The sequence below is a fragment of the Parageobacillus galactosidasius genome, from assembly GCF_002217735.1.
GTDB classification, from domain to species: Bacteria; Bacillota; Bacilli; order Bacillales; family Anoxybacillaceae; genus Parageobacillus_B; species Parageobacillus_B toebii.
This window is the reverse complement of record NZ_NDYL01000001.1, coordinates 461,372-576,714: the sequence shown is the minus strand read 5'-3', so window position 1 is coordinate 576,714 and position 115,343 is coordinate 461,372. Positions and strand designations below refer to the sequence as shown.

General features: G+C 42.3%; 104 protein-coding genes, 31 tRNA genes, 2 rRNA genes, 6 pseudogenes, 1 riboswitch and 3 other annotated features (2 of these 147 running past the window's edge). Of the genes and pseudogenes, 55 read left to right on the top strand and 88 right to left on the bottom strand.

The annotated features are described in order from the left end of the window. Together B9L23_RS03130 and B9L23_RS03125 are read left to right on the top strand one after the other, a co-directional pair. Positions 1-23 carry the final stretch of a disulfide formation protein C gene (locus tag B9L23_RS03130; protein WP_081189042.1) on the top strand. The gene continues 418 nt to the left of window position 1, outside the view, so only the last 23 of its 441 coding nucleotides appear in the window; the start codon falls outside the window, past its left edge; its stop codon occupies positions 21-23. Continuing rightward, positions 20-496 (top strand): thioredoxin family protein, encoded by a 477-nt coding sequence (locus tag B9L23_RS03125; protein WP_013877426.1) that lies wholly within the window; start codon positions 20-22, stop codon positions 494-496. Before B9L23_RS03130 ends, B9L23_RS03125 begins: the two co-directional genes overlap by 4 nt. A 31-nt stretch (positions 497-527) precedes the next feature. Here B9L23_RS03125 and B9L23_RS03120 read toward each other — a convergent pair whose 3' ends face one another. Beyond that, entirely contained in the window at positions 528-926 is a 399-nt protein-coding gene (locus B9L23_RS03120; RefSeq protein ID WP_081189044.1) for a YhcU family protein, read from the bottom strand. 125 nt (positions 927-1,051) lie between these two features. On the opposite strand from B9L23_RS03120, the gene B9L23_RS03115 reads away from it, so the two are divergent. Continuing rightward, positions 1,052-1,966 carry an RluA family pseudouridine synthase gene (locus B9L23_RS03115; RefSeq protein ID WP_089096861.1) on the top strand — a complete coding sequence of 305 codons (915 nt, stop codon included), beginning with the start codon at positions 1,052-1,054 and terminating at the stop codon, positions 1,964-1,966. 27 nt (positions 1,967-1,993) lie between these two features. Here B9L23_RS03115 and B9L23_RS03110 read toward each other — a convergent pair whose 3' ends face one another. The 6 genes from B9L23_RS03110 to B9L23_RS03085 all read right to left on the bottom strand — a co-directional run bounded on the left by B9L23_RS03110 (position 1,994) and on the right by B9L23_RS03085 (position 8,587). Next, complete coding sequence (locus tag B9L23_RS03110; protein ID WP_062756333.1) at positions 1,994-3,340, bottom strand: hemolysin family protein; 1,347 nt, start codon at positions 3,338-3,340, stop codon at positions 1,994-1,996. Positions 3,341-3,400: 60 nt separating this feature from the next. Beyond that, positions 3,401-4,087 (bottom strand): zinc metallopeptidase, encoded by a 687-nt coding sequence (locus tag B9L23_RS03105; RefSeq protein ID WP_062756331.1) that lies wholly within the window; start codon positions 4,085-4,087, stop codon positions 3,401-3,403. Between the two features lie 194 nt (positions 4,088-4,281). Then, on the bottom strand, positions 4,282-5,109 hold the full coding sequence (locus B9L23_RS03100; protein WP_089096860.1) for an aldo/keto reductase: 828 nt from the start codon (positions 5,107-5,109) through the stop codon (positions 4,282-4,284). 107 nt (positions 5,110-5,216) lie between these two features. Beyond that, positions 5,217-5,831: an NAD(P)H:quinone oxidoreductase gene (gene wrbA, locus B9L23_RS03095; protein WP_062756327.1), complete on the bottom strand. Its 615-nt coding sequence runs from the start codon at positions 5,829-5,831 to the stop codon at positions 5,217-5,219. A 300-nt stretch (positions 5,832-6,131) separates the two neighbouring features. Beyond that, positions 6,132-7,397: a dicarboxylate/amino acid:cation symporter gene (locus B9L23_RS03090; RefSeq protein ID WP_012749236.1), complete on the bottom strand. Its 1,266-nt coding sequence runs from the start codon at positions 7,395-7,397 to the stop codon at positions 6,132-6,134. A gap of 158 nt (positions 7,398-7,555) precedes the next feature. Further along, positions 7,556-8,587 carry a TRAP transporter substrate-binding protein gene (locus tag B9L23_RS03085; protein WP_081189048.1) on the bottom strand — a complete coding sequence of 344 codons (1,032 nt, stop codon included), beginning with the start codon at positions 8,585-8,587 and terminating at the stop codon, positions 7,556-7,558. Between the two features lie 113 nt (positions 8,588-8,700). Between B9L23_RS03085 and B9L23_RS03080 the strand changes: the two genes are divergently transcribed. Next, on the top strand, positions 8,701-10,278 hold the full coding sequence (locus B9L23_RS03080; protein WP_089096859.1) for an ATP-binding protein: 1,578 nt from the start codon (positions 8,701-8,703) through the stop codon (positions 10,276-10,278). An 11-nt stretch (positions 10,279-10,289) separates the two neighbouring features. Beyond that, positions 10,290-10,973: a response regulator gene (locus B9L23_RS03075; RefSeq protein ID WP_081189049.1), complete on the top strand. Its 684-nt coding sequence runs from the start codon at positions 10,290-10,292 to the stop codon at positions 10,971-10,973. A gap of 10 nt (positions 10,974-10,983) precedes the next feature. On the opposite strand, the gene B9L23_RS03070 is transcribed toward B9L23_RS03075, so the two are convergent. Further along, the gene (locus B9L23_RS03070) at positions 10,984-11,961 is read right to left on the bottom strand and encodes a LacI family DNA-binding transcriptional regulator (protein ID WP_062756319.1); all 978 of its coding nucleotides are present in this window, start codon (positions 11,959-11,961) and stop codon (positions 10,984-10,986) included. A gap of 88 nt (positions 11,962-12,049) precedes the next feature. Here B9L23_RS03070 and B9L23_RS20270 point away from each other — a divergent pair, with 88 nt between their 5' ends. Together B9L23_RS20270 and B9L23_RS03065 are read left to right on the top strand one after the other, a co-directional pair. Further along, positions 12,050-12,187 carry a hypothetical protein gene (locus tag B9L23_RS20270; RefSeq protein WP_169712513.1) on the top strand — a complete coding sequence of 46 codons (138 nt, stop codon included), beginning with the start codon at positions 12,050-12,052 and terminating at the stop codon, positions 12,185-12,187. 226 nt (positions 12,188-12,413) lie between these two features. Beyond that, the gene (locus tag B9L23_RS03065) at positions 12,414-13,229 is read left to right on the top strand and encodes a hypothetical protein (RefSeq protein ID WP_081189050.1); all 816 of its coding nucleotides are present in this window, start codon (positions 12,414-12,416) and stop codon (positions 13,227-13,229) included. Positions 13,230-13,565: 336 nt separating this feature from the next. Here B9L23_RS03065 and B9L23_RS03060 read toward each other — a convergent pair whose 3' ends face one another. From B9L23_RS03060 to queG, 7 genes are all read right to left on the bottom strand, one after another. Then, entirely contained in the window at positions 13,566-13,916 is a 351-nt protein-coding gene (locus B9L23_RS03060) for a TOBE domain-containing protein (protein ID WP_081189051.1), read from the bottom strand. Then, complete coding sequence (locus B9L23_RS20265; RefSeq protein ID WP_156482456.1) at positions 13,901-14,068, bottom strand: hypothetical protein; 168 nt, start codon at positions 14,066-14,068, stop codon at positions 13,901-13,903. Before B9L23_RS20265 ends, B9L23_RS03060 begins: the two co-directional genes overlap by 16 nt. Before the next feature lie 168 nt (positions 14,069-14,236). Next, on the bottom strand, positions 14,237-15,394 hold the full coding sequence (yhbH, locus tag B9L23_RS03055; protein WP_012749229.1) for a sporulation protein YhbH: 1,158 nt from the start codon (positions 15,392-15,394) through the stop codon (positions 14,237-14,239). Between the two features lie 275 nt (positions 15,395-15,669). Next, the gene (locus tag B9L23_RS03050) at positions 15,670-17,565 is read right to left on the bottom strand and encodes a PrkA family serine protein kinase (protein WP_062756314.1); all 1,896 of its coding nucleotides are present in this window, start codon (positions 17,563-17,565) and stop codon (positions 15,670-15,672) included. A 321-nt stretch (positions 17,566-17,886) separates the two neighbouring features. Beyond that, entirely contained in the window at positions 17,887-18,360 is a 474-nt protein-coding gene (gene trmL, locus B9L23_RS03045) for a tRNA (uridine(34)/cytosine(34)/5-carboxymethylaminomethyluridine(34)-2'-O)-methyltransferase TrmL (RefSeq protein WP_012749226.1), read from the bottom strand. Positions 18,361-18,383: 23 nt separating this feature from the next. Then, entirely contained in the window at positions 18,384-19,247 is an 864-nt protein-coding gene (locus B9L23_RS03040; RefSeq protein ID WP_081189109.1) for an amidase domain-containing protein, read from the bottom strand. A 31-nt stretch (positions 19,248-19,278) separates the two neighbouring features. Continuing rightward, positions 19,279-20,448, bottom strand: a complete 1,170-nt coding sequence (gene queG / locus B9L23_RS03035; protein ID WP_062756312.1) for a tRNA epoxyqueuosine(34) reductase QueG — start codon at positions 20,446-20,448, stop codon at positions 19,279-19,281. A 70-nt stretch (positions 20,449-20,518) separates the two neighbouring features. Here queG and B9L23_RS03030 point away from each other — a divergent pair, with 70 nt between their 5' ends. Next, complete coding sequence (locus tag B9L23_RS03030; protein ID WP_089096858.1) at positions 20,519-21,181, top strand: B3/B4 domain-containing protein; 663 nt, start codon at positions 20,519-20,521, stop codon at positions 21,179-21,181. An 85-nt stretch (positions 21,182-21,266) separates the two neighbouring features. Here the strand turns inward: B9L23_RS03030 and B9L23_RS03025 are convergent. The 15 genes from B9L23_RS03025 to B9L23_RS02955 all read right to left on the bottom strand — a co-directional run bounded on the left by B9L23_RS03025 (position 21,267) and on the right by B9L23_RS02955 (position 23,367). Further along, positions 21,267-21,340: transfer RNA gene (locus tag B9L23_RS03025), tRNA-Gly, on the bottom strand. Between the two features lie 394 nt (positions 21,341-21,734). Further along, positions 21,735-21,806 (bottom strand) — tRNA-Glu (locus B9L23_RS03020). 8 nt (positions 21,807-21,814) lie between these two features. Then, positions 21,815-21,907: transfer RNA gene (locus tag B9L23_RS03015), tRNA-Ser, on the bottom strand. Positions 21,908-21,910: 3 nt separating this feature from the next. Then, positions 21,911-21,985 (bottom strand) — tRNA-Asn (locus B9L23_RS03010). 272 nt (positions 21,986-22,257) lie between these two features. Next, positions 22,258-22,334, bottom strand: a tRNA-Ile gene (locus B9L23_RS03005). 4 nt (positions 22,335-22,338) lie between these two features. Next, positions 22,339-22,409: transfer RNA gene (locus B9L23_RS03000), tRNA-Gly, on the bottom strand. A 6-nt stretch (positions 22,410-22,415) separates the two neighbouring features. Then, positions 22,416-22,491, bottom strand: a tRNA-His gene (locus B9L23_RS02995). Positions 22,492-22,501: 10 nt separating this feature from the next. Beyond that, positions 22,502-22,574 (bottom strand) — tRNA-Thr (locus B9L23_RS02990). Positions 22,575-22,602: 28 nt separating this feature from the next. Beyond that, positions 22,603-22,678, bottom strand: a tRNA-Phe gene (locus B9L23_RS02985). Positions 22,679-22,818: 140 nt separating this feature from the next. Further along, positions 22,819-22,894: transfer RNA gene (locus tag B9L23_RS02980), tRNA-Asp, on the bottom strand. Between the two features lie 5 nt (positions 22,895-22,899). Next, positions 22,900-22,976, bottom strand: a tRNA-Met gene (locus B9L23_RS02975). 31 nt (positions 22,977-23,007) lie between these two features. Next, positions 23,008-23,100, bottom strand: a tRNA-Ser gene (locus B9L23_RS02970). Between the two features lie 16 nt (positions 23,101-23,116). Next, positions 23,117-23,193: transfer RNA gene (locus tag B9L23_RS02965), tRNA-Ile, on the bottom strand. Between the two features lie 7 nt (positions 23,194-23,200). Further along, positions 23,201-23,274: transfer RNA gene (locus tag B9L23_RS02960), tRNA-Met, on the bottom strand. A 17-nt stretch (positions 23,275-23,291) separates the two neighbouring features. Continuing rightward, a tRNA-Ala gene (locus B9L23_RS02955) sits at positions 23,292-23,367 on the bottom strand. 493 nt (positions 23,368-23,860) lie between these two features. On the opposite strand from B9L23_RS02955, the pseudogene B9L23_RS19825 reads away from it, so the two are divergent. Then, positions 23,861-24,013: pseudogene (locus B9L23_RS19825) on the top strand (RNA-guided endonuclease TnpB family protein); the annotation flags it as partial. A gap of 129 nt (positions 24,014-24,142) precedes the next feature. Then, positions 24,143-24,481 (bottom strand) — a sequence feature (23S ribosomal RNA rRNA prediction is too short). A gap of 1,941 nt (positions 24,482-26,422) precedes the next feature. After that, positions 26,423-28,321, top strand: a complete 1,899-nt coding sequence (gene asnB, locus B9L23_RS02950; RefSeq protein WP_089096857.1) for an asparagine synthase (glutamine-hydrolyzing) — start codon at positions 26,423-26,425, stop codon at positions 28,319-28,321. Between the two features lie 526 nt (positions 28,322-28,847). Here asnB and B9L23_RS21625 read toward each other — a convergent pair. Next, positions 28,848-28,943: pseudogene (locus tag B9L23_RS21625) on the bottom strand (transposase); the annotation flags it as partial. On the opposite strand from B9L23_RS21625, the pseudogene B9L23_RS02940 reads away from it, so the two are divergent. From B9L23_RS02940 to B9L23_RS02920, 5 genes and pseudogenes are all read left to right on the top strand, one after another. Continuing rightward, a pseudogene (locus B9L23_RS02940) lies at positions 28,934-29,359 on the top strand (transposase); the annotation flags it as partial. The pseudogenes B9L23_RS21625 and B9L23_RS02940 sit on opposite strands and share 10 nt — an antisense overlap. A gap of 65 nt (positions 29,360-29,424) precedes the next feature. Beyond that, positions 29,425-29,646: pseudogene (locus B9L23_RS20865) on the top strand (GNAT family N-acetyltransferase); the annotation flags it as partial. A 161-nt stretch (positions 29,647-29,807) separates the two neighbouring features. After that, complete coding sequence (locus B9L23_RS02930) at positions 29,808-30,362, top strand: TetR/AcrR family transcriptional regulator (protein ID WP_089096856.1); 555 nt, start codon at positions 29,808-29,810, stop codon at positions 30,360-30,362. Positions 30,363-30,415: 53 nt separating this feature from the next. After that, positions 30,416-30,682: a DMT family transporter gene (locus B9L23_RS02925; RefSeq protein ID WP_425439780.1), complete on the top strand. Its 267-nt coding sequence runs from the start codon at positions 30,416-30,418 to the stop codon at positions 30,680-30,682. A 25-nt stretch (positions 30,683-30,707) separates the two neighbouring features. Next, entirely contained in the window at positions 30,708-31,052 is a 345-nt protein-coding gene (locus B9L23_RS02920) for a DMT family transporter (protein WP_089096854.1), read from the top strand. 348 nt (positions 31,053-31,400) lie between these two features. Here B9L23_RS02920 and B9L23_RS02915 read toward each other — a convergent pair. From B9L23_RS02915 to B9L23_RS02825, 19 genes are all read right to left on the bottom strand, one after another. Next, positions 31,401-31,474 (bottom strand) — tRNA-Pro (locus tag B9L23_RS02915). Positions 31,475-31,501: 27 nt separating this feature from the next. Further along, positions 31,502-31,575, bottom strand: a tRNA-Arg gene (locus B9L23_RS02910). 3 nt (positions 31,576-31,578) lie between these two features. Beyond that, a tRNA-Leu gene (locus B9L23_RS02905) sits at positions 31,579-31,664 on the bottom strand. Between the two features lie 8 nt (positions 31,665-31,672). Beyond that, positions 31,673-31,747, bottom strand: a tRNA-Gly gene (locus B9L23_RS02900). 12 nt (positions 31,748-31,759) lie between these two features. Continuing rightward, positions 31,760-31,841 (bottom strand) — tRNA-Leu (locus B9L23_RS02895). A 5-nt stretch (positions 31,842-31,846) separates the two neighbouring features. After that, positions 31,847-31,919: transfer RNA gene (locus B9L23_RS02890), tRNA-Lys, on the bottom strand. Positions 31,920-32,071: 152 nt separating this feature from the next. Further along, positions 32,072-32,144: transfer RNA gene (locus tag B9L23_RS02885), tRNA-Thr, on the bottom strand. A gap of 182 nt (positions 32,145-32,326) precedes the next feature. After that, positions 32,327-32,402, bottom strand: a tRNA-Val gene (locus B9L23_RS02880). Positions 32,403-32,411: 9 nt separating this feature from the next. Then, a 5S ribosomal RNA gene (gene rrf, locus B9L23_RS02875) occupies positions 32,412-32,528 on the bottom strand. Between the two features lie 212 nt (positions 32,529-32,740). Then, positions 32,741-32,840 (bottom strand) — a sequence feature (23S ribosomal RNA rRNA prediction is too short). Positions 32,841-33,072: 232 nt separating this feature from the next. Further along, a tRNA-Ala gene (locus tag B9L23_RS02870) sits at positions 33,073-33,145 on the bottom strand. Positions 33,146-33,157: 12 nt separating this feature from the next. Further along, positions 33,158-33,231: transfer RNA gene (locus B9L23_RS02865), tRNA-Pro, on the bottom strand. A gap of 3 nt (positions 33,232-33,234) precedes the next feature. Next, positions 33,235-33,311, bottom strand: a tRNA-Arg gene (locus tag B9L23_RS02860). 3 nt (positions 33,312-33,314) lie between these two features. After that, positions 33,315-33,400 (bottom strand) — tRNA-Leu (locus B9L23_RS02855). 6 nt (positions 33,401-33,406) lie between these two features. Next, positions 33,407-33,481, bottom strand: a tRNA-Gly gene (locus tag B9L23_RS02850). 23 nt (positions 33,482-33,504) lie between these two features. Further along, positions 33,505-33,589: transfer RNA gene (locus tag B9L23_RS02845), tRNA-Leu, on the bottom strand. A gap of 10 nt (positions 33,590-33,599) precedes the next feature. Then, positions 33,600-33,672 (bottom strand) — tRNA-Lys (locus B9L23_RS02840). A 41-nt stretch (positions 33,673-33,713) separates the two neighbouring features. After that, a tRNA-Val gene (locus B9L23_RS02835) sits at positions 33,714-33,789 on the bottom strand. 10 nt (positions 33,790-33,799) lie between these two features. Then, positions 33,800-33,916 (bottom strand): 5S ribosomal RNA (gene rrf, locus B9L23_RS02830). Between the two features lie 258 nt (positions 33,917-34,174). Next, positions 34,175-34,274: a sequence feature (23S ribosomal RNA rRNA prediction is too short), on the bottom strand. Positions 34,275-34,988: 714 nt separating this feature from the next. After that, a complete protein-coding gene (locus B9L23_RS02825) occupies positions 34,989-35,867 on the bottom strand; it encodes a nucleotidyltransferase-like protein (protein ID WP_089096853.1) in 879 nt (292 codons plus the stop codon). 145 nt (positions 35,868-36,012) lie between these two features. On the opposite strand from B9L23_RS02825, the gene B9L23_RS02820 reads away from it, so the two are divergent. Beyond that, positions 36,013-36,369: a YgzB family protein gene (locus B9L23_RS02820; RefSeq protein ID WP_012749220.1), complete on the top strand. Its 357-nt coding sequence runs from the start codon at positions 36,013-36,015 to the stop codon at positions 36,367-36,369. Positions 36,370-36,395: 26 nt separating this feature from the next. Here B9L23_RS02820 and perR read toward each other — a convergent pair whose 3' ends face one another. The 3 genes from perR to B9L23_RS02805 all read right to left on the bottom strand — a co-directional run bounded on the left by perR (position 36,396) and on the right by B9L23_RS02805 (position 38,040). Then, a complete protein-coding gene (perR, locus tag B9L23_RS02815) occupies positions 36,396-36,848 on the bottom strand; it encodes a peroxide-responsive transcriptional repressor PerR (protein ID WP_012749219.1) in 453 nt (150 codons plus the stop codon). Positions 36,849-37,098: 250 nt separating this feature from the next. Beyond that, a complete protein-coding gene (bcp, locus tag B9L23_RS02810) occupies positions 37,099-37,569 on the bottom strand; it encodes a thioredoxin-dependent thiol peroxidase (RefSeq protein WP_012749218.1) in 471 nt (156 codons plus the stop codon). A gap of 66 nt (positions 37,570-37,635) precedes the next feature. Next, a complete protein-coding gene (locus B9L23_RS02805; RefSeq protein WP_121910034.1) occupies positions 37,636-38,040 on the bottom strand; it encodes a potassium channel family protein in 405 nt (134 codons plus the stop codon). 125 nt (positions 38,041-38,165) lie between these two features. Here B9L23_RS02805 and B9L23_RS02800 point away from each other — a divergent pair, with 125 nt between their 5' ends. The 4 genes from B9L23_RS02800 to B9L23_RS02785 all read left to right on the top strand — a co-directional run bounded on the left by B9L23_RS02800 (position 38,166) and on the right by B9L23_RS02785 (position 42,650). Beyond that, entirely contained in the window at positions 38,166-38,864 is a 699-nt protein-coding gene (locus B9L23_RS02800) for a response regulator transcription factor (RefSeq protein WP_062754791.1), read from the top strand. Then, on the top strand, positions 38,864-39,886 hold the full coding sequence (locus tag B9L23_RS02795) for a sensor histidine kinase (protein WP_089096852.1): 1,023 nt from the start codon (positions 38,864-38,866) through the stop codon (positions 39,884-39,886). Before B9L23_RS02800 ends, B9L23_RS02795 begins: the two co-directional genes overlap by 1 nt. A gap of 93 nt (positions 39,887-39,979) precedes the next feature. Beyond that, entirely contained in the window at positions 39,980-40,759 is a 780-nt protein-coding gene (locus tag B9L23_RS02790; protein WP_012749214.1) for an ABC transporter ATP-binding protein, read from the top strand. Next, on the top strand, positions 40,731-42,650 hold the full coding sequence (locus B9L23_RS02785) for an FtsX-like permease family protein (protein ID WP_089096851.1): 1,920 nt from the start codon (positions 40,731-40,733) through the stop codon (positions 42,648-42,650). Before B9L23_RS02790 ends, B9L23_RS02785 begins: the two co-directional genes overlap by 29 nt. A 103-nt stretch (positions 42,651-42,753) precedes the next feature. On the opposite strand, the gene B9L23_RS02780 is transcribed toward B9L23_RS02785, so the two are convergent. The 5 genes from B9L23_RS02780 to B9L23_RS02760 all read right to left on the bottom strand — a co-directional run bounded on the left by B9L23_RS02780 (position 42,754) and on the right by B9L23_RS02760 (position 48,254). Further along, positions 42,754-44,379, bottom strand: a complete 1,626-nt coding sequence (locus B9L23_RS02780) for an L-lactate permease (protein ID WP_089096850.1) — start codon at positions 44,377-44,379, stop codon at positions 42,754-42,756. Between the two features lie 37 nt (positions 44,380-44,416). Beyond that, a complete protein-coding gene (locus B9L23_RS02775) occupies positions 44,417-45,376 on the bottom strand; it encodes an L-lactate dehydrogenase (protein WP_089096849.1) in 960 nt (319 codons plus the stop codon). A gap of 300 nt (positions 45,377-45,676) precedes the next feature. Beyond that, positions 45,677-46,462, bottom strand: coding sequence for an ABC transporter permease (locus B9L23_RS02770; protein ID WP_012749211.1), 786 nt, complete (start codon positions 46,460-46,462; stop codon positions 45,677-45,679). Positions 46,463-46,465: 3 nt separating this feature from the next. Beyond that, positions 46,466-47,257 carry an ABC transporter permease gene (locus B9L23_RS02765; RefSeq protein WP_089096848.1) on the bottom strand — a complete coding sequence of 264 codons (792 nt, stop codon included), beginning with the start codon at positions 47,255-47,257 and terminating at the stop codon, positions 46,466-46,468. Next, the gene (locus tag B9L23_RS02760; RefSeq protein WP_062754803.1) at positions 47,250-48,254 is read right to left on the bottom strand and encodes an ABC transporter ATP-binding protein; all 1,005 of its coding nucleotides are present in this window, start codon (positions 48,252-48,254) and stop codon (positions 47,250-47,252) included. The genes B9L23_RS02765 and B9L23_RS02760 overlap by 8 nt, the downstream gene beginning before the upstream one ends. Positions 48,255-48,366: 112 nt before the next feature. Here B9L23_RS02760 and B9L23_RS02755 point away from each other — a divergent pair, with 112 nt between their 5' ends. The 3 genes from B9L23_RS02755 to B9L23_RS02745 all read left to right on the top strand — a co-directional run bounded on the left by B9L23_RS02755 (position 48,367) and on the right by B9L23_RS02745 (position 55,813). Beyond that, positions 48,367-49,662: a glutamate-1-semialdehyde 2,1-aminomutase gene (locus B9L23_RS02755; RefSeq protein WP_012749208.1), complete on the top strand. Its 1,296-nt coding sequence runs from the start codon at positions 48,367-48,369 to the stop codon at positions 49,660-49,662. A 251-nt stretch (positions 49,663-49,913) separates the two neighbouring features. Next, a complete protein-coding gene (locus tag B9L23_RS02750) occupies positions 49,914-54,383 on the top strand; it encodes a glutamate synthase-related protein (RefSeq protein ID WP_089097465.1) in 4,470 nt (1,489 codons plus the stop codon). Positions 54,384-54,751: 368 nt separating this feature from the next. Further along, a complete protein-coding gene (locus tag B9L23_RS02745) occupies positions 54,752-55,813 on the top strand; it encodes an FUSC family protein (protein ID WP_081188283.1) in 1,062 nt (353 codons plus the stop codon). Positions 55,814-55,851: 38 nt separating this feature from the next. On the opposite strand, the pseudogene B9L23_RS02740 reads toward B9L23_RS02745, so the two are convergent. Then, positions 55,852-56,367, bottom strand: a pseudogene (locus tag B9L23_RS02740) (ABC transporter permease); the annotation flags it as partial. A gap of 104 nt (positions 56,368-56,471) precedes the next feature. Here B9L23_RS02740 and B9L23_RS02735 point away from each other — a divergent pair. After that, on the top strand, positions 56,472-57,242 hold the full coding sequence (locus tag B9L23_RS02735) for a transposase (RefSeq protein ID WP_089096847.1): 771 nt from the start codon (positions 56,472-56,474) through the stop codon (positions 57,240-57,242). A gap of 368 nt (positions 57,243-57,610) precedes the next feature. On the opposite strand, the gene B9L23_RS02730 is transcribed toward B9L23_RS02735, so the two are convergent. From B9L23_RS02730 to fabL, 5 genes are all read right to left on the bottom strand, one after another. Then, positions 57,611-59,365, bottom strand: coding sequence for an ABC transporter ATP-binding protein (locus tag B9L23_RS02730; protein ID WP_089096846.1), 1,755 nt, complete (start codon positions 59,363-59,365; stop codon positions 57,611-57,613). A 73-nt stretch (positions 59,366-59,438) separates the two neighbouring features. Continuing rightward, positions 59,439-59,972: a nucleoside tri-diphosphate phosphatase gene (ntdP, locus tag B9L23_RS02725; protein ID WP_062678470.1), complete on the bottom strand. Its 534-nt coding sequence runs from the start codon at positions 59,970-59,972 to the stop codon at positions 59,439-59,441. An 81-nt stretch (positions 59,973-60,053) separates the two neighbouring features. Beyond that, on the bottom strand, positions 60,054-60,326 hold the full coding sequence (locus tag B9L23_RS02720) for a YgaB family protein (RefSeq protein WP_062678460.1): 273 nt from the start codon (positions 60,324-60,326) through the stop codon (positions 60,054-60,056). Positions 60,327-60,710: 384 nt separating this feature from the next. Beyond that, positions 60,711-60,896 (bottom strand): gamma-type small acid-soluble spore protein, encoded by a 186-nt coding sequence (locus B9L23_RS02715; protein WP_012749194.1) that lies wholly within the window; start codon positions 60,894-60,896, stop codon positions 60,711-60,713. 58 nt (positions 60,897-60,954) lie between these two features. After that, complete coding sequence (gene fabL / locus B9L23_RS02710; RefSeq protein ID WP_062678461.1) at positions 60,955-61,704, bottom strand: enoyl-[acyl-carrier-protein] reductase FabL; 750 nt, start codon at positions 61,702-61,704, stop codon at positions 60,955-60,957. Positions 61,705-61,772: 68 nt separating this feature from the next. Between fabL and B9L23_RS02705 the strand changes: the two genes are divergently transcribed. Next, positions 61,773-61,997 (top strand): hypothetical protein, encoded by a 225-nt coding sequence (locus tag B9L23_RS02705; protein ID WP_012749192.1) that lies wholly within the window; start codon positions 61,773-61,775, stop codon positions 61,995-61,997. Positions 61,998-62,007: 10 nt separating this feature from the next. Here B9L23_RS02705 and mutY read toward each other — a convergent pair whose 3' ends face one another. The 4 genes from mutY to B9L23_RS02685 form a co-directional block, all read right to left on the bottom strand. Beyond that, complete coding sequence (gene mutY, locus B9L23_RS02700; protein WP_081188291.1) at positions 62,008-63,108, bottom strand: A/G-specific adenine glycosylase; 1,101 nt, start codon at positions 63,106-63,108, stop codon at positions 62,008-62,010. A 144-nt stretch (positions 63,109-63,252) separates the two neighbouring features. Then, a complete protein-coding gene (locus B9L23_RS02695) occupies positions 63,253-64,527 on the bottom strand; it encodes an L-lactate MFS transporter (protein ID WP_081188293.1) in 1,275 nt (424 codons plus the stop codon). Positions 64,528-64,543: 16 nt separating this feature from the next. After that, positions 64,544-65,332 carry a formate dehydrogenase accessory sulfurtransferase FdhD gene (gene fdhD, locus B9L23_RS02690; RefSeq protein WP_081188295.1) on the bottom strand — a complete coding sequence of 263 codons (789 nt, stop codon included), beginning with the start codon at positions 65,330-65,332 and terminating at the stop codon, positions 64,544-64,546. A 279-nt stretch (positions 65,333-65,611) separates the two neighbouring features. Next, a complete protein-coding gene (locus B9L23_RS02685) occupies positions 65,612-65,959 on the bottom strand; it encodes a Na-translocating system protein MpsC family protein (RefSeq protein ID WP_012749188.1) in 348 nt (115 codons plus the stop codon). A gap of 275 nt (positions 65,960-66,234) precedes the next feature. Between B9L23_RS02685 and fdhF the strand changes: the two genes are divergently transcribed. From fdhF to B9L23_RS02670, 3 genes are all read left to right on the top strand, one after another. Continuing rightward, complete coding sequence (fdhF, locus tag B9L23_RS02680; RefSeq protein ID WP_089096845.1) at positions 66,235-69,198, top strand: formate dehydrogenase subunit alpha; 2,964 nt, start codon at positions 66,235-66,237, stop codon at positions 69,196-69,198. Further along, entirely contained in the window at positions 69,191-69,682 is a 492-nt protein-coding gene (locus tag B9L23_RS02675; RefSeq protein ID WP_089096844.1) for a helical membrane plugin domain-containing protein, read from the top strand. The genes fdhF and B9L23_RS02675 overlap by 8 nt, the downstream gene beginning before the upstream one ends. 187 nt (positions 69,683-69,869) lie before the next feature. After that, the gene (locus B9L23_RS02670) at positions 69,870-70,850 is read left to right on the top strand and encodes a metal-dependent hydrolase (protein WP_089096843.1); all 981 of its coding nucleotides are present in this window, start codon (positions 69,870-69,872) and stop codon (positions 70,848-70,850) included. 37 nt (positions 70,851-70,887) lie between these two features. On the opposite strand, the gene B9L23_RS02665 is transcribed toward B9L23_RS02670, so the two are convergent. Further along, complete coding sequence (locus B9L23_RS02665; protein WP_041269804.1) at positions 70,888-71,157, bottom strand: YfhJ family protein; 270 nt, start codon at positions 71,155-71,157, stop codon at positions 70,888-70,890. A 117-nt stretch (positions 71,158-71,274) separates the two neighbouring features. Here B9L23_RS02665 and B9L23_RS02660 point away from each other — a divergent pair, with 117 nt between their 5' ends. Then, positions 71,275-71,436 carry a small, acid-soluble spore protein K gene (locus B9L23_RS02660; RefSeq protein ID WP_012749183.1) on the top strand — a complete coding sequence of 54 codons (162 nt, stop codon included), beginning with the start codon at positions 71,275-71,277 and terminating at the stop codon, positions 71,434-71,436. A gap of 32 nt (positions 71,437-71,468) precedes the next feature. Then, complete coding sequence (locus B9L23_RS02655; protein ID WP_012749182.1) at positions 71,469-71,630, top strand: YpzG family protein; 162 nt, start codon at positions 71,469-71,471, stop codon at positions 71,628-71,630. Positions 71,631-71,675: 45 nt separating this feature from the next. On the opposite strand, the gene B9L23_RS02650 is transcribed toward B9L23_RS02655, so the two are convergent. Next, positions 71,676-72,005, bottom strand: a complete 330-nt coding sequence (locus B9L23_RS02650) for a YfhH family protein (RefSeq protein ID WP_255265199.1) — start codon at positions 72,003-72,005, stop codon at positions 71,676-71,678. A 67-nt stretch (positions 72,006-72,072) separates the two neighbouring features. Between B9L23_RS02650 and B9L23_RS02645 the strand changes: the two genes are divergently transcribed. Beyond that, on the top strand, positions 72,073-72,741 hold the full coding sequence (locus B9L23_RS02645) for an SDR family NAD(P)-dependent oxidoreductase (RefSeq protein ID WP_062754825.1): 669 nt from the start codon (positions 72,073-72,075) through the stop codon (positions 72,739-72,741). On the opposite strand, the gene recX is transcribed toward B9L23_RS02645, so the two are convergent. Continuing rightward, a complete protein-coding gene (gene recX / locus B9L23_RS02640) occupies positions 72,738-73,553 on the bottom strand; it encodes a recombination regulator RecX (protein WP_062754827.1) in 816 nt (271 codons plus the stop codon). The genes B9L23_RS02645 and recX overlap by 4 nt on opposite strands. A 91-nt stretch (positions 73,554-73,644) precedes the next feature. On the opposite strand from recX, the gene B9L23_RS02635 reads away from it, so the two are divergent. From B9L23_RS02635 to B9L23_RS02620, 4 genes are all read left to right on the top strand, one after another. Beyond that, entirely contained in the window at positions 73,645-74,547 is a 903-nt protein-coding gene (locus tag B9L23_RS02635; protein ID WP_062754829.1) for a TIGR01777 family oxidoreductase, read from the top strand. 282 nt (positions 74,548-74,829) lie between these two features. Next, complete coding sequence (locus tag B9L23_RS02630; protein ID WP_012749178.1) at positions 74,830-75,381, top strand: GNAT family N-acetyltransferase; 552 nt, start codon at positions 74,830-74,832, stop codon at positions 75,379-75,381. Positions 75,382-75,481: 100 nt separating this feature from the next. Further along, positions 75,482-75,610 carry a YfhE family protein gene (locus B9L23_RS02625; RefSeq protein WP_081188309.1) on the top strand — a complete coding sequence of 43 codons (129 nt, stop codon included), beginning with the start codon at positions 75,482-75,484 and terminating at the stop codon, positions 75,608-75,610. Between the two features lie 88 nt (positions 75,611-75,698). Beyond that, positions 75,699-75,887, top strand: coding sequence for a YfhD family protein (locus B9L23_RS02620; protein ID WP_041269575.1), 189 nt, complete (start codon positions 75,699-75,701; stop codon positions 75,885-75,887). Between the two features lie 29 nt (positions 75,888-75,916). Here the strand turns inward: B9L23_RS02620 and B9L23_RS02615 are convergent, their stop codons facing one another. Beyond that, positions 75,917-76,744, bottom strand: a complete 828-nt coding sequence (locus tag B9L23_RS02615; RefSeq protein ID WP_012749175.1) for a glycosyltransferase family 8 protein — start codon at positions 76,742-76,744, stop codon at positions 75,917-75,919. A 264-nt stretch (positions 76,745-77,008) separates the two neighbouring features. Here B9L23_RS02615 and B9L23_RS02610 point away from each other — a divergent pair, with 264 nt between their 5' ends. Both B9L23_RS02610 and B9L23_RS02605 read left to right on the top strand, forming a co-directional pair. Continuing rightward, the gene (locus B9L23_RS02610) at positions 77,009-77,218 is read left to right on the top strand and encodes a UPF0236 family transposase-like protein (RefSeq protein WP_062754831.1); all 210 of its coding nucleotides are present in this window, start codon (positions 77,009-77,011) and stop codon (positions 77,216-77,218) included. Positions 77,219-77,236: 18 nt separating this feature from the next. Further along, positions 77,237-77,428: a hypothetical protein gene (locus B9L23_RS02605; protein WP_062754833.1), complete on the top strand. Its 192-nt coding sequence runs from the start codon at positions 77,237-77,239 to the stop codon at positions 77,426-77,428. Positions 77,429-77,729: 301 nt separating this feature from the next. On the opposite strand, the gene ahpF is transcribed toward B9L23_RS02605, so the two are convergent. From ahpF to B9L23_RS02585, 4 genes are all read right to left on the bottom strand, one after another. Beyond that, the gene (gene ahpF, locus B9L23_RS02600) at positions 77,730-79,259 is read right to left on the bottom strand and encodes an alkyl hydroperoxide reductase subunit F (RefSeq protein ID WP_089096842.1); all 1,530 of its coding nucleotides are present in this window, start codon (positions 79,257-79,259) and stop codon (positions 77,730-77,732) included. Between the two features lie 12 nt (positions 79,260-79,271). Next, a complete protein-coding gene (gene ahpC / locus B9L23_RS02595) occupies positions 79,272-79,835 on the bottom strand; it encodes an alkyl hydroperoxide reductase subunit C (RefSeq protein WP_012749173.1) in 564 nt (187 codons plus the stop codon). A gap of 195 nt (positions 79,836-80,030) precedes the next feature. Continuing rightward, positions 80,031-80,531, bottom strand: a complete 501-nt coding sequence (locus B9L23_RS02590) for a glycosyltransferase family 8 protein (RefSeq protein ID WP_211278791.1) — start codon at positions 80,529-80,531, stop codon at positions 80,031-80,033. Positions 80,532-80,740: 209 nt separating this feature from the next. Beyond that, complete coding sequence (locus B9L23_RS02585; RefSeq protein WP_012749171.1) at positions 80,741-82,177, bottom strand: NADP-dependent isocitrate dehydrogenase; 1,437 nt, start codon at positions 82,175-82,177, stop codon at positions 80,741-80,743. Positions 82,178-82,702: 525 nt separating this feature from the next. Here B9L23_RS02585 and B9L23_RS02580 point away from each other — a divergent pair. The 3 genes from B9L23_RS02580 to B9L23_RS02570 all read left to right on the top strand — a co-directional run bounded on the left by B9L23_RS02580 (position 82,703) and on the right by B9L23_RS02570 (position 87,398). Further along, the gene (locus B9L23_RS02580) at positions 82,703-84,730 is read left to right on the top strand and encodes a penicillin-binding transpeptidase domain-containing protein (protein WP_089096841.1); all 2,028 of its coding nucleotides are present in this window, start codon (positions 82,703-82,705) and stop codon (positions 84,728-84,730) included. 299 nt (positions 84,731-85,029) lie between these two features. Then, complete coding sequence (locus tag B9L23_RS02575; RefSeq protein WP_062754839.1) at positions 85,030-86,193, top strand: CaiB/BaiF CoA transferase family protein; 1,164 nt, start codon at positions 85,030-85,032, stop codon at positions 86,191-86,193. Continuing rightward, a complete protein-coding gene (locus tag B9L23_RS02570; RefSeq protein WP_211278790.1) occupies positions 86,193-87,398 on the top strand; it encodes an acyl-CoA dehydrogenase family protein in 1,206 nt (401 codons plus the stop codon). Before B9L23_RS02575 ends, B9L23_RS02570 begins: the two co-directional genes overlap by 1 nt. Positions 87,399-87,430: 32 nt before the next feature. Here the strand turns inward: B9L23_RS02570 and B9L23_RS02565 are convergent, their stop codons facing one another. Then, entirely contained in the window at positions 87,431-87,748 is a 318-nt protein-coding gene (locus B9L23_RS02565; protein ID WP_012749167.1) for a DUF3870 domain-containing protein, read from the bottom strand. 314 nt (positions 87,749-88,062) lie between these two features. Between B9L23_RS02565 and B9L23_RS02560 the strand changes: the two genes are divergently transcribed. Then, the gene (locus tag B9L23_RS02560; protein ID WP_089096839.1) at positions 88,063-88,710 is read left to right on the top strand and encodes a LytTR family DNA-binding domain-containing protein; all 648 of its coding nucleotides are present in this window, start codon (positions 88,063-88,065) and stop codon (positions 88,708-88,710) included. A gap of 300 nt (positions 88,711-89,010) precedes the next feature. Next, on the top strand, positions 89,011-90,537 hold the full coding sequence (scpC, locus tag B9L23_RS02555; RefSeq protein ID WP_089096838.1) for a succinyl-CoA:acetate CoA-transferase ScpC: 1,527 nt from the start codon (positions 89,011-89,013) through the stop codon (positions 90,535-90,537). A 357-nt stretch (positions 90,538-90,894) separates the two neighbouring features. Here the strand turns inward: scpC and B9L23_RS02550 are convergent, their stop codons facing one another. Then, on the bottom strand, positions 90,895-91,083 hold the full coding sequence (locus tag B9L23_RS02550) for a hypothetical protein (RefSeq protein WP_089096837.1): 189 nt from the start codon (positions 91,081-91,083) through the stop codon (positions 90,895-90,897). A 188-nt stretch (positions 91,084-91,271) separates the two neighbouring features. Beyond that, positions 91,272-91,724 (bottom strand): annotated as a pseudogene (locus tag B9L23_RS20860) (RNA polymerase sigma factor); the annotation flags it as partial. A gap of 299 nt (positions 91,725-92,023) precedes the next feature. On the opposite strand from B9L23_RS20860, the gene B9L23_RS02535 reads away from it, so the two are divergent. The 4 genes from B9L23_RS02535 (at position 92,024) to B9L23_RS02520 (ending at position 96,685) form a co-directional block, all read left to right on the top strand. Further along, complete coding sequence (locus B9L23_RS02535; RefSeq protein ID WP_089096836.1) at positions 92,024-93,409, top strand: L-cystine transporter; 1,386 nt, start codon at positions 92,024-92,026, stop codon at positions 93,407-93,409. Between the two features lie 512 nt (positions 93,410-93,921). After that, positions 93,922-94,455: a rhomboid family intramembrane serine protease gene (locus B9L23_RS02530; protein ID WP_141103833.1), complete on the top strand. Its 534-nt coding sequence runs from the start codon at positions 93,922-93,924 to the stop codon at positions 94,453-94,455. Positions 94,456-94,659: 204 nt separating this feature from the next. Then, entirely contained in the window at positions 94,660-96,000 is a 1,341-nt protein-coding gene (locus B9L23_RS02525) for a TrkH family potassium uptake protein (RefSeq protein ID WP_062677533.1), read from the top strand. 31 nt (positions 96,001-96,031) lie between these two features. Continuing rightward, positions 96,032-96,685 carry a potassium channel family protein gene (locus tag B9L23_RS02520; protein WP_089096834.1) on the top strand — a complete coding sequence of 218 codons (654 nt, stop codon included), beginning with the start codon at positions 96,032-96,034 and terminating at the stop codon, positions 96,683-96,685. 221 nt (positions 96,686-96,906) lie between these two features. Here B9L23_RS02520 and rlmD read toward each other — a convergent pair whose 3' ends face one another. From rlmD to B9L23_RS02500, 4 genes are all read right to left on the bottom strand, one after another. Next, entirely contained in the window at positions 96,907-98,289 is a 1,383-nt protein-coding gene (rlmD, locus tag B9L23_RS02515; protein WP_081188320.1) for a 23S rRNA (uracil(1939)-C(5))-methyltransferase RlmD, read from the bottom strand. A 13-nt stretch (positions 98,290-98,302) separates the two neighbouring features. Beyond that, positions 98,303-99,169 (bottom strand): DNA-3-methyladenine glycosylase family protein, encoded by an 867-nt coding sequence (locus B9L23_RS02510; protein ID WP_089096833.1) that lies wholly within the window; start codon positions 99,167-99,169, stop codon positions 98,303-98,305. Between the two features lie 67 nt (positions 99,170-99,236). After that, positions 99,237-100,040: a delta-lactam-biosynthetic de-N-acetylase gene (gene pdaA, locus B9L23_RS02505; protein ID WP_012749159.1), complete on the bottom strand. Its 804-nt coding sequence runs from the start codon at positions 100,038-100,040 to the stop codon at positions 99,237-99,239. A 117-nt stretch (positions 100,041-100,157) separates the two neighbouring features. Next, on the bottom strand, positions 100,158-101,705 hold the full coding sequence (locus B9L23_RS02500) for a fumarate hydratase (protein WP_081188404.1): 1,548 nt from the start codon (positions 101,703-101,705) through the stop codon (positions 100,158-100,160). Between the two features lie 344 nt (positions 101,706-102,049). Here B9L23_RS02500 and yfkAB point away from each other — a divergent pair, with 344 nt between their 5' ends. Further along, positions 102,050-103,174, top strand: a complete 1,125-nt coding sequence (gene yfkAB, locus B9L23_RS02495; RefSeq protein WP_062754851.1) for a radical SAM/CxCxxxxC motif protein YfkAB — start codon at positions 102,050-102,052, stop codon at positions 103,172-103,174. Positions 103,175-103,200: 26 nt separating this feature from the next. On the opposite strand, the gene B9L23_RS02490 is transcribed toward yfkAB, so the two are convergent. Continuing rightward, on the bottom strand, positions 103,201-103,989 hold the full coding sequence (locus B9L23_RS02490; protein WP_062677529.1) for a YfkD famly protein: 789 nt from the start codon (positions 103,987-103,989) through the stop codon (positions 103,201-103,203). A 143-nt stretch (positions 103,990-104,132) separates the two neighbouring features. Beyond that, a complete protein-coding gene (cax, locus tag B9L23_RS02485) occupies positions 104,133-105,185 on the bottom strand; it encodes a calcium/proton exchanger (RefSeq protein WP_089096832.1) in 1,053 nt (350 codons plus the stop codon). A 265-nt stretch (positions 105,186-105,450) separates the two neighbouring features. Here cax and B9L23_RS02480 point away from each other — a divergent pair, with 265 nt between their 5' ends. Both B9L23_RS02480 and B9L23_RS02475 read left to right on the top strand, forming a co-directional pair. Further along, positions 105,451-106,596, top strand: coding sequence for an MFS transporter (locus B9L23_RS02480; protein ID WP_012749154.1), 1,146 nt, complete (start codon positions 105,451-105,453; stop codon positions 106,594-106,596). A gap of 122 nt (positions 106,597-106,718) precedes the next feature. Then, complete coding sequence (locus B9L23_RS02475; protein WP_062754855.1) at positions 106,719-106,865, top strand: BH0509 family protein; 147 nt, start codon at positions 106,719-106,721, stop codon at positions 106,863-106,865. Between the two features lie 694 nt (positions 106,866-107,559). Here B9L23_RS02475 and B9L23_RS02470 read toward each other — a convergent pair. The 3 genes from B9L23_RS02470 to B9L23_RS02460 are packed head-to-tail and all read right to left on the bottom strand — an operon-like array spanning position 107,560 to position 109,167. Next, positions 107,560-108,393, bottom strand: coding sequence for a YihY/virulence factor BrkB family protein (locus B9L23_RS02470; protein ID WP_081188328.1), 834 nt, complete (start codon positions 108,391-108,393; stop codon positions 107,560-107,562). 17 nt (positions 108,394-108,410) lie between these two features. Then, a complete protein-coding gene (locus B9L23_RS02465; protein WP_171699017.1) occupies positions 108,411-108,680 on the bottom strand; it encodes a hypothetical protein in 270 nt (89 codons plus the stop codon). Between the two features lie 16 nt (positions 108,681-108,696). Beyond that, complete coding sequence (locus B9L23_RS02460) at positions 108,697-109,167, bottom strand: low molecular weight protein-tyrosine-phosphatase (RefSeq protein WP_062754859.1); 471 nt, start codon at positions 109,165-109,167, stop codon at positions 108,697-108,699. A gap of 104 nt (positions 109,168-109,271) precedes the next feature. On the opposite strand from B9L23_RS02460, the gene B9L23_RS02455 reads away from it, so the two are divergent. The 6 genes from B9L23_RS02455 to B9L23_RS02430 form a co-directional block, all read left to right on the top strand. Continuing rightward, complete coding sequence (locus B9L23_RS02455) at positions 109,272-109,496, top strand: DUF1128 domain-containing protein (RefSeq protein WP_012749148.1); 225 nt, start codon at positions 109,272-109,274, stop codon at positions 109,494-109,496. Positions 109,497-109,694: 198 nt separating this feature from the next. Then, complete coding sequence (locus B9L23_RS02450) at positions 109,695-111,440, top strand: PAS domain-containing sensor histidine kinase (RefSeq protein ID WP_081188330.1); 1,746 nt, start codon at positions 109,695-109,697, stop codon at positions 111,438-111,440. Positions 111,441-111,592: 152 nt separating this feature from the next. Next, positions 111,593-111,703, top strand: a riboswitch (SAM riboswitch). Between the two features lie 126 nt (positions 111,704-111,829). Further along, positions 111,830-112,537 carry a phosphoadenylyl-sulfate reductase gene (locus tag B9L23_RS02445; protein WP_089096831.1) on the top strand — a complete coding sequence of 236 codons (708 nt, stop codon included), beginning with the start codon at positions 111,830-111,832 and terminating at the stop codon, positions 112,535-112,537. A 143-nt stretch (positions 112,538-112,680) separates the two neighbouring features. Then, the gene (gene sat / locus B9L23_RS02440; protein WP_081188332.1) at positions 112,681-113,841 is read left to right on the top strand and encodes a sulfate adenylyltransferase; all 1,161 of its coding nucleotides are present in this window, start codon (positions 112,681-112,683) and stop codon (positions 113,839-113,841) included. 13 nt (positions 113,842-113,854) lie between these two features. After that, on the top strand, positions 113,855-114,460 hold the full coding sequence (gene cysC / locus B9L23_RS02435; RefSeq protein WP_081188334.1) for an adenylyl-sulfate kinase: 606 nt from the start codon (positions 113,855-113,857) through the stop codon (positions 114,458-114,460). Next, a protein-coding gene (locus tag B9L23_RS02430) for a nitrite/sulfite reductase (RefSeq protein ID WP_081188336.1) crosses the window boundary here: on the top strand, positions 114,461-115,343 show its 5' portion. 743 nt of this gene lie beyond the right edge of the window; 883 of the gene's 1,626 nt are visible here — the first part of the coding sequence; its start codon is at positions 114,461-114,463; its stop codon lies beyond the right edge, outside the window.

The window sequence follows — 115,343 nt, the reverse complement described above, 5'->3', positions numbered from 1 at the left end:
AGAAAGAAGGGAAAATAAGTTGAAAAAGCTCCTTATCTTCGGATCGATTATTGTAGCGCTGTTTGCGGCGATCTCCTTTATCACATCGTATCAGCAAAAACAAGCTGCCAAAAATAATCCTTATCATAAAGAAGAACTTGACCCTGCAACTGTTGCGCAGCTTGATGATCCAAATTATCAAAACATCATTTTGCCGAACGAATTAGAACAGAAGTTAAAAAACAAAGAAACGGTCACCGTCTATTTTTACAGCCCGACTTGTCCGCACTGTAAAAAAACAACTCCGATCGTCGTCCCTTTGGCAAAACAAATGGGCATTGACTTAAAAATGTTTAATTTGCTTGAATTTGAAGATGGATGGGATAAGTACCATATTGATGGAACACCAACCCTTGTTCATTATGAAAAAGGGAAAGAAGTAAAACGAATCGATGGCTATCATGAAAAAGCAGTTTTCCGTGACTGGTTTTCTTCGATTCAACATAGCAATAAATAAGGAGCTCGCCCTGTGATGGACGAGCTCCATCTTACATTAACCAATCGCTTTGTGAAGGCAAATACATACTGCATGGGTAATGACGCTTGCTCATAAACTGCTCGATCATAAACGGAAACGTAATACCGTACCGCCTAAGTAATTTGACGTTCCGCTCAAATAGATCACGATACCGTTCGCAATCTCCGCTTTCTCCTACATATTCGATCACAGTAATTAACGATTGAAGTGATGAAATAATTTGAAACGCTTCTTTCATCGTTCCATTGTATGTAACGTATTCCCTTGGTAATGAAAGGATTTTCGAATTTTCAAACTTATTAATTTGTTCATCATCAAAATAATACGGAAAAATGTTTGTGTAAAAATAATTGACTAAATAATTCATATATTCCTCTTGTTCTTTCGTAGCTGCATAAACCATTTTCATGTTCTTACCACCTTTTCGCACTTGCATAACATACTATAAAACGCTACTATGAGTGTATCATATCTGATACATATATTGAGGTAGAAAGTGTTTCCACTGTTTTGAAATTTTGGAGTGAAATAATGATGTGGTCCAAAAAAGGAGACTGGCTTGAATGCGTCATTCCTTCTTTTTGGGAAGGACGTACGATTGAATCGTTGCTAAAAGAAGTATGGTGCGCCTCTAAAAAGTTAGCTCATCAGCTGCGAATGGAAAAAGGAATCAAGCTCAACGGAAAAGAAGCATCATGGCAAACGCCATTAAAAGAAAAAGACCGCCTGCAGTTGCACCTTTATAAACCTGAACCTTCCATCATTATTCCTGAATATCGAGAGCTTTCCGTTTTATGGGAGGACGAGCATCTCCTTATTATTAATAAAGGCGCTGGAATCGATATCCATCCTTCTGAACCTTCTCAAACAGGGACTTTAGCGAACGCGGTCGCTTTTTATTTACAATCACAAGGGATTTTGACGAAAGTACGGCATATTCACCGGCTTGATCGTGACACATCGGGGACGATTTTGTTTGCCAAACATACGCTTGCAGGAGCCACGCTTGATCGGATGTTGGAAAAACGGCTCATCAAACGGACGTATGTAGCGCTCGTCCATGGCATCCTAAAAAATAAATCAGGAACGATTTCTGCACCGATTGGACGCGATCGCCATCATCCAACGAGGCGAAGAGTTTCGAAAACGGGTGCAAAAGCGGTAACGCACTACCGCGTCTTACATACGTTTCCTGATGAACAAACATCGCTCGTAGAGCTTTCCCTCGATACCGGGCGCACTCATCAAATCCGCGTCCATATGAGTTACATCGGTCATCCGTTAGTCGGAGATGTTCTTTATGGCGGAAAAGACACATTCCATCGACAAGCACTTCACGCCGTCAAACTATCATTTTTGCATCCTTTTACGAACGAAATGATTTCATGCATCGCTCGCGTTGACGATTTTCCTGTTGATATCGCTCGGTTTTACATGGATCCACCATAAAAGGCAGACGTCCTATAAACGTCTGCCTCATAAATGCAATTCCTCTTTTTCACCGAGTTCATTATCTGCTTCTCTCTCTTCTTTTTCCTGCTTCACGACTTCTAGCGTCTTCACGTGGTGACCATCCATCTCCTTCACCGTAAACAAGTAATTATCGATTTCGACGCTATCGCCTACTTTAATATCATAATGCTTCGTTAAAATCCATCCTCCAATCGTATCGACATCCTCATCATCAATGGAGAGGCCAAACAAATCATTTACTTCGCTAATCAGCACTTTCCCATCGATAATCGTACGTGTTTCATCAATTTTTTGGATCAACGGAATTTCATCTACATCAAATTCATCTTGAATTTCTCCAACAATTTCTTCTAAAATATCCTCGACAGTAACAAGTCCCGACGTACCGCCATATTCATCGACTAAAATGGCCATGTGGATGCGTTCTTTCTGCATTTTCACAAGCAAATCATGGATCGCGATTGATTCAATCACTTGAATGATTGGGCGGATATAATCTTTCATTTGTTTTTCTTCGGATGGATTTGTCACAAGATCGGTAAACACTTCTTTCACATTAATAAGTCCAAGAACGTGATCTTTATCGCCATCAATAACTGGATAACGAGTATATTTTTCCTCTTTAATAATTTCCAAATTCTCTTTCACGCTTCGATTAATATCGAGCGCAACAATTTCTTTGCGCGGTACCATAATTTCTTTTGCAACCCGATCGTCAAATCGAAAAATATTGTTCACATATCGATATTCTGATTGGTTAATCTCTCCGCTTTTGTAGCTTTCTGATAAAATGAGACGTAGCTCTTCTTCGGAATGGGCAATTTCATGTTCTGCCGCTGGCTTTAACCCAAACATTCTGGCGACGAGGCGCGCGGAATTGTTGAGCATCCAAATAAACGGATACATCACTTTATAAAATAAAATAAGCGGTTGAGCTGTAAACAGTGTAATCGCCTCCGCTTTATGGATCGCAAACGTCTTGGGAGCCAGCTCTCCGACAACGACGTGAAGAAACGTAATCGTCGAAAAGGCAATAACGAAGGATAAAACGTGCGAAATCGACTCCGATAAATGGATGCGTTCAAAAAGCGGTGTTAATATCCGCTCCACCGTCGGTTCACCGAGCCAACCAAGCCCTAGCGATGTAATCGTAATGCCTAATTGGTTCGCCGACAAATAGCCATCAAGGTTGGAGATCACCTTTTTGGCAGCAATCGCCCGTTTATTTCCTTCGCTAACTAATTGGTCAATGCGCGAGCTGCGAACTTTGACAATCGCAAATTCCGAAGCTACGAAAAAAGCGGTACATGCAATAAGCAATGCTACCACTAACAAGTTGACTATGTCCAATTGGTTTCCGGACGCGGATAACGCGCCCGGATCACACCTCCTACAGACGGGTTTATATCCTTATTCTTCATTGTTATTTTGCGTAAAAATTAACACGTATTTTAACAATTCTAAAACCGAAATGAGCGTTGCTGCCACATATGTCAATGCGGCCGCTCCCAATACTTTGTTGACGCCGCGCTTTTCATCCGGATAAATAATACCTTCCGCTAACATAAATTTTTTCGCCCGCGAGCTTGCGTTAAACTCTACCGGCAACGTAATGAGTTGGAAAGCGACGGCAAATGAAAAGAAAATAATGCCTAATCCAATTAGCGAAAGCTGTTTGAACAAAAATCCCGCCAACAATAAAAATGGCGCCGCTCCTGATGTAAAGTTTACAATTGGAAACATGCGATGCCGAAGTACTAACGCACCATATGATTGTTGATGTTGTACAGCATGCCCGACTTCGTGCGCGGCAACCGATATGGAAGCGATAGAGCGACCATAATATACCGGTTCCGATAAACGAACAGTGCGCGAAATCGGATCATAATGGTCCGTTAATCTTCCTGGCACCACTTCGACAGGCACATCATAAAGACCGTTGCGGTCCAAAATCATGCGTGCAACTTCCGCGCCTGTTAATCCGGAAGAAGCAGGAACTTGAGACCAAGTGTTGAAATTGCTTGATACTTTAAATTGCGCCCATAGCGAAATGCCAAAGGCAATGAGAATGAGAAAATCCATCGGATGGAATAGCATTGCAGCCCCCTCCGTTATTTTTGTATCACATGTAAATGTGTATACTAATATTTATTGTACTTTAACGATCTTTCATACGTCAAATCATACAATTTATGAATGGCTAACAAGAAAAATTGAATACGCCACAAAATTCGTTTTTGCAAAAAAGAGGCTTCTCCACAACGGAAAAACCCCTTTTTCTCGCATCATAATTAAAAATCGAAGTTATCCGGATCTGGTCCGATTCGCTTGTTCAAATTAAGCGCATCAATCTTTGCCATTTCCTCTGCCGTTAGCTCAAAATCAAAAACATTCGCGTTTTCCTTAATGCGTTGTGGCGTTACGGATTTTGGAATCGTGACAACTTCGTTTTGCAAATCCCAACGAAGGACGACTTGTGCTGGAGTTTTCCCATATTTTTCACCAATTTCCACAAGCGTCGGTTCTTGCAAAATTTCTCCTCTCATCAGCGGCGACCATGCTTCAAGCTGAATGCCGTGTTGTTTGCAGAAAGCATGGAGTTCTTTTTGCGTCAAGCGAGGATGATATTCCACCTGATTTACCATCGGTTTAATTTCGCAATCAGCCATTAAATCTTCTAAATGATGAATTTGGAAGTTGCTTACGCCAATTGCCCGGACACGCCCATCTTTATATAGCTTCTCCAACGCTTTATACGTTTCTTTATATTTTCCTTTTACCGGCCAATGCACTAAATATAAATCAACATATTCCAGACCTAACTTTTGCAGGCTCGTTTCAAATGCTTTCAATGTTGTTTCGTATCCTTGATCAGAGTTCCACACTTTTGTCGTAATAAATATTTCTTCGCGCGGAATGCCTGATTCACGTATCGCTTTTCCGACACCTTCTTCGTTTTCATAATATGCCGCAGTGTCTATATGGCGGTAGCCAATTTCTAGAGCGGTGCGCACCGCGTTAATGACTTCTTCTCCATTCTTCACTTTATAAACCCCAAGTCCGATCCACGGCATTTGTACACCATTATGTAACGTAACTCGATCTTGTAAGTGTTTCATATTTTCTCTCCCTTTTCGAAAATTTGCTTACTTTTATTTTATTATCTTTTCGTACATAAAAAAAGCAAAATATAATGCATAAAAAAATGAGGGTAAAAACCCTCATCTTATTGTCGCATTCCATTTTTTATCCATTGCGCAACTTGAACGGTACGGCGCGCTTGATGTTTCACAGCAGCTTCCGCATTTTCTACTATTTTTCCGTTTTGATCGACTGTCACACTCGTTCCGTATGGATTTCCTCCTGCAACAAAAGCAGATTGATCCGTATATCCAGGCGCTACTACGATCGCACCCCAGTGGTACATTGTTGTATATAGTTGTAAAATGGTTTGTTCTTGGCCGCCATGAGCATTTCCTGCAGATGCCATGGCGCTGACAACTTTATTGGCAAGCTTTCCTTGTGCCCATAATCCGCCGGTTGTATCTAAAAATTGCTTTAATTGCGAAGGAATATTGCCAAAGCGAGTCGGCACGCTGAAAATAATCGCATCCGCCCATTCTAAGTCCGCTAACGTAGCTGTTGGGACATCTTTCGTTGCTTCCGCATGAGCTTTCCACGCTGGATTCGATTCAATTGCTTCTTTTGGAGCGAGTTCAGGAACTTTTACTACTTTTACTTCTGCCCCTGCTTCCTTCGCCGCTTCTTCCGCCCATTTTGCCAATTGATAGTTCGTACCTGTTGAGCTGTAATAAATAATGGCTAATTTTACATTTTCCATCGTCTATTCTCCCCTTTACACGAATTTTTTCGTGGAAAAAATGAGTGTTTCACGGCCTTGCCGGACTTCCCAACTGTAATTTCTCCATTTTTTTGCATGCCATTCATTATTCTTGCAAGATCGTTATAAACACTGAATTCATAAATCTTGAATTCAAGATTTATGATATAAAAAATTAGATTTATTGTCAAATTTTTAAAATAAAAAATGCTTTTCTGCCATAAGCGGCAAAAATTTGCCTGCCTTCATATGTTGCATCGAACTGGCAGAAAAGCATAGGTGATGTCGAATTGCTAAAGTTTACTTTGCAACAACCATCTTCGTTCTCTCTGCATGTTGTTCTTCAGAAGGATGAAATTCATTTTCCATCTTAGAAACAACAACAGTCGCTACAGCATTGCCAATTAAGTTTGTAATGGCACGCGCTTCCGACATAAAGCGGTCTACGCCAAGCAATAACGCGATTCCTTCTACTGGAATCATCGGGAACGCTGCCAAAGTCGCCGCAAGTGTAATAAATCCGGAACCTGTGACCCCTGCTGCACCTTTTGACGTTAACATTAAAATTCCGAGCAACGTAAGCTCTTGCCAAATGCTTAAATCGATACCGTAAGCTTGGGCGATAAAAATCGCCGCCATCGAAAGATAAATAGATGTTCCATCGAGGTTAAAGGAATATCCTGTCGGCACAACAAGCCCAACAACTGGCTTCGAACACCCGTATTTTTCAAGGCGCTCCATCAGTTTTGGCAATGCCGATTCAGAAGAAGATGTGCCAAGCACAAGTAAAATTTCCTCTTTGATATAAGCAATAAATTTAAAAATATTAAACCCGTAAAACTTCGCGATAAGTCCGAGTACGACAATAATAAATAGCGCCATCGTAATATACACAGAAGCCATTAATTTTCCAAGCGAAAGCAATGAACCGATTCCAAATGTGCCAATCGTATACGCCATCGCACCGAACGCTGCAATTGGCGATACTTTCATGATCATATTAACAACACCGAAGAAAATGTCCGCCAAACGCTCAAATAAGGTAATAACCGGTTTGGCTTTTTCTCCTAACCCCGCCGCGGCAAGGCCGAATAATACGGCAAAGAATAAAATCGGCAATAATTCGCCTTTTGCTAGCGCCCCAACAACGTTATCCGGGATGATGCCAAGCAAAAACTCAATGACGCCATGATTCACTTCTTCTGCTTGCTTCGTATACTGTGATACATCGCCGCCTTTTACGGCATCAGTATTAAACCCTACCCCAGGTTTGATCAAATTAACCACAATAATTCCGATTGCTAAAGCGAACGTAGTAATAATTTCAAAGTAAATAAGCGCTTTTCCACCGATGCGGCCAACCTTTTTCAAATCCCCCATGCTGCCGATTCCAATTGCGACCGTGAAGAAAATAATCGGCGCAATGACCATTTTAATTAGCTTAATAAATGCATCTGCAAGCACTTTTAATTTTGATCCAAATTCAGGGAATAAAAAACCAACGATAATCCCCAGTATAATTCCAATAATTACTTGTACGGTTAAGTTTTTAAACTTACCCCGCATTTCTCCCCTCTCCTTTCGTAACCTTGACAACGCTTTCATTTTGCAATTCTAATGTTAAAGTAAAGTTCAGAAAATAAAAATATTATGGTGATAATGATCTTTTTGGTCTTTTTGGTCGTAAAAAAGAGCGGCCTTTCTTAATAAGGCCGCCTTCCTCTTTATCTCTGTTTAATTTCGCGAAGCAGCTTGTCGCCAAACTCTTTTGTAAATTGATCATACAAAGGCGCAAACTTCCGTTCCCATCTCTTTTTTTCTTCTTCAGACAGTTCATAAATATGAATACTTTTGTTTTGTTTTATTTTTTCTAATTCCTGTTCGTTTTGTTTTTTCGATTGTTGTAAATTCCATTTCGTTGTTTCCTGAATCGCTTCTGTTATTTTTTGCTGAATATCTTTCGGCAAACTTTCCCAAAAAGATTTATTCATCATCACGGCATAGCCGAGATACCCATGATTGCTAATCGTTATATATGGCTGAAATTTGTAAAAACCTTTCGAATAAATGTTAGAAATCGTATTTTCCTGTCCATCAAATTCATGCCTTTCTAAAGAGCGGTATACATGATCAAATGAAACAACAATCGGTTCGCCTTCGAGCAAACGAATTTGCTTTTCAATCGCTTCGCTTGGCATAATACGAAAGCGCAATCCGCGAAAATCATCAGGACGGACCAGCGGCCTAGCCGTGCTCATCATTTGTTTAAAACCGTTGCCCCATAAAGCCAATCCCTTAATCCCTTTTTGATCCAACATCGCCAAAAGATGTTCACCCACATCCCCTGTAAATGCCCGCTCCACATCGTGATAATCTTGAAATAAAAACGGCAAATCCAATACTTGCCATTCCGGAATCAACTCCGTCACTTTGGAAAACGATGGAGCAATCATTTGCACGTCGCCGCGCAATAGAGCATCCATTTCCTCACCATCGGAATATAAAGATCCATTCGGAAATACTTCTACTTTTACACGGCCATTTGTTTTTTTCTCTACAAGATCCGCAAATTTTTGCGCCGCTAATCCTTTTGGCGTATTTTCCGCTACTACATGGCTAAAATAAATGACAATTTGCTTTTTTAACCCTTGTTGTTCATCATCATACACCATATTTTCATTGCGAAAATGCTGTTTTAATAAGTATCCTAAACAGACAAGCAAAACAAGAGACGCCACCCACCATTGCTTTTTCATATTCCACACCGTTTTATGATTAAGCTTTTTAATCAAATTTTATCATATTGCTGAAAAATGTTAAAATAATTACAAATTATATTATTTTCCATAAAGACGAGGTATTCATTGTGATGAATCGGCTATCCATCCGCTGGAAAATCACGATCCTAATTTCCTTTATTGTTAGCTTTTCCTTATTGTTAAGCGGAATGTTTGTCATCGGTGACTTTTTTCATACAAAAGAAGAGGAATTACGACAGCGGGCATTGTTGACAGCACGGACGGTATCAGAGCTTCCTGAAATCAAATCACATATTGTCGGAACAAAAGAAGAACGATCTTCCATCAATATCATTGTGGAGCGTGTTCGCATTATTCATAATGCCGACTACGTTGTTGTTCTTGACATGAATAAAGTTCGCCTTTCCCATCCCGTCCCATCCATGATCGGACGTGTTTCCCGCGGCGCTGATGAAGGGCCTGCCTTTGCCGAACATACTTACACATCAAAAGCACGCGGTGAAATCGGCACGGTCATTCGTGCGTTCGTCCCAATTATGAATAAAGATCATCAACAAATCGGCGTCGTCATTGCGGCATATCGATTACCGACTTTTTTCGAAGTGATTGATGCTTTAAAAGAAGAAATTTCGATTACTATCATTCTTTCTTTGCTCATTGGCGGGATCGGTGCTTGGCTGCTTGCTTCTCATATTAAGCGACAAATGTTTCATTTGGAGCCGCATGAAATTGCCAAGCTGCTTGTTGAACGGACAGAAGCCTTTAACGCCATGCATGAAGGGGTCATTGCAATCGATAGTAATGAAAACATTACGATTTTTAATGATCGGGCTAAACGAATGTTTGGCGTCAAAGGAGACGTTATCGGTAAACCAATTCGTGCTATTATTCCGGACACACGTCTACCTGAAATATTAGAAATTGATCAGCCTATTTATAACAAAGAATTACAAATAGGAAACTTAACGATTTGGAGCAATCGCATTCCAATTAGAGTGAACGGCAAAACCGTTGGTGCCATCGCTATTTTCCAAGATCGTACCGAGGTGAAGAAGCTTGCCGAAGAGTTGACAGGTGTTAAAGCGTTTGTCAATGCTCTGCGCGTGCAAAATCATGAGTATATGAATAAACTTCATACGATCGCCGGACTCATTCAATTAGGACATTTGGAGAAGGCGCTCGAATACGTATTTCAAGTGACAGAAGAGCAGGAGGAACTGACTAGGTTTTTAAGCAAGCATATTAAAGATGAAAGCATTTCCGGGCTTTTACTTAGCAAAATCCGCCGCGGCAAGGAATTAGGCATTCGCGTCATCATCGACCGCCATAGCCGTCTGCATGCTTTTCCACCTGCACTAGACCATCATGATTTTGTCATTATTCTTGGAAACTTGATTGAAAACGCGTTTGATTCCTTTCAAGGCATTACGGACCGGGAAAAAGAAATATATGTAAGCATTGAACAAAATGAGGAAATTTGTTCTCTCTCGGTGGAAGATAACGGCCAAGGTATTGATGAAAAACATCTCGACCGTATTTTCGAGGAAGGATTTTCAACCAAAAGCGAAAACGGGCGCGGCATCGGTTTATATTTAGTGAAACATATTGTCGAAAAAGGGAAAGGGCATATTGATGTGCAGTCAGAAAAAGGAAAAGGAACGATATTTACAATTACCTTTGACATGTAAGGAGGAGAAAGATGTACCGCGTATTGCTTATTGAAGATGATCCGATGGTGCAGGAAGTAAATCGCCAATTTATCGAACAAGTGAAAGGATTTACCGTTATTGGCGTCGCTGCAAATGGCGTGGAAGGGATACAGCTAATCCGCAAACTTCATCCTGATTTAGTGATTATCGACATTTACATGCCTCACAAGGATGGTCTTGAAACATTGAAAGAAATTCGTTCCGAAGGATATGAAGTAGATGTCATCACCATCACCGCAGCAAGTGATATCGATACTGTACGCCGCGTGTTGCAAAACGGTGCTTTCGATTATATTATGAAACCATTTAAATTCGAGCGTCTCAAACAAGCGTTAGAAAATTACCATTCATTTCGTCAAGCACTGAATGAAAAAGAATCGTTAACACAGAAAGAGCTAGACGCTCTTTTACAGACAACCGAACCCCAGACGTTCGAGCCTCGCAGTGGGCTGCCAAAAGGATTAAACGAAGTCACATTGCAAAAAATCGCTCATTATCTCCGAAAACAAACAGAACCAGTTTCCGCCGAGGAAGTCGCCGAAGGAGTCGGCATCGCCCGGGTAACTGCCCGCCGCTATTTAGAATACTTAGAAAAGAAAGGGGTAGTCACTCTCGATGTTCAATATGGCGGAATTGGACGCCCAGTAAACCGATATATGATGAAACACATATAATGCCATGTTTTTATACCGATGAGCGTTCCATAAAACGAATAGGCAGTTTTTCCTTTTTCTTCACGATATTCCCCGTTTCGATGTAATGATAAATGAGACGAAAGGCCTTCGTTCCCATCAGCGCAAGCGGCAGCTCCATCGTCGTAATTTGCAGCGGTTCTGAAATCGGATGATTATCAAAACTAACAATCGCAAGGTCATCGGGGACGTTTACCCCTTCTTTTTTTCCCCACAACACGATGCCCGCCGCCACTTGATCGCTTGATACAAGCAAAGCGCTCGGCTTTTCGGACAGCTCCATCCATTGACGGATCACCCGCTTTCCGTCTTCCATATATAAACAACGATCAAAAATCCACTCTTTTCGCGGCTCAACGCCAATTTGCCGCAACGTATCATAATATGCCGCTTCCCGCGCCTTGCTATTTGCTCCTGTCGTTCTTCCGATACAATAGCCGATATGCCGATGCCCCTTTTGAATCAAATAGCTCAAAGCCTTCGTAAACGCCTCGTAATGGTCAATATAGACGGATAAAAAATCTTGATCTTGGACGTCTTCGCATAATACGATCGGTCCATCTTTCTTATATTCCTCAATGACGCTCCAGTCTGCCACATGTGAACAAATAATAAGCCCATCGACTTGTTTCATCCGCATCATCTCAAGCGCCTCTAATTCCTTTTCCACATCGTAATTCGTTTGAAATAACAAAAGGTGATACCGATGACGAAGCGCTTCTTTTGATATTCCTTCCAATACTGTAGCGAAATACGGATGATTCACATATGGAAGAATGACTCCGACAATCGACGTTTTCCCTTTCGCTAGATGAACCGCATTAATATTTTTTGTATAATTCAATTTCTCTACCGCTTCCCATACTGCATTTCGCTTTTCTTCCTTCACGTATGGGTATCCGTTTAATACTCGTGAAACCGTCGCAACCGAAACTCCTGCTTCTTTTGCAATTTCCCGGATATTTGCCATCCTCTTCACCTTTTTTCAAAAAACTATTGCATTGAAACGCGTTTCATACATTATTGTACTCTTAAACAACATAAAGGAGGAAGAATCGATGATAAGCGGAATATTGTTGATTTTGTTTCTATGTGCGGTTGAATGGCTTGGAGCCCATATAGCTTTAAAAGCCAATCCCCAAGCAAAGCGAGAATATTATAATAATAACGATCCATTCAAAACATTATTCATGTGACGGTGGAACTTCGCGAAAAACGATGGCGGACCGATGAAATAAAAACAGGAATGATGGAGGCTTTTGCAATATGCTTATGCAGCGGTTGCAAAAAATGACTGCATGCCAAAAACGTACGTACGCTACTAATTATAACTATTGTAACAAAAATACTTCCATCGTAACATTCCTCCTTCATGTTTCGACTGATATAATAAGTGATAGATAAATTAAGGAGGAATGATGGATGCAATTCACTTGGAAACCGTTTATAACTGCCATCATGGCGATCGCGCTTGTTTCAGGTTGTGGAACGAAAGAAACAAATGAAGTAAAACAACCGAATCCTTCTAATAAGGACACAACCCAAACGGAAACGACGCAATCGGACAACACAGGGAAATCAGAGACATCACAATCTTCTTCTAAAAACGAAAACAGCGCCTCTGAAAATGGCGGTGCCACTAATGAAGAAAACAAACAACAAAGTAATACAGAAGAAAATAAACAGCAAACTAATGCAGAAGAAAACAAACAACAAGAAGAAGCGCGCCCTTCCGAAATGCAATTATCTTATATGGTCGATGGAAAAGAAGTGAAAGAAACTGCTTCTTTAAAAACAAGCGACAACCAAGGTTTTTCCTTATATGTACTAAAAGGATGGGAGCTTGAAGCTGAAGAGCCGCATTCTGACTTGTTGCTGCGAGATAACAGCTTTGTCAGAATCCGCCTTCTTCATGAAGAAGGGAATAAAATAGATTATGTGAAACTAGCGGAAGAACACGCACAAGCAGTGTCTTCCGATGCCGCTCGCCAGGACAGCGCAAATCTGCCAGAATCATTGAAAGGAGCCGCTTGGTATACCGCACAATCGGAAAATATGACGGTTCATGTCATCGCTACAAGCAGCCCTGTTCCTATGCTTGTAATGATTCAAACGCCAAAAGATAAGGAAGAACTTGCGCCTGCTTTAGCAATGATAGAAACAATACGAAAAACAGATTCAGCCAAGCAAGACAAAGAAGCGGCGAACCCAAATGAATCTGTCAGCTCGTCCAATTAGATCATCTATTTCAAAAAGAAAATTTGGTCTCGTTTGCATGCCAAACGAGACCTTTTCTTATGCCAGCCCAACAAATCGAAAAATTGTAGATAGGTTGATTAGGATCGATGCAGTGACAAAAACTACTCGCCCAAGGCTCGGTCTTAGACGAAGGAAATACGCTCATCGTTTTTCCTTCCCGCTCATCGTATGAGAAGAAATAGAATATGGAAGCCTGAAGCCATGAACATCAAAAAATGCGCTATTTGCTTCATCAATAACCAACGGAATCCGCTCGCCGACCTGAATATTCCACTGTCCGTTTCATCTGGCAATCCAATGTGTATGTTTTGTTAGTTAAAACGTCACAAGTGTTTCAGCACCTAATACTTCTACATTCGCAACAGTAGCAATAAAATATTCATCTTGAGATGGAACGAGATGAATATGTTCGGGGCGAACGCCGACAATCACTTGTTTCGGCAGCAACAAACTGCTATTTGAAAATCGTATTGCCCGTTCATAGTTGAGAAACAATGTGTTTTCTGATACTTTTGCCTCTACTAAATTCATCGGAGGAGAACCGATAAACGAAGCAACAAAAGTATTATTCGGATGATTGTACACATCCAGCGGCACACCGATTTGTTGCGATATTCCCTCGTGCAAAACCATCATTCGATCTGCCATCGTCATCGCTTCAAACATCTCGAAGGCCCAACTAGCACAAAAAATTCTCCTGATTCAATGGAAGCATTTAAGTCGTGAATGACATATTTTTTTCCGTCATAGGACTTGCAAACACGAACAAACTCCACGTTTGTCACACGATGCACCTCCTTGCTTTTGCTTCTTTCCATAAAAAATGCTTCCCGTTGAAACCGCTATCCCCCCTGCTTTGCAAGACAGCTTGATTACTTTCATCATGGAGGATGTTTGTAAATAAGCTGTAAAATAGGGTTTTTGCTTCTGTAAAATTTATACTTTTTGTAAAATAAATAAAAATCTCCTGCGCTATTGCAGGAGATTCATACGAATGCCTTATTTTCTTCTTTCCGGAAAAATGTTTTCATCGCATGGAATACATCTGATTTTTGTTTGAGGATATAATAACGGAATTTTTCATCTTTGATGTTTTTGTAAGCAGACATTAGCGTCGAGTGGCGGTTATACTGATTTACTTCTCCATATCCAAACATGTTGGACACTTTCATTAGTTCTTGAACAAGTTTGACACAACGGGCGTTATCTGATGTCAAGTTATCTCCATCCGAAAAGTGGAACGGATAAATATTATAACGCGATGGCGAGTATTTCGTTTCAATGAGCTCCAACGCTTTTCGATAGGCGGAAGAACAGATCGTGCCTCCGCTTTCTCCTTTTGTGAAAAATTCATCTTCGGTAACCACTTTTGCTTCTGTATGATGGGCGATAAATGCGATTTCCACCGTTTCATATTTTGTACGTAAAAAGCGGGTCATCCAAAAGAAGAAACTGCGTGCCATATATTTTTCCCACAATCCCATTGAGCCGCTTGTATCCATCATCGCAAGAACAACTGCTTTCGAATCTGGCTTTACCACTTCATTCCATGTTCTATATCTTAAATCTTCACGATAAATCGGATAAAAACTTGGATTGCCATTCATCGCATTTCTCTTAAATGCCGCGAGCATCGTTCTTTTTTTATCGATATTCCCCGTTAAACCAGTACGGCGAATATCATTAAATTCAATATGTTCTACAACGTTTTGGTCCGCTTCTTTTCTTTGTAAATTCGGCAGCTCCAATTGGCTGAATAACGCTTCTTCCAATTCCATTAGCGAAACTTCCGCTTCATAATAATCTTGCCCGGGCAAGTCGCCGGCTCCTTGCCCTGTTCCAGGCCCTTGTCCCTCCCCTGATCCATCTCTTGCAACAACATCGCCAACTTGACTGTCTCCGTTCCCTTGACCAACATGTTTGTTTTTCTCATAATTATAACGAATTTTATATTCATCCAAAGAACGGATCGGAATTTTAATGACGTCACGTCCGTTTGACATAATGATGCTTTCTTCTGTAATTAAATCTGGCAAATTGTTTTTAATTGCTTCTTTTACTTTTTCTTCATGTCGTTTTTGATCGTCATGTCCTTTCCGATGGAGGGACCAGTCTTCTTTCGATATAACAAAGTTTCCTTTCATTTTTTCCCCTCCTCATTTAAAATGTTTTCACACTTTTTTATCTTGAAGCATATATTTATGTTGGCGTCATAACAAACATAATGAATAAATGACGGTTTGTTTACTCTATCCTATGCAAAAAAACGAAATAATTGACAAATTATTACGAAAATGAACATGTAAATTTTTGTTGGACAAGCCTAAAAAAGTACAAAACAAAGAATATAAGCTTTTTCTTTTTTGATACATCACCAGACTGCTATTTGAGTAAAAAAGCATGCCTAACATTAGGCATGCTAACGATTTAATAAGCTGCCGACATAGCGAAGCAATTCGTTTGCTGACGTAGAATTATAGCCATATTCATCGATCAAGCGTGCCACTACTTCATTAATTTTCTTTAATTGCTGCTCATCCGGCGTTTTCGATGAAGTGGTGATTTTTACAATGTCTTTCAAGTCAGCGAATAGTTTCTTCTGAATCGCCTCCCGCAACCGCTCATGTGAGTTGTAATCAAACCTCTGTCCTTTTCGGGCATAGGCGGAAATACGAATTAAAATTTCTTCACGAAATGCCTTTTTCGCGTTTTCCGAAATGCCGATTTGCTCTTCGATCGAGCGCATGAGTTTTTCGTCTGGATTCATTTCCTCTCCTGTCAACGGATCGCGCAGCTTCGTTTTATTGCAGTACGCTTCTACATTGTCTAAATAATTGTCCATCAACGTTTTCGCCGACTCCTCATAGGAGTAGACAAACGCCTTTTGTACTTCTTGCTTGGCGATTTCATCGTATTCTTTCCGGACAAGCGAAATAAAGTTTAAATACCGCTCTTTATCTTCTTTGGAAATAGACGGATGCTGATCAAGCCCCTCTTTTAAGGATCGCAATACATCTAGCGCGTTAATCGATGGAACTTCTTTGCGAATAATGCACGAAGAAATTCGGTTAATGACGTAACGAGGATCGATGCCGCTCATTCCTTCATCCGGATGTTCTTTTTTCAATTCCTCTACATCTACTTCATTAAATCCTTCGACCATTTCGCCATCGTAGAGTCGCATTTTTTTAATTAAATCGACATCCGGCCGTTTCGATTCTTTCAATCTCGTTAAAATCGTAAACATTGCGGCAATTCGAAGCGTATGCGGAGCAATATGAACATCAGCTACATCACTTTCCCGAATCATTTTTTCATAAATACGCTCCTCTTCCGACACACGCAAATTGTATGGAATTGGCATGACGATAATCCGCGAGTGGAGCGCTTCATTCTTTTTGTTCGCGATAAATGAACGATATTCCGTTTCGTTCGTATGGGCGATAATTAGCTCATCAGCGCTAATGAGCGCGAATCGCCCCGCTTTGAAATTTCCTTCTTGCGTTAAAGAAAGCAAATGCCATAGAAACTTTTCATCACATTTTAACATTTCCTGGAATTCCATAATTCCTCGGTTCGCCTTGTTTAACTCACCATCAAATCGATAGGCGCGTGGATCTGATTCTGAACCATATTCAGCGATGGTTGAAAAGTCGATACTTCCCGTGAGATCAGCAATATCCTGAGATTTTGGATCAGACGGACTGAACGTTCCAATGCCGACCCGTTTATTTTCCGAGAAGAAAATTCTCTCTACCATTACATCTTCAATACGCCCGCCATATTCTTTTTCCAATCTCATCATGTTCAGCGGCGAAAGTTCTCCTTCAATGCGGATGCCATACTCTTTATAAAAATCATCGCGCAAATGAGGTGGGATTAAATGAAGCGGATCTTCATGCATCGGGCATCCTTTAATCGCATACACTGCGCCGCGTTCTGTCTTCGAATACTCCTCTAACCCCCGTTTTAGCAATGTAACAAGTGTTGATTTTCCGCCACCAACAGGACCCATCAACAACAAAATACGTTTGCGCACATCAAGCCGCTTTGCCGCTGGATGAAAATATTCTTCTACTAGACGTTCCAGCGCCTCCTCTAATCCAAATAGCTGATGGCTGAAAAACTTATATCGTTTTCTTCCATTTACTACTTCGACTCCAGCATCTTTAATCATATTATAAACGCGTGAATGAGCGGACTGAGCAACCCATGGCTTTTCTTTTAAAATCTCTAAATACTCTGCAAACGTACCTTCCCATTTTAACCGTTCCTCTTCTTCCCGATATTGTTCGATTTTCTTTAAAATATCCATAAAGGACCTCCTTATCCTTGATGTCTTAACAACAAGATTATTACAATGTATGCAAGGATGTCCCGAATCATTCATCGCAAAAAAAATTTTGTCTGACTGCCACGGCCCATACTTGCCATTCACAACGCTTGTCATATTCGCTATAATGAAGGAGATGAAGCAACCATTTCGTGAAGGAGGAATCGCGATGCGTACATTGCTTGTATTAGGCGTGATCATCGCTTTTTTAACCGCGATCTTTACAGCTGGCTACGAAGATAAACCAGGTGTAAAAAATTAATGCATAAAAAACGACCTCCTTTTCAGAAGGTCGTTTTTTATTTAAAATAAACCGTTAAATTTTTGCTGACGCAACGCTTCATAGACTAAAATAGCTGCAGTATTGGATAAATTTAAGGAACGGACTTTATCGTTCATCGGAATGCGCAGACAGCGATCCATATTTGCTTCAAGCAAATCTTTTGGCAATCCCGTCGTTTCACGTCCAAACACAAAAAAATGATCTTTTTCCATATCACTAAAGTCGAAAGAATCATAGTATTTTTTTCCAAATTTAGTGATAAAGTAAAATTCTCCGTTTGGATACCTCTCAAATAACTCTTCCAATGAATCATAATAAGAAATATTTACATATGGCCAATAGTCAAGACCGGCGCGTTTTAACATTTTATCATCGGTCGAAAAACCGAGCGGACGAATCAAATGAAGCGCTGTATCTGTTGCTGCACACGTACGTGCAATATTCCCCGTATTTGCTGGAATTTCCGGTTGATATAGTACTACATGTAGTGGCATATCGATCACCTCAAACTATATTGTTATTTTCGATCAATGATATGAAAAAACTTATAGCGAATATTAGGTGTATACGCCGTGGAATCTTCATATGACCAATAGCGCATGCGGCTATTTGTTGTATGAGCGTTCACTAACGGCATTCCGTTCGCATCCTTCGCTACAACAATCGTTGAGTGATTAAAACGACCGTCCCCTTCAAAGTCGTAACAAATCACATCTCCAGCCATCAATTGTTCTGGCGATGATACTTCAACCGCTTGTAATCCAACACGCGCTCCGCTCAAGTACCAACGGAAAGAATGTGCCACCGCCCAACTATAGCTCCAATTGTTGTTTTTGCACCACCATCCCTTTGCGCGATTCGGATACCCTGTCATCGGGGCTCCACCTGCGTATAAACATTGGGAAATAAAATTCGTGCAATCTACCTTAAACCGTGGAAACGCGGGATTGTAGCTGTTCCACCACGTTTCAGCATAACGCACCGCCTTTGCTCGATCATATTTATATGAAATTCTTTCATCCACTAACATCTCACGTTCTAAACGAGGCGGGACCATTTCCTCGCTCACGATTATTTTTTCATCTTTCACTAACTCTCCACGTTCAAAATACGCTCTTCTTTCCTCCACTTGTTCCTCAACGTACATCTTGCTGCCATGCTTTATTAAAAATTGATAATGAGCTAAATAAGCAAGCCTCCCCCCAGTTTCCATTACATGCTTGCTTACAATTTGGCTATTAATGGAACAGCGGACAATTTCTGCGCCGCGTTTCTCGAATAGCCGCTGCTTCCTTTCCACTGCTTCTTCTACATTGCGTTCGTCTTTAGACACAAAAAATTGAGCTCTTTTTTCTAATAAATATTGCAGCTGTTTTTTCACATCGCTCACCGCTTTCTTTTTTGCTATTAACTTATGTGACAGGTGAGCGATTTTTTCCCTTTTCCTCATTTGACCGCAATAATTGTAGTCCCTTTTCGATTTCCGCAAGAACTTCCGGGTCTTTTTCCGTTTTGCTTGCTTCCTCTAAATCGGAAATAACGCGTGTATCACCAATTTTTCCAAGCGCCCACGCCGCTGTTCCGCGAATAACCGGACGGCTATCTTCTTTTAATAGTTTTAGTAAATCCGGAATGGCTGTTTGATCTTTATAATGCGCTAAAGCCAAAATGGCATTTCGCTGAATCGGCTTTTTCCCACGCCAAGCCCCAGCAATCGAACCGAATTTTTCCTTAAATTCTCGATTGCTTATATGCAAAAGCGGAATTAATTTTGGTTTTACCACTTCAGGGTCCGGCTCCATCTCTGGATGGAGATGAAAGTCTTTTCCTTTATTTTCAGGGCAAACCATTTGGCACGTATCACATCCATATAATCGATTTCCAATTTTATCACGAAATTCATCAGCTAAAAAACCTTTCGTTTGTGTCAGAAATGAAAGGCATCTCTGTGCATTCAATTGTCCTCCCTGCACGAGCGCTCCCGTCGGGCAAGCATCGATACACTTCGTACACGTTCCACAGCGGCTTTCAATCGGTTCATCAGGTGGAAACGGAATATTGGTAATCATCTCTCCTAAATAAACATAAGAACCAAACTCTGGAGTAATAATAGAACAATTTTTTCCGCTCCAACCAATTCCAGCCCGTTCCGCAACAGCACGGTCAGCCAGTTCTCCCGTGTCTACCATCGATTTTACTCTAGCCTGAGGAACTCTCTCTAAAATAAATGCTTCTAATTTTTCAAGACGTTCCCGCAAAATGTAATGATAATCCTTTCCCCATGATGCCCTGCAAAAAATTCCTCGTCTTTCTGTTTTTGTACCACGCGGAGCATTTTTCATTTTGGACGGATATGCTAAGGCAATCGCAATAATAGACTTTGCTTCTGGCAAAAGCAGGGAAGGATTGGTTCTCTTTTCAATATCCGGCTCTTCGAATCCTGATTGATATCCTAACTCTTGTTGGCGACGAAGCCGCTCTTTTAACTCGACAAACGGATCAGCACTAGCAAATCCAATTTTATCAATACCAATCGTTTTGCTATATTCAATAATCTCTTGTTTTAGAGCCGCCACATCCATCGTTATCCCTCCTTTCGCTAAAATTCGGAATCTATGTTACAATAAAGAAAAAATTTCGAGGTGAAAGCAGATGGACGTAGTTGTCGCGGAAACAATAAAACAAATGATACCTCAATTTAAAGTAGGGATTATACTTTATAATCATATCGTTGTTGATGATTCTCCGCAAATGTTAAAAGGAAGACTCCAATTATTTCAAGAATCCATTTACTTTGATTTGCAGGAAACAGCGATTGCAGATATTCCTGAACTGGCGGAATGGCGCAGGGCATTTAAAACGATCGGAACAGACCCGAGCAGATATCGTCCTTCGTCGGAAAGCTTATATCGACGTATTCAAAAGAAAAACTTTATCCCAACTATCCACTCCGCAGCCGACGTGAACAATTTCTTTTCACTTTATTATAAAATTCCAATTGGCATTTATGATTTAGATAAATTGGAAGGACCGATTACCATTGATATTGGAACAGACCAAGACGAGTATATCGCTATCAACGGGCGCACTGTCAACTTTTCTCATAAGCTCGTATCAAAGGATGTTCACGGGCCATTTGGCAGTCCGATTGTTGATTCCCAACGAACAGCTGTTACAAAAGAAACGAAAAACGCCGTTCAAATTGTTTATTTACTGCCATCTATGAAACAAGAACAATGTGAAAAACTGTTGCAGTCCATGCAAAAGATGTTCTTGCAAATTCATGGAGGTGATGCTGTCTTTCAACTTGTGTAAAAAATTACATAAAAAATAAAAAACGCAATGCCTCGTTCTTTGAAGAAACGAAACACTGCGTTGTCCCCATAACCATTATTTGCGATGGAGCGGGTGATGGGAATCGAACCCACGACATCAGCTTGGAAGGCTGAGGTTTTACCACTAAACTACACCCGCATATTATTTTTTATTCTTTAAATCTGTATACAACGCGCAGTTGTCATGCCTCTTCCTCTGCTAGCAAACTCAAAGATGATGGATGCATCGAGGCAACCCGCAATCAACTCTTCTTTTCGTTGTCCCTTCCTCTTCTAGCCGATTCAAGGTGTTTAATGCGTCGGGACAACTCGAAGCAAATTCGATGATGTATTGCTCGTGGCTGAGGTTTTACCACTAAACTACACCCGCGTATACATTCTCCGAATACAAAACCGCATTTATCATGAACAACATTAAGTTAACGGTATTGATTATAACAGAGGATGTATTAGATTGCAACTATAAAACGAAAAAATTCGACAAATTTCGTTTTATGGAAAGAACAAAAGCACCAGCGTAACTGGTGCTTTTATGACCCGTACGGGATTCGAACCCGTGTTACCGCCGTGAAAGGGCGGTGTCTTAACCACTTGACCAACGGGCCACATTGAATGGCGGAGAAGGCGGGATTTGAACCCGCGCGCCGCAAAATTGCGACCTAACGGTTTAGCAAACCGTCCCCTTCAGCCACTTGGGTACTTCTCCGTATGGCTCCGCAAGTAGGATTCGAACCTACGACCTACCGGTTAACAGCCGGTTGCTCTACCGCTGAGCTATTGCGGAATAAAGAGAATGGCATTAATCATATACGAAATTATCTTTATCCCTTCCTCTTCTAGCTAATTCACAGAAGCAAGATGCGTCGGGACAAAAGATACAAACCTTCTAGTTTTCATTTGGTTTTCGTTGCCTCTTCCTCTGCTAGCAAACTCAAAGATGATGGATGCATCGAGGCAACTCGCAGTGAACTCATCGATGTAGTGCTTGTCGCTGAGCTATTGCGGAATAAAGCAAGTCTAATATTAGTTTAACTCACTATCAGATAATATGCAATATGGTGGGCCTAAGTGGACTTGAACCACCGACCTCACGCTTATCAGGCGTGCGCTCTAACCAGCTGAGCTATAGGCCCAAGAAGCGGGTGATGGGAATCGAACCCACGACATCAGCTTGGAAGGCTGAGGTTTTACCACTAAACTACACCCGCATAACATGGGGCGACTAGTGGGAATCGAACCCACGCATGCCAGAGCCACAATCTGGTGCGTTAACCACTTCGCCATAGTCGCCACAATCTGATGCCGGCTGCAGGACTTGAACCCGCAACCTACTGATTACAAGTCAGTTGCTCTACCAATTGAGCTAAGCCGGCACATCAGACAGAAAAACTTAAGAGTGAGTGGTGGCTCGGGACGGAATCGAACCGCCGACACAAGGATTTTCAGTCCTTTGCTCTACCGACTGAGCTACCGAGCCATTTTATTATCTTAATATTCTGTGTTGTCTTGTCCTTTCCTCTTCTAGCTTATTCAGCAATGTTAGATGCGTCAGGACAACTCGCAGCATATTCATGGAAGTATCATTCATCGTTACCGATCCATATACTTAGTTCATTGTGGCGGTCCCGACGGGACTCGAACCCGCGATCTCCTGCGTGACAGGCAGGCATGTTAACCACTACACTACGGGACCAATATTGGTTGCGGGGGCAGGATTTGAACCTGCGACCTTCGGGTTATGAGCCCGACGAGCTACCGGACTGCTCCACCCCGCGGCGATATACTATAGTAACGAGTAACGATGTATGGCGGAGGAGGAGGGATTCGAACCCCCGCGCGCCTTGCGGCGCCTCTCGGTTTTCAAGACCGACCCCTTCAGCCAGACTTGGGTACTCCTCCATCATATTAAAGAACATGGTGGACCTTGTAGGATTCGAACCTACGACCGGACGGTTATGAGCCGTCTGCTCTAACCAGCTGAGCTAAAGGTCCATTTCAATGGCGGCGGAGGGGATCGAACCCCCGACCTCACGGGTATGAACCGTACGCTCTAGCCAGCTGAGCTACGCCGCCAAATTCTTTATTATTACTGGTGGAGCCTATCGGGATCGAACCGATGACCTCCTGCGTGCAAAGCAGGCGCTCTCCCAGCTGAGCTAAGGCCCCATATTTTCTAAATCGGGAAGACAGGATTCGAACCTGCGACCCCATGGTCCCAAGTTACGAAAACATGCCAAGAAAGGTCGAAGGAAAGGGGAAGAAACGGCATCAGATATCTTAACGAAATTAGAGATATGGTAGAATTAGATATGGATATAAATACCAAATACCCCTCTTCTGGAGGGGTATTTGGTATGCCCAATAATGGATGTGATCCCCATCACTCACTGCGGGGATGAACACGAGTATCGTCTTAAAAATTTTATACCGCTAAACTTGACGGGTATGGAAACTATTCCCCTTTTTTCCTTTTTCGTATTTATTTTAAGTTAATGAGGACGAGCTTTTTCGTTTGTGTTTTCCTGTTCATTCACGAGAACATCCGCCGGAAGCCCACTGCTTTAGCTGTGGGAGGAAGGCGGGGTTTATATTTTCAGTATATATTGAATTTTTCGTTCAATATAAGTACACTGGATTTAGAAAGGTAGGTGAATCAAGAATGCTCTGCACTCTCAAGATTAAATTAATGCCAACTCTTGAACAGTTTCATGCGCTGCTGGAAACAATGAAACGGTTTAACCAAGCATGCAACTATATTAGCGAGATTGCTTTTCGCTCCAGAACCTTTTCCAAAACGAAAATCCAGCGGCTTTGACGCCCTATTCAGACTCGCTTTCGCTGCGGCTCCGTCTCTTCGACTTAACCTCGCACGTCATCGTAACTCGCCGGTTCATTCTACAAAAGGCACGCCATCACCCATGAACGGGCTCTGACTACTTGTAGGCACACGGTTTCAGGTTCTCTTTCACTCCCCTTCCGGGGTGCTTTTCACCTTTCCCTCACGGTACTGGTTCACTATCGGTCACTAGGGAGTATTTAGCCTTGGGAACGTACTTAACGCCCTATTCAGACTCGCTTTCGCTGCGGCTCCGTCTCTTCGACTTAACCTCGCACGTCATCGTAACTCGCCGGTTCATTCTACAAAAGGCACGCCATCACCCATGAACGGGCTCTGACTACTTGTTCTCCGGATCAACGCTTGCTTACAGCTCCCCGAAGCGTTTCGGCGTTTGCCCCGTCCTTCATCGGCTCCTAGTGCCAAGGCATCCACCGTGCGCCCTTTCTAACTTAACCATGCGAAAACAGCTTCATGCTTGCCGCCTTCGCTTCTCGGCTTCTTCCTTTGTCTAGCTTCGGCGCCTAGCCCCTCACGGTCGCTTCGGTCCTGCCATGGCGGCAATAGCCTCCTCGCAGGCCCTCCAGCGCCTATCGGGGCTAACCGCGGCGCCTCCGCTTTTCTTCTCGGTTATCTAGTTTTCAAGGAACCAACTTATTTCCTGCATCCGCTCATAGGCGCAGGCGCAAGGCGACTACTTGAGTATGCTTCCTTGCAACCTTGTGTCGAGGAATCCTGCTTCCTCGAATTCACTAGCAGACGCAGACACAAAACACTTGAAGGAGTAAAATGCTCCCTCAAAACTGAACAAGGCTACTGCCTTGAATCAACTTCTCTGCTGCCTTGCGCCGAGGAATCCAGCTTCCTTGAATCCGCTGGTAGACGCAGGCGCAAAACGGATTGATTGAAGAAAACATAAACATGTTCCCTCAAAACTGAACAAACCCGAAGCGTCCTTCGCCTTTCTGCTGTCTAGCTCCAGCGCCTAGCTCTCTTGTGCCAAATAACCTTCCCCCTCGAAGTGCAAGCACTTCTGCGGGTGAAGAACATTTGGCTTCGAGAGCTGATCGCGGCGCTTCCGCTTTTCGTACTGTCTAGCTTCGGCTCCTAGCCCCTCGGGCCGCTTCGGTCTCGCTGCGGCGGCAACAGCCTCCTCGCGAGCTCTCCGGATCAACGCTTGCTTACAGCTCCCCGAAGCGTTTCGGCGTTTGCCCCGTCCTTCATCGGCTCCTAGTGCCAAGGCATCCACCGTGCGCCCTTTCTAACTTAACCATGCGAAAACAGCTTCATGCTTGCCGCCTTCGCTTCTCGGCTTCTTCCTATGTCTAGCTTCGGCGCCTAGCCCCTCACGGTCGCTTCGGTCCTGCCGTGGCGGCAATAGCCTCCTCGCAGGCCCTCCAGCGCCTATCGGGGCTAATCGCGGCGCCTCCGCTTTTCTTCTCGGTTATCTAGTTTTCAAGGAACCAACTCATTTCCTGCATCTGCTCATAGACGCAGGCGCAAGGCGACTACTTGAGTATGCTTCCTTGCAGCCTTGTGTCGAGGAATCCTGCTTCCTCGAATTTACTAGCAGACGCAGACACAAAGCACTTGAAGGAGTAGAATGCTCCCTCAAAACTGAACAAGGCTACTGCCTTGAATCAACTTCTCTGCTGCCTTGCGCCGAGGAATCCAGCTTCCTTGAATCCGCTGGTAGACGCAGGCGCAAAACGGATTGATTGAAGAGAACATAAACATGTTCCCTCAAAACTGAACAAACCCGAAGCGCCCACTTCCGACTAGCCCATAAGGGCAGCCGCTTCCGCTTTTCGTACTGTCTAGCTCCAGCGCCTAGCTCTCTTGTGCCAAATAACCTTCCCCCTCGAAGTGCAAGCACTTCAGCGGGTGAAGAACATTTGGCTTCGAGAGCTGATCGCGGCGCTTCCGCTTTTCGTACTGTCTAGCTTCGGCTCCTAGCCCCTCGGGCCGCTTCGGTCTCGCTGCGGCGGCAACAGCCTCCTCGCGAGCCCTCCAGCGCCTGTCGGGGCTAACCAGTCGCCTTCGCTTTTCGTATCATCCTTAGAAAGGAGGTGATCCAGCCGCACCTTCCGGTACGGCTACCTTGTTACGACTTCACCCCAATCACTTGCCCCACCTTCGGCGGCTGGCTCCCTTACGGGTTACCTCACCGACTTCGGGTGTTTTTATGACGCTGCAAAGCAAGATATTCCCATTGATGTGATCAAAAAACAGCTCCGTATCGCGTAAGGGGTACCCTGTTTGTCTCTCTAACCATGGAAATTATTGTAATGAAAAATGCTCATCTACAGTATTATATTTTGCTAACCCAAGTCTTGATACAATCTATAAAATTTAAATTTGATAAAGTGGGGGAATAGCAATATCATGTGCGGTTTTATTGGTTGTATTCATGATCATCCAAGAATCGTCGATGAAAAATGGAAAGAAACGTTTCAAGAAATGAATGATATCATTACTCATCGCGGTCCTGACGATGGTGGTTATTTTTTTGATGAATACGTGAATTTTGGATTTCGACGCTTGAGTATTATTGATCTTGAGACAGGGCACCAGCCATTGTCCTATGAAAATGAACGATATTGGATCATATTTAATGGGGAAATCTACAACTATGTGGAATTGAGAGAAGAATTGCTTGCAAAGGGATATAAATTTACTACTCATTCCGATACAGAAGTCATTATTGCTCTTTATAGTGCTGAAAAAGAAAAAGCTGTAGAAAAGCTTCGAGGTATGTTTGCTTTCGTCATCTGGGACAAACAAGAGAGAACGATTTTTGCGGCACGTGACCCGTTTGGCATAAAACCATTTTTCTACATGGAACAGGGCGACCGTACGTTTTTTGCTTCCGAGAAGAAAAGTATTTTGCTCGCTCTTAAAAATGATTTATTAGACTATGATTCACTGCAGCATTATTTAACATTCCAATATGTACCTGAACCGATGACGATGTCTGTTGGCATTCGAAAGTTGGAGCCGGGTCACTATATGAAGAAAAAAATCGGTGAAAAATTAACCATTCATCGCTATTGGAAAGCCAAATTCCAACCTATCATCCAATCAGAAGATGAACTTGTCAAAGAAATTCGCGACGCGCTGTTCGATTCCGTGCAAGTGCATATGCGCAGCGATGTGCCGGTAGGTTCGTTTTTATCAGGAGGAATTGATTCATCCTTCATTGCAGCAATTGCTAAACAATTCAATCCTAATATCAAGACATTTTCTGTCGGCTTTGAGCGGGAAGGCTTCAGTGAAATTGATGTGGCAAAAGAAACAGCGGAAAAGCTGGGCGTTGAGAATATTAGCTATGTCATTTCACCAGAGGAATATATGGCGGAATTACCGAAAATTATGTGGCATATGGATGATCCACTTGCCGATCCTGCGGCAGTACCGCTTTATTTTGTTGCCCGGGAAGCAAGAAAGCATGTAACGGTCGTTCTTTCCGGTGAGGGAGCTGACGAGTTATTTGGCGGTTACAACATTTATCGTGAGCCACAGTCATTGGAACTTTTTGAGCGAATGCCAAGTACGGTTAAATCAGCTTTGAGAGTGATTGCAGGGCTACTCCCGGAAGGAATAAAAGGAAAAAGCTTTATTGAGCGCGGTACAACACCAATGGAAGAACGATATATCGGCAATGCGAAAATGTATAGCGAGACAGAAAAACAAGAACTGCTAAAAGGATATAAGAGGGGATTAGAATATACATATATTACAGCTCCTTTTTATAGAGAAACAACTCATTATCCTCCTGTAAACCGGATGCAATATATTGATATTCATACATGGCTGCGAGGCGATATTTTATTAAAAGCCGACAAAATGACGATGGCCCATTCATTAGAGTTGAGGGTTCCATTTTTAGATAAAAAGGTATTTGAAGTAGCCGCCAAAATTGCTTCGGAAATGAAAACGACAAACAAAACGACGAAATATATTCTACGAAAAGCAGCAAAAGGAATTGTTCCAGATCATGTTTTAAATCGCAAAAAATTAGGATTTCCGGTGCCAATTCGTCATTGGTTAAAAAATGAAATGCATGATTGGGCGAAAAACATTATAAAAGAAAGCGCAACCGATCATTTATTTAATAAAGATGTATTGTATCGTTTACTAGACGAACATTGCAAAAATAAAGCAGACCATAGCCGAAAAATCTGGACCGTCCTTGCTTTTATGATTTGGCATCAAGTATACATGGAAAAGAAATACGATTTTACAAATATATATAGAAAAGACAAGCTGTCGCTATTAATCTAATTTGACTGATTTTCGTTGCCTGTCTTCTATTTGCACCCAAGCTTCTAAAAATTCAGCTTTGGGTGCTTTTCTATTTGATGGATATGAGTTTACATTAAATGATGTGTTTAATTATTTTCTAGACCATCCAAAGCGGAAAGTAGAAAAGGTAGATGGTTTTGAAGTATTGATTATTTCAGGAGGAATTAAACCAGAAAGACTCGATTTAAACTTGATAGAAACAACGAATCCAGTTTATGATAAGTCGATAACGAAATATTTAACTGAGAGTTCAAAGAGCGCCTTTATTTTTCCTTTTGGAGGTAATACGTTAGTCCCCGATGAGATAGCGTATTATTAACAAAAAATTCGGGGAGAGAATGGTTTGACAGTATTACAGGAGTTAACCAAGATATATGCAGAGTATAAAAAACAAAATAAAAAATGATTTTTTATTACATAAAACATTATTACATGTTTAATATACATAAATTGGTGTATTAATAATTAATTGGTTCATCACCAAAAGATGTACTTGATTTTTACGTTAAAATGTGATAGAGGTCTCTAGACGGACACGCAAAGTAAAACGCTGGATATTTCGATACCCATATCCTCGCCTTTTGATCAATTTTATTTTGCTACGAGGGAGCGCTGAAAGGTCTCGATGATGCCGTTGTGTTGTTGGCTTGGAAAGCCGATCAGCCGATGACACCTGAACATCTTCACTGCGTCTTGAGCACCGACCGGGAGCTAAGCGATGAAGACATCTTGCGCCACTATGCCCAACGCTGGTCGATCGAATGCTTTTTTCGACAAGCGAAAGACCAGCTGAAGCTCGATGGGTACCGTGTTCGTCAGGTTCGGGCGGTGAAACGCTACTGGATCTTGGTGCAGCTTGCTTACGTATACAGCCTATTCGAGTCGAACAGCGATTTTTCTGATGGGCTCGATCTCTTGCGCAAGAGAAAAGGACATAGCCTCGTGGAGTTCATTTACTGTGCAGCGAAACAAAATATTCCCATTGATACCGTGAAAAAACAGCTCCATGTGGCATAAGGGGTACCCTGTTTGTTTCTTTTTACATGGTAATTATTGTTATGAAAATTGCTCATCTACAGTATCTCTTTGAAAATCTAACCATCGAGAGAGTGGGTCTGACGACTTGGTCTGGAAATCCACGAATGATCAGATGTGCGGAAAAATTGGGAATGCGATTAGAAGGTAGAATGAGAAAATGCCGCTACTATAATGGTGAATACTATGATTCCATCCGAATGGGTATTCTTCGTGAGGAATGGAATGAGTTTAATTTTGCACATTATTTCCGAATACGCCTGAAATAATTTGAAAAAGGGATTCTGAAATAATGTGCTAATTTACAGTCAGGCTTCATGCCTGATCCTTGCTTGGCTTTTCTTCGTTTTGAAAAAAAACCGTCTTGAAAAAAAAACGTCCAGACGGTATAATAAAACCGTCCAGACGGTTATTTTAAGGAGTGAGGCATGTGGAATCAAAAGCTACAATAAAGCGTCAGCATATCTTAAAATCTGCAAAAGAATTCATTCTCAAAAATGGTTTTAATGAATTAACTTTGGATTCTGTGGCAACACAGGCGGGAATCAGTAAAGGCGGTTTATTATATCACTTCCCAAATAAAGAAGCATTATTGATAGGACTAGCACAATATATTTTCGAAGAATTCATTACGCTAATTGAGGATCAGGCTAAGAAAGACCCATTAGAAAAAGGTAAATGGTGCCGTGCTTTAATTGAGGTAACAAAAAAGGATCTGGAACATAACGCCGAGTTATATGTGGGAATAATTGCTGCTTCTATGTTAAGTCCAGATTTATTAAAAAGTATGTCCCAAATTTATCAGTTTATGCAAAACAAAGTGGATCAGGATGGTATAAACCCTGTAACAGCAACTATTATTCGGTTAGCAATAGATGGTCTTTATTACTCAGAATTTTTTAATATAGCTCCCTTGGATGACAAATTACGTGAAAAAGTATTCCAGCAATTAATAAATATGACAAAAAAGGAGGATTCATTTTGAATGCATATGTAATTTTGGCAGTAGCCATCATAAGTGAAGTGTTTGGGAGCTCGATGCTAAAAGTATCAAACGGATTTAAAAAGTTGTTCCCTTCCATCGGAGTAGTAATTGGATATGGTGCAGCTTTTTACCTCCTATCTTTATCTCTTAAAGCAATACCGCTGGGTACGGCTTATGCTATATGGTCAGGTGTAGGTACGGCTTTAACCGCATTAGTTGGTGTTATCGTTTATAAAGAAAGTATTAATCTTAAAAAATGTTTAGGTTTAGTTCTAATCATTTGTGGAGTTATTGTTTTGAAACTCAGTAGTTCTCATTAACTCTTTGAGAGTCGGAGGTAATCGTATGAAAGGTTATATAGCTTTAGGAATGGCCATTTTCAGCGAAATATTTGGTACGACAATGCTTAAATTGTCGGAAGGATTTACAAATTTATTCCCATCCATTGGAGTGATTGTTGGTTTCGGATTATCATTTTATTGCTTATCATTATGTCTTAAGACAGTTCCGTTAAGCTTAGCTTACGCTATTTGGTCAGGGATGGGCACAGCTTTAACAGCGTTAATTGGTGTACTGTTATGGAGAGATCCATTTAGTATCATTACATTAGTTGGCTTAGTATTAATAATTGGAGGGGTAGTCTTATTAAATACTTCTAAAAGTCCAGAAAATGTGAGGAAACCATCCTGATTATGTTTAAAATCAACTTGTAGACGCATCGGAAAGTCAGGAAGATTATGGAACAGCAGGCTCCCAATCAGTTATCTCCATGAAGTTAAGAATTTCTTGTAAATCCTAACTGTAAATTATCATCTGTAGATGAGCAAATTCACTAACATAAATTTACATCCATACAAAACAAAAAAGGAGACATGAACCCGATTCCTTGATTAGAATAGATGTGTCACCAAACCATTCTCAAGGAGGTTCATGTCTCATGAATAGACTACCACATCACCAAGGAATCGACAAGTTTTTCGCAATGTGCGTGCAAAGCAGGCGCTCTCCCAGCTGAGCTAAGGCCCCATATTTTCTAAATCGGGAAGACAGGATTCGAACCTGCGACCCCATGGTCCCAAACCATGTGCTCTACCAAGCTGAGCTACTTCCCGCTTCCTACATATTCATTAAAAGATTAACGCGCTCGAGAGGATTCGAACCCCTAACCTTCTGATCCGTAGTCAGATGCTCTATCCAATTGAGCTACGAGCGCATATGCCGAGGGCCGGACTCGAACCGGCACGGTAGTTACCTACCCCAGGATTTTAAGTCCTGTGCGTCTGCCAATTCCGCCACCCCGGCGGCATTAATGGAGCGGAAGACGGGGTTCGAACCCGCGACCCCCACCTTGGCAAGGTGGTGTTCTACCACTGAACTACTTCCGCACGCTTATAAGATGCGGGTGGAGGGACTTGAACCCCCACGCCGTAAGGCGCCAGATCCTAAGTCTGGTGCGTCTGCCAATTCCGCCACACCCGCAAAAGTGAGCCATGGAGGATTCGAACCTCCGACCCTCTGATTAAAAGTCAGATGCTCTACCTACTGAGCTAATGGCTCGTGTGGTAAATAAAGACACTCGTTGTTTCTCGTTGCCTCTTCCTCTACTAGTGAATTCAAAGAAGCAGGATTCGTCGAGGCAACTCGTAGCGGATTCATAGGAGCTTAGGCTTGTTGCTCCCCTACTGAGCTAATGGCTCATACTATTACAGTGCCGGCTGCAGGACTTGAACCCGCAACCTACTGATTACAAGTCAGTTGCTCTACCAATTGAGCTAAGCCGGCATAAGAAAGAAGTATTGACATATACGTTTAATTTTTTGTGTCCCTTCCTCTTCTCACTTATTCAGCGAAGTGATATGCGTCGGGACAACTCGCAGTGAATTCACGGAAGCTTAGGCTCGTCTCTACCAATTGAGCTAAGCCGGCATGAATGTAAGGAAAATCACACTTCATATGTATTATCATGGTGGAGGATGACGGGATCGAACCGCCGACCCCTTGCTTGTAAGGCAAGTGCTCTCCCAGCTGAGCTAATCCTCCGTATGAATTGCCTAGCGACGACCTACTCTTGCAGGGGCGCTGGCCCCAACTACCATCGGCGCTGGAGAGCTTAACTTCCGTGTTCGGGATGGGAACGGGTGTTTCCTCTCCGCTATTGTCACTAGGCAAGTAATGGACAAGTTTTATTATATATAAATAGATAGTCTTGTCAAGATGGGTAATTCATTCCTTCAAAACTAGATAACCGTCTGTTTGGAAGAAAGCCGTTTTGCGCAGGCGGCTTCCGCCTCCCTTGAGGTGCAAGCACCTCTACGGGTGAAGAACATTTGGCTTCGAGAGCTAAGCGCGGCACCTCCACTTTTCGCTTGGTTAAGTCCTCGATCGATTAGTATCCGTCAGCTCCACGTGTCGCCACGCTTCCACCTCGGACCTATCGACCTCGTCATCTTCGAGGGATCTTACTCGCTTGACGCGATGGGAAATCTCATCGCTAACCGAACAGAAGCAAGCTTCCGTTCGGTCCGCTCGACTTGCATGTATTAGGCACGCCGCCAGCGTTCGTCCTGAGCCAGGATCAAACTCTCCAAAAAGAAAGTTGATTGGCTTATTTAATTCGTCACTGACACCGAAGGTGTCAAGTCGCCTTCGCTTTTCGTTGTGGACGCTTCGTTTTGTTCAGTTTTCAAAGAACATTAAATTTTTGAATAAGTGGAGCCTATCGGGATCGAACCGATGACCTCCTGCGTGCAAAGCAGGCGCTCTCCCAGCTGAGCTAAGGCCCCATATTTTCTAAATCGGGAAGACAGGATTCGAACCTGCGACCCCATGGTCCCAAACCATGTGCTCTACCAAGCTGAGCTACTTCCCGTAATGGCGCGCTCGAGAGGATTCGAACCCCTAACCTTCTGATCCGTAGTCAGATGCTCTATCCAATTGAGCTACGAGCGCATATGCCGAGGGCCGGACTCGAACCGGCACGGTAGTTACCTACCCCAGGATTTTAAGTCCTGTGCGTCTGCCAATTCCGCCACCCCGGCGATTAATGGAGCGGAAGACGGGACTCGAACCCGCGACCCCCACCTTGGCAAGGTGGTGTTCTACCACTGAACTACTTCCGCATCTTCAATATAGAGTTATAGAGTGCGGGTGAAGGGACTTGAACCCCCACGCCCGTAAAGGGCACTAGACCCTGAATCTAGCGCGTCTGCCAATTCCGCCACACCCGCGGTCAAAGAGTGAGCCATGGAGGATTCGAACCTCCGACCCTCTGATTAAAAGTCAGATGCTCTACCTACTGAGCTAATGGCTCATCATTCGAGAAAAGCAACTGATTCTATTTGTAATAAGTAATGGTGGAGGATGACGGGATCGAACCGCCGACCCCTTGCTTGTAAGGCAAGTGCTCTCCCAGCTGAGCTAATCCTCCATAATAAACTGCCTAGCAACGACCTACTCTTGCAGGGGCGCTGGCCCCAACTACCATCGGCGCTGGAGAGCTTAACTTCCGTGTTCGGGATGGGAACGGGTGTTTCCTCTCCGCTATTGTCACTAGGCAAGTAATGGACAAGTTCCATTATAGTTCAATCATTGACATTGTCAAGGGAAATTTCATTCCCTCAAAACTAGATAACCGTCCGTTTGGAAGAAGCCGTCTTGCATAGGCGGCCTATGCTTTTCCGTTGTCTAACTCCGATGCCTAGCTCTCTTGCGCCAAATAACCTTCTCCCTTGAGGTGCAAGCACCTCTACGGGCGAAGAACATTTTCCTTTTGGCGCTAAGCGCTCGCCTCCACTTTTCGCTTGGTTAAGTCCTCGATCGATTAGTATCCGTCAGCTCCACGTGTCGCCACGCTTCCACCTCGGACCTATCGACCTCGTCATCTTCGAGGGATCTTACTCGCTTGACGCGATGGGAAATCTCATCCTTGCATGTATTAGGCACGCCGCCAGCGTTCGTCCTGAGCCAGGATCAAACTCTCCAAAAAGAAAGTTGATTGGCTTATTTAATTCGGCACTGACACCGAAGGTGTCAAGCCGCCTTCGCTTTTCGTTGTGGACGCTTCGTTTTGTTCAGTTTTCAAAGAACATTTGTTTTCTTAAAGCGACTTTTTTATATTAACACTTTCATTTTTTATTGTCAAGTGTTTTTTTGCTAACATCGTTTCGCAACTTTCTTGGTTGCGACGACGTTTCATAATATATCATCTCTTTTTTAACAAGTCAATAACATTTTTGTATTTTTTTTAGGAAATAAACTCCATGAAGACCTCTCCCACCTTCACTCCATGAAGAGATGGGAGTTTTTTACCGCCTCCATCGACAAAGCTTCTGCATAGAAGAAGGCAATCTCCTTCCACCTACATTGGAAGCCTTCTCGATAGATTCTGTAAGCAACGTCGACACCACACCGATGGGGCGGGCGAACCGTTCTACTACTTCTTGCTTACACAAGTAGATATTTTTAGGAATTAAAAAACTCCCGATCCCTCACCTTCCTTTACTTCGAGAGGAAAGGAGAATTCTCGGGAAAATGTTACAAACAGAATTGCTATATTCTAAAAAATAAAAGCGCAGCCCGAACAAACAGACAAAATAAAATTGCAGGTGCGATAAAACAAAAATTCTACTACTGTTCTTTATTTTGCAATGAATAGTAACGATGATATATATGGCGACTTTTTGTTGGCACTTCTTCTACAAACAAGACCTTTTTCTCTACTAAATATTCCAGCATGATGATAAGATCTACGGAATACGATGAAAGCTCTGGATGCTGCATAATTTCCGCAATGCTCCATGCTCCCTCTTTTTCCCTTAAAACTTTAAACAAATGGGCAGCTCCTGATGGGATTCGCGAATGGATTAAAAATTCACTTGCCAAAAATAAAAGCTCCAGCCGTTTCTGCAACGGCTCCTCACTGCTGACAAGTTCTTCATACAACTTATAAATTTGCGCATCCATTTGTTTTATTTGGTTCCATACAGTGACTTCGGGATAAAATCCTTGTTCGATGACAGCTAATCGCGCTAGATGATGCAATGCATGAATAACATGATTATACGCATCCAACAGTTGATCTGCCTCAAAAAATGCCTTTCCGTCCATATATCTGCGAATTAATTTGGCAAATTCTATCCCCATTTTTAATTGCCGCATCTCTTCCGGGAATTCTTTCATACGATTTCGGAGCTGATATATATAATCATTACGGTCAAATAAAATTTTCCCATAGAATATCCAATCAATAATCTTTCGATGGGAACCAAGAAGAAGCCATTCATTTAATTTTGTTTCATCGACCACATATAACGTCGCTTTTTCTTCTCCTGATACATAATGTTTCACAAATATAGGCGGGGCCATATTAGTAGTAACTACCAATAAAACGATATGAAAGGTGTCTGTCACAGCAGAATTGTTCGCTTTCTTTTCAATCATCAAAATCCCTAATGTATTACGATGACTGGCCCATTCTTGGTAGATGGGACGAATTAAATCCTCCATTATCGTTTCCTCCATCTCCTTCATGATGTCATGGTTATTCGACAAAAAAACAAAAAATCCTCTTTGTCGTTTCTAAACTTCCCGAAGATAGCGACACATTTTTCACCACTTTATGATATAGTGTTATGTATAGGAGGGACAATAAATGGGCATCAAATATTCGAGCAAAATCAACAAAATTCGCACATTTGCCTTGAGCTTAATTTTTGTCGGCTTTATTGTTATGTATATAGGGATATTTTTCCGTACATCTCCTTTTGTTATGACACTGTTTATGATTTTAGGCCTTCTTTTCATCATCGCAAGCACCGTTGTTTATTTTTGGATTGGAACATTATCAACAAGAGCAGTGAAAGTCGTATGTCCATCTTGTGGCAAAATAACAAAAATGCTTGGCAAGGTAGATTTATGTATGTTTTGCAATGAGCCGTTGACATTAGATCCAGAGTTAGAAGGAAAAGAGTTTGACGAAAAATATAACCGAAAAAAGAGAAAAAGCTGATAGCATTCCCCCCCGCTATCAGCTTTTTAATGTTGTTGGCGTGTCTTTTCTTGACAGTCAGGACATGTTCCGTAAATTTCCATACGGTGATGATCTACTTTAAACCCTGTTATATGAGCAGCAAGCTCTTCTACCTCATCTAATGCTGGATAGTGAAAATCGACAATCTTGCCACATTGTTCGCAAATAACGTGGTAATGATTGGATGTAACAAAATCAAAGCGGCTTGATGCATCACCATATGTTAACTCTTTCACTAATCCGACCTCTTTAAAAACGCGCAAATTGTTATAGACGGTTGCTACGCTCATGTTTGGAAATTTTCCTTCCAGCGCTTTATATATTTCATCTGCTGTCGGGTGTGACATCGAATTAATTAAATATTCCAATATCGCATGACGTTGCGGAGTGATGCGTATTCCCGTCTGCTTTAACGTATCAAGCGCTTCTTTTAACTGCTGATTATCAGACACCGTCATGCACCTCGCTTCCTTTAAAAAATAAAAAGAATTATTATTTTATAATTTTTATAATTAGTCTACAAGTATTTTATGCTATTTGTCAATATTCGTATCATTAATATATGAACTTGCCACATTTTTTAGCAAAAAAAATGTGCGGAAGGTTGTTCCGCACCAATATCGCTCTTTCATTCATTTGAGGAGGTTACTATCCATCATACGCATTATCGGCTTTTTCGCATGGACTTTTACCTAGATATAAGGAAAATTACGTTAAATTTTCTAAAATATATTCTAACGCTTCTTCTACATGTCCTTTTACTTTAACTCCTCTCCATTCCTTTACCAATCTTCCGTCCCGATCAATCACAAACGTCGAGCGCTCGATCCCCATATATTCTTTCCCAAAATTTTTCTTTAACTTCCAAACACCATACATTTCTGCTACTTTATGTTCTTCATCGGAGAGCAATAAAAAAGGCAATTGATATTTCTCAATAAATTTTTTATGGCGCTCTACAGAATCCGTACTTACTCCTAAAATAACTGTATTTGTCTCTGTAAACTTTTCATAATGATCGCGAAAATCACACGCTTCTGTCGTACATCCTGGCGTCATATCTTTCGGATAAAAATATAATACGACATGTTTCCCGCGAAAATCAGAAAGGGAAACTATTTCCCCATTGCTTGCCGGCAATGTGAAATCCGGTGCTAGTTGCCCGATTTGCAAAGACATCGTTTTCCCTCCACTGTCTTATTCTTTCGTTTTTAGGGTAGCGAAAGATACAATAAATTGCAACGATTACCGCTCATCCCAGTCAAGCATTGTTCGAGCAACAAGTACAGCAGGCATAATATAACCCAATAAAGCTTCAATGATGGCAATCCATCTTCCAATCCCCATTGGTGTAACGTCCCCATATCCAACTGACAATAACGTGATCCCGCTTAAATAAAGACTATCTTGAAGTATAGAAAAACATTCATTAGCCGTTCTATTCGCAGACGGGGTAAACACGTGATGCCCATTCATCTGAAGCACCATATATATAAGCCCAAAACCTAGCATCATCGTGATATACCATTGAATAAGGACAAATAAATTTTCTAAGGAAATGCGACGAGTTGCTTTTACACTTGTCGTCCAAATAGACGTAATGCTTCCAATCAACACCGTCGCTACAATTCCAACGAACGCGTACTCCATCGCCCTCACCTCATACTTGTCCATAACCATATATACGAAGACAGAAAGTTGATTATTCATTATATAAGTGGATTCGATATAATAAAATATGGTACGGGAAGAAAGATATGGAGAGGGAGAAAAAAATGCATACGATTTTGATTGTCGAAGATGATGATAAAATCGCTTCCATGCTGAAAAATCATATTGAGAAATATGAATATCGCGCACATATTGCAGAACAGTTTGACGACATAAAAAAGGAATTTATAAAATGTCGCCCTCATCTTGTACTGCTCGACATTAATCTGCCTCGATTTGACGGTTTTTATTGGTGTCGGCAAATCCGCACGATTTCCCTTTGCCCCATTATTTTTATCTCCGCACGCAGTCATGAAATGAACCAAATTATGGCCATTGAAAACGGTGGGGATGATTATATTACCAAGCCATTTAATTTCGATCTGGTCATGGCAAAAATCAAAAGTTTACTGCGGCGAACATACGGTCCTTACGCCGCTCCTGCAGAGCCCCATGTATATGAAGTATCAGGATTGTACCTGTTATATGATCGACATATGGTTCAATGGAAAGAGAAAACGATCGAGCTTACAAAAAAGGAGTTTACTTTATTAGAACGGTTGGCGAAAAAATCTGGAAAAATTGTATCTCGCGAAGAACTACTCGAGTCATTGTGGGATGATACGGAATTTGTCGACGATAATACACTATCCGTCAATATTACACGCGTTCGCAAAAAACTGCAGCAAATTGGAATCGAACAGGCAATTGAAACGGTTCGCGGTGTCGGTTATAAATTGGTCGAGACATGGAGGGATTCATAATGAAATTGTTTTTGCGCGAGCATATCCCGCTGACCGTCTTTCATCTTCTTCATGCTGTACTTTTGTTATCGATTGTGTATTTATATATGCTCGAACAATCTTTCCATCCATCTTTTGGCATGTTTGTTTATCTTTTTGTTATCAGCCTTGTGTGCATCGTGATGTTTTTAACATGGCGTTATTGGCGGCAATCCCATGCATATCGTTTTTTATCGTCCAACTTGCGGCAGTTAGACATGAGCACTCACCCTTTTAGCGGGTCTCCGTTACTGCATGCTTTTCAAAAACTCCTCCACTCGCAGTATCGTTATTACACAAAAGAACTGCAATCATTGCATAAAGAAATGGACGATGCATCATTATTTATGAACCAATGGGTACATCAGATGAAAACACCGGTTTCTGTCATGGATTTACTTTTGCAAAACTTTGACATTCAAGACCAATTCGACCGAGAATTTGTGAATAGCATGCGCGAAGAACTCGAACGACTGCAACATGGATTGGAGCTGGCCCTGTATTCGGAACGAATAAAACGTTTTTCTCATGATTTTCATGTAAAGCGGCTGCCGCTAAAAACAATGGTCAACCATGTCATTCAACATTACAAACGCTCTTTTATTCGCAATCGCATTCACCCCATCGTGGAAATTCCCGAAACAATTTTCGTAGAAACGGATCAAAAATGGTTTCAGTTCGCTCTTAGCCAAATCGTCATCAATGCCATCAAATATTCAAAAAACGTCAGCAACCAAATCGTGCTTTCTGCTGTTCAACGTGAAAACGAAGTGTTTTTGTCCGTTCAAGATTTTGGAGTCGGCATTCCAAAACAAGATATCGGACGCGTATTTGAACCTTTTTTCACTGGTATGAATGGGCGTAGGTTTCGCGAATCCACTGGAATGGGGTTATACCTTGTCAAACAAATTGTTGACCATCTTGGCCACGGAATTGCCATTTCTGCTGAAGAAGGAAAAGGAACAACCGTCACGATCACTTTTTACAATGTGACAAAAATGTAAGAAAACAAGCAGACATTGTAAGAAAAATCGATATGTTCAAGCAATCTCCCTCCGTATAATCGACAGTAGAAAAACATAAGGGAGGATTTTTTTATGACGATCCTGCAAGCAAACTCGATTACGAAAATATATCGTTCTAGCCAATCGGCCGCGCACCGGGCGTTAGATAATTTCAGTTTATCGATTGAAAAAGGGGAATTTGTCGGAGTCATGGGGCCATCCGGAAGCGGAAAAACAACCTTGCTTAATATTTTGGCAACCATCGACCAGCCGACTACGGGAGAAGTGTTGGTAGAGGGGAAAAATCTATCGCAGCTTTCGAAAAAAGAGCTTGCTTTGTTTCGCAGACGAAAACTCGGCTTTGTATTCCAAGACTTCAACTTGCTAGACACGTTAACCATCGGAGAAAATATCATTCTTCCACTCACATTGGACAAAATTCCCGTTAAAGAAATGGAACAACGATTGCAAACAGTGGCTTCCACTTTAGGTATTGAAGGGATTCTCGATAAGCGGACATATGAAGTCTCAGGCGGACAGCAGCAGCGCGCTGCAATTGCACGGGCGATTATTCATGAACCGCTGCTCATTTTTGCCGATGAGCCGACCGGGAATCTGGACTCAAAATCTTCAAAAGATGTGATGGAAACATTAACAGCATTGCATCAGGAAAAGAACGTTTCCATCATGATGGTTACGCATGATCCTTTTGCAGCGAGCTATTGTGAGCGCATTATTTTCATCAAAGACGGCAAATGGTTCACAGAGATACGCAGAGGACATAACCGTCAGGCGTTTTTTCAAGATATTCTGGACATGCTGTCACTATTAGGAGGGAACGTCAATGACATTTCGACAATTCGCCCTTCATAATGTGAGACGTAACTTTAGCCGATATGCCGCCTACTTTTTGAGCAGCACTTTCGCCGTCACTGTCTTTTTTATGTACGCTGCATTTATTTTTCATCCTGATGTAGTGAATGGAACGATTCGTCCCTCAGTAAGAAGAGGAATCTTTGCCGCTGAGGTCATCGTCTTTCTTTTTTCTGTATTTTTCATTTTTTATTCGACAAGCTCGTTTTTAAAATTGCGTAAAAAAGATTTTGGCTTGCTGACGTTGCTCGGTATTACGCGCGGCCAGCTGAATAAATTAATCGTAATCGAAAACTCAATTATCGCCCTTCTTTCGATTGCAACAGGAATGGTGTTTGGCGCCTTATTGACAAAAATCTTTTTCATGATGTTTTCTGTTATGTTAGACTTGCCATCGCCGCTATCTTACTATATTGCTTGGAAAGCGGTCGCCACTACCGCCATCGTGTTTCTGGTGACATTTGAGGCAATTACGATCATGACGCTCATCACGATCCGTTCTTCGCAAATTATTGATTTATTAATGTCGGCGAAAAAGCCGAAAAAACCGCCTGTCTACTCGCTCTGGCTTTCGATGCTTGCGGTTATCTGCTTGGCGATTGGATACTATTTAGCCTATACCTCCAACATCATGCAAATGATGAAACGCGTCCTTCCAATTCTACTGCTCGTCATTATTGGAACGTACTTTCTATATACGCAATCGAGCATTGGGCTTTTGCGATACTATAAAAAGCAAAAGCACTCCTATTATCGCGGCACAAACTTAATTACCGCCGCAGAACTAACATATAAACTGAAAGATAACGCGAGAATTTTAAGCATGGTGACGATTTTAACGGCGGTGACCTTTACTTCTACCGGGGTGCTTGCCAACCTTTATTTTGGCAAAAAAGCAGAAGCAGAAGCGCGGTTCCCGCACGCGATTGCCCTTATATCAAAAAAAGAGCCAAAAGCTTTCGAAAACAAATTGCAAATACTAAAAAATGCTTTACATGATGAGCATATTTCTTTCACTAGTCATAAGGCCGCTTTCATCCGGGCGTATAATCCAAAGAAACCTAACGATCATGTAATGCAACATCTTGTTCTTATGCGTGTAACAGATTACAATCGATTCGCGGATTTGGCTGGTCAGCCGCATATATCGCTACCAGCAAATACAGCTGCCTATATGCAACCTACCCCTGACCAAGGGTACGAACCTATTAAAGGAAAACAAATTGCGATTGCCATAAAAAATAGTAATGAGACGATGGTGGTTCCATTGGCTAAATCGATTCCCCAGCCAGTCATCAATCCTTCGGGGGTTATCGGATATATGTTAGTTGTTCCTGATCATTTATATGATAAATTTCATCGTCTCGCGGCAGAAGAAACGATTCAATATTATGCTGGTATATCATATAAAAATTGGGAAGTAAAAACATCAGTAATCAAAAAACTGAACCGCTTGATTCAAAAAGATGATGTCGATTTGACCAATCGTTTAGAATTCTTTAACCGAATGAAACAAGTTTTCTCCTTAATGCTCTTTATTGGTTTTTTCGTCAGTGTCCTCTTCTTTTTAGCTGCTGACAGCATTTTATATTTTAAGCTTTATAACGATTTGGAACAGGACAGCAAGCAATACGAAGCGCTATCCAAACTCGGTTTGACATGGAAAGAAATGAAGCAAATTGCGGCAAAGCAAGTAGGGATTCTCTTTTTCATTCCGTTTGTCGTTGCCACCGTCCATGCCGGCTTTGCCTTTAAAATGCTGCAAAACATGGTCTCCGGCTCCGTCGTCAAAACGAGCGCGCTTGTCATTATCATCTTTTTCGTTGTTCAACTTGGTTACTATTTCTTGATTCGTTCGCTTTACACGAAAAAGGTGGAGCAAGTAATGTAAATTAAATGCGGCCTTTTCCCAGTACATAGATTCGGAAAAAGGCCGCAGAATATATCTTTTTTATCTATACACCGTGCTTAACTTAATAACAAGCTATAATTATCTACATTCCTATGATCGAAAGAACGTATGTCCATACTCCCACAAACAACAGCAGGATCAAGCTATAATAAATCGTCATTTTAAACAAGTTAGATTCTCTTCCAGTTTCTTGCACTGCAGCAGTTGCAATGGCGATGGATTGCGGAGAGATGAGTTTTCCCATCACTCCCCCGCTAGTATTGGCAGCAAGCAATAACGAAGAGCTTGTCCCTATTTGCGTTCCTGTAACCACTTGTAAATGGCCAAATAAAGCATTGTTGCTTACGACAGATCCTGTAATAAACACACCGAGCCATCCTAATAACGGGGAAACGAACGGAAATACATCCCCTGTCTTCGCTAATGCCAAACCAATCGTAGAGGATAAACCCGCATAGTTGGCTAAGTTGGCAAACCCCATGATAAAACAAATAGTCAATACAGGAATCGAAAGTTCTTTACATGTTTCTTTTAAACTTTGTATTCCCTCAGCGAACGTAATATTTTTGCTGAACATCACTGTCAACAGCACCGCTAATAAAATCGCTGTACCTGTTGCGGATACAAGATCCAGCTTAAATATAGCATCTAATGCCGTCTGTGCCGGTGCCACCGGAGGAGTTTTTACGACTTCCCCATGCAAAAATGGCACTTTAAACAAAAGCGTAGTTTTATGCAGCGCTCCACCTTCAGCAAACAGTGCTTTAAAACCCGGCAGACTCCAGATAATAACGATTAACGTTAAAATATAAAAAGGAGACCACGCACTGATGATTTCTTTCAAGCTGTATTTAGATTTTTCTACAGCTTCTTCATCCTGATTTACTCGATATATATGTGACGGCTGCCATTTTCTTAAGAAAATAGTTAATGCCCCCATACTGACAAGCGCCGCTAAAATGTTGGCCAATTCCGGACCGAGCACAATGATTGTCAATGTTTGCACAATGGTATAACTTCCGCTTACCACTAAAAGAGCAGGCAATGTTTCTTTAACGCCTTTCCATTTATCTAAAATAAACACTAATAAGAACGGAACGAAAAACGTGATCAATGGCAAAATCCAAGCAAGTGTACGAGATAGCTCAATCGGAGTTAAATCTCCCATTTGTGCTCCGACAATAACCGGAATCCCAATCGCTCCAAACGCGCCAGATGCAGCATTGGCAATTAAACAAAGAGCGGCGGCTTTTAATGGATGAAATCCTAATTCCGAAAGTAAAGCAGCCGAAATGGCAATCGGAACGCCGAATCCCGCAGCTCCTTCTAAAAATGCGTTAAAACTAAAACCGATGAGCAACAATTGAAGCCGCTGATCCTCAGAAATGTTTGCGATACTCCCACGGATCATATCAAACTTCCCTGTTTTCACAGCGATTTTATATAGCCAGACAGCCATGATCACAATATAGCCAATAGGCCATAAACCGTTTGCGATTCCATAGATGGAAGCAGCAATCGCCTTTGAAATCGGCATATGAAAAAACAAAACAGCTGTCACTAATCCAAAACAAAGAGTGAGAAAAGCGGCTTTTATTCCCTTCATTTTAAACACGGTTAAACATGATAAAAATAAAACAATTGGAAGCGCCGCAATGAGTGCAGAAAGATACGTATTATCGAAAGAATTGTAATGTTGTATCCACATGTTGCTCACCTTGTTATTATTCTAAGTCAGTATTTTATTACTTTACATCATCAAAATAACGTGAAAGAATGTCTTTTAATACAGTTACGCTATGATGAAATTGCTGTTGTTCTGTTTCATTTAACTTCAATTCCATTACCTCGCGAATACCGTTTCGGTTGATAATAGCAGGTACACCAATATAAACGTTTTGCTCATTATATTGACCATCTAGATAAGCAGAAACGGTTAAAATAGCATTTTCATTGTGCAAAATAGCACGTGTAATGCGGACGAGTCCCATCGCAATGCCGTAATAAGTTGCGCCTTTTTTCTCAATAACTTGATATGCCGCATCACGAACATTGACGAAGATATTTTCTAAATCCTCTTTTCTATAGCGATCGTTTTGCGACAATATTTGTTCGATTGGAACACTTCCAATTTCCGCATGGCTCCAAACAGGCAATTCTGTATCCCCATGCTCTCCGATAATATACGCGTGTACATTAGTCGGAGCTACTTGAAAGTATTCGCTTAGCAAAAAGCGGAATCTTGCCGTATCCAGAATCGTTCCCGAGCCTATCACCCGTTCTTTCGGTAACCCGCTGAATTTCCAAGTAGCATACGTTAAGATATCTACTGGATTCGTCGCGACAAGAAAGATTCCATCAAACCCTGATCTCATCACAGAATCGACAATCGTTTTAAAGATATTCATGTTTTTGTCAACAAGATCGAGCCTTGTTTCCCCTGGCTTTTGGTTAGCACCTGCACAAATAACCACCAAATCGGCATCTCGGCAATCTTGATAATCTCCATGCCATATATTCATTGGCTTCGGCGCGAATACTTTTCCATGATTTAAGTCCATCACGTCGCCCGCTGCCTTCTCTTTATTCACATCAATCAACACTAATTCATCCGCGATTCCTTGATTCATAAGGGCAAATGCATAGCTGGCCCCAACGAATCCTGTTCCTATAAGTGCCACTCGATTCATGCATTGTCTTTTCATAGTTGTCTGTCATCCTTTCCCAAAATCAGTTTGTGAAATTATTCACAAATATATTGTGCATTGTTTCACAAACTTTATCAAGCATCAACTATAAAAGAAATTTGTCTTTTTTGTTAACATTTTGGCCGCACAACAGTATTTTTGTATCACTACATTCAGTTCCAGCAAGCAATCCAATAAACAAAAAAATGGTCTGTCATTATATTAACCATAATACATACTACATATACTTATTTTCATAAAAAATAAGAGGGCAATCCCTTTAAGGAATTTTTACTTCCTTTCGGATTCTCCCTCTTTTTAATTCCCTGCACCTCGATATCGTTTTACCCCTGCGTTCCACAAAAACACGGCAATCGTAAAAAAGATGATTCCCATGACTGGAGTAAAAAACGCATATCCGTACCACTCTTTTTTGCCGAGAAAATAAGACGCCGGATACACGCCAACGAACGCAAACGGCAGAATCCACGTTAAAATATAGCGGATGACGCGATGATAAATATCAATCGGATAGCGCCCATAGTTGCTGATGTTGTACATCATCGGAATAATCGATGTACGAGCATCGGCCCAAAAACTAATGGTCGCCAATGACACAAATACTCCCGCGTAAATAAGCGCTCCACCTAGTACAAGCAAAATAAACATAAAAATATCATACCAATGCAACGAAAGATGCAAGCGCGCACCTGCATACACCATAATGATCATGCCTGTCACTCCGCCAAGAAGCGACTCTAACTCCATGCGTTCGAGAATAATTTGAAATAAGCTGTGAACCGGGCGCGTCAACACACGGTCCATTTCTCCACGCACAATATAGCGCTCGTTAAAATCCCAAATGTTAAAAAACGCTCCGAACACCGCATATGGCACTAAGAAAAAGCCGTAAATAAACAAAATTTCCTCGCGCGTCCAGCCGTGCAATAACGTCGTATGTCCAAACACAACAAGAAGAAAAACAAGATTGACCGCCTGCGACATCAAATCAGAAATGAACTCGACAAGCAAATCAGCGCGATATTGCAACTTTGTTTTCATGTATTGCGCCATATACTGAAAAAAGATCGATACGTAAAACACGACTCACCCTCCTTGAATGACAAGCTGTTTTTTCGCCGCTCGCCACAATAGCTGAATCGGGATGAGCAACAGCACGCACCATGCAAACTGAAACAAAAGGCCGCGGATGATTTCTTGCCCTTGAAAGCTTTCTGTCACAATCATGCTTGGAATATAGCTAATTCCTTGAAATGGAAAGTATTTCATTGCCGCTTGCGCCCAATCCGGATAAAAGCTGATTGGCAAAATAAGTCCGGAAAACAAGTCGACCACAAACCGCTTTGCACGCAATAACCCTTCATTGTTAAGGGTAAAAAACGTGACAATGCCTGCAAGCAAATTCAACTCCGAATTAATAATAAAACTAAACATAATCGACAATGCGTAAAACATCCATGTATGAACATCCGTTGGAAAACGGAGAGGCAAAAATAAAGCGACAAAAAAAATTCCCGGAAGCGAAAGAAACAACAAACGAAAGATTCCTTCCCCTAATCCTTGCATCGTTTTCATTCCAAGATAACTGTAAGGACGAATAAGCTCTGTCGCCACTCTTCCTTCTCTAATCTCCATGGCGATTTCACGGTCGATATTATTGAAATAAAACGCCCGCGCCATCCATGAAATGGCAACATACGTTGTCATTTGCTCCATCGACATGCCTTGCATCGCCGATTTTCCGCCATAAATCGCCGACCAAAGAAAATAGTACGCCGCGATGTTAATAGCATAAATGAGAATACCTGTGTAATAATTCGTCCGGTAAGCAAGCATCATTAAAAAGCGGATGCGAATCATTTCGATATATTTATCCATGCACAACACCTTCTTCATAGATGTTGCGGATAATTTCTTCCGTAGAAATTTCATTAATGTTCATATCTTGAATCGAATAGCGGGAAACAACGCGGCTAATGACTTCAGGCAGAAGCGATGGCGCTATATTTGCTGTCCAGACGTTTGCTTGCTCCCCTTTTTTCCATGTTACTTGCAAACCATCGGTCAATTCCTTTAAAGCATCTAACGTAATTTCGCTTGCGAACGTAAATTGAATTTGTTTCCCTTCTCCCCAATTCTCTTTTAGCTTTTGCAGTGAGCCATCGTAAATGATTTTTCCTTCATCCAACATAATGACGCGTTCGCATAACGCTTCGATGTCGGAAATATCATGGGTCGTTAATAAAATGGTTGTGTTGTATTTCTCATTAATTTCTTTTAAAAACTGACGGATTTTCAGTTTTACAAGCACATCCAAGCCAATCGTCGGTTCATCTAAAAATAAAAGCGGCGGGTTATGAATAAGCGCAGCGGCCAGCTCACAGCGCATCCGCTGTCCAAGCGACAGCTTGCGAACCGGCTTGTCCAACAGAGGACCGATATCGAGCGTTTCAATGACATGTTCCATATGTTCTTTGTAGTCTTGATCCGATACACGGTACACTTTTTTCAACAGTCGAAACGACTCTTGGACGGCGATATCCCACCAAAGTTGGGAGCGCTGCCCGAACACAACGCCGATGGTTCGAACGAACGCTTCCCTCTCTTTATGCGGATTCATGCCGTTGACGAGCACTTTACCGGATGTCGGCGTCAAAATTCCCGTCAGCATTTTAATCGTTGTCGATTTCCCCGCACCATTTTCCCCAATATAGCCGACCATTTCACCTTGCTTTACAGTAAACGAAATGTCGTTGACAGCGCGAATGATTTTATAATTTCGTGTAAATAAATCGCGAAACGCTCCGAATAAGCCAGAGCGACTTGAATACGATTTAAATTCTTTTCTTAAGTTTTCTACTTCAATGACGTTCATGTTACACTCCCTCCACATAGGCAATAGTTTATCTGAAGTCACATCCCGAAACAAATGGTATGCTTTATGTTAAAATAAAAATCGGCAATGAAATAATAGGAGGATTTGAACGATGCAATTTACGAAATCAGAACAGCTTTATCAAGAAGCATTGCAGCATATCGTCGGCGGCGTCAACAGCCCGTCCCGCTCATATAAAGCGGTCGGCGGCGGAGCGCCGGTCGTCATGGAACGCGCTCAAGGCGCTTATTTTTGGGACGTTGACGGCAATAAATATATCGACTATTTGGCGGCATACGGACCAATTATAGCTGGCCATGCCCATCCACACATTACAAAAGCGATTCAGCGCGCCGCAGAAACTGGCGTCCTTTACGGCACACCCACGCCACATGAAATTACCTTTGCAAAAATGTTAAAAGAAGCGATTCCGTCTTTAGAAAAAGTGCGTTTTGTCAATTCAGGAACGGAAGCGGTCATGACCACGATTCGCGTGGCGCGCGCTTATACGGGCCGTGATAAAATTGTCAAATTTGCCGGCTGTTATCACGGACATTCCGATCTTGTCCTTGTCGCTGCCGGCTCCGGTCCATCAACGTTAGGAACTCCAGATTCCGCAGGTGTGCCAAAAAGCATCGCCCAAGAAGTAATCACTGTGCCGTACAACGATGTCGACTCGTTTAAACAAGCGATGGACGTATGGGGAGATCAAGTTGCCGCTGTGCTTGTGGAACCAATCGTCGGAAACTTCGGGATCGTTACACCAAAACCAGGCTTTTTAGAGGCAATCAATGAAATCGCCCATCAAGCGGGAGCCCTCGTCATTTACGATGAAGTGATTACCGCATTCCGCTTTATGTACGGCGGGGCGCAAAATTTATTAGGGATCGAACCGGATTTAACCGCGCTTGGAAAAATTATTGGCGGCGGTCTGCCAATCGGTGCATATGGTGGCCGCCAAGACATTATGGAACAAGTCGCACCGCTCGGTCCGGCATACCAAGCAGGAACGATGGCAGGAAACCCAGCGTCGATTCTTGCCGGTATCGCCTGTCTTGAAGTGCTCAAGCAAGACGGCGTGTACGAATATCTTGACAAGCTCGGCGCGATGCTGGAAGAAGGCATACTTCTTCACGCAAACAAATACGGCATTCCTATAACAATCAATCGTTTGAAAGGTGCATTCACCGTCTACTTCACAACAGAAAAAGTCGAAAACTATGAACAAGCCCAACGAAGCGATGGAGAAATGTTTGCGAAGTTCTTTAAGCTTATGTTAAAGCAAGGCATCAACCTCGCTCCTTCCAAATATGAAGCATGGTTTGTTACGCTTGCTCATACCGAAGAAGACGTGGAATATACGCTCAAAGCGGTGGAAAATGCATTTAAACAATTAAAAAATGAATAATTATGCAATAATCCCAGGAGGAATCCCCTCCTGGGATTATTGTTAAGTTGTTGAAAACGTTTGCAAAAACATAAAATATGATGAATATAATTATCCAAGAAAATGAATAAATAATTGATTTGGATATGCAATCATGATATTATAGGTTATAAATTCTGAAAATTAAGATCAAAATTGCCGCTTATGTTTATTCAACACGGGAGGTGAATGGCGAAAAGCAGGAACGTTCCCGCTTTAGCGCCGCTTACGTTATGAGACAACGTTGGAACCCTAACCATTTTAAAAACTTTCATCAAGTAGAACATGATGCTTGCGGCATTGTCGCCGCTATCGAAAAACGACGTATTCCAACCCGAGAAAACATTATGACATGTATTGACGCGCTTGTCAAAATGAATCACCGCGCCGGATTTATTAATGGCGAGGGAGACGGCGTCGGCATTCATATGGATATTCCAAGAAAACTTTGGATGGAAAAACTCGCAAACGTCGGTCAAAATCCAGAAATAGCAAACGACGAAAGTTTTACCGTCGGCCATCTTTTCATCGATCGGTCTGCTGATGTAGACCATATAAAAACGAAGATCAAACAGTTATTCAAAAAAACAGGTTTCTTATTGATTTTTGAATCTGACCGTGTGACCTCCTCCAGTGCGTTAGGCCCAATCGCGCTTCGGCAAGAACCGGTATTTTGGCAAGTCGCCTTATTGCCAAGCGACAATGCGCAGCTTACAAAACGATTGTTTGATCTAATGATTGAAATCGAGAAAGATGAAAATGTTCATGTTGCCTCTTTAAACAATTTTCACGTTGTGTATAAAGTGATGGGAGCCGGAGATATTTTGCCAAAATACTATCATGACTTGGCACATCCGTTTATCGCATCGACCATGACGTTAGGACATAACCGTTACTCGACGAATACACTTTCTAACTTTTTTCGTGTCCAACCGTTTAGCGTGTTAGCTCATAACGGCGAAATCAACACAATTGCAAAGCTGCGTGACGAAGCAGTGATGATTGGTGTCCCATTGACAAATGACGGCAGTGACTCCCAAGATTTAAGCCGTACGTTGGAAACGCTTATCTGCCGTTATGATTATAGCTTATTTGAAGCGATGGATATATTGTTCCCGCCTATCATGAATGAAATTAAAGCGTATCCAGAGCACCTCCAAGACTTGTATACGTACATCCGTGAATCATGGGGGCATTTCGCCCAAGGACCGGCAGCAATTATCTCCCGCTACGAGGACGAAGCGGTCTTCAGCGTCGACGCGCTCGGATTACGCCCACTTTGGAAATTAGAAACGGAAAAACGATTTGTTTTTGCGTCAGAACCAGGAATCATTCCGGCAAGCGAATATACGGGAGAACCAAAGCCGCTCGCACCAGGGGAAAAAATTGGCTTAACATGGTTCGGCGGCGTCATTCAAGTGTTGGAATACGAACAGTTTCAGGAAGAAGTATATGCCCGTTTTTCGAAACGGTTTGACATTACTAACTTCCGAAAACGTCTCGATGTTCCGAAACTGGAAAATCACGTATTTACTTTTGTGCCGACAAAAGTGCATAACGGTCAATATGCCGCGTTCGGCTGGGACAGAGAACATATTCAACTTTTAGAACAAATGGCGGAAAAAGGTGCGGAGCCGATTCGCTCGTTAGGTCATGACGCGCCGCTTGCGGCTATTAATCCGAATCGGAAAAATCTCGCAGATTTCATTAAAGAAAGCGTCGCCGTCGTCACCAATCCAGCCATTGACCGCGACCGTGAAATGGAACATTTTTCAACAAGAACTGTCATTGGAAAACGGCCATCTCTTGTAGATAAAACAGAAACGTCATATGTTATCGAGCTCAGCTCGCCGATTCTCATCGAAGGAAAAATCGGAAACGACTGCGCGACAGAATTACATCATCCTTCGTACGACCAAATTGTTCATTCGTTCCGAGAAAAACAATTAGCGCACATCCTGTCGGCGACATTTACGGCGGAAGAAACCATTCCGCAGGCGCTAGAGCGTCTTTCTAACGAAGCATGTGAAGCGGTTCGTTCCGGCAAGACCTTGCTCGTCATTGATGATGCAGAAGCACATCAAAACGGAAACTTATGGATTGACCCGTTGCTCATCACATCGGCCATCGATCAATCGTTAACAAAACAAGACTTGCGCCGCGATTGTTCCATTTTGCTTCGTTCCGGCTCGATTCGCTCCCTTCATGATTTTGTCGTCGCCTATGGATTAGGAGCAAACGCGATCAGCCCTTATCTCATGTTTGCAACGGTTGCGTCGGAAGAGTCGACTGCACCTGTTGCCAACCTATTTAAAGCGCTCAATAAAGGATTAGAAAAAGTGATTTCAACGATTGGCATTCACGAATTGCGCGGATACAGCCGCCTCTTCTCATCGATTGGCCTACATGATGAAATCGCCGATGTATTAAACATTGTCAACTTCTTTGGCTCTGACTCGTTGAAATACGATTTCGAAGCACTGAAACAAGACGCAATCGCCCGTGCCGAAGACTACGCCAACGAAAACGCCAAGCCGGGAAAAACGTTCCACCTCTTCCCTCGCATTTGGAAGGCGATTGGAGAGGTCGCCCAAACAGGATCATATGATAACTATCGAGAAAAAATGAACGAGCTCGAAACCGAAACACCGACAACGATTCGCCATTTGTTAGATATAAAGAAAACGGAAAAACAAGTTCCTGTCGAAAAAGTCGATATTAGCGTCGGCGAACATAGCCTGCCGTTCGTCATTGCTTCGATGTCGTTCGGTTCGCAAAACGAAGTGGCGTTCCGCGCTTATGCGGAAGCGGCAGACCGCTTGAACATGGTCAGCTTAAACGGCGAAGGCGGCGAAATTAAAGATATGCTCGGCAAATACCCGCGTACTCGCGGCCAGCAGATTGCATCAGGCCGTTTTGGAGTGAACGCGGAACTGTTAAACTCTTCGAATCTATTGGAAATTAAAATCGGCCAAGGAGCAAAACCAGGTGAAGGAGGCCACTTGCCGGGGTCAAAAGTAACGGCAAAAATCGCCGAAGCGCGTAACGCAACCATCGGTTCGGACTTAATTTCTCCATCGAATAACCATGATATTTATTCGATTGAAGACTTGGCACAAATGATCGCTGAATTAAAAACGGCAAACGACAAAGCAAAAGTCGCCGTCAAAGTGCCGGTCGTGCCAAACATCGGGACGATTGCAGTCGGCATCGCCAAAGCGGGAGCGGACATTATTACACTAAGCGGTTTCGATGGCGGAACCGGAGCGGCGCGCATCCATGCGCTACAACATGTCGGCCTTCCGGTGGAAATCGGGGTAAAGGCCGCTCATAACGCCCTTCTTGAAGCCGGTTTGCGAAACAAAGTCGAAATTTGGGCGGACGGCGGCATTAAAAGCGCACTTGACGTTCTCAAAGTGATGTTGCTGGGGGCCAACCGCATCGGCTTTGGTACGCTATCGATGATTGCGATCGGCTGTACGACGTGCCGCGGCTGTCATTTAGATACGTGCCATGTCGGAATCGCCACTCAAATCGAATCGGTTGCGCAAGCAAAAGAACACGGATTGCGCCGTTTTGTTCCGCGGCAATTCGAGACGGCAGTGCAAGGATTAGTCAACTTATTCACCTCGTTTGGAAACGAATTAAAAGCATTAACAGCTTCTCTTGGATTTACTCGCCTGCAAGATATCGTCGGCCGCTCTGACTTATTAGAGCAAACAAGAGGACTAGAGCAATTGAATCTATCAAACTTGCTTGAAGTGCTTGAAGTGGAGCAAATGGCGCAAAAAGAAGCAGCGGCAAGCGCAGAGGAACCATCATTGCTCGTTGCTGCTGGGGCGGAATATCTCGATTACTATGTGGAAGATTTGCATCGTTCCCGTGAATTTACGACCGTCACGTCCGAACAGCGCGTTCTCGGCAGCCGTGTTTCTTGCCACCGCGTGCGCGGTCGTCTCGACGGATCGTACAAAAAGTTGCCAGATGTCACATTGCGCTACAAAAACGGCTCGATTCCTGGAAACGGGCTCGGCGCTTACAACACTCACGGCATCCATATCCATGTCGACGGCGGCGGACAGGACGGCGTTGGAAAAACCGCATTTGGCGGCAGCATTTTCATTTTGAAAGCAAAGGGAAAAGACGGAAAATTTTATAATGGCTCCGTTGGCAAAGGCTTCGGATACGGGGCGCAAAAAGGTTTGTTCATCGCGCAAGGAAACGCGGACGCACGCGCTGGCATTCGTCTGTCTGGTGCGGATATGATCATCGGCGGCCAAGTGACAACGCCAATTCCGGAAAAAGAACATGGAAATATCGGCACACGTGCGAACATTAAAGGATTTGCCTTCGAATATATGACAAATGGACGCGGCATTGTTCTTGGCGACCCAGGTCCATGGATTTGCGCCGGAATGACAGGTGGAGTCGTCTACTTGCGCCACCAACCGGAAATGGGGTTAACAAAGGCGGCATTGGAACGCCGCATCGCAAAAGGAGCGCAAGTACGCCTCGAGCCACTGAACGAACGTGGAAAATCGGATGTACAAGAATTGTTATCGAAATACATTGAACTATTAAAAGAACACGGTCAGCACGAAGAAGCGCAATCATTACAGCCGCTTCTTGAAAAACCGGAAAACCATTTCTTCCAAGTGATTCCGACAAAAGAACAAGCCGATCCTTCCGTTTCAACAGAATGATGAAAAGAGTATCCCACAACTAGCGGGATACTCCTTTTTATTCTGACATACTCGGTAACTTTTTGAACAGGAATTTTGTTATTAACCGCCTCATATAATCACCTAGACCGAAAATCGTCATATCTATTTTTTTACCACCTGTGTTTATACATGCTAAACTGTATATGTAGCCTTTTATCTTTTCATTTGTTTTTTCGCACCTCTATTTGCACAGAGGAGATTTTAAACACCCAGTTAGCAAGCATCATACGTTTCCCTTCGTCATTTAAAAAACATTTCATGTATATTTTCCACTTGATATCATATATAAAAGCGTGTATAGTACTAAATTGTTTATAAGAACTAAGGAGGAAAGGTTTGAACATACAATGAAGCTCGGTGCCCGCATTTTCAAAACGGGAATCGCCGTTACATTAGCGCTTTTTCTAGCATCCCTATTACACTTTCCCTCTCCTGTATTTGCGGGAATTTCCGCAGTTTTTGCAATGCAGCCGACGATTTACCGTTCCTATTTATCATTGATTGAACAAGTCCAAGCCAATATCATTGGCGCTGCATTTGCCATTATTGCTGTTCTTTTGTTCGGACGTGACCCGTTCATTATCGGCCTTACGCTCATGATCGTTATCGCTCTTTGCTTAAAAATGCGCCTCGAGTCAACGATATCGGTAGCATTAGTTACCGTTATCGCGATTATGGAATATACTGACAGAGAGTTTATCGAATTTGCCGTTATCCGGTTTTCCACCATTATGCTCGGGGTATTCGCTGCCTTTATCGTCAACTTAATTTTTCTTCCTCCAAAATATGAAAAAAGGCTATATGCACAAATTAATGAAAACACGGAAAATATTTTAAAATGGATTCGCATCCATATAAGGCATGCGTCCGAGCACCATATTTTAAAAGAAGACATTGAAAAAATGAAAGAAGATATGACAAAACTCGAGCATCTTTACTTAATGTATAAAGAAGAGCGCACGTACTCGCGAAAAAATCGTTTTCAAAAATCACGAAAACTTGTGCTATATCGGCAAATGATCGTAGTCGCAAACAGAGCGCTCGATACATTAAAAATTCTTCATCGTTTTGAAAACGAGTTGTACCACATGCCGCTTGAGTTGCAGCAAGCCATCCGCTCACAACTAGACAGTCTGCTTCATTACCATGAACAAATATTGCTAAAGTTTATTGGTAAAACAAAATGTCATCCTCGTACAGAAACAGCGATGGAAACCTATCAAGAAAGAACACGTTTAATTGAAGCATTTTACGCACATCACCAGCAAAAAAACGAATATTACCTCTTTTCATTAATAGGAGCGATTATCGATTATAGCGAACAATTAGAACATCTTGATAAATTGATTGACAGCTTCCAACATTATCATCATGATGCTGCCTTAGTAAAAAATTTAGCTAGTCACTAAAAAAGGCTATCTCCGCTAAAAGAGATAGCCTTCTTTTATTAGTTTTTCATGCGCGGATCCAACGCATCGCGCAATCCGTCGCCCATCAAGTTAAAACCAAGCACGGTTAACATAATCGCAATCCCTGGAAAAATCATCGTCCATGGTGCTTGTGTCAAAAAGTCTTTCGAATCCGCTAACATTTTCCCCCATTCTGGATTCGGAGGCTGTGCCCCCAATCCGAGAAATCCGAGGGCGGCCGCTTCGATAATCGCAGTAGCAATCGCCAGTGTGCCTTGCACGATAATCGGTGCCATACTGTTTGGCAAAATATGATGGAACAAAATGCGCATATCGCTCATCCCAATTGCTTTTGCCGCCATCACGTATTCTTCTTGTTTAATGCTTAATACACGCGAGCGAATCAATCGTCCGAAGTTCGGGATATTAATCACCGCAATCGCAATCAGCGCATTTTGCAAGGAAGGTCCAAGCACCGCGACAATCCCAATGGCAAGCAAAATACTTGGAAACGCAAGCATAATATCAAACAAGCGCGAAATAATTCCATCAATGATGATGTATAAAAGTTTGTGTAAAGCATTTTGCTAGAACAAAAGAAAAAGGTAGGGTATTCTCTGATTGGACCAAAAATCTTAGAGAAAGGAGTACCCTACCTATGTCTAAAAGAAGTATACCGAATGTCGACTGGGCAAATCAACTGGAAAGTGTCATTCGTCAGTTTGTGAAGGAAAAATTAGAGCTGATTATGCGGGAAGAAATCAAACATTTCCTCGAAATCGAACAGGCTGGAACGCCGAATAGGAGAAACGGCTGCTATCAGCGAAATCTAGATACGCAATATGGCCGGATTGAGGGTCTTTTGGTTCCAAGAGACCGAAACGGGGAATTTCAAACACAGTTGTTTGCCCCTTATCAACGCCACACCGGCTGGCTGGAGGAAGCCTTTAAGGCGGTGTATCCGAAAGCCGATGTGCAGCGCTGTGTCGTGCACAAAGTCCGCAACACCCTCAGCTGTGTTCGGAAAAAAGATCAATTTGAAGTGGCAGAGAATCTCAAACTGATTTATCGCGCGCCGAATAAGGAGATGGCGTTACAAATGTTTCAACAGTTTGAGTCGAAATGGTCCAGCAAATATCCAAGAGAAGTTCAATCTTGGGCCAATGAGTTGGATGTCCTCCTTACATTTATGGATTATCCAAGCAGTATTCGAAGTGTGATTTACACGACCAATGCCATCGAACGAACGATCAAGGAAATTCGGAAACGTCTAAAGCCGATGAACAGTTTGAGCAGTTTAGAAGCCGCGGAAAAAGTCGTGTATTTGACCATCCAAGATTTTAATGAGAAATGGGCAGGGCGAAAGTTAAGAGGATTTGCCGAAGCGCATGAAGCCCTCGAGCGAATGTTTGAAGAATGCTACAATTAACTAAATATTGTAAATAAATAAGCAAAGAAAGGGGGGGCCTCTGTCCACACAAGAGAATGAATATTCAGTCTCTTGTGTGGAGGAAATATCCCCCCTCTATTCTAAATCCATTTCAGAGATACCCTATCTATCTTACATTACACAAAATTCTTGACGGTACCAATTATCTAAATAGACAAAATAATAATAAAAAAACAGTCTTACAGCGTGTAAAACTTCTCTTCCTCCTAATTTCAAAATAATAATATTTTTCCTACTAATAAACAAAGAAAAGGAGGGAGAGGTTCATATTATCTAAATAAAAAACGGCCTTAGCAACTTTGCAAGACCGTTTCTAACTCTTATTTTTCGATAATATAAACATTTTTTCACTCCGTGTAATTCAATTGTTGAATCGTAAATAAGTGATAATATTGTCCTTTTCTGGCCATTAATTCATCATGCGTGCCGCTTTCAACAATCTTTCCATCTTCGATAAGAAAAATCCGGTCCGCATGAGTAATCGTTGACAGGCGATGGGCAACGATAAACGTAGTCCGATTTTTCGCGAGCCGTTCCATTGCCTCTTGAATGTAATGCTCGCTTTCTAGATCAAGCGCTGATGTTGCTTCGTCAAAAATAAGAAGCGGAGGATTTTTCAAAAAGACACGGGCGATGGCGATTCGCTGTTTTTGCCCGCCGGATAATTTAATGCCGCGTTCTCCGACCTTCGTATCATATCCGTCCGGCAAATTCATAATAAAATCGTGAGCGTTGGCCGCTTTTGCGGCGGCAATCACTTCTTCGTCTGTCGCACCTGGTTTTCCGAGCAAAATATTTTCTTTCACCGAATCGCTAAATAAAAAACTATCTTGGAACACCATCCCGATTTGATCGCGAAGACTGCGGACGCGTATGTCGCGAATATCTATGCCGTCTAATAAGATGCGTCCTTTTGTGACGTCATAAAACCGTGGAATAAGGCTTACTAATGTAGATTTTCCTCCCCCGCTCATGCCGACAAGGGCGATCGTTTCACCCGCTTTTACGGAAAACGAAATATCTCGAAGTACAGGCGGCTCGTTTTTACTATAAGCAAAAGTTACGTTTTCAAATACGATGTCCCCTTTTACTTCCTTGCAGTCCATCGCATTTGGCGCATCCACAATATCATATGTCTCATCCAAAAACTCAAACATTCGATCCATCGAGGCGAACGACTGCGTTAATGTCGTTGACGAGTTCACAAGGCGGCGCAACGGGCTATAAAGCCGATCAATATAACCGACGAAAGCAACCAATGTTCCGACGGTAATATGACCAATCAATACTTGATAGCCGGCATAGCCAATCACAATGATGGGGGCAATATCTGTCACTGTATTCACAACAGAGAACGATTTTGCATTCCAGCTCGTATGCATAAGCGCCTTTGTTAAAAAATTGTTGTTTTGTTCGGAAAAACGTTTCTGTTCCTCTTCTTCGATCGCAAGACTTTTAATCACCGGCATTCCTTGTACTCGTTCGTGCAAGTATGCTTGCAGTTCCGCCAGCGCTTGGGAACGCATTCTCGTCCGTTGCCGCAAACGCCCGAAAAAGTATTTTACGGAAAATGCATAAAGCGGCAGCGTACTGATGGAAACAAGCGTTAATTTAATATCCATCTTCATCATAATAATAAGTGCAATAATAATCGTGGTCATATCTAGCCAAAGATTCATCAGACCTGTAATAATAAAATCTTTCGTTTGCTCGACATCGTTAATCACACGCGAAATAATTTCCCCTGTGCGATGGTTAGAGTAATACGTAAAGCTTAATTTTTGCATATGTGTAAATAATCGATTGCGAATGTCATAGAGCACTTTGCTTGCCGTCCACTGCGCAAAATATTGCCGATAATATTCGACAATCGGGCGAATGAGGACAAAAATCACTAACATCACAGCGATAGCCCACCAAAGACGCTCTGTCTTGACGGACATCGGCAACTTCGTATTTGCGATAATTTCATCAACGACATATTTTAATAACAGCGGAATGAGAAGCGGAATCGCAAACTTAATAATTCCGATGATCATCGTTGCGATAATATACCATTTATATGGACGCACAAATTGCATATAGCGGCGAATAATTGCCAAAAACATATCCCCCTTTAAAAAGCAGAAAACCTGTTTGCGGCAACGAACAGGCTTTTTCGCTTTCCCCCTTCATTCACTTTCGATATGAACGAAACTTTTCATACCACGTGTCAATAAAATCTGGCGCAAACGGACCTTTTCGTTCATGAATCCAACTGATCAGCTTTTTCACATTATTTTTTAAAATTCGATCGATCACATCTGGATAATTCATTTCTTTGCGATGCCGTTCATATTCATCTTCGTCAAGAAGAATATATGTCATATCGGGAAATACTTTAATATCCAAATCATAATCGATATATTTTAGCGCTTCCTCATCCCATACAAACGGTGAACTCAAATTGCAATAATAATAAATTCCCTCTTCCCGAATCATGCCAATAATGTTAAACCAATGTTTCGCATGAAAAAAACAAATTGCCGGTTCGCGCGTCACCCATGTCCGGCCGTCTGCTTCCGTCACCATCGTTTTATCATTCGCTCCGATAATACACGTAGACGTTCCTTTTAGCACGATCGATTCTTCCCATACTCGATGAATCAAACCGTTATGTTTATAACTATGAATTTGAATAATTTCTCCTTCTGCAGGATATCCAGACATCATTCTCCCTACTTTCCTATGGGAACTTCTCTTTTTTATTATAACGATTGAAGATACAAATGAAAACAAAAGAGAGCCATCTTAACGCGTTGAAGATGGCTCGCACGTACGGCGATACTGGTTTTGATATGTGAGAATGACTTCTTCCGTTTGCTTTTCAAACGTTTGTTGAATCTCTCTTAACTGTCGTTTCATTTGTTGGATTTCCTCTTGAATGGATTGGAGTTTCGCTTCTTGTTGCAGCTCGATTAATTGTTTTTCAATTTCTTGGCAGCGCTCGATTTCCGACTGTAAAAATAAAAGCCGATCCATCGTTTTTAGTTGCTCATTCACTAAACGTTCAAACAGTTCCACGTTCGTTCTCTCCCTTCCCTTCCGGTTATGTTTATTACATTCGGGAAGAGAGGAAAATTTCCTTTGACTATATATGTAAAGTTATGATAGCTTTTGTCGATAAAAAATGGAGGCAGCTAGCTCTTTTCTGAGAAATCATTTTCCCAATCGACCAATGGGAAACGATTCTCTAAGAACTGGCTATACCGCCCCCGCTTTTTTAGCTGTCTAGCTTCGGCTCGCAACCTGTCAGCTACTTGAATTTGCATCTTCGCTGACATGCGCCGAGTAACCGCAGGTGCAGCTAGCGGGACAAATAACCTTCTCCCTTGGGGTGACAAACACCCCTGCGGGCGAAGAACATTTGCCCGTCGCGGTTAAACGGCTCGCCTCCACTTTTCTATGTTATTTGCTTGAATTTTGCGCTTTGCGAGCTTCTGCTTGCGCGTTTTGTTGTTTTACTTGTTGCACATTAGTTTCTGCAGCAAATTCAGTGCCGAATTGACCTGCTTGTGCAGATTGTGCGTTTTGTTGTCTTACTTCTTGAATGTTAGTGCCTGCAGCTGTTTTGTTTGGTTGTTGTTTTGCCATTGTTATCACCTCCACGTCACTTAATGTGCCCAGGAGGTGATCGTTTTATCCATCCAAATTACAAAAGTAAAGATCTTCCACCATCAACGATAATCGTTTGACCGCGGATCATTTCTGCTTGGTCGGACAATAAAAACATTACCGCGTTGACAATATCTTCAGGTTTTACCATTCGACCGGCAGGAGTTTTTGCTACTGCATCGGCTAGCAGTTCTTCCCGATTTGGAAAATGTTTTAATGCGTCTGTGTCGACCGCACCACCTGATACGGCATTGACAGAAATATTTTTCGGCGCTAATTCGACAGCTAAATAGCGCGTTAATGATTCAACCGCAGCTTTGGAAACACCGACAGCCGTATAATTTTCTAAATAACGGATGGAGCCGAGCGAGCTAATGCTTACGATTTTTCCGCCGCCGACTTTTTCCATTCGTTTTGCCGCTTCTTGCGCGCAAAATAACAGCGCTTTACTGTTAATATCCATCGTCCAATCCCAATGCGATTCCGCAAGCTCCATCGCCGGCCGCAGCACGCCTGAAGCAGCGTTGTTAATAAGGACATCCACACGTCCAAACGCTTCATCCACTTGCGCGAACATCGCTTTAATTTTTTCGACATCACCGACATTCGCTTTCACGACAAGCGCTTTTCGCCCCAGCGCTTCGATTTCCTGCGCCGTTTGTAACGCCGCTTCTTTACTGCGTGCGTAGTTAACGACAATATCGTATCCTTCTTTTGCAAGACGAAGGGCAATCGCTTTGCCGATTCCACGGCTGCTTCCTGTGACTACCGCAACTTTTTCACTCATGTTTTTCTCCCCTTTATGTATAAATGAATGAGTACTTTTTTAAACTAGAAAAAAAGGAGGCATCCATCATGTACGTTGGCCGCGATATGACCGAACTTTCGATGATCCCAAAATCGGAATGGAAAGACAGCGAACTCGCTTTTTTCCACCATTCGTTTCAGCAAATTGCTCCTTATTTAAACGCAGAAGGACAAACGATCCACCGCGAAATCATCGAAGAAATCGAAGCTCGCGGTGGACTCAGAAAAAGCGAAGCTACCTATACACAAGGAACGAGACAATCGTATGACTGAAACAGGTGGATTATCCACCTGTTTTTTTCTCTTTATACTCTCTCCAAATTCGTTGATGGGAAGCAGGAAAGGCGTATAAACTGATTTCTCGCTCATCAACAAGTTTCAGCTGTTCTGTTTCCGTAAAACCATTAACTAGTTTGCCGTCATAAACGGTAATATTCCAAACTAAGTGAGAAAACACATGTTCTAAAACCGCAAAAGGTTTCTCAAGCTGGACTATTGCCCCGTATTCTTCCTTCAAAAACTTTTCCAACTGTCTTTCCGGATTTTCCCGTGAATGGGCTACTTCGCAGTTCGGAAATTCCCATAAATTCGCAAGCAATCCATCGCTGTCCCGCTTATGGATCAGTACTTTGCCATGTTCATCTTTCAGCACCGCAGCTGCAATCGCCACTTGTTTAACACTCGTTTTTTTCGTTTTTACCGGAAGCTCCGTCTGTACCCCTTCTTGCAGCGCCCGGCAATGCGCTTGTACCGGGCAAAGGAGACAAGCCGGATTACGCGGTGTACAAATAAGCGCTCCTAACTCCATCAACGCCTGGTTGAAATACGAAGGGTTTTCGCGTGAAATAATTTGCCGGACAATCGCTTCGAATAACTTTCTCGTTCCTGTTTTGGCGATATCTTCCCAGACAAGAAAAATCCGTGATAATACCCGCATCACATTGCCGTCGACGGCAGGTTCCGGAATGCCATAGGCGATGCTTAATACCGCTCCTGTCGTATATGGCCCAACCCCTTTTAATTTGGAAAACTGTTCTCGGTTGTCGGGAATTTTCCCGCCATATTGTTCTTTCACTTCTTTTACTGCCGCATGCAAATTACGAATGCGCGAATAGTAACCGAGTCCTTCCCACGCTTTCAGCACCTCTTCTTCGTCCGCTTCCGCAAGCGCCTCCAGTGTCGGAAATTGCTCGATAAACTTATTAAAATACGGAATAACGGTGTCTACTTTTGTTTGCTGAAGCATAATTTCCGACACCCATACTTTATACGGGTCGTTATCTTTGCGCCACGGCAGGTCACGCTGTTCTTTTTCAAACCAGCCGATTAAATCTAACTGAAATTGTTCGATGTCAAAGCCATCCAGCAACGTTCGTGTCTTCACCTTGTCTCCTCCATGCTGCTTTTATTCCATCTAGCATGTTTATTATAACAAATGATGCTGCTTGCCGCAGTACAAGGAGGGCTTGAATGGTGCCTCTTCTTTTTTCGCTATTCTTAAACAATTCACCAGAAGAAGGCTTGTTTATTAGATTGTACTTTTTTCTTCTGTAATTGACGGATATATAGATTGAGCATTTTTCTCTCGTAATTGACGGATATCAATGCGCACCAGCAGAGAAGCAGCCAAAGCGATAACAAATAGCCCTGCGAAGAAGGTTAAGCTGTCTTCATAAGAACCGGTAGTATCCTTGATGTAAGCGGCAAATAGCGGGCCTACAAGTCCTGCGGCTGCCCAAGCGGTCAAAATGTAACCATGAATGGCACCTAATTGCTTTGTACCAAACAAGTCTCCGATATACGCAGGAATGCATGAAAATCCTCCGCCGTAGCAAGTGTACACGATAATCAACATTCCCATAAACAACCACTTGACCGAAACGTCCGGCAAGAAAAAGAAGATAATAATTTGTAAAACGAAGAATACTGTATAGGTATTTGGTCTTCCGATGTAATCAGAGGCAGATGCCCAGCCGATACGTCCTAAGCCGTTAAATACTCCAATGGCGCCAACCAATGCCGCAGCCGCAGCTTGGTCAATACCGATACTTTCCATGGCAAGCGGCTTTGCCACAGCTAAGATAGCAATGCCGCATGTTACATTGATAAACAACATCATCCATAAATACCAAAAACGTCTTGTTTTAATTGCTTCATTTGCGGTCAATTGTGATAAATCCATCGATGGTTTTGCTTTTCCAGCCTTCACTTTTTCTTTAAAGCCTTCAGGCATCCAACCTTCAGGCGGCTTCTCTAAGTAAAGAGAAGAGAAAGCCATAATCAAAAAGTAAACAGCGCCTAAAATATAAAACGTGTTACTAACGCCAACCGAACCGATCAAACTGTTCATCACAGGACTTGAAATGGCGGCGGCAAATCCGAATCCCATAATCGCAAGCCCCGTAGCAAAACCACGACGATCTGGGAACCATTTCACCAGCGTAGAAACAGGTGTAATATATCCTACTCCAAGACCAATTCCGCCTAACACCCCATAGAATAGGTAAAGCAAATGCTTCGATTCCAAAACAACCGCAAATCCGGAACCAGCAATGCCGATCCCAAAGAACGTTGCAGCAAGTAATCCTGCTTTTCTAGGACCATGTTTTTCGACAAAGTGACCAAGGAATGCCGCTGATAAACCTAAAAACAAAATAGCAATGCTAAATGTTAGCGCAACTTCTTGATCCGACCACCCAAACATTTGTTTTAATGGATTCGTAAAATTACTCCATGCATAAACAGAACCGATGCAAATATGAATTCCTACTGCTGATAAAGCGATGAACCAACGATTTTTCATTTGTTAGTCCCCCTTTTTATTCGGTTATTTGATCGACATGCGTATACACATTAAACGTTTGTCCGCGAATAAACCCTACAACCGTAATGCCTAAATCGTTCGCTAATTCGAGCGCCAATGTCGTTGGCGCGGATTTCGATAAAATAATGCCTATCCCCATTTTGGAAACCTTTAACAACACTTCCGATGATACTCTTCCGCTGAACGCGATTAATTTGTCCGATAACTGCAAATCGTGCTGCAAGCAATATCCGTAAATTTTGTCCAACGCATTATGCCTGCCAATATCAGAGCGAACGATGACTAGTTCGTTCGGCGTACAAAGCGCTGCGTTATGAATGCCGCCAGTCGCTTGAAAATCGGTGGATCTCTCTTGCAACAGCCGCATAAGACGAAAACATTGGTCAACACGAACGTTCGTTCTGTGCACAACCGTTTTGGCAGTTTTCATATCGTTGTAAAAATAAAATTGTCTGCTTTTTCCACAGCAAGAGCCGATAAACCGTCTTGCATAAAACTCTTTTTGAATAGACTGTTTCGTAACAAGCTCAACATAGGCAAATCCGCGATGTTCATCCACGGATATTGCCTTTATTTCCTCGCTGGAACGAATCAGTCCTTCCGAAGCTAAAAAACCGATGACCAATTCTTCCAAATGGGTCGGAGTGCATACCATTGTTGCGAATTCTTGCCCGTCAACGACAATCGTAAGCGGAAACTCCACCGCAACCTCATCATCTAGCTCTTCAAAATGATCATTATGATACTTTACAATTTTTTGCTTACGAGTCACGAATGACTCCATCGACCCCACCCCCCGTTTCCGGATTTCACAAAAAGAAAACCGCCACATTTTCTATGACGAAGGCATACTATCCTTCGCGCACATAGAAAAGTGGCGGTAGTTTCAGCACAGAGCTCCTGTGACAAAACCAACGCTCTCGTCACGCTACAAGCGGAAACTTAACTACCAATCGCTCTTTCGCCATTGTATAGCTAAGCTTCCTACCATACTCATCATGTTAATCTGCTTTTAGCATATCATGAAAACGCATTCAAAAACAATACAGAATATTTCGACATATTATTTTTCTATTGGCTTTTCAAATATAAAAACAGAAACAGCAATATCGTCTTCTACTTTAATGTCGCTAAATAAATATAAAAGTTTGGACCCCGCCAGTTCCTCAAGACCTTCCGGCACTTTTTGCGCATATACTTCTTGAATCATGCGAGTACGGGCTGCATGAACCATTTCCTTTCCTTCCGGTGACCTTGCGATAAATTTTTCTGTCGGCGTTAAATTTCCTTGCAAGATCGTGATGGCCAGATTGTCGATAAAATATGTTTTAATCCGTTCCGGCCCCTTTCCAAACAGTTGCTTGCGAACTTTCCGCACTAAATCGTTGAATGTCGCTTCCTTTTTGGACATTGAAAAGCCCCTTTCCAACCATAAATTTGCGAAAAACGATGTCTTTACAGGTTGTTTTACGAACAATTCAGTAATATAATTATAATAAAAAAAAATCAAAATAGACATAAACATAGTGGAAAAATAATAAGGCTTCCCTTGTTATTTTTCTACTAGTCTATTTGGATATGGATTGGTTATTTTAGTATCGTCATGCTAAAAAACTACTCCACCGTGACTGAAGACCATCTTCATTCATGGTGGAGTTTTTATTTTACTGTGGAGGAGGTTTAAGCATGAGCGAACAATTGATAACGATTACAATAAACGGAAGCGATTACAGCGCAAAACAAGGAACGACGATTTTGGAAGTCATTAATGAAAACAACATCCCACATCCGCAAGTTTGCTATACTCCTGAGCTTGGAGCCATTCAAACGTGCGACACATGCATTGTTGAAGTGGATGGGAAACTGATGCGCGCCTGTTCTACTCCTGCTAAAGACGGCATGAACATCGAGCTTTCTTCCGAACGGGCGAAAACGGCGCAAAAAGAAGCAATGGACCGCATTTTAGAAAATCACCTATTATATTGCACTGTCTGCGATAACAATAACGGAAACTGTAAATTGCACAATACGGTGGAACTGATGGGAATTGAGCATCAATCGTATCCATACCGCCCGAAAGTAGATCCATCGGAAGTCGACATGTCCCATCCATTCTACCGCTATGATCCAAATCAATGTATCGCCTGTGGTCAATGCGTAGAAGTATGTCAAAACTTACAAGTAAACGAAACATTATCTATTGACTGGGAAGCGGAACGCCCTCGTGTCATTTGGGATAACGGTGTTCCGATTAACGAATCTTCCTGTGTCAGTTGCGGACAATGCGTTACCGTTTGCCCATGTAATGCATTAATGGAAAAATCGATGTTAGGCGAGGCCGGCTTTATGACCGGTTTAGATAAAGAAATTTTAAATCCAATGATCGATTTTGTAAAAGAAGTCGAACCTGGCTACAGCAGTATTTTTGCCATTTCGGAAATCGAAGCGGCGATGCGCAAACAGCGCATCAAAAAGACGAAAACGGTTTGTACGTTCTGCGGCGTCGGCTGTTCGTTTGAAGTATGGACAAAAGGACGTAAAATTTTAAAAATCCAGCCTGTCTCTGAAGCACCAGTCAACGCCATTTCCACATGTGTAAAAGGAAAATTCGGTTGGGATTTCGTCAACAGCGAAGAACGCCTGACCAAACCGCTTATCCGCAAAGGTGACGTGTTTGTCGAATCCACATGGGAAGAAGCGCTTTCGCTTGTTGCAGAAAAACTTGGCGAAATCAAACGGAAATACGGCGGCAACGCCATCGGCTTTATTTCATCGTCGAAAACATCCAATGAAGAAAATTATTTAATTCAAAAACTAGCGCGGCAAGTGTTTGAAACGAACAACGTCGACAACTGTTCGCGCTACTGCCAGTCGCCGGCAACAGACGGATTGTTCCGCACAGTAGGAATGGGCGGCGATTCCGGAACGATTCATGATATCGCATCCGCGGGATTAGTGATTATTATCGGCGCCAATCCGGCGGAAGGACATCCGGTTTTGGCGACTCGCGTCAAACGTGCCCATAAACTATTTGGTCAAAAATTAATTGTTGCTGACTTGCGCAAAAATGAAATGGCGGAACGCGCCGATTTATTTATCCGACCAAAACAGGGAACGGATCAAGTATGGTTGATGGCCGTCACGAAATATATCATTGACCAAGGTTGGCATGACGAAGCGTTCATTCGCGAACGCGTTCATTTCTTCGATGAATTCAAAGAAGTGCTCGAAAAATATACGCTCGATTACGCGGAAGAAGTAACAGGCATTGCGAAAGCAGACTTAATCCGCATCGCTGAAATGATCCACGAAGCAGATGGAACATGTATCCTCTGGGGAATGGGCGTTACGCAAAACACGGGAGGAAGCGATACATCAGCGGCCATCTCGAACTTATTGCTCGCAACAGGCAACTATGGACGCCCAGGCGCTGGAGCGTTCCCGCTCCGCGGCCATAACAACGTGCAAGGTGCTTGTGATATGGGGTCCCTTCCTGCCTGGCTTCCAGGATACCAGCATATTACGGATGATATCGCGCGGGCAAAATTTGAAAAAGCGTACGGCGTCCGCATCGATGGAAAACCTGGTCTTGATAACATCCAAATGATCGAAGCAGCCGAACAAGGAAAATTAAAGGCAATGTATATCGTTGGCGAAGATATGGCACTTGTGGACTGCAACGCCAATCATGTCCAAAAAGTGCTATCAGAGTTAGACTTCTTGGTAGTACAGGACATTTTCTTATCGAAAACAGCGCAATTTGCTGACGTTGTTTTGCCAGCAGCTCCAAGCTTAGAAAAAGAAGGAACGTTTACCAACACAGAGCGGCGCATTCAACGTTTTTACCAAGCGCTTGAACCGCTCGGCGATTCAAAACCGGACTGGTGGATCATTCAAGAAATCGCCAAACGGATGGGTGCTGATTGGAACTACGCCGGACCGAAAGAAATTATGGACGAAATCGCAAGTCTTGCTCCGCTTTTTTCACAAGCGCATTACGAAAACTTGGAAGGCTGGAAAAGCCTTTGCTGGGGCAGCTACGACGGTGCAGATACGCCGATTCTTTATAAAGAACGCTTCAACTTCCCGGATGGAAAAGCGCGCTTTGCACTCGCCGACTGGGTACAGCCGGCAGAATATCCGGAAGAATACGATTTGCTTGTGAACAACGGACGATTGCTCGAACATTTCCATGAAGGAAACTTAACATACAAATCAGAAGGCATTCAAAGAAAATTCCCTGAAATATTCGTTGAAGTATCTCCGGAATTAGCGAAAGAACGCGGCATCAAAGACGGCTCGCTCGTTCGTTTAGAATCACCATTCGGCAGAGTAAAAGTGCGCGTGCTCGTCACTGACCGTGTCAAAGGAAAAGAATTATTCTTGCCAATGCACTCGGCAACAAACGAAAGCGCCATTAACATCCTTACCGGTCCTGCCACTGACCATCGCACGAATACACCGGCGTTTAAACAAGCAAGAGTGCGCATGCAAGTGTTGGAAGTCGACGGAGAATCTCCACTCCCGCGCACCAATCCGCGATTTAAAAAGCGGAATCCAAAAAGAGGCGTCGAAGTCGATCGAAAATGGAAGCGTCCGGATTACGTTCCTTTAACGGATGAATGGAAGGAGGCGCAGCCGCGTGGCTAAACCAATTACAACCATTCAAAAACAAACCATTACCGAAGAAGAAAAACGTGAGAAAACAATAGAAGAACTAAAAACTTCATTGACGGAAAAAGAAGAAGCGGTCACTGAACTGCTTTCTATTATAGAAGAACTGCATAAAAGCGGCATACTCGAAGCGGCAAATGCGATGCTTAAAGCAAAGGAAGATATCGTGAAAATCGTCATCGGTCAAGCAAATCGCAAACCGGTGACAACGGCGATTAATCATGTGATCGGGATGGCACAGCTGCTTGCCAATCTAGATCCGCAATTAACCGATAAGTTATTGGAAAGCACCGCTTCAAGCATTGCCGAAGCATATAAGCAAACAAAAGAAAAAGATAAAAAAATCGGCATTTTCGATCTTTTAAAAGCAGTGAATGATCCTGACGTTAACCGCGCCATCCGCTTTATTCTTTCCTCTTTAAAAGAATTTGGAAAACGTCTGGATGATGATAAAAGCTAAACATTCGCCTTTTTCAGCCATCTTTCCTAAACAGGAAAGATGGCTTTAGTATTCCCTTCCCTCGCCAATGCATTCGAAATGTGCTACACTGGCAATACATCCTTGTTTTTATGTGCTTACTCGTCCAATGATCGAAAACGGACTGGATATACTAATGAACGAAACTAGCAAAGGAGGCTTATTTCGCTTGGATACAGGCACACACATTCTTATGGGGGTAGCGCTAGGCAGTATTGCCACATTGGACCCCACTGTCGCTCAAGACCCTTTTTTGTCTCATGCTGTGCTTATCGGAACATTAGCCGGCTCCCAAGCGCCGGATATTGATACGATTTTAAAATTACAAAACAACGCAAAATATATCCGCAATCATCGCGGAATTACCCATTCGATTCCTGCCGTATGGCTATGGTCGTTATTCATTACAGGCATTATCGTTTGCTTTTATTCATACGTCAATGTATTTCACTTATGGCTATGGACGTTCATTTCTGTCGCAGTTCACGTATTTGTCGATATTTTTAACGCTTACGGCACGCAAGCGCTGCGGCCGTTTACAAAAAAGTGGATTGCGCTTGGTGTGATCAATACATTCGATCCAATTATTTTTGCCCTGCATGTCATCGGGGTTGGTCTGTTGTTTCTTGGCCTTCATCCCGGCTATACGTTTCTAGCGATTTACGGTGTCATCGCCGCTTATTATATAATACGATTACGCCAGCAGGCAGCGATTAAACAAGCCATCCGTGCTGAAATTGCCGATGTCGAACAGATTATTACCGTTCCGACGTTCCGCTTCCGCGAGTGGCATTTGGCGATTACGGCAAAAGACTACTTTTATGTCGCGAGGGCCAAAAACGGGTACATCTATATATTGGACCAATTTGAAAAATGTCCGCTTCCTGACGATCCCGTCATCGAAGCGGCCAAGCGGGATGAAAACGTTGCTGCTTTTTTGTCCTTTTCCCCCGTCTACCGATGGGAACTTCATGAATATAACGATCATTATGAAGTGAGATTTACGGACTTGCGCTATCGCAGCAAAGGCTATTATCCATTCGTCGCCGTAGTGCAATTAGATCGCAATTTAAATATTGTCAGTTCGTATACCGGCTGGATTTTCAGCGAAGGGAAATTGCGAAAAAAACTGGACCTCATTCCAAACTGATAAAAATAGGCGGTCGTTTTGAAACAACCGCCTATTTTCAATGTTTTAAATAATCATTGCGATTTAGCAAATGTTGATATTTCGGATTTGTCGTTTGAAATTCATGTAATGTCGCTCCATACCGGTCAATCCATTGACGCACTACTTTTTCTGTCAGCTCTTTTCCTCTATATTCGTATCCAGCGCGGGCATATGTCGTTTCGAAATCTTCCCATAGCAATTCGACCCACGTTCTTGCTTGGGCATAAGCAAGCGACGGATTTTTCTCCAACAAATAGTTCGTCAGCCGTTCAAAATATTCATTCATCGTCATTTTTTCCACCTCTTATCCCAACAATTTGAACACATAAGAGAGCAAAATATCCTCATAATAAAAATACGTGTTGGCCATCAACACGAGCAATTGCAAAGGAGGGAATGTGCGATGCGGAATAAAGAACGCAACTTCCCAAACCAAAACAATAATAAATTCGAAGGTGAACCACGAGCGAAAGCGGAATATGCTTCAAAACGGGCAAACGGCACGACTAACACCCATCCGCAAGAACGCATGCACGCTTCCGGTAAACGCGATGACAATTTTTAAAAACTTTCTCTTATTTTGAGAGGTGTGAGACAATGGGTCGCCATTCGCACAAAAAATTTTATGATAACTTATACTCCAATCCTTTCCAGCAGCCATGGGCAAATCCAAAACATGCCCATGCACAAGTCAACGGAGAAACTCAACAAACACTTAACTTAATTATCCTTGAGCGTCAAACGCGGAAACAATCGTAACAAAATCGAACCTAGAGAATCTTCTCTAGGTTCTCTTTACTATAATTACGGCTTTCGCAACAACGAAATCGGCAGCGCTTCTTCTTCCCCGTTTCCCTTTAACCGGTATCCCCAAGCAAATACTCCTTTCAAATAACGCACTTTAAAATATTCTCCCGGATCTCCCTCGATCTCGTATATTTCGCCCGGCTGAAAATCATTTGGGTCAAGCAAATACGCTTTTGCCATCGCGATTTTTCTTTCATATACGGCGTATTCATTTACCATCCCCATTTGTTCCGCTTTGCGCGCTTTTTCCGTTAATGCCGCGATTTCTTGACGCAATTCTTGTTCCGTCATTTCACTATAACGTTTTTGTTCTCCTGGCGCTTTCACCGTTTGTTCCCCCTTTGATTTTATTATATGATAAAAAAGACAATCCAACAGAATGGAGAGACAGACAATGGATGTTATTGCTATTACCGGGGCCGGCACAGGGTTAGGAAAAGAATTGGCATTGCAATATGCTAGTCAAGGCCATACCATCATCGCCCTCGGCAGACGGATCTCCCCTCTTTTAGACGTAGTGCAGGAAATCGAGCATCTAGGAGGAAAAGCGTTTGCCTATTCCCTTGATATCCGCCGTTACGAAGATGTCGTTGACACAGTCGATATGATTGCGAAACACCACCATGTTACGTGTCTTGTGAATAATGCTGGCATCGGCCATTTCGGTCCGCTTTCTTCGCTTTCCGCGCAGCAAATTGACGATATGATTCAAACGAACATCAATGGGACCATTTATATGACGAAAGCATTTTTGCCGCATTTTCTGGCAATGCCGAAAGCAAAAATTATCAATATTATTTCGACTGCCGGCTTACGCGGCAAAGTGAATGAATCCGTCTATGTCGCGACAAAATTCGCGATTCGCGGCTTTAGCGAAAGCTTAACGAAAGAGCTGGAAGGCACAAATATTTCGGTTACCGCTGTGTACATGGGAGGCATGGACACCCCATTTTGGCATGGAACTGATCATATAAAAGATCGTTCGCGGCTTCGTTCCCCAAAAGAAATAGCAAAACAAATTATCTCTTTAGAACACGGGCAAAACGAAATTATTTTATCTTAATGTTCCTGCTCCTCCTTTAATTTGCTCAAAAATTGCTCGATCATCTCCAGTGGGAAGCCTTTCCGGTACAAAGCCTGCTTCATTTTTTGCTCATACATCGGACTATCATATTTTTCATAGCGCCGATGCGCTTTTCTTCCTTGATACTCCAAAGCTTCCCACTCCTGTTCCTCCTTTTCGTCCTGTTCTGACAACAGCACCTGATCGATGACTTCGTGCGGAAATCCTTTTCGATATAAAAGCTGCTCGATCTGATATTTCCATTGCCGCAAAGACTGTTTTGCCCGCTGTTTTTTTGCTTTTTCATAAAGCGATTTTGCCGTTTCCACTTGCTCATCAAAGGAGTAAATAGCCAAGCTTTGTTCAATCCATTCTTCCGCAACCCCGAGCTTTTCCAATTCTTTACGGATGACATATGGCCCTTTTGCCGTTGTTTGCTTTTGCGTGCGCACATAAGCGAAGGCGAATTCACGGTCATCAACGTATTTGTTCTGTCGCAGCTTATCGAGCACCTCTGCAATCACATCGTCAGATGCGCCTTTTTTTCTCAGATGATCGGTCACCTCACGTTCAGACCGCATGCGGTGCGATAAAAAATATAAAGCCTGATTATACGTTTTTTTGACTTGATCCGCATATACTATTTCTTGTAAGGCATTCCCATCAATTTCCATTCCTTTTTTCAGGCGGAATTGAAGCAGCACGTCTTGATCAACGGTAATCACATCTATTTCTCCATTTTCTTTTTGGATCGTGACGCGAAAACGTTCACGGCTGTTTGGCTGAACGGCTATATTTGTAATGATCCCCATGACTTTCCCTCCATTTTTATCGTAACATACAGAAGGAATCCGGTACACGAAAAGCGAAATAATTCACTACGACAGACTAGGAGGGAAGGATATGAATATCGCCATTGCCGGCGGAACTGGATTTATCGGAAAAGCGCTTTCGAACCACCTTGCGTCACAAGGCCATACCATTTATATATTGACGCGACGTCCTAAATTATCTTCCTCTTCTAATATCCGCTATGTTTTATTCACGCCTGAAAGTCGTCCCCAAGCAAACTTTCCTGCCTTTGACGCCGTGATTAATTTAGCCGGCGAACCGATTAACCGCAGAAGATGGACAAAAAAGCAGAAAGAACGCATTGTCCATAGCCGTGTCTCCACGACCCAATGGATGATTGAGCTGATCAAATCATTGCCATCCCCTCCTCGCGTATTTATTAACGCGAGCGCCATCGGCATTTACGGCACTTCGCTTACCGATTCTTTTACCGAAGAAAGTTCAATGATTGGCAACGATTTTCTGGCACAAACCGTAGCGAAATGGGAAAAAGAAGCGAAACAAGCAGAGTCGTTAGGGGTTCGTACAGTAATGGCACGATTTGGTGTCGTTCTTGGCAAAAACGGCGGGGCGTTGCCGAAAATCGTCTTACCGTACCGTTTCTGGATTGGCGGTCCAATCGGCTCGGGACAGCAATGGATCTCCTGGATTCACATTAACGATGTAGTACGTGCACTTGCATATATTATTGATCATAAGCAGCTAGCAGGACCGGTTAATATCACTTCTCCATCTCCCGTCCGTATGGGACAGTTCGGCGAAACGGTCGCCCGTATACTTCACCGCCCTCATTGGCTTCGCGTGCCAAGTGCGATGCTGCGCGCCCTCCTTGGTGAAATGAGCATGCTTGTGACCGAAGGACAGCAAGTCATTCCGAAAAAACTGATGGAAGCTGGGTTTGTCTTTTCCTTCCCTACGCTGGAAAAAAGTTTAGCCGATTTACTAGCCACATGACATTCGTTATCGAAAAATCAACAAATATATAAAAAAAATTTAACAAAAAACCTATTTCTTTTTTCTTGATCATCGTGTATGATGATAAAGACCTGTGCTACTCATTGCCGACAATCAGATAACGACGCAACAAAAGGGAAGGCAAATGGTGCGCCACCAGCGGATATCGCTGGTTCTAGTGGGTTCGATTCCCACCCCGGAATTTTTTGATGAATATATTAAAAAATTTCGAGGGTGGTTTCGCCCACAAGTAAACTGCCCTCGATATAAGGAGGGAAAAGTATGTTAAAAAAACGGGAGCTGCAAGATTGTCATGCACTCTACGAGCTGATGGTGCACCCGGACGTCTTCCCTTTCGTGCGCCAAAAAGCAAGCTCGTACGAAGAATTTTTATTTATGACGAAACAAATGATCGAAGCGGAAGAACGCGGTGAACTCATTTCCCGCACGATTTTAGATGAATGGGGAAATCCAATCGGCACAATCAGCCTATTTGACATACAAAATAACGCTGGATTTTTGGGCACATGGCTTGGAAAGCCATATCATGGCCAAGGATATAACCAACGTGCGAAAGAAGCATTTTTCCACGAATTATTTTACGAGCTTTCCATTGAAACTGTATTTATGCGCATTCGCAAAGTGAACATCCGCTCCATCAAAGCGGCAGAAAAATTACCGTATGTTACCCCAGCGAATGAGACAAGAAAAAGTTTGCTGGAACAAATCGGAGCTGATGTATATAATTTATACGAAATTACAAAAGATAACTATACATTATATACCCTTCGCCATCCTTCTCAAATCGAACAAGAACAACGCAAAGAAGCGTAACAGGGCTGTGTATAACAGCCCTTTTTCTATTATTCATGCATAAAACGAACAAACAGTGGAAAAACTAAAAATAAATCTTGATAAAAGTGAGGGGCAATAAATGGCGGAAAAACGAAGACAAGAAAAAACGAAAAGGACGTTAACGCGTGCACAAGAAATAACGTATTCCCGCGACTTTAAATTAGCTGACCAAGCAGGCGGCTATACAGCAAAAAAAGCGAAACATTAGAAAACATTGTTATTTATACTTTATCGAGCAAATGCCATCCTAAGTAGTGAATCGTCCGATTCACATTATTGCTTAGGAGGAATTGATGATGGGTCGATCTCGCGGACAAAAAACGCGTGATAAAAACAAAGCAACTCTTCCACAAGTACCAAAACAACTGAAATCCGACGGACTAGATGTTGAATATTCTCGCGAATTTGCGGATTACGAAGACCTAGAAGCAGAAGCGCGCGCTCAAGCAGCTGGCATTCGCCAAAGCAAAGCACGCAAAAAATAGAGCCTAAAGGCAGCGCAAATAAGCTGCCTTTAGGCTTTTTCCTCTTCAAATTCTAGAATATCGCTGTACTGCTTATAAAAAAATCCAAGCTCCCCTTTATAATTTTCCTTCCACGGTTTATCTTTGCCACAATAATGAATAAACACTGTATTTTTCTGAATCCAATGTAAATCATGCTTTGGATTTGGCAATAACTGAATCATATCGTAATATCGCGCATCGTAATTATAACGATAACAATCCACTGGCTTAATTTTGTCCCAATATAAAGCGTTTAGCACATCTTGATCCGGAAGCACAAGCTTAAACCGATTATCACGAATAAACTGGTAAATATCCTCTAACCGCACTTCTTTTCTCATTAGCGGCAAGTTCATCAGCATGACACCAGTGTTAAAGTAGCCTCTTGCATTCGGGGTTTTCAGCCTCAGCTTGTTAAATAAATTCGCTACTTTTGTCGAATGGGTATGCTCCGCGGCAATAAACATATTTCCTTCAAAATCCATATTATAAAAATCATCGATCGGATTAATCGCAACAATATCTGGATCAAGATATAAAACACGGTCCAATTCTTGGGGCAAAAACTGATGAGCAGCAAGCCGATAATACATTTCCGAAGTATAATGACGAAATACAGGAGCATCGGCAAATAATTGAGGATCGACATAAATCGGAATCAGTCGATGGCCTTGTTGTTCTACAAACCGTTTCAATGACTCGATTTCCATCTCGGGAATACGCGAATATAATAGGTAGAACGAAAATGGTTTATGATTGTTGCAAAACAGCGAGTTCATTAATACTTTTAATGGCGGAATATAGTTCGAATTTAACGTCACCAGTACATGAAACATAAGCAATCACTTCCTTGTCCTTACCGTATAGTCATACTATTCCCTTACATTATATAGTATGAGTAAAATATTTATGGGAGAAGGATAATAACCTTTTATATGTATTTTGGGGTTGTATTTCCCAAAAAAGGAGATGGTAAACAAAATAGATGCAAAAAGGACTCTCTTCCTGTATTGCGATAAGTGCACAAAAACAAACACAAGGAGGGAAGAGAGTGCTGCGAAAAAGTTTATCATAAATGGGCAAACATTGAAAGAGATTGAATGGAACTGTTTTCGGCGCTGCAAGAAACATACGGAAACATGCTTCGACAAGTATTGGAGTATATCGATCAAGAATTGGCTAAACATCGAGATAAGAACCGTTATTGCCTAAAAAATAAACAAACCGTACGCATCCAGATGTTATTTGAAGTGGAGGAAGTTCAACGCAACAATTATTTCGATCGAGAAACAAGCGTCTATACGCTTTGATGGGGAGGAATCAGTCCATTGTTGGAGGAAACAGCGATGGAATTGGCAGTGGCGGATCCATTGTATCGTCAAAGCCGTCGAGACGCTAGAGAAGATGGTCGGCTATGCGGTGATGAGCCTGAAACGGGAAGCCAGCAGCTGAATTACGCAGGAATTCAATATCCCAACATTCATCAGAAGCACCAATTTATCAAGCGCTACAAGCATTGAAAGGAATTTAAACAAGTAGGGAAAGCACACAAGCAGGATAAGAGAATCAGAAAACGATTACAAAATATACCTAAAAAATCAAAACCTCAAAAAAATCTCCACAAAATCTTGACTCAACCGTATCATCGTTTTAGACAATAAAACGATAGGTCGATTCCCAACCGCTGCATCGATAAACAGTTCTTCCGACAAATGCGATATGCTCGTCCACATGCGAAAAAAAGCATGCCAACCTCTTGAAAAACAAACAGAGAGCCATCCTACGGCTCTCTGTTTTACAAATTTCAGCGATCAAAGAAACTTAATTTCGAATAAGGTAATCAAATGCACTTAAGGCTGCGGTAGCGCCTGACCCCATTGAAATAATGATCTGCTTATACGCGCTATCCGTGCAGTCACCTGCAGCAAACACTCCAGGGATGTTCGTAGCGCCATGCTTATCGACAATAATTTCGCCGAAGCGATTGCGTTCAATCGTTCCATCTAACCAGTCCGTATTCGGCACTAAGCCGATCTGAACAAATACCCCTTGCAATTCAATATGATGTTCCTCTCCGGTCGCCCGGTCGATATAAGTGATGCCATTTACTTTGTCCGTACCGGTAATTTCTTTTGTTTGCACGTTCTTTAAAACCGTTACGTTAGGCAGGCTATAAAGGCGCTCTTGTAAAACAGCATCGGCTTTCAGCTCCGGCATAAACTCAAGAACAGTGACATGCTTTGCAATGCCTGCAAGATCAATGGCTGCCTCAATACCGGAATTGCCGCCACCAATGACCGCAACATGTTTTCCTTCAAACAACGGACCATCGCAATGTGGGCAGTATGCGACCCCTTTGTTCTTAAACTCCGCCTCGCCTGGTACGCCAAGGTTGCGCCAGCGAGCCCCCGTTGCGATAATAACCGTCTTGCTTTTTAAAACGGCGCCATTTTCAAGCTCGATTTCAATAAGATCTTTCTTTTCCAAGCGTTTGGCACGCTGTAAATTCATAATATCAATATCGTACTGTTTGACATGCTCTTCAAGGCTTGCTGCAAGCTTAGGGCCTTCCGTATATTTCACACTGATAAAGTTTTCAATGCCTAATGTATCCAATATTTGACCGCCAAAACGTTCCGCAACAATGCCTGTACGAACGCCTTTACGCGCCGCATAAATCGCTGCAGTTGCTCCGGCTGGTCCGCCACCGACAACCAGTACATCAAATGGTTCTTTTTCAACGAAATGTGATGCGTCCAAAGTATTCCCCATCTTCGCCAAAATTTCCTCCAACGACATCCGGCCGCTACCAAAGAGCTCTCCATTTAGGAATACTGTTGGAACTGCCATAATTCCTTTTCTTTCCGCTTCGTCCTTAAAGGCTGCGCCATCGATCATCGTATGCGAAATGCCCGTGTTCAGGACGCTCATCAAGTTCAACGCTTGAACCACCTCAGGACAATTATGGCATGTCAAACTCACGTAAGTTTCGAAGTGATAGGTGCCTTTTATGCTTTTAATTTGGTCAATCACGTTCTGATCAACCTTTGGCGGTCTTCCGCTTACTTGAAGCAGAGCAAGCACTAAGGAGGTAAACTCATGCCCTAAAGGAACACCAGCGAATGTTATACCAGTATCTTCGCCGATACGATTAACACTAAAGCTTGGCGTTCTTTGCAACTGCGTTTTCTCTACTTTAATTTTTGGTGACATTGCGGCCAATTCATCGACTAAAGCAAGCATATCGCGGGAAACTTGATCGTCTCCCGCGCTCACTTTTAGAACAATGTCATTTTCCATCAATTGTAGATATTGGGCTAATTGCGCTTTTATCTCGGCATCCAATATCATGGTGTTACCTCCTTAAATTTTCCCTACAAGATCAAGGCTCGGTTTAAGCGTTTCAGCCCCTTCTTGCCATTTCGCTGGACAAACTTCGCCTGGATGGTTGCGGACGTATTGTGCCGCTTTAATTTTGTTAATAAGCGTGCTTGCATCACGGCCGATACCGTCAGCATTAATTTCCACCGCTTGGATGACACCGTCTGGATCGATGATGAACGTACCGCGCTGTGCAAGACCTTCCTCTTCATCAAGCACATCAAACATACGACATAGCTTTTGAGAAGGGTCGCCGATCATAATGTACTCGATTTTGCTGATTGTTGGAGACGTATCGTGCCATGCTTTATGTGTAAAATGTGTATCTGTTGAAACAGAATACACTTCAACGCCAAGCTCTTTTAAAGTCGCGTAGTTATTTTGCAAATCTTCAAGCTCCGTAGGACATACGAATGTAAAGTCAGCTGGATAGAAGCAAACTACACTCCATTTGCCTTGAAAGTCTTGTTCCGTAACTTCAATAAACTTCCCATTATGATACGCTTTTGCACGGAATGGTTGTACTTTTTTTCCAATTAGAGACATCTTTCATCTACCTCCTGAAAATAGTGTTGGAATGATCAATAGCCTAATTAAATCATTAATTAAATTATAATAATTTTAATTCTATATTTATTATCATGTAGTAGTATCTATTTGTCAATAGATATGATTTAATTTTTTTATTTTGGTTGAGTGCAATCTCCATATGGAATGCTTCTTTGTGATCCGCGTCCCTTCTTAGTATGGCAGGCGCCTATCACGAATAAACTGGTAAATATCCTCTAACCGTACTTCTTTTCTTATTAACGGCAAGTTCATCAGCATGACACCAGTGTTAAAGTATCCTTTTGCATTCGGGGTTTTCAGCCTCAGCTTGTTAAATAAATTCGCTACTTTCGTGGAATGGGTATGCTCCGCGGCAATAAACATATTTCCTTCAAAATCCATATCATACAAATCATCGATCGGATTAATCGCAACAATGTCTGGATCAAGATATAAAGCGCGGTCCAATTCTTGGGGCAAAAACTGATGAGCAGCAAGCCGATAATACATTTCTGAAGTGTAATGACAAAATACAGGAGCATCGGCAAATAATTGAGGATCGACATAAATCGGAGTCAGTCGATGGCCTCGTTGTTCTGCAAATCGTTTAATGACTCGATTTCCATCTCGGGAATACGCGAATATAATATAGAACGAAAATGGTTTATGATTGTTGCAAAACAGCGAGTTCATTTAACACTTTTAAACGTCGGAATATAGTTCGATGAAACATAAGCAATCGCTTCCTTGTCCCTACCGTATAGTCATACTATTCCCTTACATTATATATAAATTTTCATCACGTTCTCAACATATATGTCCATGCGAATTTTCCCCTAGAAAGTTTCATTTTTCAATCTTATGCAAAAATAAAAACAGCAGCGAAACGCTGCTGTTTTGGATTATCCGTGAACGGCCGCAAACCCTGGCTCACCGTCAAATAAGTAAAGATTTTCTGTTTTAATGCAATCAAATCCAGCCGCAACAAGTTGGTTGTATAATTCGACAATCTGCCGATGTTCGATTGTTTCGCCAGGTTCTGCGTGGAAACGGCAGCGCCAATGGTCGGTGCAGAACGTTTCCAGAAGCCCTCCTGGATATACCTTCACTCCGCGGTTTGTAATAACCCGAAGCTTGAGATTGCCTACTTTAAATTGCTCCAACGCTTTGCCGAGTTCTTCCGCCGTCCCTTTATCCCAGTCAAGGAAAATGTCCACGCCAAATAATTCTTTCTTTTGTTTTTGCCGCGGTTTTAGCACCGCGTGAAGCTTTGGCGCTTCTTTATAAGAAACTGGAGAAAGTTTTTCCGGAAGCTGGCCAAGACGGTCGATGACCGCTTGGGCAAACTCTTTTGTTCCCACTTGCTGTTTGCTGATTCCTTCGCGGTAAATGTCAAACGTATGGATGCCATCTTCAATGGTTTTTAGCCAAGCGTTATGCACGCGCGACGCTACTTCCGGCTGGCCGATATGCTGCAGCATCATCACCGCTGCTAAAAGCAATCCGGATGGATTGGCAAGATTTTTTCCCGCAAGCGGCGGCGCCGATCCGTGAACCGCTTCAAACATCGCACATTGATCACCGATGTTCGCCGAACCTCCAAGCCCGACAGAACCAGAAATTTGCGCCGCAATATCGGACATAATATCGCCGTATAAGTTTGGCATGACAATGACATCAAATTCTTCTGGGCTATTCGCTAGTTTTGCCGCGCCGATATCGACAATCCATGTTTCTTTTTCAATATCCGGATACTCTTTGCCGATTTCGTCAAACATGCGGTGGAAAATGCCGTCTGTCAGTTTCATAATGTTGTCTTTCACAAAACAGGTCACTTTTTTGCGTCCGTAGCTGCGCGCATATTCGAACGCATAGCGGATCACTTTTTCCGAGCCAGGCTGGGTAATCAATTTCAAGCATTGATATACTTGTTCCGTTTGGCGATGCTCGATGCCGGCGTACAAGTCTTCTTCATTTTCACGAATAATAACGACATCCATATTTGGATGTTTCGTTTCGACAAACGGATAATACGCTACAGCCGGCCGGACATTTGCGTAAAGACCAAGCGCCTTGCGAATCGTTACGTTTAAGCTTTTATACCCTCCGCCTTGCGGTGTCGTAATCGGTGCTTTTAAAAATACTTTCGTTCTTCTTAACGAATCCCATGCACTCTCCTCTAGACCAGTCGTTCCGCCGCGAAGATACACTTTTTCGCCGATTTCAATCGTTTCAATATCTAATTGTGCGCCAGCAGCATCTAAAATTTTTAGCGTCGCATCCATAATTTCAGGACCGATGCCATCTCCGTACGCAACTGTAATCGGTGTTTTGCTCATGCGAATCCTCCCTTTGTTGTCTTTGTCGTTATAAAGTGATCTATTATACAACCCACTACTATGTAGCAGCGGAAGACCACTCTCTATCCCGCAACCGTTTCGTCTCCATGTGTATGTACCCAACAGAAATGGCCGATGTCATAATCATCCATATATGATAATAACAAAATATTATTAAAATTTCCTTAAAAAATTTAAATTTTTCCCTATACACAAATATTGACCTATTAGCCATCTCATAAACAAAGCAACAGACCATCGCATTTTTACATAATAATGTGAAGATGTGGCCATGTATAACGATTCACATTCAAGCAACCGGCATAATATCAGTAAATTTTTTATTGCATACAAATATAATTTTACCATTTTTCTAGTATCCATATTTTTTATTTCTCCACGATCATTTCTTTCCCATTCACTGTTATTCATTACCTTTTATGTTATAGTTAATATAAATACCGTTAACTTCCAACATGTAAACAGCAAATATTATATGATTTAAACACGATTGGGGGAAAATGAATGATCAAAAGAGGAATGGTGTCATTTTTCATCATCATGATTAGTTCCATTTTATTATCTTCCTGCAGTGAAAAACCTTCACCGCATGATGCATTGCAAAAATATACGAAATTGTGGACAAACCAACAATTTGAAGACATGTATGCGATGCTATCTAAACAAGCAAAACAAAACATATCAAAGGAAAATTTTATAAATCGCTATAAAAAAATTTATAAAGATATCAAAGTAACTAATTTATCGGTAAAACCATTGCCAGCAGAAGAAAAAAAAGAGGACGATAAGAAAGAACAAATCAAACTCCCTTTTTCCGTAAAAATGAACACAATTGCCGGCCCGATCCAGTTTGAGCATGAAGCATTGCTTGTCAAAGAAAAACAACACGATGACGAGCAATGGTATGTTCAATGGGATACGACATATATTTTTCCGCAATTACAAAAGGGGGATAAAGTTCTTATTGCCATTACCGCCGGAAAACGCGGGGAAATATACGACCGCAACGGGCTGCCGCTCGCGATGAACGGAGCCGCCTACGAAATCGGCATTGTTCCTGGAAAAATGGGCGAAAACGAGGAATCCATTAAAAAACAGCTTGCCGAGCTGCTCCATATCCCTGTCGAATACATTAACGAAAAATTAAACGCCGCTTGGGTACAGCCTGATTATTTTGTTCCAATTCAAAAAGCGGCAAAATCGGAAACCGCGCTATTAGAAAGCGCCCTCAACATCCAAGCTGTAGCAGTAAAAGAGGTAGCAGAAAGGGAATATCCATTCGCGGAGGCCGCAGCCCATCTGGTTGGATATATCGGCAATATTACAGATGAAGAACTAAGCAAATTAAAAAACAAAGGATATTCGCCATCCGACCGCATAGGAAAACGCGGGCTCGAGGAACTGTTTGAAGAGCGTCTCAAAGGACAAGACGGCGCTAAAATCTATATCGAAAAAAAAGATGGTTCGACAGTGACGGTCGCTGAATCTAAACCAAAAAACGGAGAAACAATTACTCTTACGATCGATGCCAAACTGCAAAAAACGATTTATGAAAATATGAAAAGAAGAGCTGGAACCGCCGCTGCCATTCACCCGTTGACCGGCGAAATTCTCGCCTTAGTCAGCTCCCCTTCGTTCAATCCAAACGAGTTTGTACTCGGAATTTCAGCAGAGGAATACAAAAAATTAGAAAATAATCCGCTAAAACCGTTAATTAATCGTTTTGCCGCCACCTATGCGCCTGGGTCAGCCATCAAACCTATTATCGGTGCAATCGGCCTTGAAAAAGGCATCATTACTCCTGAACAAACGAAAACGATTGTCGAAAAAAAATGGCAACCGAAAGACGGATCATGGGGAAATTACTTTGTGACAAGAGTAAGCGATCGTTTACAAAACGTCAACCTCCAAAATGCGCTCATTTATTCCGATAATATTTATTTCGCCATGGCCGGTCTGGATCTCGGACCGAATAAATTGAAAGAAGGGTTGCACTCATTCGGATTTGGCGAAAAATTGCCGTTTCCATACCCGATTCCATCTTCGCAAATATCGAATACAGGCGAGCTGAAGACAGGTCCACAACTGGCGGATACCGCCTATGGCCAAGGACAAATGCAGATGAGCATTCTTCATCTTGCCGCTGCATACACACCGTTTGTAAACAATGGTGATTTATTACAACCAATTTTAGAAAAAGGACAACAAAAAACCGTTTGGAAACAACAGATCATTTCGGCAAAAACTGCGAGCATCATCGCAGAAGGGCTAAAACAAATAGTGGCCAATCCAAATGGAACCGCACATGGCGCTTATATGAAAGATATTATATTGGCAGGAAAAACCGGGACCGCTGAATTGAAAGATAAAAAAGGAGAAAAAGGAAAAGAAAATGGGCTGTTTGTCGCATACAATGCCAATCATCCTGACCTTCTCATTGCCATGTTAATAGAGGATGTACAAAATGATCATGGCAGCAAATACGTTGTAAATATCGTGAAAAACATTTTTCAAACGGTAAAATCACATTAACGGAGTTCCATCACGAGCTCCCTTTATTCCGGATAATTTTTTGACTATTTACAATTATAAATTTATTATTTATAATAAAACTTAACAAGCCGTCTCCCGTCGGTTTCGCGGCTGACGCTACACAGGCGGTATTAGCACGACGAGGACTCGACAATTTTATACTGCTTCATAATAAAGAACTGTTTCGGTCTGACCAGCATTTCTTTGCCGAAATGCTCCCTCAGGTCGTGAAAGCCGGTTCCTTTCTTCACGAAGAAAAGGAGCCGGCTTTTTTATTCGCTCGTATAGGAGGTGGACGAATGCCAGGAGCGTTAGACGGCGTCCGCATTTTAGATATGACGCGTGTCCTCGCAGGACCCTACGCCACGATGATTTTAGGCGATCTTGGCGCTGATGTGATTAAAGTCGAAGCACCGGGCGGATCGGATGATACAAGATTTTGGGGCCCTCCCTTTCAAAACGGAATGAGCGCCTATTACACTGCGGTCAACCGCAACAAACGAAGCATTACTGTTAATTTGAAAGAAGAAAAAGGAAAAAACATCATTCGTCATCTTGCCAAAACAGCAGACGTTGTCATTCATAATTTCAAAACAGGAACAATGGAAAAATTAGGACTTGATTACGACCATCTCTCATCCATCAACTCGCGACTCATCTATTGCTCGATTACCGGATTTGGAGAGACAGGCCCATACCGCCATTTACCTGGATATGATTATATTATCCAAGCGATGAGCGGATGGATGAGCATTAATGGCACCGCATCATCAGGACCGCTTAAAGTCGGAGTAGCCATTACCGATGTCTTTACCGGTTTGTATGCGGCAATCGCTATTCAAGCGGCTCTCCTCGCCCGTGAAAAAACAGGACGCGGGCAAAAAATTGACCTTTCGTTATTCGACTCGGCGATCAGTGCGCTCGTCAACGTTGCGGCTAACTATTTAATGTCTGGCAACGTACCAACGCCTTTAGGAAACGAACATCCGAACATTGTTCCGTATTCAACGTACGAAGCAAGCGACGGGCCGATTGTAATCGCCGTTGGGAACGATCGGCAATTTCAGGCGTTTTGCGGGCTTCTTTCCGACCCGACAATAGGAACAGATCCACGCTTTCAAACGAATCCAAGCCGTGTTGCCTTCCGCGAAGAACTCAACAGACGCATTAATGAAGAAGTGAAAAAACGGACGCGGGCAGAGTGGCAGCGCCTGCTTGCCGAAAAAGGTATACCGTGCGGCCCGGTGCAAAATCTTGAACAATTGTTCCAGCACCCACAGACGCTAGCCCGCGACATGGTCATTACGATGAAGCATGAAAAGGTGGGGTCTCTGCAGCTTGTCGGAAGCCCGCTCAAACTATCCGATACAAAAATATCGTACCGTCTGCCGCCTCCGCTTGCCGGAGAGCATAACGACGAAATTATAAGAGAAATCATGAATGAAACGGGGGAGGATGTATGATGATGAATTTCGATTTTACTCCGGAACAAGAAATGCTTCGCAGCACCGTGCGCAAATTTGTCGATAAAGAAATTATGCCGTACATCAAAGAATGGGATGAACGGGGATATTTTGATCCAAATATTTTCAAACGGCTTGCAGAATTAAACTTAATGGGCGTATGCATTCCGGAAGAATACGGCGGAATGGGCATGGACTACAACTCGCTTGCAATCGTCTGTGAGGAGTTAGAACGCGGTGATACCGCGTTTCGCACTGCCGTCTCCGTACACACAGGATTAAATAGCTTAACCTTGTTGCAATGGGGCACAGAAGAACAAAAACAAAAATATCTCGTTCCGCAAGCAAAAGGAGAAAAAATTGGCGCTTTCGGCCTGACGGAGCCAAACGCTGGATCGGATGTTGCCAGCATTTCCACAACAGCTGTTCGCGATGGGGACTACTACATTTTAAACGGGCAAAAAACATGGATTTCCCTTTGTGACATCGCCGATCACTTTATCGTATTTGCCTACACCGATAAATCGAAAAAACACCGAGGCATCTCTGCTTTTATTGTCGAACGGACAATGCCTGGCTTTTCATCAAAAGCGATTAAAGGAAAACTAGGCATCCGCGCCGGCAACACAGGTGAGCTGTTCTTTGACAACGTCCGCGTCCCGAAAGAAAACCTACTTGGCAAAGAAGGAGAAGGGTTTAAAATCGCCATGTCTGCGCTAGACAACGGAAGATTCACGGTTGCTGCCGGAGCGGTCGGCCTGATTATGGCTTGCTTGGAAGCAAGCGTCAAGTATTGCCATGAGCGCAAAACGTTCGGCAAAGAAATCGGGAGACATCAGCTTGTGCAGCAAATGATCGCCAGAATGGAAGCAGGATTGCAAATTAGCCGTTTGCTCGTCTATAAAGTAGGGTTTTTGAAAAATCAAGGCCGCCGCACAACAAGAGAAGCATCACTCGCAAAGTGGATCGCGTGCGACTTCGCTAATCAAGCAGCCGACGATGCCGTCCAAATTCACGGCGCGTACGGCTACTCCAACGAATACCCTGTCGAACGCTATCTTCGAAATTCAAAAGCGCCGGTCATCTATGAAGGAACAAGGGAAATCCATACGATTATACAAGCGGAATATGTGCTTGGCTACCGTCAGGATAAACCGCTGCGCAAAATGCTTCCGCCTTGGAATCCGGATTCGGTGAAACTTTAACATAAAAAGGCCCTCGCTTGTACGAGGGCTTTTTACTGTGTATTTTCCTGCATTTTGCAATATTGCTTGTATAAATCTTTTAGCGCCGCACACAACGCCGAATTCGCCTTTCCTAAATACCCTTCATTCAGCTGCTCTAAAATGGAATCAATCCCGTCCCTTAGCGAGTGGCCTTTAAGCAGGCGTGCAACATAATCGCGCCCATGTTCTGTTGCCAGCGTACACGAAGCGTCGACAATCACCCCGTACTTTTTATCAATTTCCGCCGTAATCGTCAGCGTATCATATACGCTTTTTGCCGCCATTCCCGCCGGCAGCCTTGCGTGTCCTGCAATAAATTGCGTGTTCATCTTCCTCTCCCCTTACGTAAAGATGTCTACTATAAGATTATAAAACAACATTAATCATAATTTTTTTAAATATATCGACAAACTTTTTTGATCATAAATTTGCTTGCACTGTTGTCATCATCTATCGATTTTCTTATCCGCTCTTTATGGACGTGCAACAATAATGCTATAATGTGCTCAAACGAACGCCTCGGATGGAAAGTAAACGCAACGGGGGGCTTGTATGTCTCCATCCTTTAGCAAAAACATACAAGTCGTCAGAAACCCCGCTTCAAACGAAGTAAAGTGGCAGATCGTTCACTAGGGGTGGTAACATGGACCGATTTACTGTTTCCTCGATTGTAAAAGTGATGAATGAATTATTTCCTAAAGAAGCTTCTTTCGTGATTTCGGATGATAAGCGCTATATTTATTACCAACCAAGCAAACAAATTGATTTAAAAATTCGTCCCGGAGACAAAATCAAACCGGAATCGGTCACTTACAAAGCCTTGACCGTTCAACGGAAAATCGCAGAGCAAAAAGATAGCCGTGTTTTTGGCGTACCTTATTTCGGGATATCGGTCCCAATTTTAGATGATGGCAACCCGAAAGGCTGCGTTACCGCAATATTGCCAAGAAAGCCGATGCTTACAATGCCTTATTTAACGATCCGAGTGACGGATCGTTGGCTGCCTGTTCCTTTCGAGAGCGTGATCTATTTAGAAGCCCAAAACCGGAAAACATTCGTAAAATCGAGTTATGCGCAAGGCTACCATAAATACAACTTAACCGAACTGGAATTTTCCCTGCCTGATGATATATTTGTTCGGTGTCATAGGTCATATATCGTTAACATTCATCACATTACAGAGATTCATCCCGATTCGCATTCTACTTTTTTATTGGTGATGAAAGACGGCTCAAGAGTACCCGTGAGCCAAACATATGCAAGCCATTTTCGGAAGCTGCTCTGCTTTTAATGTGTATAACTGCACATCAAAACAGTTTCTCCCACTATACAGCTCCCTTCCTTTTGCCAATCCTTGTAAAGAGCTCATGGAAAGTGAGCTCTTTATTTATGGAAACAGCTTGCTTTTCCATAACTATTTCACTTATGTTTTGCAATCTATGCGGTAATGATTTTCTTTGCTATTTTTTCTCCTTTATGTATTAAAAATTCTTTTTTAGTTGCAAAGAAAGCCCTTTTATTCACTTTTGAATGATTTTTCGCAACTAAATAGCTAGAATATTTTAAAAAATGAAATAAGAGGTGAGCAGCATTGGATAAACAAATTTCCGAGTTAATCGGTGATTCCCGTTTAAGGAGCCGAATTGTAACGGCAGAAACAGCAGCATCATGGATTAAAGACGGTATGACGCTCGGCTTGAGCGGATTTACCCGCGCGGGCGATGCCAAGGCAGTTCCTTTTGCGCTGATTGAAAAAGCAAAACAACAACCCTTAAAAGTAAACGTATATACAGGCGCCTCACTAGGCTCGGACGTTGATAAAATGATGGCAGAAGCAGGAATTATCAATAAACGGCTTCCGTTTCAAGCCGATTCTGTTATGCGCAAAAAAATTAACCAAGGGGAAATCTTGTTTATTGATCAACATTTATCACATACCGCAGAATTAGTGCGTTCAGACGTATTAAATCCTATCGATTTCGCAATTGTGGAAGCGGTTTCGATAACTGAAGACGGAATGATCATCCCGTCTACTTCCGTAGGGAATTCTTCGATCTTTGTGAAAAAAGCCCGACACGTTATCGTCGAATTGAACACAGCCCAACCAAAAGAACTAAAAGGACTTCATGACATTTACGAAGTCGGCAAACAAGGGAAACGAGAACCGATACCTTTAACAAAAGTAGACGATCGAATCGGGACAATTGGCATTTCAGTAGATGAGGATAAAATTATTGGAATCGTTTTGACAAACCAACTTGATTCACCATCCACGATTGTACCTCCAGATGCGGAAACAGCTGCTATAGCGAACCATTTAATCAATTTTCTACGAAAGGAAGTCGCAGCAGGCCGACTTTCCGAAAATTTAGCGCCGATTCAGGCAGGCATTGGTTCTGTTGCGAACGCTGTCCTTTACGGTTTATTGGATTCGGAATTTTCTAATTTAGAAGTTTATTCAGAAGTTCTTCAAGATGCCATGTTTGACCTCATTGATGCGGGAAAAGTCCGGTTCGCTTCCGGCTGCTCTATTACTTTGTCTCAAAACAAAATGAAACAAGTGTATTCCAATTTAGATGCTTACCGAGACAAGCTTATCCTTCGTCCTCAAGAAATTTCTAATCATCCAGAAATCGTTCGCCGTCTCGGGCTCATTTCCATCAACACAGCCTTGGAAGCAGATATATACGGAAATGTTAATTCTACACATGTTCGCGGCACAAACATGATGAACGGCATCGGCGGTTCAGGTGACTTTGCACGCAATGCACGCCTTACCATCTTCGTGACAAAATCCATTGCAAAAAATGGGGCTATTTCAAGCATCGTTCCATTCGTATCGCACGTTGACCATACCGAACATGACGTTGATGTGATTATCACGGAGTATGGTTACGCCGATCTTCGCGGGTTGGCGCCAATCGAACGCGCACCTCTTATCATTGAAAATTGCGCACACCCGGATTACCGTCCGCAGTTGCGTGAATACTTCAAGGAAGCGCTTAAGCGCGGAGGCCAAACACCGCACGTCCTTGAAAAAGCGTTCTCTTGGCATATCCATTATGAGAAATACGGAACAATGATGGAACCAAAATATCAATTGCAAACTCAACAATAAGATATGAAGAACGGGGTAGCCTTCACAAGGATACCCCTTTCATCAAACCACACATGCTCTACTATATTCCATTTACACTTTCAACATACGTTGAAGTACTTTTTCTGGCATATTTTGCATCATCCAGAATCATGACTTTGTATTTTCCTATACGTTGGAAGACGCGGAAACCGCCATTTTGATAAAAGTTCTTCCCCTCCCTAAAGATGAACCCAATGGAGATGATCAAATTCACTAAACGTTCTTCCCCTTTACTTCAGCAAAAAAAGCATTACTCCTGTTTATTGAAGTAATGCTCCCATTAGCCACCCACTCCTTATTTCTCAGCTCCACAGATAATGAAAGAGAGTTCAATAATTATAAAAAAGGAATGTTGTCATGATTCTGTTTAGTATTGTGCATATAAGTTTCTACATAAATTCTTTCCGAATCTGAAGCATTTTTTGCCCCCTCTTCGGGGTCTATTTTCATATTTCTTTTTTTTGCAATAAAATCGATAATGCCTCCCAAGAGAAGCAGTCCAACGATTAGTATAATCCATCCCATTTTACCACCTCCAGCTTTTATTTTATTATATTTTTAACACTTATTGATAACAACTCCATTTACTGGATGAAAAGAAAATGCGGCTTAATGTAGGGTATAGTGGAACAAAAAAGCAATCTCTTTAAAAGTGGGGTAACCTTTATCAGGATACCCTCCCATCAAACATCAAATACTATAGTAGTCTATTGTTATTGCTGTTTATCGGGCTCTTTCGTCACCTGAAACTGCTTTAGCATGTTGTCAAATCTAGCTCCGTGTCCTTCGCTCGCCTCGACAAAGTAATGCTGCTCGATGACGAACGTTCCTCCCTGACCGTTATCGACAAGATAATACTTTGCTACTTCATCATTCCATTGCCGACCGCTTTCCCCGTGAGCATGCTGATCTACATTAGCCATTCGCGCATAATCATCTATATAATCGCTCATCGCCACCATTTTTGCTTGCTTTTTCATCAGCCGATTGCATTCATTAAGCAAAATCCGGTAAAACCAAGGCTTAAACGCTTTGGCCGGATCGAAACGGTCAATATGATCATACACACGGATAAACGTTTCTTGCACCGCATCCGCGGCGTTTGCCCTGCTTTTTGTAACTACTATAGCCACCCTTAAAGCGTATTCCGCATATAAATGATAAAGCTCGGCAAACGCCTTCTCATCCCCCTACTGAATCCTTTGGATGATTTCCTTCTCCATCTCTCCACCTCCTCAGTGCTGTTTTCACTTTATATACCCCGATAAAAAGCAAAATGTTTTCGTTTTCGATAGCAAAATCTTAATAAATTCTGTAATAAAGAAAGAAAAACATCTAATAGCCATTCATGAATTTTTTTATTAGCAATAGCAATTTCCTATAAACTTTTCATACGATAAATAAAGCTTACTTGACATATCGGCTTTTAATCATTAAAAATTCTATGTGTCAGGAGGGATTAACAATGAATGTTTACCTAATCATTCTCAACATTGCTGTATTGCTATTATTGATTGGTGTTTTGGCCTATATGCAAAAGAAACATATTTCCTTCTCCAAACGGGTGTTTACTGCCCTTGGACTAGGAATCGTCTTTGGGTTCGCATTGCAGGGAGTGTACGGGGCTGATTCCGCTATCGTCCAGCATTCCACCCAATGGTTTGACATTGTCGGTACAGGATATGTAAAGCTATTGCAAATGATTGTTATGCCATTAGTTTTTATTTCTATCGTTATGGCGTTTACCAAACTTTCTATATCTAATAATTTAGGAAAAATCGCCACGCTCATTATTGGGCTATTACTAGGCACTACGGCGATAGCTGCTTCTATCGGTATCATGACCTCATTAGGCTTTCAATTAGAGGCAATGGAAATTCCTTCAGGAGAGGCGGAACAGGCACGTGGACAGGAGTTAGAACAAAAATATGAACAAATTCAAAACCTGTCTTTCCCGCAAAAAATTATCGAACTGCTTCCGGCAAACCCATTTTTAGATTTCACGGGACAACGTAGCACATCCACCATAGCGGTGGTTATTTTTGCGGCCTTTGTCGGCATTGCTTATTTAGGAGTTGCCAGAAAACAGCCTGAACAAGCGGAAATGTTCAAAAAAATAGTGGATTCCTTGTACGCTATTGTCATGCGTATCGTCACGTTAGTGCTCCGTTTAACACCTTACGGAATTTTAGCCATTATGTCCCGAGTGACTGCGACAAGCGATATCGACGCAATTGCAAAACTAGGGAAATTTGTCGTCGCTTCCTATATTGCACTTTTCGTTATGTTTGCGATTCATTTGCTAATTTTGGCGCTTGCGGGACTAAACCCTATTACTTACGTAAAAAAAGTGCTGCCGGTACTATCGTTTGCATTCACTTCCCGTTCAAGCGCAGCCACTCTTCCATTGAATGTGAAAGCACAAACAACCGCACTTGGCGTTCCGGAAGGCATCGCCAACTTTGCCGGCTCATTTGGTCTGTCAATTGGGCAAAATGGCTGTGCCGGCATTTATCCTGCCATGCTTGCAGTAATGATTGCACCAACCGTCAACATCGATCCAACTTCTCTTGCCTTTATTTTGACGCTTATTCTAGTCGTCACCATCAGTTCGTTTGGGGTTGCAGGCGTTGGCGGTGGGGCTACGTTTGCGGCGATTTTAGTGCTGTCGACTATGAATCTACCAGTAGCATTAGCAGGATTGCTCATTTCCGTAGAGCCGTTGATTGACATGGGAAGAACTGCCCTAAACGTCAGCGGAAGCATGACTGCCGGTGTAGTCACCAGCCGCATCACTAAAGAATTGAATTTAAATATCTATAACGGAGAAACGCAAAAACTAGAAGCATAAGGCTTGGATATGTTTCTCGCTTTCCCACCACGTCAAAACTGCCAGCTGCACTTGCGCGGTAAATGAAAGAAGAAGGCCTAAATATGGTAAACTGGCATCTGTCAAACAGATACGTGCAAAAGAATTACGGTATGGGTTCAGTATTCAACAGAACCCATGCCGTTTTATAATAATAATGGCTTGTTGAACTTCTTCAACAGTTTGCGACAAAATTGAAACATGTCATGGCACGACAGATTATAGGGAAGAACAGAATTTCTTACATAATCTGTGGTTCTGCAAAGTGAGGCATGAGTGGTTGACGAATGGATTTAGTTTATGAAGGAAGTTAGGACCTTTTTGTTGTAGTAAAAGGCAGTTATATGTAGTATTGACATTTAAAAAAGGATTATAATTTATAACAAAACATTCAGAAAGCTGGTGAGAGGTTGTTCAGAATAACAGAAGATTTTCCTACCTTTATAAGACGATATCCAGTTACCACCCTAATTGTGGGAATCTGCACCATTCTGATGATTATTACTACATTCATGGGAGGGTATAATATCAATACAATTGCTCAATTAGGGGGATATGATAAACAACTGATTAATAGAGGACAGATATGGCGGTTATTAACTTATGCATTTGGTCATATGAGTTATGCTCATTTCTTTTTAAACATGCCTTTTATTCTAATATTCTCTCGTCCTCTTGAACGTATTTTAGGTAGCATAAAATTTCTTTTGAATTATGTATATATGAGTGTTTTTGCATCTATAATAATTCATTTCTTTTCTGATTATCCTATTCCATTAGCAGGTTCTTCTGGGCCCGGCTATGGATTATTGGGAATGTATATATTTTTAGTTCTTAAACATCGTAATAAATTTCCTACATACGATAAGAGGTTTATTATTACGTTTACTGTAATGGGTTTTATCATGACTTTTTTGATTCCCGGAATAAGTATTTCAGGTCATATAGGTGGATTTGTTGGAGGAATTCTTTTGTCTCCTTTTGTATTTAAGAAACAAAAGGATTTGGAATTTAGCATTAGTGGATAACGTTTATATTTCAGAGTCAGGATTCATCACATTTTTGATATCGCAGCGCTTACTGCAATATAATGCAATATAAAAAGATTTGTTAGTGAATTTATCAGAATATATCCAATCTTTATCAGACATACTACTATTAAATGAGTGATATTTGGTATGATAACCATTTATTTCAAAAAATAAAAAATTAATGGAGTAAGGAAGAAGAACATGAATAAGAAAAGAATGTTTTATTTAGATCCACCTAAAATATTGGTATTAGGGTTTAGTTTCATTATTCTTATTGGTGCATTTCTTTTAACTTTACCTGCAGCAACAGTAGATGGGAAGGGGCTTCCGTGGTTAGATGCTTTATTTACGGCTACTTCTGCTACTTGTGTAACTGGCTTGGTCGTTGTGGATACTGGTACGACGTTTACATTATTTGGGCAATTAGTCATTCTAGCACTGATTCAAATTGGCGGATTAGGATTTATGACCTTTGCCACCCTTTTTGCTTTGATCTTAGGTAAAAGAATTTCATTAAAAGAAAGGTTATTAATAAAAGAATCATTAAATAATTTGTCAATTGATGGCGTTGTTCGGCTAGTGAAAAGAATATTGATTTTTACTGCCGTTATCGAGCTGATTGGCGGTATTTTGCTTGCGATTCGTTTTTCCTTTGATATGCCGTTGCCTAAAGCAATTTATTTTGGCTTTTTCCATGCCATCTCAAACTTTAATAACGCGGGATTTGACTTAATGGGGGATTTCAGAAGCTTGACCGGCTACGTGGATGATCCGCTGGTGACTCTCGTCGTATGTACTCTCATTACACTGGGCGGCATTGGTTTTATTGTTATGAATGAAGTATATGAGTACCGTCAGACGCGACGTTTTTCTTTACATACAAAAATCGTGTTTGTTATGAGTTCGATCTTGGTTGTTTTTGGAACTATTCTTATTTTTATTTTGGAATATCATAATCCGAAAACATTGCAACCATTATCACCATTAGGAAAATTTTTAGCATCCTTATACCAAGCGGTTACACCGAGAACGGCTGGTTCGAATACACTGAATATCCCGGATTTAACGCAGCCGACTCTCTTTCTCATCATCTTTTTAATGTTTATAGGAGCATCTCCTGGATCAACAGGCGGGGGGATTAAAACGACGACCTTTGCTACTCTGTTAGGCGCGGTTTGGTCAAATATAAAGGGCAAAGAAGATGTAATTTTTTTCCGAAACCGTATATTGTATGACACTATTTATAAAGCTCTGACCGTAACAGTAAGCGGCTTATTTGTTGTCATGATGATAACGATGCTTCTAACGATAACTGAACCGAATAAAGACTTTTTGATGATTTTGTTTGAGGCAACGTCGGCATTTGCTACAGTAGGGTTATCGATGGGGTTAACGCCTGAATTATCTCCTGTCGGAAAAATTCTTATTATATTAACCATGTTTGCAGGAAGGGTAGGCCCTTTAACGATCGCTTATGCCGTTACTTTACATCGAAAACCGGATCCATTTAAATTTCCAAAGGGAAAGATTATGATCGGATAGTAATTTATATCATAAAGGGGGACGAAAGAACATGAAAGGACAATATGCTGTGATCGGATTAGGAAGATTCGGTTCTAGTCTGGCTACGACCTTGCACCAGGCTGGAAATGAAGTTTTGGCCATTGATCGAAATGAAGAACGAATTGAAGAATATAAAGATCATGTTACATATGCGGTTGTCGCTGACTCAACAGATGAAGAAGCATTAAAGAGTGTCGGCATTCGAAATTTTGACGCTGTCATCGTAGCGATTGGTGATGATATTCAAGCAAGTATTTTAACGGTGTTAATCCTTAAAGAATTAGAGGTCAAGAAAGTTGTGGCAAAAGCCATTAATAAACGGCACGGTCAAGTCTTATATAAAGTGGGGGCTGATTGGGTTGTATTTCCGGAACGGGATATGGGAGAGCGGGTTGCAACCCAGCTCATGTCACCGAACGTGCTTGACTATATTGAACTCGCGAAAGATTATAGTATAAAAGAAGTAAAAGTCCCCCCGTCAATGATCGAAAAAAATTTAAGAGAATTAAATCTCAGGGCAAGGTTTAATATAACGGTCATCGCTATTATCAGCGATGGAAAAGTAAGCATTTCCCCTTCGCCTGATCGAATCATTAAAGAAGGAGATATATTAGTCGTGATCGGGGAAAATAAAGATTTGGACCGGTTTGAAAAGTTTAACTAAAAACGGTTTTTAGTAAAGTGGTTGAAGGATCAAATGGCAGGCGTAAAAAAAACGGGTGGCTTGATGGATTTTATCGGGGACTCGCTCTTGGATCAAAATACCGGAAAGTCGATCTATTTTATCGAATTCAACAAAGAAGGCAATACATCAGGGCTCCTTCCACAAGGAGCTCCGTTTTCTTTAAGCCGTTACCGAAATTAATGTGAAAGGTAAAAACACGCTCAATCATTTTTTAACACTAGCCGTGAAACACACTCCACATGCGCCGTATGCGGAAACATATCGACCGGCTGGATGTAGTCGACCGTGTAGCGTTCGGACAGCACATCAACATCGCGTGCAAGGCTGGATGGATTGCACGAAACATAAACAACGGTTTTTGGTTTTACACGGAGAATCGTTTGTAATAATTGTTGATCACATCCGGTACGCGGAGGGTCGACGACGATGACATCAGGCTTCCATCCTTCCTTCACCCATTTTGGAAGCAATACCTCCGCTTTGCCAGTGACGTACATCGCGTTTGTAAATCCGTGTTTTTTCGCGTTTTTCTTCGCATCTTCAATTGCTTCCGGGATCGTATCCATCCCACGGATTTCGCCGGCGTCTTTGGCAAGCCAAAGCCCGATCGTGCCGACGCCGCAGTAAGCATCAACGACTTTTTCCGTTCCCGTTAAAGCGGCGGCCTTTTTCACTTCGTCGTACAGTTTCACCGTTTGCACCGGATTCAGCTGAAAGAACGCGCGCGCCGACAGTTCAAACGATAAATCCCCTAACACTTCTTGAATGTATTCTTCTCCTTCTAAAAGGAACGATTCTTCCCCGAAAATAAGCGACGTTTTTTGTCCATTAATATTTTGCACGATCGACTTTACTTCAGGAAGACGGCGCTTTATCTCGTCGATGAGCAGCTCTTTGCGCGGAATTTCTTTTTTTGTGGTAATAAGCACGAGCTGAACATCCCCCGTATGGAAACCGACTCTTGCGACGATCGTGCGGACAAGCCCTGTTTGTGCCCGTTCATTGTAAATCGGAATGCGCAAGTCTTGTAAAATCATTTTCACGATATTGGTAACGCGGTTTGTTGCTGGATGTTGAATGACGCATTCGGGAATATCGATTAATCGATGAGAATTCAATCCGTACAACCCGGCAATAACCGCTCCTTTTTTTGTGCCGACTTGAAACTGGCTTTTATTGCGATAATGCCATGGGTCGTCCATCCCGATCGTCGGGCGGATCTCCAGCGTTTCAATCGGAAGACGGCAATGCCGCTCAAACGCTTGAATAACGATATCGCGCTTTTCGCGAAGTTGCGCTTGGTAATCAAGATGTTGCAGCTGGCAACCTCCGCATTGCTCGTAGACAGGGCATCTTGGTGTGACACGGTACGGGGAGCGCTTGCGAATTTTTTTAATTTTCGCCTCCGCGTATTTCGGGTGGATGTTTGTCGCCTCTACGACGACTTCTTCTCCCGGAAGCGCTCCTGGGACGAACACCACTTGCTTTTTAAAATAGCCGACTCCTTCCCCGTTAATGCCGAGCCGTTTAATTGTCAGAGGAAACTGTTGTCCTTTCTTGATGGTAATGGTCTGCTTCGTCATGCTCTCCACTCCTCTATTCGATGCTTCTCCATAAGTATAAGGACGCATAGCTTAAATACGGCTCCCAGCGCTTGCTCAGCTCTTCCATTTGTTTTATCGATGGCTTTTGTGAAAGACCGAGCAGCCGCTGGATCGCCCGCTGCAACCCTATGTCTGCCTTCGGAAACACATTTGGTTTTCCAAGCCCAAATAAAAGAAAATTTTGCACCGTCCATGGACCGATGCCGCGAATCGATAACAATTGTTCCATCACTTCTTCCTCGTTTTGGTGTGCAAGTTCCTCTAATGAAAGCTTCCCATCGGCAATGAGCCGTGATGTATCGATGATATACTCCGCTTTTCGTCCGCTTAACTGCAGCTGCTTCAGTTCATCATAGGAAAGAGAAGCAATATCTTCCGGCCGCGGGTAGAACCAAACGCCATCGATTTGCGTTCCAAACGTTTTCACAAACCGCTCTGTCAGGCGGTAAGCAACTTTTAAATTTAATTGCTGGTGAATGAGGCATTTCATTAAACAAAAATAAAGATCAAAATCTAAAATAAGCGGCATTCCTTGATATTCGGTAAAAAGCGGTTGTAATTCGGTCCGCTGAAAATGTTCGTGAATCGGGGCAAGCGGTGTATTCCATTGAAACAGATGGGAAATCCGTTCGATGATTTCCTTTTTTCGTTCAGGATATGGCGCCGTAACAAGAAAACGCGGCTCCTCCTTTGTCCCAATGCTTTCGACCGTAACAGCGATTGGGATCTGTTGAACATAAAGCGGCACAATGACTTTCTGTTTCGCTATATCGACCGATATAAGAGGATCGAGGGTAAGCCGCTTCAGCGCTTTGGAAAAATCGTACGGAGGGGCGACCTCAATTTGCTGTTGCCACATACCTAATCACCTTTTTTCATCGTTAATACCCACATTATAACGAAAAACACCCCTTTGAACCAAACGTTCAAGGGGTAAAAAGCCATGGATGCAAATTCATTTTTTCGACCATCAGATCATCGAGGCTTTTAAACGTGTAGCCTTGCTTGCGCAAATCGTCAATCGCTTTCGCAAGCGCATCCGCATTGTCTTTCGAGACGGTATGAAGCAATAAAACCGCGCCCGGGTGAATTTGTTTCATAATGTTATCGTATGCGTACTTCCACCCTTTTTGATTGTTCGTCTGCCAATCAACAAACGCAAGCGACCAAAACACATGGTAATAACCAAGCTCGCGGGCGACCGCCATCGTCCTTTCACTGAAAATGCCGCGTGGCGGGCGAAGATACATCATTCCTTTTTGTCCCGTCAACTCTTCCGTTTTTTTACGAACGGATTCCAGCTCTTTCCGAAGCTGTTCATTGCTCACTTGCGTTAAATCAGGATGATGCCATGAATGGTTGCCGACAATATGCCCTTCTTTCACCATTCGTTTCACTAAATCAGGAGCGGTATCTAAATAGTGGCCCGTCACAAAAAACGTCGCTGGCACTTTTTTCTCTTTTAAGACATCTAAAATTTTCGCTGTATAACCGTTTTCATAGCCATTATCAAATGTTAAATAAATTTCTTTTTTGTTTGGATTCCCTAAATAAAATGCATCATATTTGGCAAGCAGTTGATCTAACTCTTTTCCCGCGGAAGGAGGCTTATGGTTCTCGCTTCGCTTAAACCCCCAATGAATCGCTTTATTGCTTACAGCTTCAGCGGAAGCAGGAACAAACGATAAGATGATGACACATACTAACAGCCATATTGCCCATTTTTTCATCGGTCTTTCCTCCTTGTCGTGCTGCTAACCATTAGTTTTTTCCACCATTGCCACTTTAACCGCGCCATTTTTTGCATAAAAAATCACCGCCAGCACTGAGCTGACGGTGATCAATCCTTATTTAAAAACAGGCTCTTTGAACTGTGCAAGTTTTTCTAGTGAGGATTTTTCCACATCTTCGTGCAAGCTGTTGCCGTGAGCGTCCATCGTAACAACAGCGGTAAAGTTTTCAACGCGTAAATGCCACATTGCTTCTGGAATGCCAAACTCTAATAAGTCAACGCCTTCTACCGATTTAATACAGTCCGCATAGTATTGTGCGGCACCGCCAATGGCATTCAAATAAACGCCGCCGTGTTCTTTTAGGGCTTGGAGCGTTTTTGCGCCCATTCCGCCTTTTCCGATGACCGCGCGAACGCCGAATTTTTTCATAATGTCTCCTTGATAAGGCTCCTCGCGAATGCTTGTTGTCGGACCGGCCGCTTTGACTTGCCAATTGCCGTTTTCATCTTTTAACATGACCGGTCCGCAGTGGTAAATAATTTGTCCATTTAAATCAACAGGAGAATCATGATCCATTAAATATTTATGAATCGCGTCGCGGCCAGTATAAATGACTCCATTGATGCGGACAACATCCCCGACTTTCAACTGGCGAATTTGTTCTTCCGTAATCGGCGGCTCGAGGACGATTTCGCGCACTTCGCCAAGTTCTGCCGTTGCGGCTGTTTTCGCTTTTTCCAATTCTTTTTCAAAATCGACGTCTTCTCCTTCTTGATATAACCATTCCGTGATTTCGCCTGTTTCTGGATCGATCTTCACGCCGAGACGGCGGAACGCCCAGCAGTTATACGCAACGGAAACGAAGAAGCTTGCCGGAATGCGGTGCATCACTCCGATTTTACAGCCTAATAATGTCGATTCGCCGCCAAATCCCATCGTTCCGATGCCGAGTTTATTAGCATTTTCCATAATATATTCTTCTAGGCGGCGAAGATCTTCGTTTGGATTAACATCGTCCACAGAGCGGAAGAGCTGATCTTTCGCCAGTTCATAGCCAGAAGCGCGGTCGCCGCCGATGCCGACGCCGATAAATCCGGCGCTGCAGCCTTGCCCTTGCGCTTGGTATACCGCATGTAAAATACATTTGCGGATGCCGTCTAAATCGCGACCGGCTCGTCCAAGCCCTTCCAATTCACATGGCAAGCTGTATTGAATGTTTTTATTTTCACAGCCGCCCCCTTTTAAAATAAGGCGAACATCAATGTAATCGTTTTCCCATTGTTCAAATTTAATAACAGGAACACCAACGCCAAGATTATCGCCGCTATTTTTTCCTGTTAACGAATCAACGGAGTTCGGGCGAAGCTTTCCTTCTTTTGTCGCCTGAACGATTGCGGCATGAATCGCCTCTTTCATTTTTATTTGGTTTGCGCCGACAGGCACTTTAATTTTGAACGTTGGCAATCCTGTATCTTGACAAATCGGTGATACGTTTTCTTCCGCCATTTTAATGTTGCCGGCAATTGTCGCCAGCGCCATCGCCGCCCTCGTTCCCGCGTTTTCTCTCGCTTTTGCCCGAGCGATCGCTCGACGCACATCCTTTGGCAACTTCGTGGACGTTTCCACGATAAGTTCATACATGCTTTGTTGGAATTTTTCCATGTTCAACGTTCAACGCCCCTTCCCCTTTGCTCATCCTATGTATTACTATTTAGAATTGTCTTCCTATTTATTATAACCTTTTTTCTACTTTCGTGTAAAAATAAAAAGTTGCCATCGTATTTTTATTTTCAATATCTACAGTTGTTTGCATCTTCAATCAACTTGCGGCATAATTGGACAATCGAATTGACTATTGTCTGAACATATTAACGTACTATAGCAAATATAATTATCGCAAAGGAAAAAACAGTATATTGCTTGCCATTACAAAGCAATTGACAAGCACAGCAATTGTTTTTCATAATGAACGATGGTTGTAATTTAGAAGAAAAGAGGAGAATTATATGAATTCATTAACACTGAAACCTATTGCGCCATCGTTTGATCCGTGGGAAGCGTATCTTGATATAGAAGAATATGGGGAATTGCAACTAACAAACATTGAGTTTACGACGACAACATTATGCAATATGCGCTGCGAACATTGCGCAGTCGGTTATACATTGCAAACGAAAGACCCAGAAGCGCTGCCGCTTGATTTATTAATTCAGCGTCTAGAAGAAATTCCGCATCTACGTTCATTAAGCATTACCGGCGGTGAGCCGATGTTATCATTAAAATCGGTAAATAACTATGTCGTTCCGTTATTGAAGTACGCCCATGAACGTGGAGTGCGGACACAACTAAACTCAAACTTAACATTAGAATTAGATCGTTACGAAAAAATTATTCCATATCTAGATGTGTTGCATATTTCGCATAACTGGGGAACGATCGATGACTTTGTCGAAGGCGGATTTGCGATGATGGAGCGCAAACCAAGCGTTGCGCAGCGTGAAAAATATTTTGAACGAATGATTGAAAACGCGAAAGCTTTGGCTAAAGCGGGAGTCATCGTCTCCGCAGAAACAATGCTAAACAAGCGGACAGTTCCACATTTAGAAAAAATTCATCGCCAAGTCGTTAATGAGATGCATTGCAAACGCCATGAAGTGCATCCAATGTACCCTAGTGATTTTGCAAGTGCGCTGGAAACGTTGAGCTTGGACGAATTGCGGGAGGCAATTCATCATCTTCTTGATATTCGTGACGAAAATGTTTGGATGTTGTTTGGAACACTTCCATTTTACCCTTGCAGCGATAACGAAGAAGATTTAGCGCTATTGAAACGACTTTATTCGAGTAAAAACGTAACCGTCCGCAATGATCCAGACGGGCGCTCCCGACTAAACGTCAATATTTTTACAGGGGATATTATTGTGACTGATTTCGGCGATGAGCCGGTGCTTGGAAACATCCGTCATCATACGCTATTAGAAGCATACGAAAAATGGAAAAATTCCCCTATCGCAAAACAGCTTCTTTGTCATTGTCCATCCGTTCAATGTCTTGGGCCGAACGTACTTGTTAAAAACACCTATTATTCTGATATCGATTTTACGAAACGAAAAGCGCGAATCAAAAAATAAAACGTCAAGGTTATCACCTTGACGTTTTATCGTGGCTGTTCGCTTACAACATATGAAAAATACAGACGGTCCTGAACAGGAATCCATGCGCCAATTCCTCGTGTTGTTACATTTTTCACGACAATTTTCTTTTTATTTCCTTTAAGTACAACATACACTTCTCCATAGGTAACTTTCCCTTTTTCATTCACGGCTGGCGCATAAGCATACAAATAACCAAGCTTTTTGGCAGGCACTTGATATGGATGGTCTTTTTTCGTCCCAATCCCGACAACCGTACTAAACGCTAACGGCAAGTTCGTCTTTTTCATCGCCGCATTTAACATCATTTTTTGCACCGCTTCTTCGCTTGGAATTGGTGCCGTTAAACCGCCGCGCACATGCTTTTGCGTTTCCTGTCTGTAATATAGTCTTTGTGGAGCATTGCCGCCACGATTATCGAGAAAATTGGTATTGACCTTTTGATACTCCCAATTCGTTGACGTTTCTAACGATTGATAATTAAGCGGCCATTGTCCTAAATAAATCGTTGCCCGGTACCCAATAGCAAACGGCGTACTGGAAACGGAAGATTCATTAAGAAGCCGGATCAGTTCTGGATTCTCAATCTTTACGTTTGCTGAATCAAGGAGCTGTTTTGTAAATTTGCTTGGTTCTAGATACGGCAAATCTTGCGTCGGATTTGGATACGTATTTTCTTTTGTAATATCTACTACGGAGCTCGGCTGTGCTTGTTTGGAAGCCGCGTCAGCGGTGAAAGTAGTAGCATACATCATAAAAGCACTAATAAAAAGGCAAATACTCCATTTTTTCATCATGCTGACTCCTTTCCATTGCTACTCTCACCGTTATTTTCTTTCAAAAAAATACGGTTTATCCGTATAGAAAAAAATTTATTAACAAAAAGGCTCTGCCGATTAGCAGAGCCTTTTTGGATAAACGAAAATACTCATGAGGATCAAAGCAAGTAAAAGCCGATTCCCATAATCGTATAAGCCGCGAGCAATGTCGCCCCTTCAAACCAGTTTGTATCCCCATCATTAGAAATGACAATCGTCAATAATACAGATGTCGCCATTGCGATCAATTCCGGAAGCGAAAAAACAAGCGGCATCTTTTCTGGAAAGAGTAAAGAAACAAGAACAAGCACAGGCGCAACAAACATAGCGATTTGTAACGTTGAACCGATCGCGATTTCAACAGCGATATTCATTCTATTTTTGTATGCCATAATAACGGCAGAGGCGTGCTCCGCTGCGTTTCCAACGATGGCGACAATGATAATCCCGATAAACAATTCGCTCCATCCGAACGATTCCGCCACCGTTTCAAACGTATGGACAAGTCTCTCGGATATGTAGGCAACTGCCGCGGTTGCTAGCGCTAAAATCAAAATCGCCTTTCCTTTTGTCCATTCTGGTTCTTCATGTTCTTCCACTACATCAGACTTTTGTTGATATACCCCGCGATGTGTGACAAGCTTAAAGTATAAGGCCGCTAAATATAAAAAGATCATAATAATCGAAATACCGACACTAAGAGATAGCTTTTCTTGACTAGACATGTTCATCGCAAACACTTCAGGAATCACAAACGCCACTAAAATGGCAAACGTAAGCAGTCCGGCGTTATGGCGGGCATCATATACATTGAATTCCTGCCGCTTGTACTTAAGACCGCCAACAAAAAAAGACAAGCCAGCCACTAATAATAAGTTGCCAAGCACCGAACCTGTAAGTGAGGCGAGCACTACTTCTACGAGTCCCGCTTTTAAAGCAAAAATGGAAATAATGAGCTCTACTGCGTTGCCAAACGTAGCATTAAGCAATCCCCCTATGCGCGGTCCAGCTACAATAGCCAAACTTTCCGTAGCGCGTCCCATATAGCTTGCTAAAGCAATAATCGTTAAGCAATACACCGCAAACATCAAGACCACAGGCCAATGAAGAAAACTGCCGATTACTGATAATGGAACGCCGATCCATACCATCAGCGCAAATACTTTATTCATCCGTTATAATTCCACCTTTCTCGTTCAGTTTATCTAGAACGGCTCATTATATTCGTTCGATGATCAATCAGAAAATAGCGGCATTTTTTGAACCATATGTTATGTATGACAATGGGATAACGGTCGTCATTATTATTCAATATTCTCCCAAATATATGTATTTAACACTTTACGTAAAAATCCCTCCTTTATTTTTCTTGCCTTATACAATCCACTTATGTACCATGTTAAACGAGTGTTATGTTTAGAAACGAGGTATCAAGCAATGCGCTTTTGGATTTTAATCAGCATTGTCGCTATTTCTGGTTTATCACAAGGGATGCTGCTGCCGCTTCTTTCTATATTGCTTGAAAAACATGGATTTTCCTCTTCTGCAAATGGCATACATGCCACAGCGTTGTATATCGGTGTCCTATTGATCTCTCCATTTTTAGAAAAACCGCTGCGTAAATATGGATACCGGCCTATGATTATCCTTGGTGGTTTTATTGTAATATTATCGCTCGCCTTATTTTCAGCTTTTCATTCATTTTTGATTTGGTTTTTCTTGCGCCTTTGCATCGGAATTGGTGACCATATGCTCCATTTCGCAACACAAACATGGATTACCGATTTTTCTCCCGCACAACGGCGAGGACGTAACTTGTCGCTATACGGGCTATTTTTCGGCATCGGTTTTTCAGCTGGTCCGCTGTTAGCGTCACTCATTCAATTCCATGAATCGTTGCCGTTTTTCTTATCATCGCTACTTAGCCTTATAGGCTGGTGTAGCGTCTTTTTCTTGCCAAACGAACGGCCGCAGGAAAGCGAACAATCTGGTTCGGCACACACATTTCAACGCTTCGTTCATGCATGGAAATACGCGTGGGTTGCTTTATTGCTTCCGTTTACTTACGGCTTTTTGGAAGCATCGATTCATGCCATTTTCCCTGTTTACGCTTTGCGGGAACATATTGGTATAGAACATGTAGCATTTATTTTACCAGCTTTTTCACTTGGAGGTATCATTTTTCAATTGCCTCTTGGAGTATTAAGTGATCGTTTTCAGCGAAAACGAGTCATTTCCGTTGCTTTATTGATCGGAAGTGCCAGCTTTTTTAGTGCTTATTTATTCCATCACTCCCTTGTCGGGCTTGCCGTTTGTTTCTTTATTGCCGGTATGTTTGTCGGTTCTTTGTTTTCACTCGGGATTACGTATATGGCAGATTTGCTGCCAAAACAGCTCTTCCCAGCCGGAAACTTACTATGTGGTATGCTATACAGCATTGGCAGCATGATCGGTCCGTTTATGACCGGCTTAATGATTCAATTCGGGGCGAATCACAACTTTTTCTTTACGATAAGCGCACTTCTCTTCCTTGTCTTTGTGCCGCTGTTATGGAATAAAACAAAGAAGGTCACTCATGGATGACCTTCTTTTTTGTGTTTATTTTCAAAAAATTATTGACCTTTCTTTTTGTTCTGTTATATAATAATAGCAAGAAATCGATATTCTGTTTTAAAACAGAACGACCTGGAGGGGAGCGATAATAAATGCTTAGAGCAGAACGAAAAAATATGATTGAATTTATCGAAAAAGTAAGAGGAATTACAAGAGACCAACTTGCTTATATGACAGACGCAGAAATCGAATATATTTATGAGTTGTACTATTACAATCATGAAGAAATCGCAGAATAAAAGGACCGCCATAGGACAGTCCTTTTCTTTTTTATAATCTCTTTGCGCCACCGATAAAAACACTTTGTTGAGGCGCTGCAGAGGCTTGTTGTCTTCGTGTAGATCCCCTGCAGCGCTTTCTTTGTTTTTGGAGCATTATCCTCGCGGGTCCTCCAGCGCGTGTCGCGGAGCCAGGATGGCGACATTTCGCCGTTGCCCGCAGGACGCGGGCAGCTTTTAGGCGAAATGGGGCGCCTTACGCTTTTCTTATTGTCTAGCTCGGCGGCTAGCTCTCTTGTGCGAAATAACCTTCTCCCTTGAAGTGCAAGCACTTCAGCAGTCGAAGAACATTTCGCTTCGAGAGCTGTTCGCGCCGCCTCCGCTTTTATTATTGTCTAGCTCCAGGCGCCATCGGCTCGCGACGCTTCGGCCCCGCTGTGGCGGCAACACATTGAGTTAACTTCTCTGAGTAACCCACGCAAGGCCAAACTTTGTTTGGTCTGAGCCTCCTCGCTACGCTTTTCTAATGATATCCGTTTTGGCCGTTGGCGCTTCCGCTTGTTTTATGTTTTGGTCTGTTTTTTCCTTTTTGTTTTGTACCGCCGTCTTTTTTCGTATGTTTCGTCATCACAATCCCCCTCTCATCTTCAACAAACCTCTTACAGTCGTTACTATTTCCCTGAATTTGTTGTTTATGAAAGGAAGTTTGTGCATATTAACGCGTGCGTTTTCTTCCTTCCCGTTCACAATCAAAAATCGCGTTCATTTCTCCTCCTAAAACAATAATCATCCCTGATAAATAAAACCACACCATTAAAATAATCATTCCACCGAGGCTTCCGTACATGGCGGTATAATTCGCAAAATTGTTGACATAGTAAGAAAAAGCAAGCGACATGAGAATCCATCCAACCGTCGCAAAGATTGCGCCGCTGACAATATTCGCACAACGCAGCTTCTTATTTGGCGCGAAATAATATAATGCGGTAAACACAACAAACAAAATTAATGAACTAATGACCCAACGCAACGCGTTCCAAGTCATTAAAAATGTTTGGGAAAAACCAAATGCAGAAAATAAAAATAGCCCAATCGTTTTCCCGAATACAGGCAAAAACAATGCAACGATGATCACAAAAATCATTCCGATTGTAAGCAATACCGACATTCCACGAGCGATAAAAAAGGGGCGATTTTCCTCGACATCATAAGCGCGGTTAAACGCCCGGACAATCGCATTCATTCCATTTGAAGCTGACCAAATCGCAACGATAATACTAAACGATAACAATTTCCAGTTTTGGTCGTCCATCACCCGACGAATGTTTTCCTCGACTAAATGAAGCGCTTCTTTTGGAGCATATTGACGTATTATGGAAAGAATATCTTCATGTGGAATTGGCAAATAAGCAAGTAACGTAAATAAAAAAATAAGAAATGGGAACAGGGAAAGAAGGAAATAATAAGCTAATTCCGCCGACAGACGGGGAATTTCATCCTTTTGAAAACGCCGCACCATTTCACGAATAAACGTTAAATTAATCATCATTTCTCGTTCCCCCTTCATTATTTTATTCGGGGACGATCATCCTCTTTCCAGCTATATGCTTCTTTTATAAATTCGATAACTTCCGGTGTTTTTTCTGCAATATCTTTTATTTTTTCCATAATAAACTCCATGTCTTCTGCCATCTCTTCTACAGATTGGCGCCATTGTTTCAGCTTCATCGGCAATGAAAGACGGTCTTGCTTTTCTTCCCTTTTGATCAGCAAGGAAAATGCGGCTCCTACTGCTGCCCCGATCATCACACCTTTCCATACATTTCTCTTCTTCACTTATTTTTCCCCCTTTTTAAAGTTTTTTCTCTTTTATAATTGCTTCTAATAAATGTTCACACCCTTTTCGGATAAGCTCATATACTTCTGAAAAGTTTCCTGTGTAATACGGATCTGGCACATCAGCAATTTCGCTATTTGGAACAAAATCAAGAAGCCGGCCGATAAATCCTGTTTTATTGTATCCGGCTAATCGTCGCAGATTCCCAACATTTTCCGCATCCATGGCAATAATATAATCAAACTCCTGCAAATCTTCTTTACAAATTTGCCGAGCGCAAATTCCTGAAAAATCGATCTTATTTTTCTTTAATATCGTCTGTGTACCTTCATGCGGCGGTTCTCCGACATGCCAATTCCCTGTTCCCGCTGAATCAACGATGATTTTTCCTTCCAATCCTCTCTCTTTTACTAAATGTCGAAAAATCGCTTCCGCCATCGGCGAGCGACAAATATTCCCTAAGCAAACAAATAATACTTTTACCATTGTTTCACATCTCCTTTCGACCCCATTATATACAAAAATATTAGCGCAATGTATTCCCTTGTATGTTAAAATACATGTAACCTTTACAAGGAAGGAGCAAAAAAATGGATTTATCCAAAAAGTCGGCAGAAAACGTAGCGTACATGGTAGAAAAAATAAAAGAAAAGCTAAAAGTATTAAATTTTGATGCGATTAAACCTTCCCACTTCTCCGAGGAATGGTATGATGAGCTAAAAGACATTTATGAAATGGTGATGAGAAAAAATACGTTTAGCCCAAGCGAGATGCAGGCCATCGCCGAGGAGTTAGGAAACTTACGCAAAAAGTAAAAAATGCTGAAGGAAACGTCGTTTTTCAATGATTCATTATGTACAATGCCATACTTACGTATCCATGTAAGGCGGAAACGTCTATCGCTGTCCTTTTCGCTTTGGGCAGCGTTTTTTATTGGTTCTACTCAAATTATCTTTATTTTCGTATAATTATGTCTAAGTTCTAATGTTTTAAGGCGGGAGAGGAGAATAAAAATGATCTCTGGCGGTATTCATTACGTGTTATTTATCATTCTATTATTCTTCATTACCGTAATCGTTTCTTACATATTATTGAAAATACTATTCGCCCACACATTTCCTATTTACATGCTCTCTGCAGCAGCAATCATATGCATCATCAGCCTTGTGGTTTGGTCAATACATTTTCCCCATATGGCGGATTCTTTCACTCGATTTTTGTTCAGCTCCATCGTTGCTGTGCTCAGCGCCTTTTGTTTGGCAGCGTCCGCATTTATCATTAGCCGCTTATTAAAAGAAAATAAACAATGTCATAAATGTCTTTTTTTCGAATACCCTGATGTGATTCTTCTGCTAGACATAAATGGGCTACTTATATCCGGCAACCCTGAAGTAAGAAAAATGCTTGGATACAAACCAAGCGAATATATTGGCAAACATTTTACTCAGTTTATCGCCCCAGACCAAATTGAAAAAGCAAAAAAAAAATTTGAACGAACATTAAAAGGAGAAAGTTGTGAATATGATTTACAAGTAAAGCATAAAAATGAAAAAATTATTGACATGCATTTTAAAACCATTCCAATAATTCATGGAAATCGCTTGAAAGGAATTTATGTGATTGGCCAAAATATGACGGAACTCAATCGCTACCGAAAAGAGCTGGAAAACTTATATCATAAACATACACTCATATTAAATTCTATTGCTGAAGGAGTTTGTGGGATTGATAAATATGGAAATATCGTTTTCTGGAATCCAGCTGCAGAACGAATGACGGGATATAAAGCGGAAGAAGCCATTGGAAAAGCATCGCATGATATCATTCACCATACGAAAAAAGATGGAACTCCTTACTCTATTGATGAATGCCCAATTGATCTCGCCATTCAAGATGGGAAAACATATCATATTAGTGAAGATATTTTTTGGAAAAAAGATGGTACCCATTTCCCCGTTTCCTATACGGTAACGCCTGTTTTGGAAAATGGAGCCGTCGTTGATGCGGTATTGACATTCACCGATATTACCGAACTGAAAAAAACAGAAGAATTCATTCGAACATCGGAAAAGCTCTCAGTTGCCGGCCAGCTAGCGGCTGGGATCGCCCATGAAATTCGCAATCCGCTTACAGCCATAAAAGGATTTATACAACTATTGCAATTCGAACTTGACGAGAAAAAACCTTACCTTCACATTATTGAATCAGAAATTCAGCGCATTGAACTTATTTTAGGCGAACTATTAGTGTTGGCAAAACCACAAGCAACCAAATTTACAAAAAGTGATATTGGCGTTTTGCTTCAACATGTCACCACTTTATTAGAAACACAAGGTATTTTGCATAACATCCAAATTATTACAAAAATTGATCCATCTCTTCCTCTCATTGAATGTGACGAAAACGGATTAAAGCAAGTATTTATTAATTTCTTAAAAAATGCAATGGAAGCGATGAAAAGCGGTGGACATATTTTTATTGAGGCACAAAAAAAGGATGAATATTCCGTTCTTATCCGCTTTATCGACGAAGGCTGCGGAATTCCAAAAGAACAGCTAGAAAAAATAGGAAAACCGTTCTTTACAACAAAAGAAAAAGGTACTGGCCTCGGAATAATGATCAGTAAAAAAATTATCGAAGACCACGGTGGAACGATGTCGATTATGAGTGAAGAGAATAAAGGAACAACCGTCGAAGTAACATTGCCGATCCGCGTTTCTGCATCCTCTGTTTTGCATAATTCCCTATTATCCGGTTGACATGCATGGAAAAGGTCGGACAACAAACCGCCCTTTTCTTTCCTGATTTCTTTATTCCTCTACTGTGTTATATCAGCAAAAAATTAATTCCTATCGAAAAACTAGGATTGACTTTTGTGTGAATTATGTTAAAATTTTAATCAATTACATCAAACTTATCGAGAGTGAGGGAGGGAACTGGCCCGATGAACTCCGGCAACCTGCTTCATGAAAAAGTAAGGTGCTAATTCCAGCAAAATGGGTGCCATTTTGGAAGATAAGGTGAAATATGCGGCCTCTTCGCTCTTTCCAAAATGGAAGAGCGTTTTTTATAAGCGTTCGTTCTCTTTCTATTCCTATATAACCGACTAATCCACTTTATTTTCTTTGATTTTTAAGGAGGGAGAAAGATGCTCACTTATCAAACATGGGAAACCGAAGAAAAACCTTCATTCCCTCACGATAATGAAACAAAAGGGGCGCTTGATGTCCTCACTTGGGCATTCCGCCAATATAAGGACGATATTGTGTACGCCTGTAGCTTCGGCGTTGAAGGAATCGTGTTAATCGATTTGATTTCGCAAGTAAAGCCAGATGCGGAAATCGTATTTCTCGATACCGGGCTCCATTTTCGCGAAACGTACAAAACAATCGAAAAAGTAAAAGAAAAATATCCTTCTCTCCGCATCGTCATGAAAAAACCAAGTTTATCGCTAGAAGAACAAGCGCAACAGTTGGGAGATGAATTATGGAAACACAACCCAAATAAATGTTGTGAACTGCGAAAAGTCATTCCGCTTCGCGAAGCATTAACAGGAATAACCGCTTGGATTTCTGGACTGCGCCGCGAACAATCGCCAACACGAAGCCATGTAGAATATATAAATAAAGATGACAAATTTAAATCCATAAAAATATGCCCTCTTATTCATTGGACATGGAAAGATGTATGGAATTATGTATACAAACGTCGTCTTCCGTACAATGTCCTTCACGATCGCGGCTATCCAAGCATTGGCTGTGAACCTTGTACGTCCCCCGCACTCGATCCAAATGATTTACGTTCCGGCAGATGGGTCGGCCACGGAAAAACAGAATGCGGCCTTCACATCTCATAAGGTTTGGCTTGTCACCTTTGGCATTATTAGCTTGAAAAAACAATAGCCGAAGAAAAACGATCATTATACAAAAACAGCGGTGACGTTTCGCAATAAATCATAGTTTTCCTATATGAAATATTGATTCTAGGAGGTTATGAACAATGAGTTTAAGCATTCCACACGGAGGCACATTAATCGATCGATGGAATCCTAGCTATCCATTGGATACACTGACAAAAGAAATTGAGCTGACAAATGCCGAGTTAAGTGATTTAGAATTGATCGGAACAGGCGCTTACAGCCCGCTTACCGGATTTTTAACAAAAGAGGATTATGACTCTGTCGTTGAAACGATGCGCTTAACCAACGGTACAGTATGGAGCATTCCAATTACCCTTGCTGTAACCGAAGAAAAGGCAAAAGAGCTTTCTGCCGGCGAAACGGCCAAACTCGTTTACAACGGAGAAGTCTATGGAGTCATTGATATTCAAGAAATCTATCAACCTGATAAAACAAAAGAAGCACTTCTCGTTTACAAAACAGAGGAACTCAAACATCCAGGCGTACGGAAACTATTTGAAAAGCCAAATGTATATGTAGGCGGCCCGATTACATTAGTAAAACGCACTGATAAAGGGCGTTTCGCTCCATTCTACTTCGATCCGGCCGAAACACGTAAGCGTTTTGCCGAGCTTGGCTGGAACACGGTGGTCGGCTTTCAAACGCGAAATCCTGTCCATCGCGCCCATGAATACATCCAAAAATGCGCGCTCGAAATTGTCGACGGCCTCTTTTTAAACCCGCTCGTCGGCGAAACAAAAGCGGATGACATCCCTGCGGACATCCGCATGGAAAGCTATCAAGTATTGTTAGAAAACTATTATCCGAAAGACCGCGTGTTTTTAGGAGTATTCCAGGCAGCGATGCGCTACGCCGGGCCACGGGAAGCGATTTTCCATGCGATGGTGCGCAAAAACTTCGGCTGCACCCACTTCATTGTCGGCCGCGACCATGCCGGCGTCGGTGATTACTATGGCACATATGATGCGCAAAAAATCTTCTTGAATTTTACGCCGGAAGAACTTGGCATTACGCCGCTGTTTTTCGAACATAGCTTTTATTGCACGAAATGCGAAGGAATGGCGTCGACGAAAACATGCCCGCATGATCCGAAATACCATGTTGTATTATCCGGCACAAAAGTACGGGAAATGCTGCGCAATGGCCAAGTGCCGCCAAGCACGTTCAGCCGTCCGGAAGTCGCGGCAGTATTGATTAAAGGATTGCAGCAGCGCGAGGCTGTCACCTCATCTACACGTTAAAGGAGGAGAAAGCTTGAGCACGAACATCGTTTGGCACCAAACGTCAATTACAAAAAAAGACCGCCGCAAGCGCAACGGGCATCACAGCGCGATTTTATGGTTTACCGGACTTTCCGGCTCCGGTAAATCCACAATCGCCAATGCCGTGTCGAAAAAGTTATTTGACCTTGGCATTCAAAATTATGTATTAGACGGCGATAACATTCGCCACGGGCTAAATAAAGATCTTGGCTTCTCCGTAGAAGATCGCACCGAAAATATTCGCCGCATCGGTGAAGTTGCCAAGCTGTTTGTTGACAGCGGGCAATTCGTCTTAACGGCATTTATTTCTCCTTTTGCTCAAGATCGTGAGCTTGTTCGCCATTTAGTAGAAAAAGATGAGTTTATCGAAATTTATGTGAAATGCCCGTTAGAAGAGTGTGAAAGACGTGATCCAAAAGGATTGTATAAAAAAGCAAGAAATGGAGAAATTCGCGATTTTACCGGTATCGACTCTCCGTATGAAGCACCTGTTTCTCCGGAATTAACGCTTGAAACACATCGTTACACGATCGATGAATGCGCCAATCAAGTGCTTGCTTACTTGCGCGATCGAAACTTTATAAAGGGGGAGCTTTAAATGGCATACGAAAAAGTATGGGCAGATAATCCGAAATTAAACAAAATGGAATTAAAAAAGCTTAAAAAAGATGGACTAAAAATTTTTGAAGATATTCCTTATTATGCAAAGCATGGATTCTCTTCGATTCCGCAAGAAGAATGGGATTATTTCAAATGGGCAGGGCTTTACCTGCAACGCCCAAAAGAAGATGGCTATTTTATGATGCGCGTTTGTGTTCCTTCCGGAATTTTATCTAACGAGCAGCTCGAAACGTTAGCAGGCATCGCCCGTGATTACGGACGCGGTTTGTTTGACATTACAACCCGTCAATCTGTTCAATTCCATTGGCTGCGAATCGAACAAATTCCTGATATTTTTGATCGTTTAAAACGAGTTGGGTTATCTACCGCCGGCGCCTGCGGCGATATCACTCGCAACATCGTCGGCAATCCGCTTGCCGGCATCGATCCGGACGAACTGTTCGACACGAGAGAAATCGTCCGCGAAGTATATGAATTTTTCCAACACAATGAAGACTTCTCCAACTTGCCGCGCAAATATAAAATTTCAATCAGCGCCAACGTCTACAACACGGTTAACGCAGAAATCCATTGCTTGTCGTTTACACCGGCGAAAAAAGTGATCGACGGCAAAGAAGTGCTCGGATTCCATGTGAAAGTCGGCGGCGGTTTATCGTCTGCTCCGTACCTTGCCCAAACGTTAGATGTGTTCGTAACGCCAGATCGCGTGAAAGACGTTGCTGTTGCTGTCACAACGATTTTCCGCGATTACGGTTATCGCGAAAAACGCCATCGCGCCCGTCTCAAATTCCTTGTCGCTGACTGGGGCGTTGATAAATTTAAAGAAAAATTAATTGAGCTCACGGGGCCTCTCCCATCCA

What these genes read in the sequence shown, in the direction of transcription:
- pdaA (WP_012749159.1), bottom strand. Translation starts at nt 100,040, where the DNA reads ATGAAAAAATGGGCAATATGGCTGTTAGTATGTGTCATCATCTTATCG.
- yhbH (WP_012749229.1), bottom strand. Translation starts at nt 15,394, where the DNA reads ATGAAAGGAAACTTTGTTATATCGAAAGAAGACTGGTCCCTCCATCGG.
- B9L23_RS02460 (WP_062754859.1), bottom strand. Translation starts at nt 109,167, where the DNA reads ATGGTAAAAGTATTATTTGTTTGCTTAGGGAATATTTGTCGCTCGCCG.
- ahpF (WP_089096842.1), bottom strand. Translation starts at nt 79,259, where the DNA reads ATGATATTGGATGCCGAGATAAAAGCGCAATTAGCCCAATATCTACAA.
- B9L23_RS03060 (WP_081189051.1), bottom strand. Translation starts at nt 13,916, where the DNA reads ATGTTTGAAGCGATGACGATGGCAGATCGAATGATGGTTTTGCACGAG.
- B9L23_RS02655 (WP_012749182.1), top strand. Translation starts at nt 71,469, where the DNA reads ATGGGTCGCCATTCGCACAAAAAATTTTATGATAACTTATACTCCAAT.
- B9L23_RS02805 (WP_121910034.1), bottom strand. Translation starts at nt 38,040, where the DNA reads ATGGAGTACGCGTTCGTTGGAATTGTAGCGACGGTGTTGATTGGAAGC.
- B9L23_RS03100 (WP_089096860.1), bottom strand. Translation starts at nt 5,109, where the DNA reads ATGAAACACTTACAAGATCGAGTTACGTTACATAATGGTGTACAAATG.
- B9L23_RS02745 (WP_081188283.1), top strand. Translation starts at nt 54,752, where the DNA reads ATGAAGCTCGGTGCCCGCATTTTCAAAACGGGAATCGCCGTTACATTA.
- ntdP (WP_062678470.1), bottom strand. Translation starts at nt 59,972, where the DNA reads ATGTCTGGATATCCTGCAGAAGGAGAAATTATTCAAATTCATAGTTAT.
- B9L23_RS02500 (WP_081188404.1), bottom strand. Translation starts at nt 101,705, where the DNA reads ATGGAAAAATTCCAACAAAGCATGTATGAACTTATCGTGGAAACGTCC.
- fdhF (WP_089096845.1), top strand. Translation starts at nt 66,235, where the DNA reads ATGAGCGAACAATTGATAACGATTACAATAAACGGAAGCGATTACAGC.
- B9L23_RS02625 (WP_081188309.1), top strand. Translation starts at nt 75,482, where the DNA reads ATGGCGGAAAAACGAAGACAAGAAAAAACGAAAAGGACGTTAACGCGT.
- queG (WP_062756312.1), bottom strand. Translation starts at nt 20,448, where the DNA reads ATGGATGTGGCGGCTCTAAAACAAGAGATTATTGAATATAGCAAAACG.
- B9L23_RS02925 (WP_425439780.1), top strand. Translation starts at nt 30,416, where the DNA reads ATGCTAAAAGTATCAAACGGATTTAAAAAGTTGTTCCCTTCCATCGGA.
- B9L23_RS02790 (WP_012749214.1), top strand. Translation starts at nt 39,980, where the DNA reads ATGACGATCCTGCAAGCAAACTCGATTACGAAAATATATCGTTCTAGC.
- B9L23_RS02585 (WP_012749171.1), bottom strand. Translation starts at nt 82,177, where the DNA reads ATGAGCAAAACACCGATTACAGTTGCGTACGGAGATGGCATCGGTCCT.
- sat (WP_081188332.1), top strand. Translation starts at nt 112,681, where the DNA reads ATGAGTTTAAGCATTCCACACGGAGGCACATTAATCGATCGATGGAAT.
- B9L23_RS02490 (WP_062677529.1), bottom strand. Translation starts at nt 103,989, where the DNA reads ATGAAAAAATGGAGTATTTGCCTTTTTATTAGTGCTTTTATGATGTAT.
- B9L23_RS03090 (WP_012749236.1), bottom strand. Translation starts at nt 7,397, where the DNA reads ATGCGGGGTAAGTTTAAAAACTTAACCGTACAAGTAATTATTGGAATT.
- perR (WP_012749219.1), bottom strand. Translation starts at nt 36,848, where the DNA reads ATGACGGTGTCTGATAATCAGCAGTTAAAAGAAGCGCTTGATACGTTA.
- B9L23_RS02920 (WP_089096854.1), top strand. Translation starts at nt 30,708, where the DNA reads ATGAAAGGTTATATAGCTTTAGGAATGGCCATTTTCAGCGAAATATTT.
- B9L23_RS02480 (WP_012749154.1), top strand. Translation starts at nt 105,451, where the DNA reads ATGCGCTTTTGGATTTTAATCAGCATTGTCGCTATTTCTGGTTTATCA.
- B9L23_RS02755 (WP_012749208.1), top strand. Translation starts at nt 48,367, where the DNA reads ATGCAATTTACGAAATCAGAACAGCTTTATCAAGAAGCATTGCAGCAT.
- B9L23_RS03070 (WP_062756319.1), bottom strand. Translation starts at nt 11,961, where the DNA reads ATGGCAAATATCCGGGAAATTGCAAAAGAAGCAGGAGTTTCGGTTGCG.
- B9L23_RS02470 (WP_081188328.1), bottom strand. Translation starts at nt 108,393, where the DNA reads ATGATGATTAATTTAACGTTTATTCGTGAAATGGTGCGGCGTTTTCAA.
- B9L23_RS02445 (WP_089096831.1), top strand. Translation starts at nt 111,830, where the DNA reads ATGCTCACTTATCAAACATGGGAAACCGAAGAAAAACCTTCATTCCCT.
- B9L23_RS02705 (WP_012749192.1), top strand. Translation starts at nt 61,773, where the DNA reads ATGTACGTTGGCCGCGATATGACCGAACTTTCGATGATCCCAAAATCG.
- B9L23_RS02525 (WP_062677533.1), top strand. Translation starts at nt 94,660, where the DNA reads ATGAATAAGAAAAGAATGTTTTATTTAGATCCACCTAAAATATTGGTA.
- B9L23_RS02665 (WP_041269804.1), bottom strand. Translation starts at nt 71,157, where the DNA reads ATGAATGAATATTTTGAACGGCTGACGAACTATTTGTTGGAGAAAAAT.
- B9L23_RS02565 (WP_012749167.1), bottom strand. Translation starts at nt 87,748, where the DNA reads ATGAACACGCAATTTATTGCAGGACACGCAAGGCTGCCGGCGGGAATG.
- rlmD (WP_081188320.1), bottom strand. Translation starts at nt 98,289, where the DNA reads ATGACGAAGCAGACCATTACCATCAAGAAAGGACAACAGTTTCCTCTG.
- B9L23_RS02760 (WP_062754803.1), bottom strand. Translation starts at nt 48,254, where the DNA reads ATGAACGTCATTGAAGTAGAAAACTTAAGAAAAGAATTTAAATCGTAT.
- B9L23_RS02765 (WP_089096848.1), bottom strand. Translation starts at nt 47,257, where the DNA reads ATGGATAAATATATCGAAATGATTCGCATCCGCTTTTTAATGATGCTT.
- trmL (WP_012749226.1), bottom strand. Translation starts at nt 18,360, where the DNA reads ATGCCACTACATGTAGTACTATATCAACCGGAAATTCCAGCAAATACG.
- B9L23_RS03065 (WP_081189050.1), top strand. Translation starts at nt 12,414, where the DNA reads ATGCAATTCACTTGGAAACCGTTTATAACTGCCATCATGGCGATCGCG.
- B9L23_RS02475 (WP_062754855.1), top strand. Translation starts at nt 106,719, where the DNA reads ATGCTTAGAGCAGAACGAAAAAATATGATTGAATTTATCGAAAAAGTA.
- B9L23_RS02535 (WP_089096836.1), top strand. Translation starts at nt 92,024, where the DNA reads ATGAATGTTTACCTAATCATTCTCAACATTGCTGTATTGCTATTATTG.
- B9L23_RS20270 (WP_169712513.1), top strand. Translation starts at nt 12,050, where the DNA reads ATGATAAGCGGAATATTGTTGATTTTGTTTCTATGTGCGGTTGAATGG.
- B9L23_RS02560 (WP_089096839.1), top strand. Translation starts at nt 88,063, where the DNA reads ATGGACCGATTTACTGTTTCCTCGATTGTAAAAGTGATGAATGAATTA.
- fdhD (WP_081188295.1), bottom strand. Translation starts at nt 65,332, where the DNA reads ATGGAGTCATTCGTGACTCGTAAGCAAAAAATTGTAAAGTATCATAAT.
- B9L23_RS02820 (WP_012749220.1), top strand. Translation starts at nt 36,013, where the DNA reads ATGGGCATCAAATATTCGAGCAAAATCAACAAAATTCGCACATTTGCC.
- B9L23_RS02635 (WP_062754829.1), top strand. Translation starts at nt 73,645, where the DNA reads ATGAATATCGCCATTGCCGGCGGAACTGGATTTATCGGAAAAGCGCTT.
- B9L23_RS20265 (WP_156482456.1), bottom strand. Translation starts at nt 14,068, where the DNA reads ATGGAAAGAAGCAAAAGCAAGGAGGTGCATCGTGTGACAAACGTGGAG.
- B9L23_RS02450 (WP_081188330.1), top strand. Translation starts at nt 109,695, where the DNA reads ATGATCTCTGGCGGTATTCATTACGTGTTATTTATCATTCTATTATTC.
- cax (WP_089096832.1), bottom strand. Translation starts at nt 105,185, where the DNA reads ATGAATAAAGTATTTGCGCTGATGGTATGGATCGGCGTTCCATTATCA.
- B9L23_RS03075 (WP_081189049.1), top strand. Translation starts at nt 10,290, where the DNA reads ATGTACCGCGTATTGCTTATTGAAGATGATCCGATGGTGCAGGAAGTA.
- B9L23_RS02620 (WP_041269575.1), top strand. Translation starts at nt 75,699, where the DNA reads ATGGGTCGATCTCGCGGACAAAAAACGCGTGATAAAAACAAAGCAACT.
- B9L23_RS02580 (WP_089096841.1), top strand. Translation starts at nt 82,703, where the DNA reads ATGATCAAAAGAGGAATGGTGTCATTTTTCATCATCATGATTAGTTCC.
- B9L23_RS02780 (WP_089096850.1), bottom strand. Translation starts at nt 44,379, where the DNA reads ATGTGGATACAACATTACAATTCTTTCGATAATACGTATCTTTCTGCA.
- B9L23_RS03120 (WP_081189044.1), bottom strand. Translation starts at nt 926, where the DNA reads ATGAAAATGGTTTATGCAGCTACGAAAGAACAAGAGGAATATATGAAT.
- B9L23_RS02775 (WP_089096849.1), bottom strand. Translation starts at nt 45,376, where the DNA reads ATGAAAAGACAATGCATGAATCGAGTGGCACTTATAGGAACAGGATTC.
- B9L23_RS02615 (WP_012749175.1), bottom strand. Translation starts at nt 76,744, where the DNA reads ATGTTTCATGTACTGGTGACGTTAAATTCGAACTATATTCCGCCATTA.
- B9L23_RS03080 (WP_089096859.1), top strand. Translation starts at nt 8,701, where the DNA reads ATGAATCGGCTATCCATCCGCTGGAAAATCACGATCCTAATTTCCTTT.
- B9L23_RS02510 (WP_089096833.1), bottom strand. Translation starts at nt 99,169, where the DNA reads ATGTGGCAACAGCAAATTGAGGTCGCCCCTCCGTACGATTTTTCCAAA.
- B9L23_RS02800 (WP_062754791.1), top strand. Translation starts at nt 38,166, where the DNA reads ATGCATACGATTTTGATTGTCGAAGATGATGATAAAATCGCTTCCATG.
- B9L23_RS02575 (WP_062754839.1), top strand. Translation starts at nt 85,030, where the DNA reads ATGCCAGGAGCGTTAGACGGCGTCCGCATTTTAGATATGACGCGTGTC.
- B9L23_RS02455 (WP_012749148.1), top strand. Translation starts at nt 109,272, where the DNA reads ATGGATTTATCCAAAAAGTCGGCAGAAAACGTAGCGTACATGGTAGAA.
- asnB (WP_089096857.1), top strand. Translation starts at nt 26,423, where the DNA reads ATGTGCGGTTTTATTGGTTGTATTCATGATCATCCAAGAATCGTCGAT.
- B9L23_RS02825 (WP_089096853.1), bottom strand. Translation starts at nt 35,867, where the DNA reads ATGGAGGATTTAATTCGTCCCATCTACCAAGAATGGGCCAGTCATCGT.
- B9L23_RS02785 (WP_089096851.1), top strand. Translation starts at nt 40,731, where the DNA reads ATGACATTTCGACAATTCGCCCTTCATAATGTGAGACGTAACTTTAGC.
- B9L23_RS02630 (WP_012749178.1), top strand. Translation starts at nt 74,830, where the DNA reads ATGTTAAAAAAACGGGAGCTGCAAGATTGTCATGCACTCTACGAGCTG.
- wrbA (WP_062756327.1), bottom strand. Translation starts at nt 5,831, where the DNA reads ATGGAAAATGTAAAATTAGCCATTATTTATTACAGCTCAACAGGTACG.
- B9L23_RS02520 (WP_089096834.1), top strand. Translation starts at nt 96,032, where the DNA reads ATGAAAGGACAATATGCTGTGATCGGATTAGGAAGATTCGGTTCTAGT.
- B9L23_RS02645 (WP_062754825.1), top strand. Translation starts at nt 72,073, where the DNA reads ATGGATGTTATTGCTATTACCGGGGCCGGCACAGGGTTAGGAAAAGAA.
- B9L23_RS02570 (WP_211278790.1), top strand. Translation starts at nt 86,193, where the DNA reads ATGATGAATTTCGATTTTACTCCGGAACAAGAAATGCTTCGCAGCACC.
- B9L23_RS02795 (WP_089096852.1), top strand. Translation starts at nt 38,864, where the DNA reads ATGAAATTGTTTTTGCGCGAGCATATCCCGCTGACCGTCTTTCATCTT.
- recX (WP_062754827.1), bottom strand. Translation starts at nt 73,553, where the DNA reads ATGGGGATCATTACAAATATAGCCGTTCAGCCAAACAGCCGTGAACGT.
- B9L23_RS02750 (WP_089097465.1), top strand. Translation starts at nt 49,914, where the DNA reads ATGAGACAACGTTGGAACCCTAACCATTTTAAAAACTTTCATCAAGTA.
- B9L23_RS03085 (WP_081189048.1), bottom strand. Translation starts at nt 8,587, where the DNA reads ATGAAAAAGCAATGGTGGGTGGCGTCTCTTGTTTTGCTTGTCTGTTTA.
- B9L23_RS02715 (WP_012749194.1), bottom strand. Translation starts at nt 60,896, where the DNA reads ATGGCAAAACAACAACCAAACAAAACAGCTGCAGGCACTAACATTCAA.
- bcp (WP_012749218.1), bottom strand. Translation starts at nt 37,569, where the DNA reads ATGTCTTTGCAAATCGGGCAACTAGCACCGGATTTCACATTGCCGGCA.
- B9L23_RS02530 (WP_141103833.1), top strand. Translation starts at nt 93,922, where the DNA reads ATGATTATTACTACATTCATGGGAGGGTATAATATCAATACAATTGCT.
- B9L23_RS02660 (WP_012749183.1), top strand. Translation starts at nt 71,275, where the DNA reads ATGCGGAATAAAGAACGCAACTTCCCAAACCAAAACAATAATAAATTC.
- B9L23_RS03105 (WP_062756331.1), bottom strand. Translation starts at nt 4,087, where the DNA reads ATGCTATTCCATCCGATGGATTTTCTCATTCTCATTGCCTTTGGCATT.
- B9L23_RS03050 (WP_062756314.1), bottom strand. Translation starts at nt 17,565, where the DNA reads ATGGATATTTTAAAGAAAATCGAACAATATCGGGAAGAAGAGGAACGG.
- B9L23_RS02695 (WP_081188293.1), bottom strand. Translation starts at nt 64,527, where the DNA reads ATGAAAAATCGTTGGTTCATCGCTTTATCAGCAGTAGGAATTCATATT.
- B9L23_RS03115 (WP_089096861.1), top strand. Translation starts at nt 1,052, where the DNA reads ATGTGGTCCAAAAAAGGAGACTGGCTTGAATGCGTCATTCCTTCTTTT.
- B9L23_RS02590 (WP_211278791.1), bottom strand. Translation starts at nt 80,531, where the DNA reads ATGAACTCGCTGTTTTGCAACAATCATAAACCATTTTCGTTCTATATT.
- B9L23_RS02550 (WP_089096837.1), bottom strand. Translation starts at nt 91,083, where the DNA reads ATGGGATGGATTATACTAATCGTTGGACTGCTTCTCTTGGGAGGCATT.
- yfkAB (WP_062754851.1), top strand. Translation starts at nt 102,050, where the DNA reads ATGAATTCATTAACACTGAAACCTATTGCGCCATCGTTTGATCCGTGG.
- fabL (WP_062678461.1), bottom strand. Translation starts at nt 61,704, where the DNA reads ATGAGTGAAAAAGTTGCGGTAGTCACAGGAAGCAGCCGTGGAATCGGC.
- B9L23_RS02685 (WP_012749188.1), bottom strand. Translation starts at nt 65,959, where the DNA reads ATGTCCAAAAAGGAAGCGACATTCAACGATTTAGTGCGGAAAGTTCGC.
- ahpC (WP_012749173.1), bottom strand. Translation starts at nt 79,835, where the DNA reads ATGTCTCTAATTGGAAAAAAAGTACAACCATTCCGTGCAAAAGCGTAT.
- B9L23_RS02610 (WP_062754831.1), top strand. Translation starts at nt 77,009, where the DNA reads ATGGAACTGTTTTCGGCGCTGCAAGAAACATACGGAAACATGCTTCGA.
- B9L23_RS02735 (WP_089096847.1), top strand. Translation starts at nt 56,472, where the DNA reads ATGTCTAAAAGAAGTATACCGAATGTCGACTGGGCAAATCAACTGGAA.
- B9L23_RS03030 (WP_089096858.1), top strand. Translation starts at nt 20,519, where the DNA reads ATGGACGTAGTTGTCGCGGAAACAATAAAACAAATGATACCTCAATTT.